Raw genomic sequence first — 113,453 nt, 5'->3', positions numbered from 1 at the left:
GACTTCGACGACAGGGTGCTGACCGTCGCCCGGCCGCTGTCCCTCGGCGGCGGCGTCCACCGGGTTGAGGCCAACAACGGCCGCTACCGCATCGGGTGGGGCCTGCCGTGGCGGGCAGTGGATCCACGCCGCTGCGACGCCATCGCCGGCCGCACCTGAAACGGAAATGCCCGTCGCGCGGGTCTGCGGGCCCGCGCCGCACCGCCGGCCACGACCACAGCCGCCGACCACCGTCTGGCGGCGGCCGATGCCACGTGTCGACAGAGAGCCCACCGCGCCATGCGGTGCCCGGCCTGTCCACGCATCTCATACATCTCGAAGGAGAAGAAACATGGTGCTCGACCCTCGTACCCGAGGCGCGGTGACCCGCGCCCTCATCAATGTCGAGGCGGCGCACGAACGTCGCGGGTGGGACCTCCCGTCGACGCTGCTAGGCGTGTTCGACGTGCCGCTGTCAGCGCAGCGTCAGAGCGTGCACGTCGACGCGGGTCTGATCGACCCGAACGTGTGGCACAACCCCTTCTTCGCCCACGGCGACCCGACCCTGCCTCCAGGTGTGATCCTGCACAGCCTGGCCGACCTCCTCGCCCACCCGTCCGCGCGACCGCAGCTGCGTGAGTGGCTGAACCTCGGTGGTCGGCGCTGCGTCGCATTCGCTCTGGTCTTCGAAGCGTGGGCCGCTGCGATGCCGCCGGGATACCGCCACGGCGACCTCGCCACAGCATCGCCGGCGGCGCGCATCGAAACCCGCCTCGTCGCCGCCGTCGACATCGACGGGCAACTGCATCAGATCAAGCGGGTACGCGGCGAGCAGCAGGCCACCGTCAGCGAGCCGTCGCAGCCGCCACCGGGCAGGCCCAGCAGCCGGATCGCGAACGGCCTCGAACGGCTGATGGATCTCGCCCGCACCCTCTGACGAACCGCACCACCTGCTGATCCGCTCACCGCTGAGCAGGCAGCAGTTTCCCCGGCCGGATCCGCGGCGGCTCCCGCTCGCCGGTCCTGGCGGCACGTGACCATCCTCCTCCGCAGCGCGCGGACACCGATAGCCCGCGCGCTCCAACGGGAGGAGCGCGCGGGCTCCTAACCCCCCAACGAAGGGGAGGAACCCGCATGCATCCCACGACCGCAGCCGCCGGCCCGCCCGCAGCCGGCGGCAACCGGCGGCCGGGCTACCTGTACCAGAAGGTCGCCGCGCACCTCGCCGCTCACCCGGATCAGATCTTCACCGTCGGTGAACTGACAAAGACCCTCGACGTGCCCTCGACCGGGGCGGTGTTCGATGCGCTGAAGAAGATGGCCGCCGCCGGCTACACCACCCACCTGACCCGGCCGCACCGCTTCCAGATCACCCAGGCCGGTATCGACGCCGCCGGGCAGATGCCGCCGCCCGCCCCGCACCCACCCCGCCAAGGACAACGCGGGGCAGGTCGGAGGCAACCGGTCACCCGCCCGAACGGGGACCTGTACTTCCCGCGCAAGCTGGCCGGCGCCACCGATGTGGACGTGCTGCAACGGCTGCGTGACAAGCGCATCCCGGTGCTGCTCTACGGCCCGCCGGGCACCGGCAAGACCGCCCTGGTCGAGGCCGCCTTCCCGGACTTGCTCACCGTCGCCGGCACCGGCGACACCGTCGTGGAGGACTTCCTCGGCAACTTCATCCCGCTGCCCGACGGCGGCTTCGAGTTTGTCTACGGACCCCTCGTCACCGCGATGCGGGAGGGCCGAGCCCTGCTCGTGGACGACGCCACGCTCATCCCGCCGAAGGTCCTTGCCGTGCTGTACCCGGCGATGGACGGCCGCCGCGTGATCACCATCCCCAGCTACCGCAACGAACGCGTCGAAGCCGCCGACGGGTTCTACGTCATCGCCGGCCACAACCCCGGCGTGCACGGCGCCATCCTCACCGAGGCATTGGCGTCGCGGTTCGACGTGCACATCGAGGTCACCACCGACTGGGACCTCGCCCGCCACCTCGGCGTCCCCCGCCCCGCCATCGAGGTCGCGATCACGCTCAACGCCGACCTCGCCGCCGGACGCGTCAGCTGGGCTCCGCAACTACGCGAGCTGCTCGGCTTCACCCGCGTCCGCAAGACCCTCGGCGCCGCCGCGGCGGTGGCGAACCTCGTCGGCCGGGCCCCGCAGGAGGACCGCGATCACGTCCTCGCCGCCCTCAAGCAGCAGTTCGGCCCCGACATCAGCGCCCTGACCCTCGGCAAACAGCGCTAACCCCCAAAGGAGATCACTCATGTCTCATCCCTCGACCCACCGGCGCGGCGGCTCGGGCACCCCGGCGGGCAGCGCCCCGGACTGGCGCCTGTGGAGCGACGCCTGGACCCGCCACATCCCCGTTCTGACCGACCGCACCGACCTGACCGTCACCGTCGCCCCCGGCGCCGGCGGCGGCGCTCCCGCCTGCTTCTATCCCGCCGCCCGCCGCGTCGAGGTTGACGCCACCCACATCGGTGCCCCCGACATCGCCGACCCGTACAAGGCCGGCCACAAACGACTCGTGCCAACCGCCTACGGGCTGCTCGTCCACGAAGCCGCCCACGCCGCCCACAGCCTGTGGACAACCCCTGCCGGCACACCCGCTGTCGTCGCCACCGTCGCCGACCTGCTCGAGGAATCCCGCGCAGAAAACCGGCAACGCGGCAGGCGGCGCGGTGACCGCCGGTGGCTGCGCCACACCGTCGCCACCCTGCTCGACCCCGGTGACACGCCGGTCGACGACGCCTGGCACGCCGCCCACCTCGCCGGCCTGCTCCTCGCGCGCGTCGATGCTCGCATCATCACCGCCAAGGACATCAAGGGCGTCCGTGCCGCCGTCACCGCCGTTCTCGGCCGCAGAAAGCTGCGGCAGCTGCGCGACGTGTGGCGCGACGCCCACACCGTTGACGACACCGACGCCACCACGATGATCGATCTGGCGTGGCGGTGGTGCCGCATCCTCGGCATCGATCCCCACCAGCGGCCGGAATCGCCGCGGCCCGACCCCGGCACGTTCGCCGGACAGCTCGCTCAGGCACTGTCCGACTACCTTGCGCACGCCGCCGGCATGACCCCGGCGCAGTACGCCGACCAGCAGATCCAGTCCCGGCACGCCGCGCCCGCGTGGTGGACGCGCCGCGAGGCGACCGACGCCGAGCGCAGCGCCGCCCGCCACCTCGCCGCCAGACTCCGCCGGGCCCGCACCCACACACCCGAACCTGGCACCCGGCCCAGCGCGATACCGCCTGGGCGGCTGCGCACCCGCCACACCATCACCGCCCGAGCGCAGGTCGCCGCCGGCAGCATGCCCACCGCCACCCCCTGGCAGCGCCGCGCCCAACTTCCACCGCCGAAGCCCACCCTGCACCTGGCCGTGCTCGTCGACACCTCCGGCTCGATGCACTCCTACGCGGCGCCGATGTCCTCGGCAGGGTGGATCCTCGCTCACGCCGCCCACACCAACCAGGCCGCCACCACCATGATCGGTTTTGGTAGCAGCGCCACCTTGCTCGTGCCGCCCCGCCAGCGACCCACGTCCGTTCTGGAGATGACCGCCGTCGGGGGCACCACCGCGTTCCTCGACGCGGTCAAACTCGCCGACCAGCTGCTACGCCTGCGTCAACCCGGCACGTTGCGGATGCTCGCCGTCGTCTCCGACGGCGACCTGCGTGACATCGACGCGGCGCAGCGGCTGATCACGACCCTGGACCAGTCCGGCTGCGCGGTGCTGTGGCTGCGCCCCGCCGACCTGACCGGGCACACCTTCACCCACACCAGCACCCTGCTGGTCGCCGATCCGGTCAAGGCGGTCGACGCCATCGCCGACGCCGCCGTCACCGCGCTGGAACATGCCTGAGCATCAGCGCAACGACAAGCGCCCCGCCCGATCAGGAGCAGCGCGGTGACGCGTACCGCGCCCACGCTCTGCCGTGCGCCGCTGGCGGTGCGGTGACCCTCGCCGCCGCAGCTGAACTCGCCTCGCGACCTCGCACGACCCAGGCCGACGCCCGACCACCTCGCGCAATCCGCGCCCCCGGGCACGGCCGAAAAGGCCGTGCCCGGGTTCCCACCGGCTTCGGCGGCCAGCCACAGCATCCACCGAGCAGCCAGGAGCAACCCCGATGCACCTCATGGACCCACGTGTGGCCCGCTACGCCGACCACAGCATGACCGAGCTCGACGACGCCGGCCTGCCCCACTACAGCAGCAAGGCGGACCTCGACCTCGCCAACGCCGTCACCGACGAGGTCAGCCGGCGGCTACGAACGCCCGGCCGCCCGTTCTGCACCTACGGCCGCTGCACGTTCAGCGCTCACGACCACACCGTCAGCCCGGGTCCTGACGGGCAGCACCTGGAGCGCGAGGTCCCGCGGCGCTGCGCCCACTGCGGCCGGCCCGCGCACGACGACACCCGCCTGCAGGACTACCGGCACGACGACCCCGCCGTGCCCGAATGCTTCCTCATCCGCAGAGACACCCACCGGCACTGCGAGAGCTCAGCCGGTCAGGAATTGGCGTACGGAAGCGCGACCCCCGCCGACGACCCCTGTGCGACTTGATCTTTGTGCAGAGTCGAGCGTCGATCGGCGCGGTCACCATCGCCCGGCCCGAACGGCGAGGAGGACGCTCCGAGGCCACGAGCCGAGACGGTCGAGGGGCGGTGACCACCCGCCCGATCCCGGTCGTCGAAAGGACCCGCCCTCATGCTGCCCACACCACCCCCGAGACCGTGACCGACCCGATGCGCTGGCGCATGGCCGTCCGGGTCATCGCCGACCAGCAGTCCCGTTCGCGCCATCCCGGCCACTGGCGTCACCTCTTCGATGCTGACGGCCGGCGGTATCGCATCTGGCTCCACAAACACATCAAGGGGCCGGACGGTGCCCCGCTGTTTCTTGGCGACGCCGTCTCCATCCTCGTCCGCTCAAGAAGGAAGGAAACAAGGTGCCACCCCTCGAAGAGTTCCTCCAAAACCAGCAACGTCTCATCAACGAATTCGGCTGGGCAGTGACCGCCGTACTACCCGATCTCGGGGAGAGCGGGTTCGCCTACACCGTAGGCCTGACCGAGCACGATGTCCCTGAGTTGGTCATCGCCGGCCTCGACCCGCTCATCGCCCAGAAACTGCTGAACGATATGGCCGGACGCGTCGACTCCCGGAACGAGCGGTTCATCCACGGCCAACGCGTCGCCGACCTGCTCGCCGGCTACGACGCCATCATCGTCGAGGGACCCGCCACCGACGCGCTGCTTCCCCGTGCGGCCTACGCCCGGTACGGCAAGGATCGCTTGCGCCTGCAGCAGATCGTGTGGCCGGACCCGCACTCCCGGTTCCCGTGGGACGACCGCTACCAATACCCCGCTCACGTACAACCGCTGCTGGGACGCCCATAACCGATGAGCGGCATCACGGAAGCCATCAACGACCTGGCCTTGCAAGTTGGCGCGACCGTCAACTGGACCGCATTGCACAACAATCTGCAATCCCCAGCCGTGGCCGCGCTCATCAGCGCCGCCGCGACCGTCGAGTTCAACACCGGCTTGATACAGAGGCATCAGCAAGACCTCAATCACGTACTCGACGCGGCGAGAACCAACAGCGGCACCCCCGAGGACCAGCTGCTCATCGCCAGCGCACTGGCGAACATGTCGCTGTCACACCTCGACGAACGACAAGCATCCGTCGATCGAGTACGGGCGCTCGTCATTCCGCTCGCCGAACTCGGAGTGCTGGAACTGCCCATGTGACGGCTGCGGCCCAGATCCGGCCGTGCGAAGCCCGGCACAGCCGGGAACTCCCGCAGCCGGTCGCAGGCGGTACGCCGCCTGGCACACCGGCCCCTCAACAGGGGCTTGCGGCACCTCGTGCCACCCGAGCCGAATCGCGGCGTGCCTCACCCAGCCCACACGGTGCACGTCGGGATCGTCCCGGCGGCACCGCCCCGCCCCGCCCAGAAAGGATCACCACCCCCCCCATGACCGAAGCAATGCAACGCATTCAGCCGGTGATGGTGCCGGCCGTGGCGCATACCGGCGCCGACGCCCGCCTCGTCGCCATCCGCGCGGTGCCCGCCACCGACCAGCGGTCGACCACCATCACCGGCCTGCCCGCCGAGTCCGCCCGGACCACCCGTGACCGCGTCCACGCCGCCATCGGCAACTCCTCCGGCTGCCTCTGGCCGCGGCATCCGGTCACCCTCAGCGTCGAACCCGAACCCCTATCCGCCGCCGACAGCGGCCTCGACCTGGCGTTCGCCGTCGCGCTGCTCGCCGCCAGCGGCCAGATTCCCGCCCACCGGCTCCCCGCCACGCTGCATCTCGGTGAACTCGGACTGAACGGCGCCCTCCGCACCACGCCAGGGCTGACCGCCCGGCTCGCCGCCGCGGCGCACGCCGACCTGCCCGACGCGGTCGTCGCGCCCGGCAACCTCACCGAGGCTGCGCTGGCGACCTCCAGCCAGGTGTCCACCGCCCGTACCCTCACCGAGCTGGTCGCCGGACTGCGCGGCGAAGCGGCGCTGCGAACCCCGCAGGCGTGGCCGACCACACCGCCACTGCCGGACATCGACCTCGCCGACCTGCCCGCCGACCACATGGCGCGGCGGATCCTCGAGATCACCGCCGCCGGCGGCCACCACCTGCTCATGACCGGCCCGCCCGACTGTAGGGCGGCGATGCTCGCCGAACGACTGCCCGGCCTGCTGCCCGACCTCGACCCCGCCACCGCCGCCGAGGTCGCCGCCGCCCACCGCGCCGCAGGCACCCTGCCACCTGAGGCGGTCGTGCGGCACCGCCCGCCCTGGCAAGCCCCGCACCACAGCATCAGCCTCACGGCCCTCAGCGGCTCCCTACGCCGGCCCGGCGCCGTCGGGTTGGCCCACGGCGGAGTGCTCTTCTGCGCCGACGCTGACCATCTTCCGTCGCCGGCCCGCTACCTGCTGCGGTCGGTGCTGGAGGATCGGCGCGTCACTGTGGTCGGCTCCGGCGGGACGGCCAGCTACCCGGCCCGCACGCAGCTGCTGCTCGCGATCGCACAAGGCGTGGCGCCGATCGCAGGATGTGGTTTTCCGTCGCCGGCACACCGCCGTGCCTTGGATCGGATGTCGGCTCTGCTCGATCGGATCGACATCCGCGCCGCCCTGCCCTCGATGCCCGAACCCGGCGGCCCGCCGGGTGGGACGTTCACGACGACCGCGGTCGTCGCCGCCCGCGTGGCAGCCGCCCGCGTCGCCGCCGCAGCCCGATGGGGTGGCAGGCCCTGGGCCACCAACGCGGAGGCCACCCTCCAGGGACTGCGAGACGCCCTCGCCAGTGTGCCCGCCAGCCGATTCGCTCGGCTGCAGAGGTTGCTCCAGCTGGGGGCGGTGTCGCAGCGACGCGCCGTGCGTGTGCTCCGGCTGGCCTTCACGATCGCCGATCTCGCTGGTCACCGCCAGCCGACTGCCGACGACGTGGCCGAGGCGATCCAGCTGTGTACCGGACAGCAGGCGTGACGGCCACCTCGACACCGCCCGTCAGGCGCGGGCCGGTGGGTCCTGGCTGGTCGAACTAACCGACCCGTACCCGCACGACCTGGACGCCGCCGGCTGCCCCGTCACCGCCCTGCGACGACCGGCCGCGGACGAGCTTCCCGGAACCGGGCCGCGCGCCGAAGTGCGCGGCATCCCCCGCCACCTACGGACGTCGATGTCAACGACACCAGACGGCACCACTGTAGAGCGCCGGCCGCGACCGGCCGTACGGAGTCGCGGCCCACCTGACCAGCGCGTATGCCTCCCATACGACCTACAAGTCGGATGATCTCGTCACCACGATCGGAGAAAGATGCTCACCCCACGTCAACAAGCCATCTTGTACTGCCTGCATGGCATGGACCAGCACGCCCACCGCGCCTACCCGTGGCCCGGTCCGACCCTGCTGGCGGTGCTGCGGGAAGCCCCGGTTCCCGGGCATCCCGACCCGACCGCCCGTCACGTCAGCGTGGCCACCGCGCCGACGACGGCATCGGACGAGGCGAACACCGACGCCGTCGCGGTGCTGCGTCACGCCGCCGCCGAACTGCACAGCCCGGTCGTGCAGGCCAACCTCGTCACGGCCACCGGCCCAATCCGCATTCTGGCTTGGGTGTTCATGCACGCCGCGGTCAGCGACGCCGTGGATCCGCATCAGATGGTCCGCTACATCGAGGCGGTGGACGCCGCCGGCACTGCCTACGTCCTGACTCGTTTCCGTGACCAACCCGAAGGACTCATCGCCGTCGACGAGGCCCCGGAGACCGGCGCCAGTGAGGTGCTCGACCTGCTGCTTCCGCTGGCACGGATGCTGCATCCCGGTGCCTGAGCGGCCTGGCAGCCGCTACACCCCGCCGCGAACCCGCATCAGCACCTGAGCGGTCCTCCGCGGTGAGCCTGTCCCGCACAGCTGCCCCCGTCACGCCTCTTGAGACGCGCCGACCAGGTCGTCCCGTGGGCGCTGACCTGATCTGAACCGCACCACCCACGGCCGATGCCCGGCCACCTCGCGCACGACGCGCACCCGCCCGGGCACGGCCGTACGGCCGTGCCCGGGCTTCCCCTCTCGATCGGAAGGAGACCCGGATGACACAGCCGCACACCCCTCTCGCCAGCCCGCCGAGGGACCTGTCCGCCCGCGCCGCCGGGACGCCACCGCGACTGCGCGTTGCGGTAGTCGGCGGCTCCGTGACTGGCGCCACCACCGCCCTGCTCCTGCTGCACGCCGGCTTCCCAGTGACGCTGTACGAGGCCGCCCCCGCCGCGGCGCCGCGCGGCGGCGGGTTGATCGGTCTGGAACATCCCGCCCTCGACGTCCTCGATCGCCTCGGCATCAGCCAGGACGAGATCGTCGCCCACCCCTCCGAAACGGTCCTGGAGGTCACCCTCCGCTACCGGCAGCCCATCCACATCGCCCGGCACCTGTATCCGGGGCGCAACACCACCTGGTCGCTGCTGCACTACGCCCTAATCCGCCGCCTACCCGCAGGTGTCCTGCAGACCGGACGGCGCGTCACCGGCCTCACCGAGCACGACGGGCGCCCTCACCTGGAGTTCGCCGACCACAGCCACGCGGTCGCGGACCTGGTCGTGTTCGCCGACGGCCGGACCTCCACCGGTCGGCGACTGCTCGACCCCGGACGGCGGCTGCGCTACGCCGGCTACGTCGCCCACCGCGGACACGCCGCCGGCGCACTCTCGCACGTGCGGGACTTCCTCCGCCTGGAACCCGGACCCGGATGCCAGTACAACGTCGCCCCGGTCCCCGGCGGTCTGGACTGGACGCTGTACCTCACCTGCAGCGCCGACGACTACACCCGCTGCTTCGGGGCCCCGCCGCAGCGGCGCACGTTCGCCCTGCCCCACCACGTCTCCGACACCGCCCGCGCGGTGGTCGACACCCGCGCCGCACTCGTTCTGCCCCTACCGCACGCCGAGACCGTGCACACCACCACCATGCGCATGGCCGCGCCGGTGATGGACATCGACCCACCCACCCACATGGCCTGGCCCGTCGGCCGTGGCTGGGCGGTCTTGATCGGCGACGCCCTCGCTCCCGTCCGCCCACACACCGGCAGAGGCGCCAACAACGGCATCGAGCAGGCCGCCGCCCTCACCACCGCCCTCACCCAGCACCAACGGTGGGGCGCCGACCTGCCCACCGCCCTTGACGGCTGGCAACGCCGCCAGATCCCCGGCGCTATCGCGGCCGTACGGCAAGGGCCGCACCTCGGCGCCCACCTCAGCAACCACCAACCCTGACCAACGCACCGACAGGAGCCCTTCGATGGCACTGCACCTGTACTTCCCCCTGCCCGAGACGCTGCGGCTGGCCGAACATGCCGTCGCCGCCAGCGAGCACGTCCCCAGCCTCACCGAGACTGAGTACGGCGCTTCCTGCCCCGGGGCGTTGGAGTGGGTCCACGACGACGGCGTGTACCTCATGTCCAACGGCCTGCCCCGGCTGACCGACCCGGACCGGCCCGGCGCGAACCTCACCGTCTACGCCCACGGCTGGAACCCGCGCCTCGACGGGCACCGCAGCGACCCCGACCTCGGCGGCGACGACTTCGTCGAGCACCTGCACCTCACCGAGCGACCCCGCGCGCTGATCGAGGAACTCCGCGGCGCCCACGCCTTCGGCTACCAGTGGCTGGACCTGGTGGTCGAAACCGGCACCTTCACCCACCGGTTCACCCGCACGCCCCGCCTCGCCTGACCGACCCAGCCGATGGCTCCGCCGCGCGCAGCGGCGGGGCCACCGACACACCGCTGCCCCGACCAATCCCCATCGACACAGCAACCTTCCATCTCACTGATCCGCGACCGCATCCGGTCGCGGATCTCCTCATTTCTGCGGAGGAACTTCCGTGTCCGACACCACCCACGCCACCGGCGCCCCCAGTACAACAACGGCCCCACCAAACGGGACCGCGGCGGACGCCGACAGCCTGGCCTACCCCATCTCACCGGAGTACGTGAAGTCATGGACGCCGGTGCGGGCGATCTCCGAACTGATCGCCAACGCCCTCGACGAGGACGCCAACGCGGCGGTCAGCTGGGCCCACGGCATCCTGACCATCGCCGACGCCGGCCCCGGCATCCCCGAAGAGGGACTCATCCTCGGCATGTCCCGCAAGACCGACGAGCAGATCGGCCAGTTCGGTGAGGGCAAGAAACTCGCCTGCCTCGTGCTGGCCCGCAGCCCCGAAATCGGCACCGTGCGGTGCGAGACCGTGTCCTACGGCTTCGTGCCCACCGTCGAGCGCCGCAAGCTGCTCGGCGGGCTCATCCCCTCACGCACGCAACAGGGCAGTGAAGTCCTCGTCTACCACTTCCACCCCAACACCCGCACCGGCGGCACCGTGTTCACCATCGAATGCCCCCGCGAACTGGCGCAGGAGGCCATCGGACGGTTCCGCGCCCTGGCCGAACCCGGCTACCAGCCACCCGCGTCCCCCGGGGTGTGCGTGCGCGACGGCGAACCGGGACGCGTGTGGATCGGCGGTGTGCTGGTCACCCGCATGCCCGGCTTCCTCGCCTCCTACGACCTGTCGCTGGACCACAAGGCGCTGCAGAACCGGGACCGCACCGTCGTGGAAGCCGCCGCGCTGCGCACCGCAGTCCGCGACATCCTCGCCAGCAGCGACGACCCCGCACTCATCGACCTGTACGCCCAGCACGTCCTCAACGGCGGCAAACTCCGCGAACAGGAACAGTTCTTCACCGACGTGCGACTGCCCCGTCCCCGCGCCGCGTGGCGGACCTGGGGACGCGCCAACCTACCCGAGCAGACCTACTACACGGTGCCTGGCGGCGAGGAGGCGGCACTGGACCTGAAGGACAACGGCTACACCGAGCTGGTCACCACCGGCCTGACCGGCCACCAGCAGGCCGCCGTGATGGGTCTGCTCGGCGTGGAGATGGCCAGGGCCCGCCAGCAGACCCACTACGCCCGTAACCGCAACCGCACCAGCTGGGTCACGCTGAAAGCGTTGACCGACGCCGAACGCGAGGTGCTGCGCGAGGGCTGCGAGCTGGTGCGCCGCGCGATCGGCCCGTTCGCCCTTGACCGGGTGAAGGTGTACGACCACAGCGACGAGTCACCGTGCGCCGAGGGCTTCTACCGGCCGCTGACCGGAGACGTGGCCATCCACCGCGACGCGCTCACCGACCGGCACCGCACCCGGCTGGTGCTGCTCCACGAGGCTGCGCACCGCGTCGCGCACCGCGGCGGTGGCCACTGGACACCCGTACAGGACTACTACGACCGCAGCCGCGGCTTCGAACACATGCTCTCCGACTTCGCCGCCCGCCTGCTCGGCCAGCTCGCCGACGGCAACGGCCTACCACCCCTCGACACCGTCAGCACTGCTGGTCAGGACGGCGCCTCGACGGCCACCACGCCAGGCAGGCGGGGCCGCCACTGGCGAGCCGACGACCCGAGCGTGCCCGCCGTCCGCCGCGAACTGGCCCACCTGCTCCTCGACCAACTCCCGCACGCCATCGCCGCAGGCGGCTTCCGCGACGAGAAAGACCTCATCGCCTCCACCGCCGTATATCCCGGCTACTGGCGGCTGCTGACCAACCCCCGCCCCGTCGGCTACCGCCCAATGCGCGGCGACCAGGCCGGCGACTACGACAACGTCGCCCTGCTCGCCGAAGCCACCGGGCTACACGCCCCCGTGGTGTGGCTGGGCTACCACCTGTGCGAAGGCCCCATCCGCGGACGCCGCCGCGAAACCTGGGGCCGGCCTGGACCTTGGACCGCCAAGACCCGCGCCGCCATCACACGAGCCTGCACCGACCTGATGAACATCGGCGGCGTCTACGCCGAGCAGATCCCCACGCTGCAGGCTCTCGCCGACGGAAACACCCCCGCCCCGCTCGACGACGACACGTGGCACCAGCCCGCCCGCACGCTCCTGGCCGCCGAACGCCGCCGCCTCAACCTCCCCACCATCTGACCCAACCCCGGTTATCCGATCGTGCTCAAACCGGCCCACCCATCGAGGAACCACACCCGGTCGGCAAGCCGCGCTCTCGCCAACGAGCTCAGCCAGTTCCCCAATACCCGCACCGCCAGCGGCCGAGGACGGCGCAACGACTTGATCAATGCGCGAAGTCGCGCGTGACTGCGTTCTAGCCGCCATCCCGTGTGGCGTACCCGACGGCGTCGGCACTGACGCGGGCCATGGGGAGGGCAGCTGACACCCCATACCGATGTGACCGGAGGACGGCACCCTGATGGCTGCTCAGCATCGCCGACCGATACCGCGCGCGGTGACCGATGTCCTGCTGTGGCTGCTCGCCAGCGACGTCGCCGCCGCCCACCAACCCCAGCCGCACCGTCCCGATCGGTGCGCAAACCTGCGCTGCGCAGGGCAGGCATACCCGTGCCCGCCCGCACGTCACGCCCACCGAGCCCAACAAGCCGCCGCCCGCCGCCCGCCACGGCCGCTAGGTCGCGCTCGAGTGGCCACGCCGACTGACCCGGCCACCGGCTGGTTCCGGCCGAGCCGCCCCCAACCACACGCTGCCTGACCCGTATCCCGGTCGTGGCTACCGCACGACCTCCTTCGACTACCCCTGGAAAGGCCTATGAGCACGTTCACCATGGCGAGCGCCACCAACCCCGCCGACCCGGACAGACGCCAGCATCTGCGACCTGCTGGCGGCTTACCAGAGCCGGTCGGATGGCAGCACGTCGCCGTCCCCACCGCCGTCGCCGCGCTGCGAAGCGGCGGTCGAGGGCAGATCCACGCTGCTTGCGGCACCGGAAAAACCATCACCGCTGCGCACGTCGCCACCTCGTTGTGCCAGCCTGGCGGGCTCGTGGTCGTGGCGTGCCCCTCAGTGACCCTGGTCGGCCAAACCCTGGCCGTTCTCGCACCCACCGCCGCGACCATCCTCGTCGTCTGCGGCGACGACGCCGTCACCGACACACTCGTGCACACCGCCGACCTGCCGGCCACGGTCACCACCGACCGGAACGTGATCATCGAGTGGCTGCGTGAGGAACAAGGCGACGGGATCCGGTTGGTGGTCACGACGCACCGTTCCGCCGACGTGCTCGGCACCGCCCTCGCCACCGCAAAGATGGCGGCAGAGGTGCTAGTGGTAGATGAGGCGCACCACAGCGCAGGACGCGACGACAAGCACATCGCCTGCCTGCACGACGACGCGACCTTCCCGGCACGGCGCAGGCTCTACCTGACCGCCACTCCTCGCGGCGAGGACGTCGACGACGAGCGAATGCTGTCGATGGCCGACCCTGTGGTGTTCGGCCCGGTCCTCCACCGGTACACGTTCGCGCAGGCCATCGCCGACGGATGGCTCGACGACTACCGCATCGCCGTCATCGGGGTCACCCGCGCCGAGATCCTCCCACTTGTGCGGCACCTCACCGGCGCACGCGGCGCCAGGGGTGACGAGGACGGACCGCTGCGCACCGCGATGCTCGTCGCCGCCTGTGCCCGCGCCGCCGCCGAGTTCGACCTGCGCCGAACCATCGTCTACGCCCCCCGCATCGTCGACTCCCGAGCCTTCGCCGAAACCTTCGGCGGCACCCTCGCGGCGCTGCCCGAGAAGGCACGTCCCGACAGGATGGTGACCTGCCACCACGTCGACGGCAGACACACCGCCGCCCAGCGCGCCGTGTTCCTCACCGATCTCGCTGACCCGCCCCAGAACGGATGGACAGTGCTGTCCAACGTCCGCTGCCTCGGCGAAGGCATCGACGTGCCCGCAGTCGACTCGGTCGTGTTCACCCACCCGAAGAGGTCCACGGTCGAGGTTGTCCAAGCCGTCGGACGGGCGCTGCGTCGCAACCCGGCCGGCAGCGGCGTCGCCACGATCCTGGTGCCGATCCTCGTCGGCGACGACACCAGCGTCGAGGCCCAAGCCGACACCGATGGCTACCACACCATTTGGCAGGTCGTGCGCGCGCTGCGCGCGCACGACGAAACCCTCGCCATCGCACTGGACCGACAGCGTCAGTCCCCCACTGCCGCACGAAGCCTGCCCGAGCAGATCGTGGTGCGCCTACCCGACGGCTACGACGTCGACCAGTACCTGCGGCATATCACCGTCCGACTCGTCACCGCCACCACCTCACCCTGGTGGGAGGGCTACGGCGTCGCTACCCGCTACCACGCCATCCACGATCACCTGCATGTGGCTGTCGACCACGTCACCGACGACGGCTACCCACTCGGCCGGTGGATCCACGCGCAACGCAAGACCCGGCGAGCCGGACACCTTCCGCCCGAGCGGGTGCAGGCCCTCGACACCCTAGGAATGCTATGGGACCCGAGAGCAACCCGCTGGGAGACCGGCGCCATCCACGCCGCCGCCTACCGCGCCCACCACGGACACCTAAGGGTGCCGTTAGAACATGTCACCGAGGACGGCTATCCCCTCGGTCGGTGGATCCGCGGCCAGCGCAAGCAATACAAAGCAGGCCGCCTCGACCGCGCCCGCGAAGCAGCCCTGGAACGCATCGGCATCGAGTGGGAGCCCTACAAGGCGATGTGGGAACGGGGCATCACCCACGCCATCATCTACCACGCCCAGCACGGCCACCTACGCGTGCCCTCCGACCACACCTGCCCCGACGGATATCGGCTCGGGCAGTTCGTCGTCGCACAACGCATGCTCCGGAAACGCGGCACCCTCGCCCCCGAGCGGATCACTCACCTCGACGCCCTCGGCATGATGTGGGACAAGCGCGAGCAGGCGTTCGCGGTCGGCCTCGCCCACGCCCGCGCCTATCACCAGGCCCACGGCACCCTGCGCTGCTCGAAGGCGACGCAGAGCCCGGACGGCTACGGCCTCGGCGCATGGCTGACGAAACAACGCGAGAAGCTCCGCACAGGCACGCTGTCGGCCGACCGCACCGCCACCCTCGACGCCATCAGCACCACCTGGCGGTAGCCCGGCCACAACACGCAAGTCCATCAGGAAGCGGTCCGAGCATTCCACGGGGTAGCCAGGCCCACTCGTCGGAGCCCAACACAACACCCGACGGCCATAGGCCGCATGGCCCGCCCGGATGCCGCCAAGTAACCCGAGACCAGCAAGGACGTCGCCTGACGGTGACGTCTCCTATGGTTCTGCAGAGGAGAAATTCATGGATTCAATGGCAGACTCCGACGAACGGGCGGTCGAAACCGACCGCAAATCCCTCAGTGTCGGCGACCCGGCCCTCGGCAAGTCACGGCTGCTGTCGAAGCAGTGCGACAGCTGCATCTTCGCCCCCGGCAACCGAATGAACCTAGGGCCGGGACGGCTACGCGACCTCGTCACCAAGGTACACGAGCAAGGGTCCTACATCATTTGTCATGACACGTTGCCGCACTATCTGTACCCGCAGGCGAAGCCGGCGATCTGCCGAGGTTTCGCCGACCGCTACCGCACCCAGGCGCTGGATCTCATCGAGCGGCTCTGGGGCTTCGTCGAAGTCGATCCACCCTCTCTGGCCGAGCGTCACGACAAGGCGGAAGGACCTGACCGGTGACCGGCATCGAGGATTTTCTGCACCACCAGAGCGAGATCATCGACCGGGTCGGCTGGGCGGTGACGGCCGTGCACCCCCACGCGGACGACACCGACCACCATGCCCCGTTCGCCTACACCGTCGGGCTCACCGCCCACAACCATCCCGAGCTGCTGGTCGCTGGACTCGATCCCGCCATCTCACAGCACCTGCTCAACGACCTCGCCGCCCGCGTCTACGACCGAGCCGAGCGCTTCACCCACGGTCAACGCATCGGTGACCTTATCGCTGGCTACGACGCGGTCGTCATCGACGGCACGCCCACCGCACAACTGCACCCCGGCGCAGCGATCGCCCGATACGGCCAGCAGGTTCGTGTGCAGCAAGTCGTGTGGCCCGACCCGGAGGGCCGCTTCCCCTGGGACGCCGGCTACGCCTACCCACCGTCGGCGCAGCCGACACTGAGACGCCCCTAACGTTTCCGCCACCAAAAGGGAGCCCGCGGACTCACGGACACTCGATCAGCCAGTTTGGTTGCCGAGCGGCCGTTCGTGGTGCAGCACGGTTGCCTTGCGGCCCGCAACCTGAGGTGGGCGCGCCCGCGGGGTGGCCTCGGGATTCCGGTGGGCTGGACAGGATGGCCCTGTCCAGCCCACCGCCGTACCGGGGGCTCGTCCTCGCGCTGGCGGTGTGTCCTCCTGAAGCCGTACGCCTGCCTCGGAGAGCACGAAGCTGGTCCTTTTGTCGTTGGGGGCCGCCGTCCGGATCATTGGTCGAACGGGGCGGACAAGGATCAGCGTCGCCGCTTGCCGGTGGGCTGGCCGTTGACGCGTGTGGTGCGGGTCCCTGTTCGTGGCTGCCAGTGGCGGCGCACAGTCCGTTCTGACCTGCCGATTCGTGCGGCGACATCGCCCGGCTGCAGCGCGGGATCGCGGTGTCGCCAGTACGCCACCGCTGCGGCCGTATCGGCCAACCGTGTGTCGCCACCGCTCGGTGGATCTTCCTTGTGCCGGTCACCGCCCTTGGCGCTTTCGGGCGGCGGTGCGCCCAGATCAGTGTCTGCGGCGTGCGTCGGCTGCGGCTTCGTCTCGGTGTGCGGCGGCCGACTGCCTGGTGTTGCGGCAGCGGCGTCTGCTGTGCCCGGAACCGATCCGGCTGTTTTACCGGCGGCAGGCGCGGTGACGGGGTCGGCTGGTGTCTGCGCGGCGTCGAGTCGCAGTGGCGCTGTGTCACCGTCGGTGTCGGCGCTCGGTGGCCTGGTCGCCGCGGCGGCTTGTGGCGTGCCGACCGAGGCGTGGGTGCGTGCCGTCGGCGTGACGGTGCGCTCGGCGTCCGCGAGCGGATGTGGGTCGGAGTGGCTTGGGGCGTTCTCTGCCTTGTCCGATTCGTTGGCGTGTTCTGGGACTGGTGGAGACACGGGCGCGGGTGCTGAGGTGTGGCGGTGTTTGGCGGAGGGGGTGGCTGCTGCGTGCGGTGACGTGGCGCGGATGCGGGCGCTTATTTCGATGAGGCTGACGCTGGCGACGATGACAAGTCCGTCGACGGAGATGGGGAGGAGGTAGGCGGCGCCGTAGCCGGTTTCGCCGTAGCGCGCGGCGACGCCGACGAGGTGCCAGTAGGACACCCAGGCGGCGATGGCGGCGATGACTGTCGCGGCGGTGATGCGGATCGCGCCGAGGTGTCGGCGGTGGTGGGGGACGCGGGAGATCAGCTCGACGGTGAGCAGTAGCGCCAGGGGTGGCCAGGCGGCGATGGCCTGGCTGATCGGGTTTGGTCGTGCGTGGAGGACGTTCGCGGCCACCGACGCGGCGACGCCCAGGGCGAGGGTGGCCCGTACCGCCCACCGCAGCCTGCGAAGCTGTTTGTCACCGATGCTGCTACAGGCGGCGGTTTCGGTCGGACCGCTGGCCGGGCGGGTCGCGCTGCTCATGTCGAAGGCTGGCCGTCGGAGGGGCGCGAGCCGCGTCGGGCGTGGACTTCGGCGATGAGCCGGTCGGCGAGGGTGAGCGTGGCGTCGGTTGGCTCGGCGTCGATCTCGCCGAGTCGTCGGGTCAGGGTGCGGCGCAGCATGCGGATCGCGTCGATGTTGCCGAGTGCGGCGTGGGCGCGCATCGCCTGCTGGTACAGGTGTTCGTTGTAGGGGTGGTGGGGCAGGGCGGTGTCGCAGACAGCGGCCTGTTGCTCGGTTTGGTCGGCGAGTTCCTCGACAAGGGCGTTGACGGCGTCGAGGGCTTCGCGTTGCACGGCGTGCCGGTGGGCTTCGAGCCATTCGTAGTCGCAGCCTTCGGCCAAGGGCCGGTAGCCCTCGACAGCGCGACGCAGGGCCTGCACGCGCTCGTCGCGGGCACCGGTGGAGCGCAGCGCGGCGCGCAGGCGCCACAAGTCGATGTCGAAGCGTTCAGGGTTGAGTTGGTAGCGGTGGTGGGGGCGGGTCAGGTAGGTACCGGGCCCGGCGTGCTGGCGTAGGACGGCGCGTAGGTCGGAGACGTAGGTGTGCAGCCGGTGGGTGGCTTTGCTTCTGGGGGCGTCGGGGAGCAGGTCTTCCAGGATCGCGTCGGCGGCGGCGTCGCCGTCGCACACGGCCAGGTACACCAGGAGTTCCATCGACTTGGCGCGCAGCGCGCGTGGGTGGCTGGCGCCGGGGATGGCCGGCGGGCCGAGCACCGTCACCTCGACGCGCTCACGGGGCGTCACATTTTCCGAGTCGACGTCGGTGGTGTCATCGTGGCTCGGTCCGGGCGAGAGCACGTTGTCGGAAACGGTGTGGGCGTCGCCGATGACGGGCTGGTCAGGGGTCTTGAACGCCGTGCTGTCCTCGGCGGCGGGCTGCTGAGCGGTCGGTGCGGTGGCCCCGTCGGCGGGAGGTTGCGGTACGGCGTCCTCGCCGGGGTCGGCGGGCGCTCGACCGGTGTTGCTGGCTGCATCCGTCGTGTCTGAGGGTGCGGGCGCGCTGGTGTCGGCTGTGGGTGTCGCGGGCTTGGGCTCAGGTGCTGTTTCGACGGGTGGGGGTAGGGGGACTTGGCCGGTGTGGGATTCCGCGAGGGTCGCGAGCAGGTCGACGGTCTCGGTGGGGTCCAGGACGGCGAGGCGGCCGACGTCGGCGGGATGGGGACCGTGCCGGGCGTCGCCGTCGGCGCGGGTGACGGTGCCGTCTGCGGCGACGACGGCGGTGTCGCCGTCGGGCCACGCGCCGAGCAGCACGCCGTGGATGTCCAGGCGTTGGCCTTGGGCGAGTAGCGCGGCGATGCGGGCGCGTTCGTGGCGGCCGGTGGCGTCGGCCAGCAGCATCAGTGGGGCGAGGGGTTCCTCGAAGGGGTCGGCGGCGCGCAGGTCGGCGATGGTGTCGACCTCGTGCTGGTACACCAGCCGGGTGCGGTGCAGGGTCTGTTCCTCGAGGATCTCCAGGGCGTCGTCGAGGTCGGCGGTGACGGTCAGCCGGGGAGTGCGGTGCAGGTTGATGGCGGCGGCACCGAGCAGGGTCGCCGCGGTGGTCGCCGGGATGACCACGTGGGTGCGGGCGTCGGGGTGATCGCCGCCGCCGGCGGCGAGTGCGGCGGTCAGGAAGCCACGGGCGGCGGCGTCCGCGCCGGGTCCGGCCAGGCCCAGGCCCGCCGGAGGCCACACCGCCGACAGTGGATGGGCGAGAGCCGGCGCCACCGGCTCCCTTTCGGAGGCATCGTCACCAGCTGCGGGGGCCGGCGCGGGGTGAGCATCGTCGTCGGCTTGGGGCCGGGGAGGGACGGCGCGGTCGCGCAGAGGTGGCTGACTGCCATGGTTGCCCTGTCCGGGCTGCGGATGGAGAAGCAGTGGGGCGTTGGTGGTGGCCGTGTCGCGCATTCCATGGCGGATCTGCCGGACCACGCGGGGCATGGGTGCGAGATCCGGGTCGGTCGCCTGCCGCTGGGCGGGCGGTGTGCGGGGGCGGTAGCGGCGCTGCCGGTAGGCCCACACCAGCGCTACTGCTGCGGCGATCGCCAACGCCAACCCACTGTCAACCCAGCTGCCTGTCGGCAGTGACACGCCGTGCCCGGTGCGGGATGGGCGACTGCTGTCGGTTGGGTTGGGGTTGACGGCGGTGGCCTCGCCGCTAGGGGCCGGAGCAGTGCTCGTGGGCGTCGGTGTGGTGGTGGACGCCCTCGGCGCGGGAGCCTGTGGTGCGGTGGTCGCTGGCGGATTGTCTGTCGGTGAAACGTCGAGCGTGGGCGTCGCAGTGTGCGGCGGTGTGGTGGCAGGTGTGGGGGCTGCGGGTCGCTGGTGTTGCCCGGCGGGTGGTGTGGCGTCGGCGGGCAGGTCGAGTGTCCAACCCGGGTAGATGATGTTCGGGTTGCGTAGGGTGCCGCCGACGTCGGCGAAGTGGGTGCCCCGGTTGAGAGCGAAGATCTCCGGCCAGCGGTTCGCGTCGCCGAGCCACTGCTCGGCGATCTTCGACAGGGTGTCGCCGCGCTTGACGGTGTGGGTGTACTCGCGGCCGTTCGCGACGAGAGTGATCTCGCCGGGGTCCAGTGTCCGGTCCGGTGCTGCGACGGCCGGTGCCAGCGGGGTGCTGGTGGTGACGGCGACAGGTTCGTGGTGCGCGGTCGTCGCCGTGGCCGCGGCGATGCCGGAGGCGCTGGGGTGGGCGTGGGCGGACCCGGTCAGGGGTGGGGCGGCAGCCTGCGCGGCAGTTGCGAGGACCCCGCCGGTGACCGCGGCGACGAGCAGTGCGGCGAGGCCACGGCCGGGGGTGAGGACACGGGGCTGAGGCAGCCGCCGGCCGGTCAGGGCGGCGGCGAGTTCGACGAGCACTGACCAGGCGAACGAGGCCCATGCTGCCCAGAGCAGCGCGGTGAGGCTCACGCCGATCATCTCGTCGGTCAGCGGACTGGTCAGCGCGGTGGTCAGGGTGTGCCAGGTGGGCGGCTGGTCGGGCAGCGGCGGGTCGAGGTAGCGCAGTAGCGCGTATGGCACGCCGGCGAGCAGCAGCACCAGCGCCGTGCCGCCGAGGGCGCGGCGGGCGGCGGCGGACAGCGTCGCGATCACAGTGGCAGCTCCCGGGCGTAAGCAGAGGCGGTTGCTCAGGTGGCGGTGGTGACGCCGGAGGTGGGCGTGGCAATGGCGGTGGCGGAGACCGGGATCTCGGTGATGCCGACGAGGTGCAGCAGCCGCGTCTGGTGTCGGGTGGTGATCGTGACGGTGACCTGCTCGGTGGTGGCCGACACGGTGCCGGGTTGGCCGGCCTGGGCGAGGAAGGCCCGAGCGGCGGTGGCTGCGGCGGCCGGGTCGAGCTGCGCCGCGCCGGTCGTGCGGTGCAGGGCCACGTCGATCTTCCGGGCTCCGGCGCGGGCGGCGGCTTGCGCCGTGTCGTACGCGGACACCTTGGTGGCCATGGCCATGCCCTGGTCGAACACGAGGCCGGCGAGGATGAGCACGATCAGGGTCCCCATCACGGTCCACGGCGTGATCTGTCCCCGGTCGTCGTGGCGCGCCCAGGCGGCGATAGGGCCGGTCACGGCTGGCTCCGGAACTCATCCAGGGGCTGGCGGGAGGTGCTGGTGATGGTGACCGCCCCGGGCAGGCCCAGCCCGTAGAGGTCCTCGAGCCGGACGCTGCACGTCACTGTGGCGCTGACCTGCCCGCCGGGGACGAACGCGCCGGGGTCGACGGTGATGGTGAAGGGCTGGCAGGTGATGGGCCGCCCGGCCAGGGTGGTGGAGGCACCGTCGGCGCCTGCGGCGTGGGCCTCGCCGGACGTGCGCGCGAGGGACGCCTGGCGTGCCGCGGCGGCGGCAGCGGAGTTGACGTCGATGGCGGCCGAGGCCAGGCGCAGGCACGCCACCACCGCGAGGGCGGCCAGGACCATCAGGGGTACGTAGCTCAGCGCCATCTCGACGCTGACCGACCCTCGGTCTCCGCGCAGCCGCGGCACCGAGCGGCGGCGCGGATGTCGGGTGCGGCTCTGGTGGCGGATCACCTCGGGTCTCCTTCCCCTGCAGGCGACGGGGAGGTCAGCGACAGGGTGAGTGCTCGAAACCGTTCGGTGGGGGCACTGACCTCGGTGGTTACCTGGAGCCGCAGGAACGGCACGACGGCGGGCACCCGGCCGGCCACGGCCACGGTGGCGGTGTCGGGGTTGCGGGTGACCGACACGCGCGGGTCGACGACGACCTGCCCGGCGACCTGGTCGAGGACGGCGGCGGCGTCGGCACGGCCGGCGGCGGCAGTGCCGCCGGACACCCTGGTGGTTTGCAGGGCGTGGTTCGCCGCGTACTGGACGCCGAGTTGGGCCAGGGCCCACAGGGCGAACTGCACGCCGACGAGGACGAGCAGGAACAGCAGAGGCGCGTAGAGGACCACCTCGGTGGTGACCGACCCACGATCGCTCGCGAACCGGCGCCGGCTGCCGAGGGTCGTCCGCGGGCGCGCGGCTAGAGCGTGATGCTGGAAACCTTGTCGAGGATCTTGGATTGCATGATGGCGTAGACGGCCAGGACCAGGGTGACCAGCAAAGCGATCCACATGACCTTCTCGCTGGTCTCGCTGCCTCGGTCGCCTGAGCGGTAGACCTGGCGTAGCCGGTGAGCGGCGCTGAGGCGGACGAGCGTCAGCTTGGCAGCCAGCCTCGTCGTGCGCATGGGAGTCTCCTTCGTTCGTGGGTGAGGGTGTCGATTGTCTTGCAGCTTGTTGGTGGTGAGGTGGACAGCGGCGAGGCGGCGGATGCGCCTGACCATGTGCGGCGATCGCGGGGACGAGGCCGCGTCGTGGACCGCGGAGCAGCGCCGGTACGTGGCGTTCGAGATCAACGGCGAGGCGCCCGTGGTCTGTCGGCGGTGCTGGGTGCGCGCAGTGCCTCATCGCGCTTACCTCCCTTCGGTTTCTGTCTGGTGGGCGCCTTTGGAATTGCTGAACCCGTCCGGATGTGGTCAGAAAGCGTTGACGGCGGTGACCGCCGGGTAGAGAAGGAACAGCAGGTAGGCGGCGGCCAGGAGCATGACCGGCATCGACATCCGCTCAGTGGCAGCGTTCGCTTTCGCTTCGAGGGCGGCTGCCTGGTGCGCGCGCAAGGTCGCGGCGCGCACGGAGAGGGAGTCGCGGATGCGGGCCCCCTCGGTGCCGGCGAGGCTCATCGTCGCGGCGAGTTCGGCGAGTTCGGGCACGCCGGTTTCCGCGCCGAGCTGGTCGAGGGCCTGCCAAGGCGGTACTCGCAGGAGTCGTGCGGTGTCCACGGCGTGGCGTAGCCGCTGCGCGGCCCAGCCGTGCGCGTCGGCGCAGGCGTCGTCGAGGGCTTGTTCGAGGCCGGCGCCGCCGGCGAGGGAGATGACGACGAGGTCGAGCACCGCCGACAGGGCGTAGCGCAGCTCGTCGCGGCGTCGTTGTGCCTCGGCGCGGATGGTGGACTCGGCCAGCCACCATCCGCCGACCGCGCCTGCCGCGCTCGCCCAGACGGGGGTGCCTGTGGCGACGGTGAACCCGCCGGTGGCGACGACAGCGATCGCGACCGGCGGCAGGATCATTCCGGCGAGGACGGCCAGCATCTGGTCGGCCAGGTGCAGCGCGGCGGGCCGTTGGAGCACCGCGAGGTCGGCGCGGATGCGTTGCCGGGGCAGGCCGAGCGCGCGCAGCGGCGCGGACAGCAGCCGGGTGTGGGTCGGCGTCGGTGTCGGTGCGGGTGCGGGGGATCGGCGTAATGTGTCGAGGGCCTGGGTGAGGCTGGGGTGGGCGGGCAGCAGGCCGGTGGCGGCCAGGAGCAGGCCGAGACCGGCGAGCAGCCCGCAGGTGAGCACGAGGCTCATGACGGCCGTCCCGGGTTGATGAGGGTGCGGGGCGGCGCAGGGATGCGTGAGGCGTGCGCCAGCCAGGCGAACCCGCCCGCGAAGACGCCGCCGATCAGCAGCAGCACCATCTGCCCGGTGATCGTGGCGTACGGGGCGAGGAATCCGCGGTTGAGCAGGATCAGCCCGGCGACCATGGCGACGGAGGTGCCGGTGATGACTCTGGCAGCGGTGCGGGTCGCGGCCCGTTTGGTGGCGATGCGCATCCGGAGCGCCGCGAGTTCGCGGGCGGTGGCGGCGAGGCTGGTCAGGGAGTGTGACAGCTGTCCTCCGTGGTAGCCGGCGGCCTGGGTCAGCGCGCGGACCACCAGGTCGGCGACGGGGTCGGCCAGGTCGGCGGCGAGGGCGTGTAGCGCCTCGGGCAGTCGCGCTCCGTCGCGCACGGCCTGCGCCACCGCGGTGACCTGTGCGCGGATCGGCGTCGGAGTGACCGGGGCGGTGGCGGTGATGGCCTGCTCCAGCCCAGCGGCGGAGGACAGCGTGTCGCGTAGCAGCTCGGCCCAGGACGCGACGGCTTCGATGCGCGCGAGCGCGTGGGCGTGCTCGCGGTCGGAACCGAGGATGCGGGGCAGCGCCCACACGGCGGCGGCGCCGAGCAGCGCGGCGACGGGCCAGCGGGTCAGTACCGCGGCGGCCAGCCCACTGCCGGCGGCGACGATCAGCCGCGTGCGGCTGGCGGGCGTCCACCTCACGTGCCGGCGGGAGGGGGTTGCGGGTGGGCGGCGGCGCAGGCCGTCGGCGACGAGGACGAGGCCGCTGGCGCAGCCGAGCCCGAGCAGGATCGGTGACAGGTTCATGCTCACCACCTGTCGCGGCTGAGCAGGTCGACGTCCAGGCCGGCGGCGGTGAGCTCGTCGAGGGTGTCGGCGCGCAGGGGAGCGGCCGGCACCGCCCGCCGATCGGGGCCGGGGCGGTAGATCTCGTTGGAGGGCACCTGCGTGCCGTCGGACTCCAGAATCTGGCGGATCGAGGACAGCACCCGGGTGCCGTCGGTGGCGACGTCGAGGTGCAACACGAAGTCGACGGCCTGACCGATGAGCACGTTCGCCGCATCGAAGGTGAGGTTCTCCGGTGCCTGCATGACGTACATGGCGAGGCGGGTCAGCGCCTGCTTCGACGAGCTGGCGTGCAGGGTGCACATGCTGCCGTCGTTGCCCTGGCTCATCGCCAGCAGCATCGGCACCGCCTCGGCGCCACGGGACTCGCCGACGATGACCCGGTCGGGACGCATGCGCAGCCCCCACTTGACCATGGTCGTCATGTCGATGCCGCCGACGCCCTCCAGGTTGGGCTCGCGCTGCTGCAGCGCGGTCGTGTTCGGGTGGGCATCAGTGTTTTCGTCGAGGCCGAGTTCGAAGGCATCCTCGACGGTCACGATCCGTTCGTGGGCGCCGATCGCCCCGGCGGCAGCCCGCAGCAAGGTGGTCTTGCCCGCGCCGGTGCCACCACAGATCACCAGGTTCTTGCGGGCCCGCACCATGGCGCTGATCAAGCCCCGCAGCCCGCGGGTGAGTTCACCACGGCGCACGAGGTCGTCGAGGGTAACCCGGTGCAGCGCGTTGCGGCGGATCGACACGCTGGGCCTCTTGGACACGGCCATCGTCGCGAAGAGTCGCTGCCCGTCGGGCAACCGCAGCGACAGACCAGGAGACCCGCGGTCGAAGCGCCGCTCCTCCTGACCGCTGCGCGCGGCAGCGACCCGCACCAGCTCGATCAGGTCCTCGTCCGAGGCCGCCACCGGGGCCACCCGGTCCACCCGGCCGCCCGTGAACCGCACGAAGACGTTGTCGCAGCCGTTGACGAAAATGTCCTCGACCTGCGGGTCGTTGAGCCACCGCTGCAGGCCGCCCAAGCCGGTGAACGCGTCGTGTAGCGCCCGCGCCAGGGCGGCCTCGGCGGTGGGGCTCAGGGGACTGCGGCCCGCGGCGATGGTCTCGCGGGCGTACACCACCAGTTCCTCGGCGATGTAGCGGGCGATCATCGCCTCCCGCGGCGGGTCGGACGCCGTGGGAGTGTGTCCGGCGAGTCGACCGCTGACCCGGGTGCGCAGCCGCGCCACCAGCTCCGGTGCGACCACGCCGTGATCGTCAGTGGATGCGGGCGCGGTCATCGCAGAACCTCCAGCCTCGGGCGGCCCAGCTGCGGCGGCACCGCAAGGATGCCGGCCAGCGACCGCAGCGCCTGCGCGAGCCGGGTACGCGGCCACGCCGGCCCTGTCATCCGCCCGCTCAACCCGGCCGCCCCCCACCGGTCGCGGGGCAGGTGGGCCCACACGGGCGCCCTGCACCGCGCGCTGATGTCCTGCGGCGCGAAGGGGGTCTTGCCGCAGACGGCCAGGCCAACGCCGCCGCTGCGCGTGCTCGCGCGCAGTCCGGTAAGCCGGTTCTCGACGTGGTCGAGGTGCTCGGTGTCGCCGGCTGTGACCACGACCAGCGCGTCCGCGGCGCCCAGCAGGCCGTGCGCCGGGCTGCCCGGGTAGAGGCGGCCCGCGTCGACGACCACGACCGGCGCCAACGCGGCGACCGTCTCCGGGCGACCGGCGAGCACCGATACCGCCTGCGCGGCGGTTTCGGCGGCGCCGGGTCCTACCACGGCGTGCACACCCACCGGCAGTACCTGCACGAACCGCGCCGACCCGCCCTCCGGCAGGCCGTGGCGGGCTGCCGCCGCGAACCCTGTCAGTCCCGGCTCCTGCGGTAGCCCGAACCGCGCGGCGACCACACCGCCACACGGGTCGGCCTCCACCAGCAGCCCTTTGCGGCTCGGCCACAAGGCGGCCAACCCCAATGCCACCGTCGACACTCCGGCTGCCCCTGACACCGACGCGACCACCACCAGCACCGTCCGCACCTCCCCGTCCCTCACTGGCCCGCGCCGATCTGCACCAGCGCCACATCACCTGTCGCCGACGCGACCGCTTCCCCGTCCTGCGCGGCCAGCAGCAGCGTCACGACCTGACCGCCCACCTGATCCGTGCCCGCAACCGACACGACCGTGCCGACCGCCCGTACGCGCGTGTCGTGATCCGGGGAGGTGTCCGGCTGTGCGGCGGTCACGAGAATCACGACCGTTGTTCCGGCGCTGATGCCGGCCGGGGCGCGTCCGGCGCCGACCTGGACGGCGATCAGCGCCTGCCCGGCCGGCGGCCACGCCGGTGGACCGACCTGCGTGGACACCACCAAACCGCCGATGGACAGGGGCACGGCCGCCGTACGCCCGACCACCTCGTCGCGGCGGTCCGCCTCGACCAGGGCCAGGCCCGACGGGTTCGCCACCCGCACCACCCGCAGGTCGACGTCGCTGATCACCGCGCCGGCGGGCACCGGCCGCGCCACCGCCAGGAACTGCTGATCCTGGTGCCGGCGTAGATCGACCTGCCAGAACGTCACGACCGTCGCCAGCACGAGCAACGCTCCGGCGGCCACGCGCTGGCCACTGCGCCGCCCGACCGGCCGCGGCGCTTCCATCGGCACGCTCGGATTCGCGGTGCTCCCCGCTGCTCGTGTCGTCACGCTCACCGCGTCCGCTCCACGACGGTCTGCGACTGTCCGACCCGCATCCGGATGGTGGCGGTCGTCGTCAGCGGATCGAGGACGCCGCCGGCGCCGGGTCCGGACCAGGTCACCGACCAGGTGACCGTTGCCCGTAGCCGGAACGCGTTGTTCGGTGCCGTGGCGGAGGAACGGGTGTAGGTGTGGCCGCAGGGCGACGCGGCCAGCGGGTCCGTGTCCGGCGTCCACGGCTGTCCCGGTCCCCGGCAGGTCAGATCCTTGGTGCCGTCGCCGAGGGACCAGCGCACCCGGGTGGGTGTGGCCTGCACGGTCACCGTCACCCCGGGCACCGACGCCGTCGCCGAATGGGCCTGCCACGTCACCGGGTCCACCCAGAGCCACACCGGCACCCGCACCAGCACGAACGGCTCGGTGTCGGGGTTCGTGCGGATCCGCGGGGCGGTCAGGCTCAGACGCGACCGCGCGATCTGCGCCAGGCCGCTCAGGTCTACCCCGGGAGCTTGGTCCAGCCACACTGGCGTGGCCTGCGTTCCGACGCCGTCGCTCAGGCATGTGCGGGCGTACCAGCCGCCCTCGGGCCCTTTTCCCGCAGGCGGCGGGCGATCACTGTTCACCAGCAGCCAGGAGCAGTCGCTCTCCTCGTCTCCGCCGCTGTCGCCCGAGCCTGCGTCGCCGTTACCCGACCCGGTACCACCGGGATCGCCGGGGATTGCTGCGGTGACCTCGCATTCCGGGGCCGCCGGGCTCTGCGCACAGTCGACATGGCCGATGGCGTCGTCGGCCCGGGCCGACGACGCCATCCCGGTGACGGCCACTACGCAGGCCAGGAGGCCGCCCAGGAGCGGACGCCTCAGCATGTCCCCACCGCCTGCACCCCGAAGCTGGACACCTTCCAGCCGTCGCCGTCGCGGATGACTGTCGCCCGGACCGCCCGACGACCACCCGGGATGTCGTCAGCCAGGGCACCGGATCGGGTGTAGGTGAGGAACTGCGTGCTGTCCAGGCAGTCCTGCACCGTCACCGCGCCGGGCGGGGTCGCCGGGGTCGTCGCGATGACCTGCGGTTCGGACTGGTACTCGCCCTTGATGACGTTTCCGTCCTCACGCAGCCTTGTCAGCCCGGACCGTAGCGTCGACAAGGCTCTGCCAGTGGCGTAGCGCGCCAGCTCGGGCTCCTGCGGGTCCGCGGTCAGGCCGGCTTTGGCGTACGCCCGCCACATTCCCTGGTAGGCCAGCAACGCCGCGTCCTCGGCGGGCGCGCTGGGCGCCGGGACCGAGGCGGGAGGCGTCGGTGGCCGACTGGCGGGAGAGTCATCGCCGGACGTGCCGGGGCCACAGGCTCCGAGGGACGGCGCCAGGCTCAGGCCGATGAGCAGCCCGACGAGCCGGCGGCACGGCCGGACAGGCTGGATTCCGCTGATGATGTGTCTCGTCATGCGTGATCGTGTCTCCCTGTGACGGCGAGACGACCGGTCTCGCGGTCCTGGACGTCGAGTACCTGACCCGCCGCGACGGCTTCCGGCGGGCGCCTGTCTGCCGCGACCGGCATGTCTCGTCGCGACTGGGTCCGAGCGGGCCCTGGTAGGGCACCGCACCCACCACTCGAACAAACTGCGGTTTACCTGATCTGAACCGCAGTTCGGCGGTGAACGGTTCCGAGCAAAGCACACAATCGCGTAGCCCGTCAACTACAGTTCGACTCTCCCGAACTGCGGTTCATGTCGGCGTGGTTCGTGGTCGATGTCGCGCCCCACAGGGTGTGCGCCAGCGCGCACCCGTGGAGGGGCATGCCCTGCGAGGGTGGGAAGGAGCGCGGTGGACAGGTTCTGGAGCGTTGCCCTGCTTGGGGCGCTGGCGGGAGTGGTGCTGCCGTGGGTGTGGGCCCGCACCGTGGAGGGGATGCGCGTCGTCGGATCGTGCCCTGCCATTCGGGGTCCGTGGCGGCCACTCACGGTGTGTGGCAGTGCTGTCGGGTTGGCCGCCGGGTCGATAGTCGTTGCCTGGCGCGTGCACGACCGAAACGGTGGGGTGTTGCTGGTCGCGGCGTGGCTGGCCGTGCTGTACGTCGGACTGTTGCTTGCCGCTGTCGATGTCGCGACGCGGCGGCTTCCCTCGCCCATCTTGGCGGCGGCGGCGATGGCGGTCGGGGTGTGCCTGGTGGGGCACGCTGGCGTGACTGGCCAGTGGTGCACCCTGGCGACGGCGCTGCTGGCTTCCGGCGTGCTGGGCGGCGGCCATCTGCTGCTCGCGCTGGTGGGTGGCGGCGCGGTGGGCATGGGTGATGTGCGGATGGCGGCGGTGCTCGGTGCCTCGCTGGGCGCGCTCGGCTGGACCGCCGTGATGTGGGGCGCTGTGCTGCCCTACGTGCTGGCCGTTCCCGAGGCGGTGGTCCGGCTTGCGTCGCCGCGCCGGCCCGACCTCGCTTTCGGTCCCTATCTGCTGGTCGGTGCGCTCCTCGCGGTGACGCTCGGGCCCTGATCCGCTGGCTTGGCCTGGCGTCGCGTCACCCCTGCCGTGGCCCGGCGCGGCCGAGGCCGGCCGGATCCGAGGAGTCGGGCGTGCGGGATTGTCGGCCGCTATGCGCCGGGCTGCGTGGTGTCGGAGCCGCTGTCCCGCGCGGCCTTCGCAGCCTCCTCAAGTTCCAGGAAGTTGTTGATGACGCGGGCGAGGTTGCGGCGGGATCTCGGAGTGAGTCGCTCGAAGGATCGCGCGAGCACCCGTGCCTCGCGACTGGCCAGATCGGGTTCGTCTTCGCCCAGGAGGTAGCCGACGGGTACCTGGAAGAAGCTGGCGAGGGCACGCAGGGTGCTGGCCTTGGGGTTGATCCGGGGGGCGCGCAGGAGGTTGCGGATGCCGGCGTCGGTGATCGGGTGACCGCGTGCGGTGAGTTCGCGGGCGACCTCGGCCTCGGTGTACGGCGGCCGGTCCTCATCCTGGGCGTCGAAGAGACGGCGCAGCCGTGACTGGATCAGCGTGGAGGTGGTGTCCTCAGCCTGGTCGGCGGGTGTCTCGCTCACCATCTCCTCCAAACTGCACTTCGCTATTCACATACTACAGTTGACACTCTGCGGGATTCCGTGCTTAGCTCTCGACGTCGCTTCAACAACTGCGGTTTCAGAGTTTCGAACTGTGGTTCGTTGCAGCGTAGCGGATCGGGGATCTGCGCGCGATGTGCATCCCTGATCGGTGGGCGACGGCGTCAGAGGGGGACTGTCGTTGCTCGGGCATCCGTCACCGGACCGCCATACCGCCGCGGCAGCCCGGCCTGGTTCCACTGCCGTGCAGCCGGCCGCCTCATGACAGGCGAGGGCGTTCACCAGGTGGCCGTGATGTCCAGCTCGCCGCCGCGACCCTCGCCCCCGTGAGGGCGAGGCGGCGGGCGGCGGGGGCCGGCGGGAAGGGGTGAAGCCCCGCCGCCGGCCCCCGTCTCCCTGAAGTGACCCGCTCGATGTCCTGATGCCTCGCCGTTGCGCCTTGACTGGGCTGGTGAACGGCGAGACGTCCGACAGCGTGAGGCCGAGGAGATGAGGCCGTGATCATGCAACACCGAACCGGCGGGACGCGCAGTGTCGTCTCGACCCGGCGCCGACGGTCACCAGCAGCCCGCGTCACGACGCGTCGCCGCAGCGTGAAGACCAGCGGATTCGAGCTGCCGCTGACAGCGGCCAGCCGTGGCCTGCGGTCTCTGCGAGGCGACATCGACGTCCTCGTCGACGCGGCGGCCCGCCAACCGAGCGCCTCGCGGCGCGCGGCGCTGGTGGCCCTCCATCACCAGTTGCGGCTGCTGGCTCAGCGCGTCAACGCCGCACTGAGCGTGACGTCCCCGCCGACGCGCGACCCACAACGGAGCTGAGGCAACCCCTGCCGGCGCTCCCACCTGCACAGCATCTCGGGAACCCGGCCGGACGCTCGCTCACGCAAGCCGAATCATCGCACGCGCATCCGGACCTCGGGCCAAGGTCCGGCGACCAACCGTGTCCTGATCGCGCCCTCACCGGCCCAGTTCTTCGCCCGACGACACCGAGGTCAGACCACGCCCACAACTCCAGCATGATCGGGGCAGACATGCGTCTCGGAACGTCCCCACCCGTGCGGCCCGACACCGGCGCCGCCGTCACCGACCGATCGCCACACGAGGCAGGTGTGGCGAAGCGACACCCAGATCACCCGTCGGCCCCGCCAGCCCGGGAAACCGCGGGGAGCGGCACGTCCCGCCGACCGGCCGGGATCTACCGACTACCGATCGGGGGGCACACCTCCCTCCCCCCAGAGCCCGACATCCTGGCGTGTTTGTGCCGCACCGCCAACACGGTGCGCGCGGACCTGGAGCGCACAGTATTGCGCGAGGCAGAGCTGACCTGGACCACCTACGACGTGCTGGTGATTGTGTGCGCCCGCGAGGCGGCCGAGCCACCGGCCATCGCCGCAGAGGCCGGCGTCGCCCGAGCGACGGTGACCAACGCGCTCGCCCTGCTCGCCGACCGCGGTCTCGTACGTCGCGAGCAGTATGAGCATGACCTGCGACGGGTGGTGGTACGGCCAACGCGGGCAGGGTCTTCGCTGGCGGGCATGCTGCGACGTCAGGTCGGCGCGCGGCGGGCCGAGCTTGTCCGCAACGCGGCGATGCCATCCGAAGGCAGCCTCGCCGCGGCGCTCGGGGCGCTGGCCGATCAGATCCGACCCGGAGCCGGCCCGGCCGGCAAGGGGCGGGCACGGTGAGCGCCGGGATCGGCACGGCCCGTGGGACCGCTCTGTGTGTCGGCGCTGTCCTAGGGCCCGGCGTGCTGGTCCTGCCGGCGATGGCGGTGCGAGCTGCCGGCCCGGCGTCGCTGCTGGCGTGGGCGGCGCTGTTGCTCGTGTCCGCGCAGATCGCGATCTCGTTCGCAGCCCTCGGCACCTGCTACCCCGACTCCGGCGGCGTGGCCGCGTTCACCCGGCGAGCGTTCGGTGACCGCACTGCGGACGTGGTCGGATGCTGGCTCTTGGCCGCCGTGCCGGTAGGGGTGGTCGCGGGTGCCACCGCCGGTGCCCGCTACACCACCGCCGCGCTGAACGCCCCCGCGCGCACAGCCCTGGTGATCACCGTGGTTCTGCTGGCCGTGGTGTACTCGGCGAACCTGGTGGGGCTGCACCTGTCCGCCCGAATGCAGCTGCTGCTGACCGGTGTGCTGATCGGGATGCTCATCGCGGTGATGGTGGCGGCGGGACCACGCGTGGATCTCGATCGGATGACCCCGTTCGCGCCCTACGGCATCGCGGGGATCGGCAGCGCCGTCGCGGTGCTGTTCGTGGCGATCTGCGGCTGGGAGGCCACCGCCAACCTGTCCGCGGAGTTCACCGACCCGCGGCAGATACGTCGGGCGGCCATGGCAAGCCTCACGGTCATCGTCGTGCTCTACACGGGCCTCGCGTGGTGCACCGTCGGCGTCCTCGGCGACGAAGCCGGCACCACGACGGTGCCGCTGATGCGTCTGCTCGCCCCGGCGGAACGGCCGTGGATAGCCGCAGTGGTCGCGATGGCCGCGGTCCTGTTCACCGTCGCGGCCAGCGTCACCTTCGTCGCCGCCGGAGCCCGCGCCGGACTCAGCCTGGCACACCACGGCATCCTGCCCGCACGCCTCGCGGTCACCCACCGCGGCGAGCCTCGCCGCAGCGTCGCGGCGCAGGCCGCCGCCGCGGCGCTGGTCACAGCAGCCGCCGCCAAGGCACCACACGTGATCACCGTTGAGGCACTGATGCGGACGTTCGCCGCGTTGCTCGCCTGCGTCACCCTCCTCGGTCTCACCGCAGCGGTGCGTCTGCTCCCCACCCGCCGCCAGCGGCTCAACGCCGGCGTGGCCGCACTCGCCGTCGCCACGGTCGCCGCCCTGTCCGGACTGTTCCTGCTCGCGCCGGCGGCCATCGTGCTCGCCGTCCTCATACATCGACACCACACCCGCCCACCTGTCCCACCTTCCCTTCCGGACGGGAACGACCACAGCAGCAGGCATCCGGATGCCACCGCGACGACGGCGGTCCTGCGATGAGCACACACACCTCTTCGTGGACGAGCCCAGGCGCTGGCGACACCGCCCTCGGCAGTCGCGGCGCGGGATGGCGGTGGGGCGCCCTGTACGGGCCAGCGGTGTATGGCGTCAGCGCCGCCGCCGTCGCCCTGCCCGCTACCGCCGACCACCTCGCCAACAGCGGGCCAGCGCTGGTCTGGATCCTCACCGCCTACGCCGTCGGAGTCGGGATCGGGGCGGTGACAGGCGGACGCCTGACAGACCTGTGGGGCACCCGCCCAGTCCTGCTCACCGCCGCGGCGCTGCTGGCCGCAGGCACCGTGACATGCGCCAGCGCGTCCACCCTGGCCGTCGTGGTCTGCGGACGGATCCTACTGGCGATCGGCTCCGGAGCGACGATGGCCGTCGCGCTCACCGCAACGGCCGGGCTCCCCGCCGCCCGCCGCCCCACCGCCCTTGCCGCGTTCGGCGCCTGCCTCGCCGGGTTCTCCGCCACCGCCCCACTCGCCGGGGCGATCGCGACGCACCGGTCCTGGCAGGTAGCGCTGACCCTGCCAGTACTGTCGATCCTCGCCGTTCCTGCATGCTTTCCGCTGACCACACGCCTACCCCATCACCGCAGGTCGGTGGACGGGGTCGGTGTCGGCCTCGTGACGGCCGCCGCCACAGGGCTACTGCTGCTCGCGCAGTCCGCCGCGCAGCCAAGCGCCGCGACCGCCGTGACCGCCGCCGCCACAGCGACCATCACCGCTACCCTGGCGCTGCGCGCCCACAGGCGCCCCCACGGGTTCCTGCCGTCCGGGACGCTGTCCGCCGCCTGGTTCTGGTATGCCGCCGCCACCGCAGGCGGCGTCTACGGCGGCCTCTTCGCCGTCCTCTACGCCGTACCCCACGTGTTGGCCGCGCAGGGATACAGCACGACGGACATCGGTGTGCTTCTGCTACCAGGCGCCGTCATCGGCGTGCTGGTGGCCCGCTCCGCTGTTCGAACGGCCCGCCGCGTGCCGCCTGGGCGCGTGCTCGCCGTCGTGAGCATGATGCTGGCCGCCGGGCTCGGCTGCGCCGCGACCAACCAACGGCCCTGGGTGCTCGCGGCGACCAGCACCGCGGCGTTCACCGCGGCGGCCGTTACGCAGACGCTGCTCACCGCCTACGTCACCAGTCGCGCTGCCCCGCACAACCGGGGCGGCGTCCTCGGCCTGCTCCTCCTCGCCACCTTCCTCGGCGGAGCCCTCGGCGCCGCCATCAGCGCCGCTCAGTGGCCTACCGCAGCTGCGGTGCTGCCGGTCCTTGGCGCCCTGGCGGCTTCCCGGCTGCGCTGACGCACCACCACTCGATCCGTGCGGTTGTCCCTGCACCTGGGGCATACTCTTAAGATCCGGTCGACGTGGCCCTGTCGGGCCATCTCAGCTCGTCACGGATGGCATCCATCAGGGCCCTCTTATAGGGCAGGATGTAGTTCCACCAGTCCTCATGGCGTTCTTCGTGGCGGGCTACTTCGTTTAGGGCCTGCGCGTGCTGCAGGAGCGGTAGGCGCAGGCATTCGGAGCACAGGATGTCCACTTGCGCGTGGGCGAGCCAGATTTGCTCCACCATCAGCGCTACGTCCTCGAAGTCCCGGCCGTGCTCTCTCGCGTAGAGCTGGCTCTGGAGGTGCTGGGCAGCTTCCAGATAGCCGGCGATTGCGGTCTTGACCTCAGCGCGCTGAGCGCCCCGCAGGGCTTGCTCGCGCTCTTCGCGCCGTTGGTTGTCCTGGATCTCGATCTCGCGCGACCTTGAACGCATTGCCAGGAACTGGATGATCACAGCTGAGGCGAGTGTTCCTGCAACGCCTACGACAGCGACCACCAGGGCCGTGACATTGCTGCTCATCAGCGTCTCCGGAAGGTCGAGGTGTGGTTGTTCGGATCAACATTTCGGATTCGAACGATCTAGGGCTCAGCGTGGGGTCCTGCGGTTGGCAGGCTTCGGTCTACCTACCCACATGCTGCACTGGTCACTTCCGTTCTCGCGGCTTGCCGGAGGCTGCGACACTGGACAGTGATGAACCCGTTGGCGAAGTTCGGCCGCAACGACCGCTGCTGGTGCGGCACGAGCAAGAAGTACAAAGACTGCCACGGTGGACTCCGCGCCGGCTCGGTGCCTGGCGAGCCGATCGGCCAGGAGGACGACGAGAGCTGGATCTGGCTGTCTCCGACCCAGCGCGTCGCCCGTAGCGGTATGCACGTGCCGGACGGTGTCCCGTTCACCATGCCGACCGGACGGCCCGAGGCACGGCCTGTCGAAGTGCCACCCGACATCCAGGCGCTACTTGCTGCGCCGACACCAGCGACGACACTGCCGCTCAGCGTCCTCGGCAAGCATCGCTTCGACCTTTACGACCACACCGAACGCGACCGCGACGCTCTTGCCGAGAGCGTCGCCGGGATCGCCGTTGCCGTGATGGACGCCCTCACCGCTCTCTCCCACCTGCCCGAACCCCGCCCGACTGTGCTGTGGAACGACGAAGTCGACCCGGGTCGCCTCGTCGGCCAGACTCTCCTGTTCGCCGACCACGTCTGCGTCCCCGACCGTGTCTTCGCCGCCCTCGTCTCCGGCCGCGACGACGACACCGTCCGCGAAGCCATCAGCGAACAGCGGCAACTCCGGCCCCTGATCGAGGCCGGACTGGTCGTACCCGTGCCCAAGGCGCTTGGCGTCGCCGCCCAGGCCACCGCCGTCAACAACCTCACCGAGCGTGACCTGCGGCGCCGTGATCTCACCAACTGGGTTCGCACCCAGTTGCTCGTCGAAGGACCGACCGCGCGCGAAGCCATGTTCATCACCGCGCTCGACGATCACGAACGCTGGCCCCACATGTGGATGTACTCCCGCCACATCCAGGTTCAGACCGGCCCCGACGGCGAAACGATCCTGACGTCCCGCCTCTTCGGCACGTACGACCCCACCCACGACTACGGGCCCTGGCGGGAGCAGAATCTCGACAAGGCCGTCGGCGCGTACCTTCGCCGCGCCAACGAACGCCTCGTCACCGGCGAGGTCTTCACCGCCGGCTACCTCACCACGTCACCGTTCCAAGCCCGGCTACTCGCCCGCAAAGGCACTCTGCCCGACCAGCCCGCCCACGCTGCGGTCTGGGCCGACATCCCAATCCTGCCCGCCGCCGACCCGGCCACCCTCGCCCGCGCCGCCGCCGAAGAGGAAGCTGTCGAAGACCTCCGCCACAAAGTCCGCAGCGCCATGCGGGGTGCCCGCGACCTCGGCACCCGCGCCGACGCCCTCACCGGCCTCGGACAAGACCTCGCCCACGCCGGCCGGCAACTCGAACGCACCATCCGCACCGAACGACGCTGGAACGCGATCGCCCCAGCCATCGGAGGCATCGCCACAATTGCCCTCGGTGCCGCTGGCGGCCCCGCAGCCATCACAGCCGGCGCTCTTGGTGCCGCAACGGCTCTCACCCCCTACTTCGCGACCCGCGCCAACCGCCGCCGCAACGCCGCCTACCTGTTCTACCTGGCCAGCCGCCGCTGAACCGGGCCCCGGCGACTCAACGATCACCTCATCCTGTCCCTCAAGGCGACAGGATGAGGTGGCTGGAATTACGACCACGGAATGATCCTCAAACCAGGCGGGTGCCGCGACATTGACCCACCGGTGTCAACGGCCAATCAGATCTGGCTCTGGCACGGACGGACTTGGTGATCCGTGTTTGACCCCGGTGTCCGAGCATGATCCATGTGGATGATCATGCTCGGGATGCGATGGTCATGGCGTAGACGGATTGGTGCCTCACCTTACAGCCCTGCGGATCGGGCTACCGCGGGCGATGGACGGTCGGTCTGGCTGGATGCCAACGTCTCGGCTGATGATGCGCAGTGTCCCGGCGGTCGCCGTGGCGGCCGTCAGTCTCTGCGGCTGGCGAACCAGGCGCGGGCCGGTGGGCTCTTGACAAGCACCAGCGAGACACCCGCGAGCCCACCCACGACCAGCGGCGTGATCATCGTCGGCTGGTAGCTGAGTTTGCCCTGCGCTAGCAGCGTGACGATGACGACGACGAAGAGTCCGAAGGTGAATCCGGCGGGCACGGCCAGTCCGGAGGCGTTGTCACCGGTCCAGGCCATCAGGATCCCCATGCCCGCGAGCAACACCACCAGCAGCGCGATAGCGAGGACGCCCGCTCCGATGCCCACCACCAGGACTTTGCCCAGCCCGTCGCCCTCAGCGTTGAGTAATGCGCGGAAGAAGGCGATCCCGCCGATCAGCCACGTGAGGACCGCCGGCACCATCAGGAAGACGGCGAGCGTGACCGCGACGGGCCGGCCCGGTGACGTCGGCCCGCTGGCTGGCGGGCCGGGAGGTGCCGCCGGGCCCGGCACCTGGTGCGCGTCCGGAATCTGGTGCGAGACCGGAGACGCAGTCAGGTCCGAGCCCTGGTACGGGTCAGGCGGTGCGGCGGGGCCTTCGGCTCGGTATGGGCCGGAGGGCGGGAACGTTCCGGATGGGGTGGTCGACACGGATGCCTCCTCGGTCGGAGATGATCAATCGGCAGGTTGGTGCGTCAGGCCTGTTCATCGGTTGCCTTGACGGTCTGACCAGGTCCGCCGGCCGGCGCCATCGGGCCCATTGGTGTGGGCTCGGACAGCCGCGACCGACGCGAGTGCGAGGAACGCTTCGTCAGCTCACAGCGGATGCTCGGCGTGGGCTGGCCGCAGGCCGAAGCTTTGCTGAGGTGCGGCATTCCACGCCTGGTTGTGGGTGTCTACGCCGGTTGTCGGCGTTGGTGGCTGCTGCCGGTGAGGCTGCAGTGCCGGAATACCTTGGTGTCGCGGTTCCGCAGGAGGTAGGGGGTGCCGGGGGTGGCACCGGTACCGTGTTGTTCGGTGCCCAGCATCCGTACCGCGAGGCGGTAGTGGGTCCGACGCCACTGCAGCAAGGCGGCAGCGAACTGTTGCAGCCCGTCGGCCAGGGCCGGCGTCTGCGCGACGGTGGAATGGTTGGCGTGGATCGCGTCCAGGGCGTCGTCGATGGTGATTTGGCCCTGTCGGATGCGGTCCTGCACATCGGGAACCGATTGGTAGGCGACCGAGTGCAGACGCCGCCGATCGGGTGTGCCGCACAGGGACTCGACGAGCTTGTACGGGCGGGACTGGATGGCGCTTGCCCCATCGGTGTGGACGCGGAAGGTGTGGAATGCCTCCGGTTGCATGGTAGCCAGCAGGGACCACAGTGGGGCGGTCTCTCGCAGGAGCGCAGCGGCAGCGCAGAGGCGGGCGCCGGCCGCGGGTAGTCGGTTGTCGCTCACCGCGCTGCAGGCGGCGGTGAGGTCGACGGCGAGCTGCCCGAGGGTGAGCTCGAAGGTCTGGAGGACTCGCACGAACAGCCACTCGTCGTGCGCGGTTGAGACCGGCAGCATGCTGGTTCGCAGCATCAGCCGGTCGGTGCTGGAACGGCCGACGTCGGCCTTCGCGATGAGGAGCCGGGCCGCCGATATGGGGTCGTCGCTAAGGTCAGTGTCGTTGCTGAGCCGGCGCAACGCGGGAACGCTGGCGCGCGCCGCGTGTCGTAGGCGCTTGCGCACGACAGGCGCGATGGGGCGCAGCTGGGGCAGCGTCGTGCGGTTGCCGTCCAGGGCGTCTAGTTCGAAGGCGATCAGGTCGGACAGGAGCAGGATGTGGTAGTGGTCGCGGCGGGTCATCAGCCGATCGGTCCGGTAGCTACTGGTGTCGGGGTCGGGGATGGGCAGCAGCGGCAGGGCCAGGTAGCTGCGGTAGTCGAACCGGTTGTCGGCCTTGTCGAGCGCGGTGAACAGGAATGCGGCGAGGTGGTCTTTTGGCCCCGACACCTTGCCAAGGCGGTCACGCGCCGCGCTCAGCAGCGTCAGCCACTGTTGGGGCATGGCGTGCTTTCCATGGTGTTGGAAGGCGTCCATGGTCGGTTCATAAGGGAACGAGCGGGCACTGAGTTGGCCGTTGAGCCACTGCTGGAGCGGTTCGGTTCTCATCGCGAGGATCTCGGTTGTGGGTGGCGGGTTTGGTGCCGGTATGCGGCTATCGCTTCGCATGCGGCGTCGATGTCCTCGTCGGTGGTGTAGGCGTGCATCGCCAGGCGCAGAACGCCGTTGCGTGGGGCCGTGACGACTCTCCGGTGTCCGAGCCAGGCGGACATCGCCTCAGCGTGCGGTTCGACGAGCGCGAGGTGGGCGCCCTGTGCGTCGAGGTTGCTCGCTACCCGCACCATCTCGCCCTGGTCAGTCAACCGACGTGTGGTCACGGCGATCAGCCGCTGCGTGTGGCTGCGGACCTGCCGTAGGTCGAACCCACCGACCAATGACAGGCCAGCGACTGCGGCGTAGACGGCCGCCGCGGCGGGGGTGCCTGTCTCGAATCTGCGTGCGTGCGGCGGCGAGTCAAGGACGGTGGCTTGAAGCGCGTGTGGGGCGGTGCGGCCGAACCACCCGGTGAGCGTCGGCGGCGTACCGCCAGGCTGCCGGACATACAGGAAGGCGATGCCGGGCAACCCGAGCAGATACTTGCCAGTGCCCGCTACCAGGTAGTCGCACCGCATCGCGTCGACGTCCAGGGGCATCACGCCGGCGGCCTGGTAGGCGTCGACGATCACGGCGGCACCGGCGGCGTGCGCGGCGTCGGTGATCCGTCGCACGTCGAGGCGTACGGAGTCGCGGTAGGTGACCGCGGGAACGGACACCAGGGCGGTGCGGTCGGTGATCTGTGAGAGGTAGTCGTCGGGGTGCACCGCCCCTGACGGACTGCCGCACCAGCGCACCCGCAATCCCTTGTGGGCCATCCAGACATGGGCTATGCCGGGAAACTCGGCGTAGGTGGTCAGGATCTCTCGGCGCCGCTGCCAATGCCGTGAGGTCGCTACCTGATAGGCGGCGACGCTGGCATTGGGCAGGATCGCGATCTGGTCGATGTCAGCGCCGACGAGCCGCGCGAACAGTTCGCGTGCGCGGTCGATCTGCTGCTCGCAGGCCTGCCAGAAACCGGGTCGGGCCAGGTCGTCAAGCATTCGGGCCAGCGCACGGTCGACCTCGCTGGTGCGCGGTGCGATGCTGCATGCCGCCAGGTGCGCGCCGATCGGGGCTGCGCTCAGCCGCTGCCGCAGCGAGGTGGGATGTGGCGGTGCCACCGCTGTCATGGCTGCACGCTCCGGTTGCACTCATGCGACGTGGATGCAGCGGTCAGCGCGGTGCGTGCCTCCCAGAGCGTGGGGAAGCGGCGATGGGCTATCAGCGTGGGCAGGCTGTCGATCGGGGTGCGTCGGGTGCCGAGCACGCCTTGGCCGATGACGCGGGTGGCGACGCTGTAGTGCTCGGTGCGCCACAGGGCGATGCGCTCATCGAATTCCACCAGCGCCTCGGCAAGGCGGTACAGCGGATCCGCCGGTGGGCGCTGGTAGACGTCGGCGGGGCTGAGCCGGTGCGAGGCCAGCAGCCGGCTGAACGCGATGTCCAGTTCCGTGGTGGCCGAGCGCAGCAGCCGCCAGCCAGGGGACTCAAAACCACTACCGCTGCCCAGCGCGGGGCGAATGAGAGCGAAGTGCGCCGGCGGCAGCGACCGGAGAATCTGCAGGTCGTCGGTGATCAGCCGCATGGCTTCCGAGGCGCGGCGAAGCTGCAACTCCGCCGCGCCAGGCTGTCCGACACCGAGGTGTGTAAGTGCCCGCGTCAGGAGGGAGCGGGTGAGCTTGAGCCACAGCTCGGTGCTCTGGTGTGTGATTTGGAACAGCAACTCGTCGGGATGTGCCCATTCGCACGGGCTCTTTTGCAGGGACAGTAACTCGTCGGTCCGCATGTAGCGGGCGTAGTCGGTATTACCCACTCCTGGCAGTACGGCAGGCATCGATGACAGAGGCATAGGGAGTCTCCACTAGCGGGATGGTGGGATGTGGCTCCGATTAGCTGCGCAGGCCGTCGAGCGCGGACCACGTGACGGCTTGCAGCGCGGTGGCCAGCCGGGCGGGTGGGTCGGCACCGCCTCGCAGAGCGGCAGCGCTCACGGTCAGGTATAAGGTCGCATCGCGGGCCACCACGCCGAGGCTGATTCGTCGTGTAGGAGCAGGCGGCTGTGCCGAGGTCAGGTATTTCAGTATGCGAGGCGGTCGATTCCTGCACCTGCCGCAGGCCCTTATGCGACAACGCTTCCCTGCCGAGCGCGCCCACGTCGGCGTGCATCGTCACCATCACACCCTCGGACATGTGCCCAGCAATGAACGTGCAGCCCGGTCTGGTGGATGTGCCAACCGGTGAGCACATGTCCACCGTGAGCGGTGGGTCGACCCGCTTGAACAGGCCTGCGATCGCACGCATGTCGAGTCGCGTGGACAACGCGCTGGCCGGCTGACTTGTGGTTGTGGCCGGTCGGGAAGAGTCGTAGACCGGCGGTGGGCGTGCCTTGGCGGATGACGTTGGGTCGGCAATTGCGGGGGACCCGTGGGGGGACCGGGCGCATGCCGTTGCCAGGAGCCCCTGAGGCTGAAGGCATGCCAACAGGACCGCTACCCAAGTTCGCGGGCCTATAGCTAGCAAGCGAGTTAGAAAGGGCGAAGCCGATCCGAAACGCATTGTGAAACCCTTGCGTGAGGTTGACTGTTTGCTCAGCGATTGGGGTTGTCCTGAATACCCCGAATCCGTGGTTACTGGCGACGGCGCCAATGAAGTCAATTCATCACGCCCGCCGGCACCGCGTCCATAGTTATTGCCAGCCCTGGCAGCATCTCCGTAGACGCGATACGGCACGGTTCACAGGTCCGCAAGGACGCGGCCCTGCCAGTGCACCTTGTCTTAGCATCACGGCCCTGGGGCTGGGTGCCGCGCGAGGCCCCGGAGTCAACGCGCCAGCGGTCAACGGAGCGGGCGAGAGCAGGGCGAGATGGCCGTCAGAAGTGGCAGACATAACAACAGCGGGCGCTGCTGACGCCCTGGTAGCGCTGCCCAGTCAGCAAGCGGGAGCGACATCCTGGCCACAGCGTAGGGTCGGTCGCGCCATTCGAGTTCGGCGTCGATGGCCTAGAATTCGCGGCACCCGGCTCGGGGGAATGCCGGTCGATACTACGTGTCGCGTTGGCTTCTGGAAGCCAGAGGTGACTCATCGGGCCAGGCCATCAAGGCGCTGGACCGATGAGCCCGGCGGCCGGCGTGTCGCCGGAGGAGTCCTTTCAGCAAGGCGTGGCCTTCAGTAGCGGATCGCTACTGCTCCTCGCATCGGCGACGGGATGGCCTTGTCGGCGTACGGGTCAGGGTCGCTGGGCGCGGGCCTCCATTGGTCGAGCGGCACCAACCCGGGCTCGATCATGGTGAAGTCGCCGAACAGGGCGGCGAGTTCTGCGTCGGTGCGTAGGGTGACCTCGGTGTCGGCCTGCCGCCGGAACACGTCCTTTCCGGCGGAAACCGTTGACGCGTTGTACCTCTCGGTCAAGGCGGCGCTGACGTGAGAGATGACCAGGGCGCTTCCGGCGACGAGCCGGTCGCGGATCGGTGCGACGACAGCGTCGATCCGGTCCTGGGGAACGGTCTGTAGCACGGAGCAGTACAGCAGCGCGGTCGGCAGGGTGAGGTCGATCACGGTGGCAAGGTCGCCATCGGCGAGCGCGTCGAGGATCAGTTCAGGGCGGGTGAAGTCGGCCTCGATCGCGCGGCAGGCGGGGTTACCGGCGAGAATCTGGTTGGAGGCGACGACCGCGACCGGGTCGATGTCGACGTAGAGCACCCGGATAGCAGGATCGATGGCCTGCGCTACTTCGTGCACGTTGCCCTGAGTGGGGATGCCGCTGCCGAGGTCGAGGAACTGCCGAATGCCGAACTCGGTCACGGCGCGGACCGCGCGCCGCATGAACAGCCGGTTGGAGCGGGCCATGTTTGCCGACTCAGGAACGGCCCGCAAGATCTGTTCCGCGGCCGTGCGGTCGGCTTCGAAGTTCTGGTGGCCGCCGAGGAGGTAGTCATAAATTCGTGCGACAGTGGCCTTACCGCCGTCGAAGCTTCCTATCGTCTGCTGGTCGGTCACTGCCGTCCCTCCGTCGTCGCGGATGCACTCGCCCTCGAGCCGTGAGTGCCCATGTATAGGCCGTTCCGGTCCATTCAGGACTTCACAGAGTATCCCGAAAGTGCCTCACGGCTACACTCGGATCTTCGAACCGGTACCTGCTGTAGCGTCAGGAGGTTTGATGATCTTTGCTCGGGCGCGCCTGTCACGACGGTTGAGGCAGGCCAACGTGCCGCAGCCGACGACGCCTTACAACGTTGATGCCTGGTGCGAAGAAATCGGCCAGGCGCGGGGCCGCCGCCTGCGGGTTCACGACCTGTCCCTGGGACCGGACCTACCAACGGGACTACTGGTTCGACGACCAGACGAGGACACTGTCATCGTCGATGCCGGGCTGCCTGCACTCACCCGGACCCAAACCGTCCTGCACGAGGTCGCGCACCTCATCCTCGATCACGACGGCGACGCGTTGCACGACGACGTCGACCAAGCCATCGAGGCCGAGGCCGAGATGGTGGCCGACCTGCTGTACCAACGGCTGACACGGGCGGCCGAATCGACAGCACGCGTCGCAGACCGTGGAGCTGCAACGCCTGAGAATCCGACGCGGGTTAGGTCAGCCTGGTTCGCCGACCGTCGCGCCGACTGGCACCTACTCAACCTGTGGATCACTCTGCAGGACGGGACTTCCGGGGCCGCGATCATCAGCACCAGCACTACTCGACCGGTGCCGGTGGAAATCCGCGGCCGGCGACAGCGTCACCGCACCGTCATCGAGATACACGAGGCTCTACGGATCCTTCGTCCCTGGTACAGCTCACAAGTCCACGACAGCGCGACCAGACGAGCCCGACGCCACCGACTCGATCCCGAACCGGTCGCGGCCATCGCAGAGGCCGCCACCATCGCCGTCGCGCTGCGCCACCGTCGCGCCTCACTGCCCCCAGGTTCCGGCGGCACGTGCCTGCCGACCATGCAACACAGCTCGTGCGACGTGCCGTCCGAGGCCCGCCGCCTCGCCCGCCTGTCTCATGCTCTGCACGACTCCCCGCTGGTCACGGCGGAGATAGCCCGCTGGGTGCCGGTGGTAAACGCCCCAAATGCCGCCGGAGCTGAATACGCGCACCAGCACGAGCGCATCGACATCCTTTAGGGTCCGTGACGCGAAGAGGAGCGGCGAGCTCGGTGTAGCCGAACGACTTGTGCCCCGCCGCCGACGGACTTGGGCTGCCACAGCTGTGCATGATGCCGCACCTGGCTGGGAAACATCTCGCCGCCCAGAAGCGGCCCACTGCCCATTGTGCAACCGAACCCGACAAGCGTGTGTCGCTCCTTCTCAGTTCGGATTCCAGGCGCGATGACCGCGAGATCGAGGTCGGTGGCGAGGTCCACCGCCGCGCGGATGACCGACCGTGCCGGCTGCCAACCCGCATCGAGGGCGTATGCGGGATGCAGCCGCAGGAAGCTCCAATCGGCGGCGTTCAGCGACTCCAGACCCACGCCACTGCCGAACTTATCGAGTAGCAGGCGCACTCCGAACTGCGCGATCCACTCCGCTGCCTCCCGCGCGCTCGGGTCTGGTGGGGCGCTGAGCGCCAACACGAGTGACCGGCCTGAGGATGCGGTGTGTTCCGCAAGCTCGAAACGTATGGCCTCCACGAACGACCGCGTGAGGGCAGCCGCCGGAATCGGCACCACCATCGGCGTGTCTGGCAGAACGTCACGCCAGAGCGTCGCTGCTGTTAGCGACCGCGTCACCACGGTTCTTGCCAGAGGCTCCAGACCGCCATATCCCTTGTCGATGAGCTGGTAGACGTAGTCGTCGGCCGTCAGCATCTCGTGCCGCGAGTACAGCCAGCGTGGTACAGACTGCATCATGGTGATCCTGCCGCTCGCCAAGTCGACGATCGGCTCGAACGCGATCGACATCCGCGAGCTGCTCAACTCCCGGTCTAGCGACCACTCGCGCACGGCACCCACCTGATACGACACCAGGCGATCATCACCACGCTGGCTGGCTCTCCACAGCACCCGCTCGGCGGCATCGATCACCGCGGCGTTAGGCGGCCCCGATGCCATGCCCGCAGTCGCACGTACCACTAAACGGCGCCCATCAAGGCAAATCTCGCGGCGCAGTGCCGCGACCGCCCAGCATGCCCGCTGGTAGGCGACATCTGCCGCGACACCTGCCATGACCAGAGCAAAGGTCACATCGCCGACCCGAGCGACAGAGCTTGTGTCTCCAGACGCCTTCCGCAGCCGACCAGCAATGGTCCTCAGCACGCTCAACGCGTGGTCTCTGCCGACCGCATCGGCGAGGAGGGCGTAGGTGTCGAGCCGAATCACCACGGCATGGCACGGATCGCCGAACCCCTCACCGAGGTGATGAAGCAACCCGACGCGGTTCAACAGGCCGGTCTCTGTGTCGTGGCGCGCGGCCGACTCGTGGTGACGTGCCTCTAGGGCGAGCAGGCCGTAGGCGTGTGCGAGGTCCAGGCTGGACGACAACGTCGCAGCGAAGGCCCGAGCGGTCGAGCCCTCGCGTGCGGACAGCGAGTCTCGGGGTCCGCGGAGGTAGAGCCTGAGGACGCCCTGGACTCCGTCCGCGTCGGTGCCGAACCCGAACGACACCGCGTGCCGCGAATGGTCCAACGCAGGAGCGTCAACGGTGGACCCGTCGTACACCACCCGGGCGACACCGCCCGTCTGGCTCGCCCGCACTAGCCGCTGGCTTCTCGAGATCTCGATATCTGCCGCGCTCACGCCGAGCAGGCCGACGACACCCCCGGCGGCGGTCTGCAGCACCACGTCCAGATCACGCGACGTCAGAGCATCGCTCAACGCGGCCAGACGTTCCCAAACCCGCCGTTCCTCGACGAGCTTCAGTCGATACTTGAGCAGGAGATACACCACGAGCATCGCGAACGGCAGCGCTACGAGGACTCGTTTTTCCAGCCCAGCTACGGTCGTCACCACACCCGCCACGCTGATCTCGGCGAGCGCGACGCACAGACGCGTCAGCCACAGCCCGCGTAGCACGACCAAGAATGGCCGCTTGGTCGACAGCGTCACCGCAGCTGTGGTGACCAGTTCCTCGAACAGCACCACCACGACCGCCGCAACCAGGAAAGCGAGCACGTGGCTGGGGAGAGACGGAGCGGCCAGCGGGGGCTGGCCGATCTCGGGACGCACGCCGGCGGTGAACATTACGCCCGCAGCCAGGGCTGCGGCGACGATGTCCATGCTCGTGTTGTGCGCGAACTTGTGCAACCAGGCAGATCGCGGACGCCTCACCAGCCGCGCAATACCGACGCCGGCAGCCGCACACACGATGACCCATGGCGCCGGCAAAACCGAGGCGCACACCAGACAGGCCGTCGGCGTCAGCGTGACCCGCATCGACAGGCGGGGCTGCAACGACACCGAGAGCGTCGCGCCCATGGCCATGAGCGCGACACCCATCCACAGGTACACCCACTGCTCAGGCGCGGGCGATCCCAGGTGCAGCACAGCCCACACAAGACAGGCCGCTGCCGTTACCACCCCCAATGCGGTGAGGAGAGCCAGCGGCGACCTGTCACGCCCGAACGGCATCGATTAGTCCCCTGTGGTCGTCTGCCTCACTCGAAGCGTCATCCACAGTAGCAGCGTGCTTACCCCAAGTTCAGTCCCACTCGACACCATTACGCATGGCAACTTCCTCCTATCGCTCTGTGGTCGACAACCTGAACGTATTCGCCTAGATGGCATTCATCAAGGCGAAGGAGTTCGGGTTGGCTGAGAACAGGGGCGCTTTTGGCAGATGCTCGTCGCGGAGAGTAGTTGTGAAGCCGCTTTAGGGTGCAGGCGTGGCGCCACGAGACCGTCCTTCGGGTGATCCGGAGCGGACATGGGTGGCCGTGGTGTTGCGGGCATGCCTGCATCAGATCACCCCCGCAGCTCCCGGCGTGGCCGCGGCCTTCGGGTCTACCGGCAACGCGCGGATTGTGCGAGGCGTACGGGCGGGGCAGCGAGGACCGCTGCGAGTGAGCCGCCGCTTCCAACCGCTCCGCCGAACGGCTCACGCCGGGCGCGGGCCGTTCGGTCCGTGGGTGCTCCGTGGGTGCTCGGATGCCAGCGACCCTAGATGGACTCCATCCCTAGATGCTGGATTTCTGCCCTCGAGGGCCTGACCGACAAGGCGATTACGGTGAGCAACGATTGTGCTGACCTGCTGATACTGAAGGGCCTATACCCGGATTAGCAGGCGAGATTCCGGACGGAAGCACTTTGCGGGCAGTAGTAAAGGACAGGAACTTCCACAGTGGATTAAAAGTCCACAGCTCTGCCATTGAGCTAGCGGCCCGCGCGCTCAGGTTACCGGACACCTGTGGGAGCGGGCTCGCGGCTCCGGCCCCGCTGTCGATGCCTGGTGGCAGCGGCTCCGGTCAGCCAAGTGTGGACGTCGGCTGGCAGGATCGGCTGGGCCGGCGCGCGGACCTCGTCGTCGGCCGGGCGGCCCCGCGTCCTGCCGGCTGCCCCGTGTCTGTGGAGGTGCCGCATGTCGGAGCCGATTCGTCTCGCCGTCCTGGCCGGGGCCACGCTGACGACCGGGCTGGTGGCGGGGCTGTTCTTCGCGTACGCCTGCTCGGTGATGCCGGGTCTGGCCGCGACGGACGGTCGGACCCTGGTCGGCACCATGCAGTCGATCAATCGGAAGATCATCAACGGCTGGTTCCTGTCGGCATTTCTCGGTGGGCCGCTGCTCGTGGTGGTGGCGGTGGTCGGGCATCTCGGCACCGGCGGTGCGGTGCTCGGCTGGCTCGTCGCCGCGCTGGTCGGCCATCTGATCACGCTCGGGGTCACCGGGCGGTGCAACGTGCCGCTCAACAACCGGTTGGAGGCTGCGGGGCCGGTTGACGGGATCGACGATCTGGCGGGGGTACGGGACTGGTTCGAGGAGCCGTGGGTGCGGTGGAACCTGGTCCGGACGGTCAGCTCGGCCGCTGCCTTCGCCTGCCTGATCGGCGCGCTGCTCGCCCGCTGAGCGGCCGGCGCCGGTGGCACCCGAGTGCGCGGCTGGGACCGAGCTGGCAGCGGCAAGCTTGGAAAGCGGCTGACCGGGTACGGACCGGGCATGCGGATCGTGGTCGTGGGAGCGAGCGGGAACGTCGGGTCGGCGCTGCTGCGTCGGTTGCGGCGCGAGCGCGACGTGGAGATCGTCGGGGTGGCGCGGCGGTTGCCGCCGGCCGGGGCGGGTGAGCCGTACGACGCGGTGCGGTGGCACTCCTGCGACATCGGGCTGGCGGGCGCGGCGGACGAGCTTGCCGGCGTCTTCGCCGGTGCCGACGCGGTGGTGCACCTGGCCTGGCAGATCCAGCCCAGCCACGACCAGCACGTGTTGCGGCGGACAAATGTCGGCGGCAGCCGGGCGGTGGTCGACGCGGTGCTGCGCGCCCGGGTGCCGGCCCTGGTGTACGCCTCGTCGGTCGGCACCTACGCGCCCGGCCCGAAGGACGCGCCGATAAGTGAGCGCTGGCCGACGACAGGCGTGCCCGGGTCGTCGTACAGCCAGGACAAGGCGGCGGTCGAGGAGATGCTCGACGGGATCGAGCGGAGCCACCCGAGCCTACGGGTGGTCCGGCTGCGTCCCGGGTTGATCTTTCAACGGGAGGCGGGCACCGAGATCAGCCGCTACTTCCTCGGCCCGCTGGCCCCGGTGCGGCTGCTCCGGTACGGCCGGCTGCCGCTGGTGCCGGCGAATCGTCGGCTGCGGATGCAGGTGGTGCACGCCGACGACGTGGCTGACGCGTACGCCTGGGCGATCATGAGTGACGCCCGCGGTGCTTTCAATGTCGCCGCGGACCCGGTGCTGACTCCCGAGCTGGTGGCCCGGCACTTCCACGGGTGGACGGTGCCGGTGGCCGCCCCGGTGCTGCGCGCCGCCGCCGCGCTCACCTGGCGGGCGCGGCTGCAACCTGTTGACGCGGGCTGGGTGGAGCTGGCGCTCAACGCGCCGCTGATGTCCAGTGAGCGGGCCGAGACCGAGCTTGGCTGGCACCCGAGTGTCGACTCGGTGAGCGCCCTGCGGGAGTTGTTCCGCGGCTTGGCCGACCGGTCGCAGACCGCAAGCCCGCCCCTGTCCATCTCGCCCACCTTCCCCGCAGGCGTGGGCAACCCCTACTGACCCCGGGTCAGCGGATGGTGGAGGCGGTGAACGTCGGCTTGCCGGAGCCCTGGTAGAAGATGCCGGGGTGGGTCTGGAAGCCATGGCTGGGGTTGCGGCGCAGGGTTGAGTTCTCGATGCGCAGGGTGCCGGTGCGGTCGTTGCTGACGAAGAAGATCGCCCCACCGCCCTCCCGGGCGTCGTTGTCCTCGACGACCGTGCCGGCGAGGCGTACGGAGAACGTGTTGCCGTCGCAGTAGATCGCTCCGCCGCTGCCGCCGCCAGGCGTGCCGGAGCGGGCCGGGTTGGCGCCCTCGCCCACCGCGTCGTTGTCCCGCAGCACGCTGTTGAGGACCACCCAGGACACACCGATGCTGCTCAGCGCACCGCCGTTGGCGCAGGAACCGCCGGTGAAGGTGCTGTTGACCACGTACACCGGCTGGTCGTCGTGCTGGTCGAGGACCCGGATCGCGGCACCGCCCAGGTCCGGGCCGGTCCGGTCGCAGCGGTTGTCGACGAAGCGCGAGTTGACCACCTTGAACCGGCCGCCCCGGACGAAGATCGCCCCTCCGCCGCCGCCGTCGGTGCGCTGGCCGGTGGCGTCACCGTCGGCGAAGGTGAGGTTCTGCACGGTCAGTCGCGGGTGATCCTGGTTGTCGCAGTGCGAGGTGGTCCAGCCCTGCAACGCGTCGCAGGTGTTCATGTAGAGGATGCGCCGCTTCCCCTGCCCGCTGAGGGTGATCTTGCCACCACCGTCGAGCACCACCTGCGGGCCGTTGGCGTTGCGTACCTTGGCGGTGGCGGTCATCCGGATGGTCACCGGGTCGGGGCCGCAGTCGAAGGTGATGATCCCGCCGGCCGCGACCGCCCGGATGACGGCGGCGGAGGTGCAACTGTCGGCGGTGCCGTCACCGACGGTACGGGTCGGCTTTGACGTGTCGACCGCCCGCCCGGCTGCCGGAACGGTCACCCGTCCGCTCGGGTTGCCGGTGTCGCGTGCCTGCCGGGGCGCGCCGGACGGGGAGGGGCTGGCAGTGGGGTCCGGGCTGCCCAACCCGGTCTGCGCCGCCGGGTTGGCCTGCGCGCCCGGCTCCTGCCCCGGCGCGCTGGGCGTCGAGGAGGCACCGCCCCCCGGGGCCTGCGCGCCGCGCGGGTCAGCGCTCGGCACGGACGGGCTGCACGCGGTGAGCATGGCGATGGCGACGCCGAACGCGACGGTGGCGGTGGAGGATCTGAGGCGCACCCCGTGATGCTAGGGCCTGTGTCAATGAAGCCTGTGTCGATGAAGCCCAGCCCCGCCGTGGGCCGGACGGATCAGGCGATCGGCACGTGGTGCAGGTGCCGCCGTCGGCGTAGCCGGACGGCGAAGACCCCCGCCACCGTCACGATCAGCAGCACGGTGACCACCATCCCGTGCAGGAAACCGCGGGTCAGGTAACCGTCGTCGGTGTGGTCCACAGCCCAGGTGGCGATCTCCCGGCTCGACCAGAACGGCGTCAGTTTCGCCCCGGCGTCGGCCGGGTCGAGCAGCATCTGCATCGCCACTACTGTGAGCAGCAGCAGTGTGCCCTCAAGTTCGCGGGGCAGCAGCGCGCCGATCAGCATGCCGAACGGTGCCGCCACCGCCACGCAGCAGAGCATCGCCACGGCGATCCCGCCGTACCGCAGGTTGTTCGCGTCGACGACGGTGAGCAGGAAGAACGGCACCGCGATGGCCAGCCCCAGCGCCCACAGGCCGAGCATCCGCCCGATGTAGAGGTGGTGCGGCCGGTAGCCGGCGAGCCGCAGCCGGGGTTCCAGCTCGCGGGCCGCGCTTGTGGCGAAGAGGGCTGCGGTGCTTACCGCCCAGCTGATGCCGAGCAGCAGCGCACGCACGGACTGCCCGACGTAGGAGTCGCGCCGGATCAGCCAGAAGGTCAACGGCATCAGCAGCAGGAGCAGGATCACGCCCCGGCGGCGCGCCAACTCCCGCAGCGTCATCTCGGCCACGGTGACCAGCCGGTTCACGATCGGCCTCCCTGGTGGGCGGGGGTCAGGTCGAGCACCAGGTCGACCCGGTCGAGCTGGTTGAGCAGGTGGGTCACCACCACGATGGCCCGTCCCTCGTCGCGCAGCCGGGTCAGCTGGTCCCAGAGGTTGACGTAGCTGCCCTGGTCGAAGCCCTGGTACGGCTCGTCGAGCAGCAGCACGTCCGGCTGCGTCAGGGTGGACATGGTGAGGTTCAGTTTCTGTCGCGTGCCACCGGAGAGGTGCCGGGCCAGCACGGCGCTCTCGGCGTCCCAGCCGAGGTCGCGGGCCGCCGCGCGGCCGGCCCGCCGGGCCGGCCCTCGAGGTACGCCCTGAGCGGCGCCCACCAGCACGAAGTGCTCGTCGGGCAGCAGGAAGTCGGCGGTGCCGCCCTGCTGCGGGCAGTAGCCCAGCCGACCCGAGACGGTCACCTCCCCGGCGTCCGGCGAGACCAGGCCGGCGCAGATCCGCAGGAAGGTGCTCTTGCCGCAGCCGTTCGCGCCGACCACCGCGGCGATCTGTCCGGCCCGTACGGTGAGCGACGCGTCGCGGAGCACCACCTGCCGGCCGTACCGCTTGGTGATGCCCCGGGCGTGCAGCCGGACGGGGCCGGGGCGCGGGCCGGGCGCGGTGCCGATGCTCTCCACGATGGCGGCGGCGTACGCCTGCGGCGAGCCGAAGACCAGCCACGGATCACCGCCGCCCTCGCGGAGGTGGGTGGCCGCCTCGGCGACCACATGCCGGGCGGCGTCGCGGCCCACCCGGCGCTGGTACAGCTCGGCCGCGAACGCCCGCAGCCAGTCGTCGGTGTTCACCCGTCGACCCCCTTCGTGACGATGCTGGTCACCGGGGCCACGAACGCCAACCAGGCGTTGCCGCCGTGCCGCAGGGCCGCTCGCCCGTCGTCGGTGAGTTGGTAGTACTTGCGGGCCGGACCGGAATCGCCCTCCCGCCACCGCGCGGTGACCAGGCCGGTGCGTTGCAGCCGCAGCAGCACCGGGTAGAGCGTGCCGCCCTGGATCGGTCCGACGCCTACGGCGTCGAGCGACTGGGCGAGCTGGTAGCCGTAGGACTCGCCGTCGCGCAGCAGGGCGAGCACGCAAAGGTCGAGCACCCCGCGCAGCCACTGCCCCCGACGATCGGAATCCACAGGCCGAACCCTAGTGCCGCTATCTAGATGGCACAACTACCTAGTGCGGTCGCGACGGTCCGACCGACCGTGCCGACCCACCTCAGCCAGCGACGACGTCGGAGATGACCACTGTGACGTTGTCCGGCGCGCCGGCCTGGTGGGCGAGCTTCACCAGCTGCTCGCCGCACTGGTGGCGGTCGGCGTGCATGCCCAGGGTGGTGGCGATCGCGTCGTCGGTCACGTAGTCGGAGAGCCCGTCGCTGCACAGCAGCAGCCGGTCACCGGCGGCCAGGGTCACCGCGCCCATCGTCGGCGGCGCGTCGGCGCCCTGCACCGCCCGGGTGACAAGCGACCGCTGCGGGTGGTGACGGGCCTGCTCGGGAAGGAGAGCGCCCTGGTCGACGAGCGCCTGCACGAACGTGTCATCCCGGGTCAGCTGGCGCAGTTGGCCGTCGCGGAGCAGGTAGCAGCGGGAGTCGCCGACCTGCGCCAGCACCAACGTCTCCCCGGCGAGCAGGGCCGCGGTCAGCGTCGTACCCATGCCGTCCCGTTCGGGGTCGGCGACGATCGCGGCGTGGATGCGCTGGTTGGCGGTGCTCACCACGGCGCGAAGCGCCTCGGCGGCGGCGTCCGGTGCGGTCGGCGGGACCAGCTCGTCGAGGATCCGGATGACGATCTCACTGGCCACCTCGCCTGCGGGCAGCCCACCCATGCCGTCGGCCACCGCGACGAGGCGCTCACCGGCAAGGGCGGAGTCCTCGTTGTTGGTCCGGACCAGACCGATGTCGTTGAGGATGGCCGAGCGGAGGATCAGCGTCATGGGACAAGCTTGCCAAGAAGACCCTTCCCGCGTCTCTACGCACTACTGCGTAGGGTTGAGGAATGTTGCCGGTGTCCATGGTCGGGCGTGCCGGTGAGCTGGCTGAGCTGGACCGGGCCTGGTCCAGCGTGGTCGCGGGACGGCGCCGCTCGCCGGCTGTCGCGGTCGTCACCGGGGGACCGGGGGTGGGCAAGAGCCTGCTTGTCGCCGCTGCGCTGGACGGCTTCACCCCGCGACCGGAGGTGGTGCTCAGCGGCACCGCCCGGGTGCACAGCCCCGCCCCGTACGACTGGTTGGCCGCCGCGCTGAGCGGACGCGAGACCACCCGGCTCGACCTGCCGGCCGACGCGCTGGCCTGGCTCGCCCAGCAGCCCACCGCGCCGCGTGAGCGCTACGCCCCCGGCACCCTGCTCCGGCTGGCCGTGCGTACCGTCCGGGTGCTTGTCGGCGCCGGCCCGGCGGTGCTCGTGGTGGAGGATCTGCACGCCCTCGACCCGGCCAGCCTCAACCTGGTGGGCGAACTGGCCACCGCCGACGGGCTGCCGGCGCTGCTGGTGGTGGCGACCAGGCCCGCCGCGCGCGCGGTCTCACCGGAACTCGCCGGCCGCACCCTGGCCCGCCTCTGCGGGGTACGCGGCGTGGTGCGCCAGCATCTCGGGCCGCTGCGCCCGGCCGAGGTCGCCGAGGTGCTGACCCAGGTGTATGCGAACCCCCGCCCCGAACTGGTGCACGAGGTCTGGCGGCGCACCGACGGCAACCCGTACGCCCTCACCGAGCTGCTCGCCGCGCACGCCGGGCAGGATCTCGACGCCCTCCTGGTCCCGGCCGGCTCGCCCGTGCCGCCCGGGTCCGATCCCGCGCTGTCCCCGTCCCGTCCGGCCGTGCCTGCCGTGCCTGCGTCCCGGTTCGCCGGGCCGGAGTCCGGTCCTGGCCGGTTGGCGCGTCGCCGTGCCGCGCCGGAGTCCGGGTCCGCTCCGAGGTCGGCGTCCCAGTCCGGTGCGGGGCCGACGTCCCCGCCTCCGGTCTGCCTGACCGGCCGGGAGGTGGAGGTGCTCGAATGCCTGGTCGCCGGCATGTCCAACAAGCAGGTGGCGCGGGCCCTCGGCATCTCGGTGCGGACGGTCACCGTGCACGTCTCCAACCTGCTGCGCAAGACCGGCACCGCGTCCCGTACCGAGGTGGCGCTCTGGGCGGTCCGCCAGCGACCCACCCCGCAGGCCGTCGATCATGAAGTTGTTGCTGGGGCAAGCGCTTACCCACCGCAATAACTTCATGATCGCCGAGGCGATCCGGGGTGGGGCCGGGGCGGGCCGGGGTGGGGTCAGGCTTCTGGGGGGAGGGTGGTGGCGGGGGTGTTGAGGGTGACTGTGGTGGGGGTGACTGTGGAGATCTGGTCGGCCAGGACGTAGACGGCACCGGTGGGGACCAGGTCGGTGGAGACCTTGAGGTAGCCGGTGCGCAGCAGCCGGGCTGCCAGGTCCGCTGGTACGTCCGGCTCCTCCACGGCTGCGGATTCGATAAGTTCGTCCAGGCTGCTGCCGGGGTCGGTGGTCGGTGCCCCCTGCACTGTCACAGCGTTCGGATCACCGCGTTGGACGAGGTCCACGGTGCCCACGTCGAGGCCGGCCGAGTCGACCACCCGCATGCCTGTGGTGACCTGCGAGAGGGTTGTCCGCTGATCGATGCCCTGCTGCTCCATCCCCGCGCGGTTCCCGCCCTCCCCCTTCCCTAAACGCCCCCACCCCACCGTCAGGCCCCGTTGATCAAGAAGTTCTGGTCGGGATCCGCGCCGATCCCGACCAGAACTTCTTGATCAACCTCAGTGGGGGCGGGGGGTCAGTTCGCGCCAGGTGTCGGTGCCCTGGAGCAGCGCGCGGATGGTGTCCTCGGCCTCTTCGACGGTGTCGTACTCGTAGAACCGGGAGATGCCCTCGGCGCCGCCGGCGCGTTGCTCGACGAACCATCTGTCGGCATCCGTCCGGAGGAAGACGTCCCGCCGGGCCAGTCGCCCCCATTTCCCGTTCCACAAGTGTTTCCGCTGCTCCATGCGGGGGACTCTATCGAACATTTGTTCGACACGAGCCGGCCCCTGCGGGATTCCCACAGGGGCCGATGTGCGGGTGCCGGATTCAGCGCGCGGCAGGCGGTTCGTCCCGTCGGCCGAGCACGTCGTCCAGGGCTCCGCGCTGCTGCGCCGGGGTGGTCCGGCCGGCGGCGACGAGCGCGTCCCGGATCTCGGTGAGCAGCTTGACCTCCTCGCTCGGCGCGGCCGGCGGCGGCTCCTCGCCCCGCCTGCGCCGCTCCGCCAGCCGGTTCATCGGGTAGACCACGAGGAAGTACAGCGCGGCGGCGGTGAGCAGGAAGGTGATCAACGCGTTGACGAAGGCGACCCAGTCGAACGGGATGCCCCGGATCTCCGGCGCGGTGCCGGCGATGCCCTTGTCGCTGCCGGTGACCAGCACCACGAAGACCCGGATCAGTGGGTCCAGGAAAGATTTGGTGAGCTGGGTGACCACGCCGGTGAAGGCGGCACCGATGACGACGCCGACCGCGAGGTCGACGACGTTGCCGCGCATGATGAAGTCTTTGAAGCCCTTGAGCATCCGTACTCCCGAGGTGTCCCGTTTCCGTCGGGGACAACCTATGCCCCGGGTGGGGGCTCCAGAAAAGCGCCGGCTTCCCGGGCGGCCAGTTCCGGATCGCCGGCCCTGATCGCGGCCACCAGCCGGGCGTGGTCGACGTGCCGTTCCGGGGTCAACGCCTCGCCCATGGCCTGGGTCAGGGTACTGCGCATCGCGGTGCCGACCGAGGCGTACAGCTCGGCGAGCATGGCGTTGTGCGCGGCCGCGACCACTGCGGTGTGCAGCGCGGCGTCGGCGGCCACGAACTCGGCGACCCGGCCGCCGCGCCAGGCCGCCTCGCGGGTCGCCAGCGCGGCGTCGAGGGCGGCCAGATCCTCGGAGGTACGCCGCCGCGCGGCGAGCCGCGCGGCCTCCACCTCGAAGGCGCGGCGTACCTCGATCACCTCGGTCATCCGGTCGTCGGTGAGTCGGCGGGCCACCACCGGGGCGAGTTCGTCGGTGGAGAGCACGTAGGTGCCGGAGCCCTGACGGCATTCCAGCACCCCGGCGTGGGCCAGCGCCCGGACCGCCTCGCGCAGCGTGTTGCGTCCCACGCCGAGCGCCTCGACCAGTTGCGGTTCGGTCGGGATCCGACCGCCCACCGGCCACTCGCCGTCCATGATCCGCTGCCGGAGCTGGGCGATCGTCTCCCGGACCCGGCGGCCACGTGGCGGCACCGGGGTGGAATCGGCTGCGGGTGGCACTCGTTACAACCTCTCGCCGGAATTCATCCCATGATTGTAGGTTCGAGGTCATGCCCCCGTCACCCCCTGCGGTCCCCGCCGTCCCGAAGAACCCGGTCACCGGCCAGGGCTGCCCGGCCGTCGAAGGTGTAGCGGGTGAGGGGTTCCCGGGCGCGGTCAGTTCGGCCGGGGGCGCGGCTCCGACCGCCTCCCGCACCAACGCCGGGTGGCTGGTGCTGGCCGGGATGCTGCTGGTGGCGCTCAACCTGCGCGCCGCCGTCACCAGCCTCGGCGCGCTGCTCGACGAGGTACGCGTCGGCCTTGCCCTCTCCGGGACGATGGCCGGCTTCGTCACCACCCTGCCCACAATCGCGTTCGCCGGGCTCGGGGCGGCCACTCCGTGGCTGGTCCGTCGGTTCTCCCCGGCCAGGCTGCTGGTGCTGGCGATGCTGGCCCTCACCGTCGGGCAGGTGCTGCGGGTGGTCACCGGTTCCGCAGCGGTGTTCCTGGTCACCAGCGCGCTCGCGCTGGCCGGGATCGCGGTGGCGAACATCCTCCTGCCGATGCTTGTCAAGCAGCACTTCCCGCACCGCACCGGGCTGGTCACCGGGGCGTACACGATGGCGCTGACGGTGGGCACGACGGTGGCCGCCGCCGCCGCGGTGCCGGTGGCGCACGCCTTCGGCAGTTGGCGGGCCGGACTTGGTGTCTGGGCGGCAATGGCGGCGGTGGCCGTGCTTCCGTGGCTGCCGGCGGCCCTGCGCGGTCGCACCGCCGCACGGCGCAACGGCACCGCCGCCCGGTCGCGGGTGCGGCCGGGACGTACCCGGCTCGGTTGGGCGATGGCCGTCTACTTCGGGGCGCAGTCGCTGAGCGGGTACGCGATCATGGGCTGGTTGGCCCAGCTGTTCCGGGACTCGGGTTTCCGCCCGCAGGACGCCGGGCTGCTGCTCGCCGGGGTGACCGCGCTCGGGGTGCCCATCGCGCTGCTGATGCCGACGCTTGCCGGCCGGATGGGCAGCCTACGGCCGCTGATCTTCGCGCTGACCACTGCCTCCAGCCTGGCGTACCTGGGGCTGGCGTTCGCGCCGCGCGGCGGGGCGGTGCTGTGGGTGGTGCTGCTGGCGTTCGGGCAGGGCGCGTTCCCGCTCATCCTGGCCACCATCGGGCTGCGGGCCCGCACCGCCGACGGCACTGTCGCGCTCTCGGCCTTCGCGCAGAGCACCGGTTACGTCATCGCGGCGCTGGGGCCGCTGCTGGTCGGGATCCTCTACGACGCGACCGGGGGATGGTTGGCGCCTATCGGTTTCCTGCTCGCCGCCTTGGCCGTGCAGACCGGTGCGGGCATGCTTATCGCTCGCCCCCGCTACATCGAGGACGAGCGTTGAGGCGTCGGGGTCAGGAGGAGGCCGGCGTCGGATCGCCGGCGACCGCCTGCTCGACTGTGGGATAGGTGTGCAGCACCTCGACCAGGCCACTCACCTCCAGGATCCGCAGCACGCCACGCTGCGGAGCGGCGAGGCGGACCACTCCGCCGGCCTCGTCGCAGCTGTTCTTCGCGCGGACGAACACCGACAGACCGGTAGAGTCGCAGAACGAGACGTCCGACAGGTCGAACACGAGGCGACTGCGCCCCTTGTCGAGCAGGTCGGTGATCTGGTCCTGCAACTGCGGTGCGGTGGCCATGTCCAGCTCGCCAGCGACCGACACGACGACCACGTCACCGTGCTGTTCCGTGTGCACCGTCAAGGACATTCGCCAGACCTCCTGTTTATCGGTGGAACGGTATCCCACCCGGGCCGCCGTACGCAGAACGGGAGCAGGATCAGGTGTCCATCGTCATTCGGTTGCTCTGCGACAAGTAGTTCGTCGGACCCCGGTGATAGAGTCCGGCCGGTCCAGGTCTAGGGGGTATTGCCATGGCGCTCAGCGCTGACGAGAGCGGCCGGTTGGGTGAGCTGCTGGCCAGCCGGTCGGAGCAGGTCACCCAGCGGTGGACTGAGATCATCGCCGGGCAGTTGCGGGGCCGGCTCAGCCAGGCCGAGCTGGTCCGGCAGGTGCAGGAGTTGCACCGCGCCCTGGTCGACGCCCTCAGCAAGGGCGCTGTCGACCTGAACGCCGAGGATGCCACCGAGCTGCGGGCCGTGCTCGCCGACTTCTCCCGTGGGCAGGCCCGGCAGGGCTTCTCCGCCACCGAGACCGCCACCGGCGTGTTCGCCCTCAAGGAAGCGCTGCTCACCGCGCTGGACAACGACCAGAGCGTCGCGACGCTGCGTGACTACGTCGCCTTCTCCGCGCTCGTCGACCAGATGGGCCTGTTCACCTTCGAGACCTTCGTCCGCACCCGGGAGAGCCTGATCGCCGACCAGGCCGAGCAACTGCTTGAGCTTTCCACCCCGGTGGTCAAGCTCTGGGAGAGCGTGGTGGCGGTGCCGCTTGTCGGCACGCTCGACTCGGCCCGTGCCCAGGTCGTGATGGAACGGCTGTTGCAGACCCTGGTCGACACCGGCTCGCCGTACGCGATCATCGACATCACCGGCGTGCCGGCGGTGGACACGCAGGTGGCCCAGCACATCCTGAAGACAGTGGTGGCCGCCCGACTGATGGGCGCCGACTGCATCATCTCCGGCATCCGGCCGCAGATCGCGCAGACGATCGTGGCGCTCGGCATCGAGTTCGGTGACATCGCCACCAAGGCGAGTCTCGCCGACGCGCTGCGACACGTGCTGCGGCTCACCGGGGTCGAGACCTCCCGCCGCCAGCCGCGTCGGGAGGCGTGATGGAGCGGGTGCCGATCCTCAAGATCGGCGACATCCTGCTGGTCTCCATCCAGGTCGACATGTCCGACCAGACGGCTGTCGCGCTCCAGGAGGACCTGGCCGAGCGGATCGTCGCGACCGGCTGTCACGGCGTGATCATCGACATCACCGCGCTGGACATCGTCGACTCGTTCGTCGGGCGGATGCTCTCCACAATCGCCTCGATCTCCCGGGTGCTCGACGCCGAGACGGTGGTCGTGGGGATGCGCCCGGCCGTCGCCATCACCCTTGTCGAGCTGGGTCTGTCGCTCAACGGCATCCGGACCGCGCTGAACGTCGAGCGGGGGATGGAACTCATCGCGATTGACCGGGCCGACGATCGCGACGAGCCGGACGACGATCCGGTCCCAGAGCCGACGGCGTCACCATGACGAGCGGGGTCGACCTGGGCCGCCCTCAGGCACAGACGGTGGGCAGCGACGAGGATGTCGTACGCGTCCGCCAGTTGGTGCGTACCGTGGCCGTGGCGGTCCGGCTCTCCCTGGTCGACCAGACCAAGGTGGTCACCGCGGCCAGCGAACTCGCCCGCAACACCCTCGTCTACGGCGGCGGCGGGACGGTCGAGGTGGCCGCCGTCGACAACGGTCGACGACCCGGCATCAGGATCGTCTTCGCCGACACCGGGCCCGGCATCGCCGACCTGGATCTCGCGCTGACCGACGGGTACACCACGGGTGGCGGCCTCGGCCTCGGCCTCAGCGGCGCCCGCCGGCTGGTTGACGAGTTCGACATTCAGACCGCGCCAGGCCAGGGCACCCGGATCACGATCACCAAGTGGTCCCGGTGACCGCCGAACCGGTCACTGACCGGGGCGCCTGGTTCCGGGTGGAGAACGGCAGCACCGGCAGCGCCGTGCGGCGGGCCGCCGAGCGGATTGGCAACCAGTTGGGCCTGCCCGCCGGGCGGATCGCCGACCTGGCCATCGTCGCCGCCGAGCTGACAAGCAACCTCATCAAGCACGCCGACGACGGGCTGCTGCTGCTCCGGCCGGTACGCCGCGAGGTGGACGCCGGGGTGGAGATGATCGCGATCGACACCGGTCCGGGCATGGTCGACCTTGCCGACTCCGCCCGCGACGGGCACTCCACCGCCGGCACCCTCGGCATCGGTCTGGGCGCGATCGTCCGGCAGGCGAGCTGGTTCGACGCGTACTCGCGGCCGGGTCGGGGGACGGTCATCGCCGTGCGGGTCTTCGCCGAACCGGACACCGGAGCGTCCTGGGTCGGCGGCCTGACCCGGCCGTTGACCGGGGAGACGGTAAGCGGGGACGGTTACGCCTCCCGTACTGTGGGCGACCGCCGCCAGGTGATGGTCACCGACGGTCTGGGGCACGGGCCGCTGGCCGCCGCCGCCACCGACGCCGCACTCACCGCCTTCCGGGACGCCCCGGCGGCGTCGCCGGCGGAGGTGGTGGGTCACCTGCACCGGGCGATGTCCCACACCCGTGGTGCGGCCCTCGCCGTGGCCGAGCCGGATCCGGCCGCCGGCGTGCTGCGCTACGCCGGGCTGGGCAACATCACAGGCGTCGTGGCCACCGGTGACGGTGGGCGTCGTGGCCTGGTCTCCCTGCCCGGCATCGCCGGGCACCAGCGGCCGGTGATCAGGCAGTACGACTATCCGTTCGAGGCCGGCAGCCTGTTGGTCATGCACACCGACGGCGTGGTCGACAGGTGGCAGCTCACCGACTACCCGGGTCTGGCCGGGCGGGAACCGCTGGTGGTGGCCGCCACCCTGCTGCGCGACGCCGGCATCCGGCGCGACGACGCCGGGGTGCTGGTGGCGAGGTCCTGGTCATGACCACCACGCCGCTGCTCCAGATGGCGCTTCGGGTGGAGCAGGACATCTTCGTGCTCCGCCAGCGGGGCCGGGAGGCCGCCGCAGCCGTCGGACTGGAGCATCAGGACCAGGTCCGGATCGCCACCGCGCTCAGCGAGGTGGCCCGTGACCTACTGCGGGCGGCCGGCGGGGCCGACGTGGTGTTCGCCGTGGCCGACTCACCTGACGGACGTTCCCACCTGCGGGTCGACCTCACGCCGGTGGCGCCCCTGCCAGGTGGGCGGTACGAGCCGGAGTCCGGTGCGGTGGCACGCCTGGTGGACACATTGACCGTGCTGACAGTTGAGCAGGTTACGGTCGTCAGGATGTCCCGACGGGTTCCGGCCACCGCCCGGGCGCTCACCACCGAGCGTCTGGCGGAGCTGCGTGCCCAGCTCGGCGAGAGCGCCCCGGGTACCGCCGAGGAGGAACTCGCCACGCAGAACCTTCAATTGATCAACGCTTTGGACGAGGTACGCAACCAGCGCGACGAGCTGGCCCGGCTCAACGAGGAGCTGGAGCAGACCAACCGCGGTGTGATGGCGCTCTACCAGCAGCTCACCGACGAGTTGGAGGCGACCAACCAGGGCGTGGTGGCCCTCTACGCGGAGTTGGACGAGAAGTCGGCGCAGCTACGCGCGGCGAGCGAGTCCAAGAGCCGCTTCCTGGCCAACGTCAGCCACGAGCTGCGGGCACCGGTGACCGCGATCATCGGATTGGCCCGCCTGCTCGGCGATTCCGCGTCCGACCCGCTCACCACGGAGCAGGAACGTCAGGTCGGGCTGATCCGCTCCTCGGCGTCGGATCTGCTCGCGCTGGTGAACGAGCTGCTCGACCTGGCCAAGGCGGAGTCGGGCCGGATCGAGCCGGAGTGGGCCGAGGTGGACCTGCGGGCTGTCTTCGGCCAACTGCGCGGCACGCTGCGGGCGCTGCCCGCCGCCGAGGAGGTGGAACTGGTGGTGGAGGAACCGGCCAGCCCAGCCACGGTACGTACCGACGAGGTGCTGCTCGCCCAGGTGCTGCGTAACCTGCTGCACAACGGGCTCAAATTTACCTCCCGGGGCGAGGTCCGGCTGCGGGCCGAGCGGCACGACGACGGGTGGCGGCTCACCGTCACCGACACCGGTCCCGGCATCCCATCTGAGCTGCACGATCGGGTCTTCGAGGAGTTCTACCAGGCGCCCGGCCCCGCCCGGGTCGGCGGCACCGGCCTCGGTCTGCCGTACGCCCGACGGCTGGTGAACCTGCTCGGCGGCACTCTCGACCTGGCAAGCGAGCCGGGTCGGGGCAGCACCTTCACGGTCTGGCTGCCCACGGACGGGACCTGACATGGACGGCGCAGCGACAGTGCTGGTGGTCGACGACAGTCGGACCAAGCGCTACCTCCTGGTGAACTGGCTGACCCGTGCCGGCTTCATCGTGCTGGAGGCGGAGACGGGTGGCGAGGCGCTGAGTCGGGTCGGGGTGGACCCGATCGACCTGGTCGTGCTCGACGTCCGGCTGCCGGACCTCAGTGGCTTCGAGGTGTGCGAACGGATCAAGGCGGCGCACCCGGCGCTGCCGGTGATCCATGTGTCCGCGCACGCGATCGACACGACTGACCGCACCCAGGGGCTGACCCGTGGGGCGGACGCGTACCTGGCCGAGCCGATCGAGCCGGACGAACTGGTCGCCACCGCGCAGTCGGTGCTGCGGTACTACCAGGCCCGGCGGCGGGCCGAGCTGCTCGCCGAGCGGCTCACCGGGCTGGCGGACACCACGGTCGCGGTGCACGCCGCACCGAACTTCGCCAGGCTGCTGGAGGTGGCGGCGGCCGGTGCGGCGGAGATCTTCAAGAGCCCCGCCGCGGTGGTCGCCGAGACCTTCGACGGCGACTGCCTGGCCGGGGTCTGCGCCGGCCCCGATGCCGAGGCCCGCGTGGTGCCGTGGATCGTTGACGACACCGGAGTGCCGACAGGTGCCACAGTCTCGGTGCAGGAGCCGGCCCACTGGTCGCTCGTCGACTGGCCGGCCGGTGACAAGGTCACCGTCGCCGCCGCCCGGCTGCGCGAGGACCGCGCGCCGCTCTACGTCGTGGTGCCGACCGCGACACAGACCGCCCGCACCCCGGTGCTTGTCCAACTGGCCCAGGCGGTCGCCTCGGCGGTGGAGGCGCAGCGCTCCTTCGACGAGGAGCACCGGATCGCGGTGACCCTGCAACGCAGCCTGCTACCGCGCAGCGTCCCGCAGATCTCCGGTCTGGACCTGGCCGTCCGGTACGAGCCGGCCAGCGCGCAGACCGAGGTGGGCGGCGACTTCTACGAGCTGGTGATGCTCGACGGTCACCTGCTGCTGGCCATCGGGGACGTGGCCGGTCACTCCCTGCACGCCGCCACCATCATGGCCGAGCTGCGGCATGCGGTGCGGGCGTACGCGGTGGAGGGGCACCAGCCGGGCGAGATCCTGCACCGGGTCAACGAGCTGATGCGGACGCTGCTGCCCAGCGAACTGGCGACGATCTGCGTACTGCTGCTGGAGCCGACCACCGGACACGTCCGGCTGGCCAGCGCCGGTCACCTGCCTCCGTTGATCGTTCAGGACGGCAAGGCGGAGTACGTGCATCACGTCGCGCCGCTGCTCGGGGTGCGGGCGCCCCGCCCCGCGGACCTGGAGTTCGTGCTGCCGGCCGGGTCGACGATCGTCTTCTACACCGACGGTCTGATCGAGCGGCGGGACGCCACGATCGACGATGGGCTGGTCGCCCTCGCGTCGTGTGCCGCCCAGGTCGACGACGACCTCGACAGGTTCTGCGAGCGGCTGGTCGTCGAACTGGCCCCCGACGAGATCCAGGACGACGTCGCAGTGGTCGCGCTACGCCGTCGCTGAGGTCCGACGCCCCCGGTGGCGAGCGGCCCCTAACGCGGACTCTGGGCGTACGCGGCGGGGGAGACGCCTGTCGTCGCGGTGAAGTCGCGTACCAGGTGGGCCTGATCGCTGTAGCCGAGTTCGGCGGCGAGCCCGGCCCAGTCGAGCGGCCCGTCCGCCGCCCGCTCGATCGCCTCGTGCAGCCGGTAGCGGCGGATCACCCACTTGGGACCGACTCCGACGTGGGTGAGGAAGAGCCGCTGCAACCGGCGGACTGACACACCGTGTTCGCCTGCGAAATCGTCGACCCGGCGTACGTTCCGGTCGGTCCGGATCGCCTCGGCCAGGCGCATCACCTCGTCGTTCACCGGGTCTGCTCGCGGTGCCCAGCCGGTGAGCACGGCGTTCAGCGCCTGGCACCGTTCGGCGTCCGTGCCGGCGCAGACCGCCTGATCGGGTACGGCGTCGGGGAGCGGCTGCCGTCGACCGGTCAGCTCGGCGACCGACCGCCGCCAGAACGGATGGAAGCCGCCGGGGCGGAACTGCACGCCGCTGACCCGCCCGGAACCGGTGAGGGTGATCGAGAAGAGTCCCTGACCGACGCCGGCCAGCTCCGCGCGTTCCGGTTCGTCACCGTCGCGCTGGAACACCAGGTTGACCGCCGGATGCGGGACGATCCGCTGCTCGAACGGCTCGCTGAGGTCCCAGTCGATCAGCCAGTAGTGCTCCACCCAGTGGCGTAGTGCGACTGCGGGCAGGTGCCGTCGGAACCGTACCCGCCGCTGCAACCCGGCCGGGTCGAGGATGCCGCGGCTGTCGCCGCGTGGCTGTCGCATTTGTTCAAGACCGCCCTCATACGCTGGCCCTATGGCCACTCAGACTAGCGACCTGCTGGCGGCTGCCGCGCCGCGAACCGTGGCGGTGGTCCGGCAGATCACCGATGACCAGCTCGACCTGCCGACCCCCTGCCAGGACTTTCAGGTCCGTGACCTGTTGAACCACCTGTACGAGGTGGTGGTCAACTTCCAGGCGCTCGCCGGGCGTTCGCCGGTGACCTGGGCCGACAAGCCTGACCACCTCACCGACGGCTGGCGGGACCGGTTCGAGACCGAGACCGGCCGGTTGGTCGAGGCGTGGTCGGACCCGGCCAGCGAGGAGGGAGCCTCGCCGGGAATGGGCATGCCGCAGCCGGTGGTGGGGGCGATGGCGCTGCTCGACCTGACCGTGCACGGCTGGGATCTCGCGGTCGCCACCGGCCAGCCGTACGAGCCGGCGTCCGAGGTGCTGCCCGCGCTGCACGAGTTGGCCGCTCAGCTCGCTCCGACCGCCCGGCAGATGGGGGTGTTCGGCGAGGCGGTGCCGGTCGACGGCACCCCGTCGGAGTTGGCCCGGCTGCTCGGCATGACCGGCCGCGACCCGGCCTGGACATCGCGTTAGGTGTTCCGGCGACTTGACGGGTGCTATTCACTGAGTGAATAGTGGCCTGGTGTCCACACCGCACCTGCTGCTGGGGCTGCTCGCCACCGGCACCATGCACGGGTACGAGTTGAAGCGGGCCCACGACAGCCGGCTGCCGCAGGCCCGTCCCCTGGCGTTCGGGCAGGTCTACGCCACACTGGGCCGGCTGCAGCGGGACGGGCTTGTGGCATCCACCGGGCCGGAACGCCTCGCCGGCCCGGACCGCACCGCGTACACGCTCACCGAGCAGGGGCGGGCCACGCTGGACCAGTGGTTGAGCAGCGTCGAGCCACCGATGCCGTACGTGAACAGTCCGCTGTTCACGAAGGTGGTGGTGGCGCTGCTGGTGGCCGATGTGGACCGGGCGCGTGCGTATCTGGTCGCGCAGCGCCGCGCGCACACCGAGCGACTGCGTGAGCTGACCGCGCTGAAGACGGCCCCGTCGGCCACCGTCGACGACGTCGTGGCGGCCGACTACGCCATCGCCCATCTCGACGCCGACCTGCGGTGGTTGCACACCACCCTGGACCGGGTCGCCGACTGGCACCGGGAGGTGCACTCGTGACGCAACTTCAGGCTCGCGGTCTGGTGAAGTCGTACGGACCGACACCGGCACTGCGCGGCATCACAGTGGACATCGGCGAGGGAGAGATCGTCGCGGTGACCGCGCCGAGCGGCTGCGGCAAGTCCACGCTGCTGCACTGCCTCGCCGGCATCCTGCGCCCGGACGCCGGCGAGGTGAGCTGGCGTGGCCACCGGCTGGACACCTGGTCCGAGGCGGCCCGCTCCCGCCTGCGGCGTACCGAGTTCGGGGTGTTGTTCCAGTTCGGTCAGCTCGTCGCCGAGCTGACCGCGGCGGAGAACGTCGCCCTTCCGTTGTTGCTCGCCGGCACGGGGCGGCGAGCGGCACGGACGGCGGCGCTCACCTGGTTGGACCGGTTGGGCGTGGCGGACTGCGCCGACGTACGCCCCGGCGAGATGTCCGGTGGTCAGCAGCAGCGCTGCGCGACCGCCCGGGCACTTGTCACCGAACCACGGGTGCTCTTCGCCGACGAGCCGACCGGCGCGCTGGACACCCTCGCCGGGGAGCAGGTGCTCACCCAACTGGTCCGGCTGGCCCGGGAGCAGCACACAAGCGTCGTCCTGGTCACCCACGAGCCCCGGATCGCCGCGTACGCCGATCGTGAGGTCGTCCTGCGCGACGGCGTGATCGACCACACCGGTCTGGGCCTCGACGCGCCGCTCGCCGGCGGCTCCCGGTGAGCCTCGCGACCCTGACCAGGCTGGCCCTCGCCGGCAGCCGCACCGACGCCGCCCGGGTGGCGCTGACCGCGCTGAGTGCCCTGCTGGCCACGCTCGCCGGGCTCGCGGCCGTCACGGTGCTGGCCATCCGGAAACCGCCTGGTGACGCGTGGCAGCAGTCCGAGCAGTACGTGAACGCGTTGCTGCGCGAGCCGGGGCTGCGCGGCGGGACGGCGTTCGCGCTGGTGCTGCTCACCATCCCGGTGCTGGCCCTGGCCGGCCAGAGCGCCCGGCTGGGTGCGCCGTCGCGGGACCGACGGCTCGCCGCGCTGCGGCTGGCCGGCGCGACCCCCGGCCAGGTGACCCGGGTCGCCATGCTGGAGACCGGGCTCGCCAGTCTGGGCGGCACGCTTGCCGGCCTGGCCACGTACCTCATCGGGCGGTCGATGCTGCACCGTCCGGACGCCAACGGCCAGTTGGCCCTGCCCACCGACGTGCTGCCGCCGGTGCCCGCGATGGCGGCGGTGGTGCTCGGGCTCCCGGTGCTCGCCGCGGCGGCCACCGCCGTCCTGCTCCGCACGGTCGCCACCACACCGTTGGGTGTGGTCCGCCGGGCCGGACGCACCGGGTCGCCCCGGCCGTGGCCGGCGCTGCTGATCGGGCTCGGCGTGCTGGCGGCGGCGCTTGTCGAACCGATCCAGTGGGCCCTGGAGGGTGCCGCCTTCGAATGGCTGGCCGTCGTCGTCATGCTCGGCATCTTCGGCGCGGTGATGGGGGTGATCTTCGGGACCGGCTGGATCGCGCACCTGGCCGGGCGGCTGCTGCACCGTCTCGCCAGGCGTCCGGCCGCCCTGCTGGCGGCCCGCCGGCTGACCGAAGACCCCTGGGCCAGCAGCCGCACCTTCGCCGCCCTGCTGGCCGCCCTCATCATCGCTGGCGGCGCGGCGGCCTTCCGAGCCTCGTTCCAGCTCAGGGCGGAGCTGGAACAGGAGCAGAACCGGCTGGCCGGCTTCGGTGGTGACGCCTTCCACGACTCCTTCTACCTGAACACGATGAACCTGGTCGACCTGGCCGTGGTCGCTGCGGTGGCCATCGCCGCCGCCGGCTTGCTCGTCACCCTCGTGGAGGGGATCGTCTCCCGCCGCCGGGCGTACGCCGTCCTGGTAGCGACAGGTGTGCCCCGGGCCACCATCGGCACCTCGATCGCCTGGCAGGTGCTGGCCCCCGTGGTGCCCGCCGTGCTTGTCGCGCTCGGCGTCGGGTACGCCATCGGTCGACTGCTCACCGGCGACCTCAGCCCGGGCGCCCGCCGGCCGGACGTACCGCTGGCGCAGTTGGCGTTGCAGGGTGCCGGCGCGATCGTCGCGGTGCTGGTCGTGGTCGGGTTGGGGGTGCTCTTCCTGCGGTCCACCACAGCGGTGGAGGAGCTACGCGCCACCTGAGCGGTCAGCCGACGTCGGCCCGCAGGTAGGTGAGCGTCGCCAGCACCCGGCGGTTGGTGCCGTCGTCAGGTGGCAGGCCGAGCTTGGCCAGGATGTTGCCGATGTGCTTGCCGACCGCCGCTTCGGTGACGTGCAGGCGACAGGCGATCGCCGCGTTCGACCGTCCCTCGGCGACAAGCACGAGCACCTCCCGTTCCCGGGCGGAGAGGGCGGCGAGCGGGTCCCGGGGCCGGTGCAGCAGCCGGCGGACCACGTCGGGGTCGACCACCGTGCCGCCGCCGACGACGGTACGCAGGTTGTCGACGAACTCGGTGACCTCGGCGACCCGGTCCTTGAGCAGGTAGCCGACCCGCCGACCGTCGGCGCTGGCGAGCAGCGCCGAGGCGTACTCGGGCTGCACGTGCTGGCTGAGCACCACCACGGCCAGGCCGGGTTGCTCGGCGCGCAGCTCCACAGCCGCCCGTAGCCCGTCGTCACGATGCCGGGGCGGCATCCGGATGTCGGTCACCACCAGGTCCGGCCGGTGGGTCCGGACGGCGTCCACAAGTGCGGGGGCGGTACCGACGGCGTCGAGCACGTCGAAGCCGAAGCGGGCGAGCAGGGCCACCAGTCCCTCCCGCAGCAGCACCTCGTCCTCGGCGAGCACGACCCGGGTCACGCCCTGCACGGTAGCTCCACCCGGATCACCGTGGGGCCGCCCGGCGGGCTGGCCAGCAGCAGGCGACCCTCGGCGGCGGCCACCCGGTCGGCGAGCCCGGTCAGCCCGCTGCCCCGAGCGGGATCCGCGCCACCCCGCCCGTCGTCCCGGATCTCGACCACCAGCCCGGTGCCGGTGTCGGTGAGCCGGACCTCGGCGCGGGTCGCTTCGGCATGCCGGGCGACGTTGCCGAGCGCCTCCGACACCACGAAGTACGCGGTGGTCTCGACCGTCTCGGGCATCGCGCGGCGCAGGTCGGCGTGCACCTCGACGGGGATCGGCGCCTCGTCGGCGAGTTCCCGGACCGCACCGGCCAACCCCAGATCGGTGAGGCTCTGCGGACGGATGCCCTGGACGATCTGCCGGAGCAGCACCATCAGACCCTTCGCCTGCTCGTGCGCCACGGCGAGCGGCCGAGCGGCCGGCGAATCCTCCGGAACGTCCAGCCGGGCCAGGCCGATCTGGAGGCTGAGGCTGGTCAGCCGGGGGTGCGCGCCGTCGTGCAGGTCACGTTCGATGCGTCGGCGCTCCGCCTCGTACGCGTCGACCAACCGGGCGCGTGACCGGGTCACCTCGTGCAGCGCGAGCCCGTCCGGAGCGCCCCGGAGCAGCCACCGCGCGACGGTGCCCTGCGCCATGGCGAGGGCCCCGGCCGCGTACCACAGGACCGGCACGAGCAGCACCCCGACGATCGCGTGCGGGACCGCCTCGACAGCCGTGTCCGGGGTGGCCCAGAGCAGGACCACCTGGTCGCCGTTGGCGACCAGGAACGGGCTGACGACCAGCACGGCGGCCAACAGCACCACAATGGTGAACAGCCAGTACACGGCGGGGACCAGGCCGCCGAGGAAGAACAGGTAGGCGGCCTCCCGCCAGGCGGTGCCGGTGGTGTAGCGGGCGGCGAGACCACGCCACGGCACGGCGGGTAGGTGCCGGTTGTCGACCAGACCGAGCCGGTAACGTTCGAACGCCGCCACCGGCACGCTGAGCAGCGGTGCCAGCGCCACGATCAGCAGCGCGCCGACGGTCAGGAAGACGGTGAGCGCCAGCGGCACGGGCCGGCCCTGCCGTGCCGCGTTCGTGGCGGCGACGAGTGGTGCCAGCAGGACGAGCAGCCCGAGGGAGAGCACGCCGGCCAGCGGCACGCTCGTGAACAGGTACGCCAGGGCACGCCACGGCCAGCCGGTGAGTGAGTAACGGGGCCGCCGCAGGGCCTGGGCGAGGTGGGCAGGTGCGGCTGATGTCATGCCGCCGACGCTAGTGATCCGACCGGGGCGGCCCCAGCCCGCTGGACACCCTTTCCCGGGTATGGCCAGCACTACCCCGGTACTCGGCGCAGCGGTAGTGCGCCCCGCTGCGGCATCGACTGAAGTGGACGCATGTCTGCTCACCGTCCGGCTTCCTACGCCCTGCTGCTCGCTGCGCCGCTGTTCGCCGCCGGGATCGCGGTGACCGCACGGGGATGGCGGCAGCCGCCGTACGACTGGCGTACCCACAACATCAGTGACCTCGGGAACGTCGCCTGCGGCGTCTGGGACAGCAGCCGACCGCGTCCGGTGTGCTCGCCCTGGCATCCGCTGATGAACGGCACGATGATCGCCACAGGTCTTCTGATCATCGCCGGACTGCTGCTCAGTTGGTCGGTGCTCGGCCGTGGTGCGGCCGTACGGGCGGTGCAGCTCGCGGCGCTTGCAGGCGCCGGCGGGTACGTGTTGGCCGGCGTCCATCCGGCGGACGTCGACGAGAATCGGCACTTTCTGGCCGCGTTGCTGGTCTTCGGTGCGGGCAACGGCGCGCTGCTGCTCGCGGCGCTGCCACAGCGCTCCGCGGTGCTCGGCCCGGCCCGTCGGGTCAGCCTTCTGCTCGGCCTGACCGGGGCCGCCGGAACGCTGCTCTTCCTCGGGCAGGTGGATCTGGGCCTCGGTGTCGGTGGCATGGAGCGGGTGGCCGTACTGCCGTTTCTGCTCTGGACGGTCGTGATCGGCAGCGCGATCAGTCCCCGTCCGGAGGCCGAGCGGGAAGCCCGGCCTGATGTCCCGGCGACGCGGTCGCGGCACTGAGACACCAGGCCGGTCGACGGTCAGGCGCGGCCGAGGCGGTCCAGGGTCCAGGCGTTTATGAACGCCTCCTCCCGCCAGGCGTCGTAGCGCCCGCTCGGTCCGCCGTGACCCGCCTCCATCTCGGTCTTGAGCAGGTAGTCACCCTGAGGGGCGACCGCCCGCAGCCGCGCGATCCACTTCGCCGGCTCGTGGTAGAGCACCCGCGTGTCGTTGAGGCTTGTCATCGCCAGGATAGCGGGGTAGTCCAGGGCGGCGACGTTCTCGTACGGGGTGTACGACTTCATGTACGCGTACACCTCGGGGTCCGCCAGCGGGTTGCCCCACTCCTCCCATTCGGTGACGGTGAGCGGCAGCGACGGGTCCAGGATCGTGTTGAGCGCGTCCACGAACGGCACCTGCGCGACGATGCCGGCGAAGGCGTCCGGGGCCAGGTTGGCCACCGCGCCCATCAGCAACCCGCCGGCCGATCCACCCCGGGCGACCAGCCGGTCCGGTGCCGTCCAGCCCGCCTTCGCCAGGTGTCGGGCACAGGCCACGAAGTCGGTGAAGGTGTTCTTCTTGGCGAGCATCTTGCCGTGGTCGTACCAACGGCGACCCAGCTCGCCACCGCCCCGGATGTGGGCCACCGCGAAGATAACCCCACGGTCCAACAGGGACAGTCGGCCGACCGAGAACCACGGGTCCATGCTCGCCTCGTACGAGCCGTAGCCGTAGATGACGCAGGGCGCCGAACCGTCCCGGGGGGTGCCCCGCCGGTAGACCAGGGAGATCGGCACCTTGGTGCCGTCGTCGGCAAGCGCCCAGTCGCGCTGCTGCTCGTAGTCCTCCGGCCGGTACACCTGACCGTCCGGCCCGGGCAGCACCGGCCGCTGACGCAGCAGGGTCATCTCGCGGGTGACCAGGTCGTAGTCGTACACCGAGTCGGGTGTGACGAGCGAGGTGTAGCGCAGCCGCAGCCGGCCGGTGCGGTACTCGGGGTTGGCGTCCAGGCCGACCGTGTGCAGCGGTTCCGGGAACTCGATGTCGTGGGCGTCCCCGCCGCCGACGGGCAGGACCCGCAGCCCGGTCAGGCCGTTGCTGCGTACCGAGACGACCAGGTGGTCGGCGAAGGCGTCGACCGACTCCAACCGGGTGCCCGGGGAGTGCTCGATGAGCGGCACCCAGTCGCCCGGGGCGTCGGCCGAGGTGTACGCGAGGGCGAAGTCCTCGGCGCCGTCGTTGTGCAGGATCAGGAACCGGTGACCGTGGTGCTCCACCGAGTACTCGACACCCTGCCGGCGGGGCGCGATCACCGCGGGCTCACCCGTCGGGTTGCCGGCCGGGATCACCCGAACCTCGCTTGTGAGCTTGCTGGCGATGTCGATGAGGACGAACCGCTCCGAGCGGGTCAGCTCGACCCCCACCCAGAACCGTTCGTCGTCCTCGGCGTGCACCACCACGTCCTCGGTGGCGGCGGTGCCGATGACGTGTCGCCAGACCCGGTGGGGCCGCCACGCCTCGTCCACTGTCACGTAGAACAGCATCGAGGCGTCGGCGGACCACGCGGTGCCGTAGAAGGTCCCGGGAATCTCGTCGGGCAGCAGTTCGCCGGTGCTGAGGTCCTTGACCCGCAGGGTGAACCGCTCGTCGCCGGAGAAGTCGGTGGAGTAGGCCAGGTAGCGCCCGTCGGGGCTGATGTCGAAGGCGCCGAGGGCGAAGAAGTCGTGCCCCTCGGCCAGCAGGTTGCCGTCGAGGAGCACCTGCTCCCCGTCCAGCGGGGCACCGTCGGCGCTGATCGGCGGGGTGGTCTCGTCGGGGCGGACCGCCCGACGGCAGTGCACCCCGTACTGCTGTCCCTCGACGGTGCGGGTGTAGTACCAGTGCTCGCCCTTGCGGGTCGGCACCGAGAGGTCGGTCTCCTGGGTACGTCGCCGGATCTCCTCGAACAACTCCGTACGCAGCCCGGACAGGTGCGCCGTCCGGGCCTCGGTCCAGGCGTTCTCGGCGTTCAGATAGTTGATCGTTTCCGGATCGTCCTTGGTGGCGAGCCAGGCGTACTCGTCGACGACCGTGTCGCCGTGGTGGACGCGTTCGGTCGGCACCCGCCTGGCCGCGGGAACGGGGGTCTCGGTGGTCACGGCGCCACGTTACCGGCCGTGGCGGTAGGTGGTGTGGCGCAATTCTGCACCTGATCGTTCGAACACATGTACGATCGCCGGCATGACGCCACCCCCCTCCACCGGTGCGTCCGGTGTCCGCGACATCACCTCCCGGCTCGCCGAGATCTGCGGGCCGCGCTTCGCCCGCCTCGCCGGCCCCGCCGACGAGGTGGCCGGTAGCGCGGCCCGCTGGGTGGCGGTGCCGGGCGGCCCGCACGCCGCCGCGCAGGTGTTGCGGTTGGCCGCCCGGCACGACCTGACAGTGGTACCCCGAGGGGCGGGCACCAAGATCGACTGGGGTGCGCCGCCCGAGCGGGTCGACATCATGCTCGACACCGGCCGACTGGCCGGCATCGGCCACCAGCCACCGGACCGGGGCACGGCCGAGGTCGGTGCCGGTACGCCGCTGCGCGCGGTCCAGGCCACCCTGGAGCGCACCGGGCAGCGGCTCGCGTTGGACGCCCCCTCACCCGGTGCCACCCTCGGCGGGGTGCTGGCGGCCGACGAGGCCGGTCCGCTGCGCCACCGGCACGGCAGCGTCTGTGACCAGCTCGTCGGTCTGCGCTACCTGGCCGCCGACGGTGAGTTGGCCGAGGCGGGCGGCGGGGCGGTCGGGTTGGCCGAGGCGCGGCTGCTGTGCGGCTCGGAGGGGGCACTCGGCGTGCTGGTGAGCGCGACGTTGCGGGTGCAGGCGGTGCCAGCCGCCCGGGTGTGGGTGACCCGGCAGGTGTGGACCCCGCTGGAGGTGCACGATCTGATCCGGGCGGTGCTCGCCGCCCGGCTCGACCCGGCCGCGGTCGAGCTCGACCTGCCGGCCAGCTCCGGATGCCGGCCACGGCGGGACCGTCGCGCCGAGTCGATGGCGCTGCACCCGTCGATGGCCGGGCGTGCGACCACCGGGCCGGCAGGCACCGGTTCGCTTGCGGTACTGCTGGAAGGTGGCCCCGCCGACGTGGCGGAGCGTACCGACCGGATCGTCGACCTCTTCGGCTCCCGCTCGACTGTCGCGCGCACGGCGCCCCCGTGGTGGCGCAGCTACCCCTTCGCCCCCGGCGACACGGCGCTGCGCCTGGAGGTGCCGATGACCGACCTGCACGCCGCCGTGTACGCCCTGCGCGACGCGGCCGGCGGCCCGGTGCCGGTGCGCGGCTCGGCCGGACTCGGCGTGGTGCACGCCGCCCTGCCCGGGGCGATGGCACCGGCCCGGGTCGCGTCGATTCTGGCCGCGGTGCGTGGCGTCCTGCTCGCCCGACAGGGCCGGTGTGTGGTGCTCGCCGCCCCACCGGCCGTCCGCCGCGCCGTCGATCTGTGGGGCGAACGCGCCGACCTGGCCCACCTACGCGCCGTCAAACACCACCTCGACCCGGCCCACCGCCTGGCCCCCGGCCGCCTCCCCGGCGGCCTCTGACCCACCCCTCCCCACCCCCACGCCGCTCCCTCAACCCCACCCCGCGCCGCCCGCACCGCCCGCACCCCTGCCCCGCGCCGCCCGCACCCTAGCCCCGCGCCGATCTTGCACTTTGGTCGCCGAAATGCCCCTCTTGCCCCGGTATGCGGCGACCAAAAGTGCAAGATCGCGGCGCGAGGCGCGGTGTGCAAGATCGCGGCGCGGGGGTTAGGCGGCGTCGTTGCGGAGGACGAGGATGGCGATGTCGTCGCGGGGTTCCTCGACCGAGAAGTTGATCGCGGTGGCGCGCAGGCGTGCCGCCACCACGTCCGCCGAGTAGCCGGCCAGCGGGGTGGCGGCGTCGCGCAGCCGTCCGGTGCCGAACAGCTCCCGGCCCCGGCGACGCTCGGTCACCCCGTCGGTGTAGAAGACCAGGCAGTCGCCCGGGTCGAGGGCGAGCTGCGCGGTGGGCGAGGCGATCGTGTCGAGCAACCCGAGCGCGGTTCCGCCGGTGCCGACGAAGGCAGCCGGGCCGCCGCTGGACCGCACCAGCACCGGGCGGTCATGCCCGGCCAGGTGCAGCCCGACGTCGAGTCGGTCGCCCTCACCCGGCCCGACCGCGGCCAGCGCCAGCGTGCAGTAGCGGCCGGCACCCCGCTCGACGAGCGTCTCGTTGAGCCGGGCCAGCACCTCGGGCAGCGGTTTGCCGTCGCCGGCCAGCACCCGGATCACGTCCCGCACCAGCCCGGTGACCGCCGCCGCCTGCACTCCCTTGCCGGAGACGTCACCGATCACCACCAGCCAGCGCCCGTCCGGCAGCGGCACCACGTCGTAGAAGTCGCCGCCGACGTCGACGTCCCCACCTGTCGGCACGTACTCGGCGGCGAAGCCGATGCCCTCCACCACCGGCAGGACCGGCGGCAGCAACGACTGTTGCAGGGTCTGCGCCACCCGGCGGCGTTCGGCGTGGATGCGGGCGTTCTCGATGGCGAGGGCGGAACGCCGGGCCACGTCCTCCAGTACCGCGATCTCGTCCGGGTCCTGCCGGTGCCGTTGGTGCCGCCCGACGGCAAGCGTGCCGAGGCGCTGCCCACGGGCGATGAGCGGCACGGCGAAGCCTTCCATCGGCGCGCCGAGCGGGGTCCGGGTGCCGTTGCGGCTGGCCTCGCGCAGCCGGGCCGGGATGGAGTCGGGGCCGGTCTCGCGGAGCGTGGCGTGCAGTTGCGGGATCATCGACTCGTCGGCGTGGCTGGCCGCCGCGAGCCGGAGCCGCCCCCACTCGTCGGTGGTGTGCACCGCGCACCACTGACCGAGCCGGGGCACCACCAGTTGCGGGATGAGTGCCATCGTCAGTTCCACGTCCAGCGACTGGGCGAGCAGCTCACTGGCCTCGGCGAGGAACGTCAGCCACGCCTGCCGGCGTACGTCCGCGCGGCGCAGCCTGTCGTTCTCCAGGTGCAGGGAGAGCCGCTCGGCGGTAAGCAACGCCAGCGGCTGGGCGTACGCGGTGGGCGCGGCGTCCAGCTCCAACTCCCCGGCGTACGGGCGGTGCACGGCCAACGGCACCCGGAGCAGGTCGTTGCCGGCCCGGGGCTGGCGGCCGTACCGGGCGAGGACCTGTGCGCCCTGCCCGTCGCCGCGGTCCAGTCGGACCACCCCACCGGCGGCGCCGACCATCTCCGCCACCTGGGTCAGCAGGCCGGCGGCGAAGTCCGGCAGCGGATCCTCGGCGTACGGGTCGGGGGTGGTCTGCATCAGCGCGTTCATCGCGCCGGCGCTCGGCACGGCGGTTTGCCCGGATTCGGCCGGAGGGCCGGCGCTCGCCGGTGGCGCGGGCGTCGCCGGCCCCGCTCCCTTGCGGTCGGCGCGGTCCAACCGGAACCACACACCCTTGCCGGTACGCAGGTACGTGGTGCCCCACCGGCTGGCGAAGTGGTCGACGAGCAGCAGCCCGCGCCCCCGTTCGGCGACCTCGGTGATCTCGGTGGCGAGGTTGCGTACGCCGACGGTCAGCTCGTCGACCGGGCCGGCGGCGAAGTCGGAGACCGTCACGGTGAGCCCCGCCTGGTCGGCGGTGACCTCGATGTCCAGTTCGGTGCGGGCGTGTTCGACGGCGTTGGTGGACAGCTCTGTGGTCAACAGAAGTGCCTCGTTGAGCAGTTCGTCCAGGTCCGCCTCCGCGAGCACCGACCGGACGACCGCGCGCGCGGCGGCCGGCGTACGGCGGTCGGCGGGAAGCCGGACGCGCCGCACGTGCTCGTCTGGGCCCGTCTTCGCCGCGGGCCCCGCCTCCGCTGACACCCTCGTATCCTCCACCGACACCCCTGAAGTGCCAAGCCGATCACCACCGGGTCTTTGCCGTCGGGCGGTGCCGTGCCGTGGCGTTTTCGAGGTCACGGGGACAATGATGGGGTGGCCGGTGGGAGCCGGTGTACCCCGAGGTGAGCGAGGAATGATGACCACGGCGAAACAGTCGGTGACCGCGGAGACCTCCGCCGCCGACCACGAGGCGGTCCTCACCGAGCTGGCGGAGGCGCTACGGCGGGTCCGTGGCGGTGATCTCAAGGTGCGGTTGCCGCGGCGCTCGGGCGCGGCCGGTGAGGTGGCGGACGCCTTCAACGACGTGGTGTCGCTCCAGGAGCGGCAGCACCTGGATCTGCGCCGGATCAGTCGGGTGGTCGGCCGCGACGGCCGGCTGACCGAGCGCCTGGACGAGGAGGGCCTGGACGGCTCCTGGGCGGAGGGCCAGCGCGCGGTCAACTCGCTCATCGACGACCTGGGCCGACCCACCACCGAGATCGCCCGGGTCATCGTGGCGGTCGCCGACGGCGACCTCACCCAGCACATGGCGCTGGAGATCGACGGTCGCCCGCTGCGCGGTGAGTACCTGCGCATCGGCCGCACGGTGAACACCATGGTCGACCAGCTCTCGTCCTTCTCCAACGAGGTGACCCGGGTGGCCCGGGAGGTGGGCACCGAGGGCAAGCTGGGTGGCCAGGCCGATGTCCGTGGTGTCGCCGGCACCTGGAAGGACCTCACCGACTCGGTGAACACCATGGCGTCGAACCTGACCGGCCAGGTCCGGTCGATTTCCCAGGTGGCGACAGCGGTGGCCAAGGGCGACCTGTCGCAGAAGATCACCGTCAGCGCCCGCGGCGAGGTCGCCGAGCTGGCCGACACGATGAACTCGCTCACCGACACGCTGCGACTCTTCGCCGAGCAGGTGACCCGGGTGGCCCGCGAGGTGGGTACCGAGGGCAAGCTGGGCGGCCAGGCTGAGGTGCCGGGCGTGGCGGGCACCTGGAAGGACCTGACCGACAGCGTCAACTCGATGGCGTCGAACCTGACCGCCCAGGTCCGCAACATCGCCCAGGTCTCCACAGCTGTCGCCCGGGGTGACCTGTCGCAGAAGATCACCGTGGCCGCGCAGGGCGAGATCCTGGAACTCAAGGACACCGTCAACACGATGGTGGACCAGTTGTCGTCGTTCGCCGACGAGGTGACCCGGGTGGCCCGTGAGGTGGGTACCGAGGGCAAGCTGGGTGGTCAGGCGCAGGTACGCGGTGTCTCCGGCACCTGGCGCGACCTCACCGAGAACGTCAACCAGCTCGCCGGCAACCTGACCAGCCAGGTCCGCAACATCTCCCAGGTCTCCACGGCCGTCGCCAAGGGTGACCTGAGCCAGAAAATCACGGTGGACGCCCGGGGCGAGATCCTGGAGCTGAAGAACACGGTCAACACGATGGTGGATCAGTTGTCGTCGTTCGCCGACGAGGTGACCCGGGTGGCCCGGGAGGTGGGTACCGAGGGCAAGCTGGGTGGTCAGGCGCAGGTCAAGGGGGTCTCCGGCACCTGGCGGGATCTGACCGACAACGTGAACTCGATGGCGTCGAACCTGACCAGTCAGGTCCGCAACATCGCCTCGGTCACCACCGCGGTGGCCCGGGGTGACCTGTCGCAGAAGATCACGGTGGACGCCCGGGGTGAGATCCTGGAGTTGAAGTCGACTGTTAACACGATGGTGGATCAGCTGTCGTCGTTCGCCGACGAGGTGACCCGGGTGGCCCGTGAGGTGGGTACCGAGGGCAATCTGGGTGGCCAGGCGCAGGTCAAGGGCGTCAGCGGTACGTGGCGGGATCTGACCGACAACGTGAACTCGATGGCGTCGAACCTGACCGCCCAGGTGCGGAACATCGCCCAGGTCTCCACGGCGGTGGCCAAGGGTGACCTGAGCCAGAAGATCACGGTGGACGCCCGGGGCGAGATCCTGGAGTTGAAGTCGACTGTTAACACGATGGTGGATCAGCTGTCGTCGTTCGCCGACGAGGTCACGCGGGTGGCCCGTGAGGTGGGTACCGAGGGCAAGCTGGGTGGTCAGGCGCAGGTGCGCGGCGTCGCCGGCACCTGGCGGGACCTGACCGACAACGTGAACTCGATGGCGTCGAACCTGACCAGCCAGGTCCGGAACATCGCCTCGGTCACCACCGCCGTGGCCAACGGTGACCTGTCGCAGAAGATCACCGTCGACGCGCAGGGCGAGATTCTGGAGCTGAAGAACACGGTCAACACGATGGTGGACCAGTTGTCGTCGTTCGCCGACGAGGTGACCCGGGTGGCCCGCGAGGTGGGCACCGAGGGCAAGTTGGGCGGTCAGGCGCAGGTCAAGGGGGTCTCCGGCACCTGGCGGGATCTCACCGAGAACGTCAATCAGCTCGCCTCGACGCTCACCACCCAGCTCCGGGCGATCGCCCGGGTCTCCACCTCGGTGACCCGGGGCGACCTCACCCAGCGGATCGCGGTGAAGGCGCAGGGCGAGGTCGCCGAGCTGAAGGACAACATCAACCAGATGATCGTCACCCTGCGGGAGACGACGCACAAGAACGCCGAGCAGGGGTGGCTCGACTCCAACCTGGCCCGCATCGGCGGCCTGCTGCAGGGCCAGCGCGACCTCGGCGAGGTCTGCCGGATGATCATGCAGGAGGTGACGCCGCTCGTCGACGCGCAGCTGGGTGCCTTCTTCCTGGCGGACAACTCCGAGGGAGTGATGCGGCTGCGCCTGACCGCCTCGTACGGCTACGTCTCCCGGGGTCACGACGTGACCTTCGGGCCGGGGGAAGGGCTGGTCGGCCAGGCCGCGCTGTCCCGGCGCACCATCCGGGTCGGTGCCGTACCGGACGGCCGGATCACGTTGCGCTCCGGGTTGGCTGACACGCCACCGGCCGACCTGGTCGTGCTGCCCGTGCTCTTCGAGGGCGAGCTGCTCGGTGTGATCGAGTTCGCCACCGTGACGCCCTTCTCCGAGCTGCACCTGTCGTTCCTGGAGCGGCTGGTCTCCACGATCGGCATCGCGGTCAACACCATCCAGGCGAACCGGCGTACGGAGGAACTGCTCGCCCAGTCGCAGCGGTTGGCGCACGAGTTGCAGGAGCAGTCGGCGGAGTTGCAGCGGACAAACGCCGAACTGGAGGACAAGGCCAAGCTGCTGTCGGAGCAGAAGGCGAACATCGAGACCCAGAACCGGGAGATCGAACTGGCCCGGCTCGGCCTGGAGGACAAGGCCCAGCAGCTCACCCGGGCTTCGGCGTACAAGTCGGAGTTCCTGGCGAACATGAGCCACGAGCTGCGTACGCCGCTGAACTCGCTGCTGCTGCTGGCCCGGCTGCTGATGGAGAACTCGGAGCAGAACCTCACCCCGAAGCAGATCGAGTTCGCCCGTACGATCCACGGCTCGGGGTCGGACCTACTGCGCCTGATCGACGACATCCTGGACCTGTCCAAGATCGAGGCCGGGCGGATGGACGTCGAGCCGACCGAGGTCCGGTTCACCGAGATCTGCAACTACGTGGAGCAGGCGTTCTCCCCGCAGGCGGAGGAGAAGGGCCTGGACTTCCAGGTACGCATCGGCAAGGACCTGCCGCCGGCCGTGGTGACCGACGCGCAGCGGCTCCAGCAGATCCTGCGCAACCTGCTGTCCAACGCGGTCAAGTTCACCGACAACGGCGCGGTGACGCTGCGCATCTCCCGGGCGCCGGAGCACGCGGTGTTCGACGTACCGGCGCTCACCAACGCCCGGCAGGTGATCGCCTTCACGGTGATCGACACCGGCATCGGCATCTCCGACGACAAGCTGTCGCTGATCTTCGAGGCGTTCCAGCAGGCGGACGGGACAACCAGCCGCCGTTACGGCGGTACCGGGCTGGGTCTGTCGATCAGCCGCGACCTGGCCCGGCTGATCGGCGGGACGATCACCGTCTCCTCGGCACCCGGCCAGGGTTCGACGTTCACGCTCTACCTGCCCGACGTGCTGGCACCGGACGCCGTGGTGGCGCCCGCGCCACCGTCGCCGCAGCGGGCCGGCCTGCCGTCGTCGCTGCTGATGCCGCCGATGGAGTTGCTGCCCGAGACGCCCGAGGCACCGAAGACCCGTCAGCTGGACGGTGCCACAGTGCTGATCGTCGACGACGACGTGCGTAACGTCTTCGCGCTGACAAGTGCGCTCGAACTGCACGGCATGACAGTGCTGTACGCCGACAACGGCGCTGACGGGGTCCGCCTGTTGGCCGAACACCCGGAGGTCGATATCGTCCTGATGGATGCCATGATGCCCGATCAGGACGGATACGAGACAACCCGGCAGATCAGGCGCAACCACCGGTTCGCGGACCTGCCGATCGTGTTCCTGACCGCGAAGGCGATGCCGGGCGACCGGGAGTCGGCGATCGCGGCCGGTGCCAGCGACTACATCACCAAGCCTGTCGACCTGGACCAGCTGATCGAGCTGATGGGTACCTGGATCGGTGGCAGCCGTACCGAGGAGGGCTCGTGACGCAGGTGGCGAAGGCGCTGCTGGTCGATGATCGCCGAGAGAACCTGATGGCCCTGGAGGCGATCCTCCAGGGGCTACCGGTGCAGTCGGTGGCCGTGGAGAGCGGCGAGGCGGCCCTGAAGCAGTTGCTTGTGGACGACTTCGCGGTGATCCTGCTGGACGCCCAGATGCCGGACATGGACGGTTTCGAGACGGCCAGCCACATCAAGCGGCGGGAGCGTACCCGGCACGTGCCGATCATCTTCCTGACCGCTGCCGACCGGGACGCGCAACTGGCCCTGCGCGGCTACGCGGCGGGCGCGGTGGACTACCTCACCAAGCCGTTCGACCCGTGGGTGCTGCGGGCCAAGGTCTCGGTCTTCGTCGAGCTGTGGACCAAGACCCGCCAGTTGGCGGCCCAGTCGGAGACGGTGCGTGAGCGCGACGCCCAGTGGCGGCTGCTCACCGACGCGGTGGACGAGGCCACCACCCTGCTGCGCAACGTCGACGACCCGGAGGCCCACGCCCGCGCCGTAGCCCTCCTCGAACAGGCCCGCTGGGGCACCACCCCCGACTGACCCCCACCCCACCCGCCTCACCCCACCCCTGACCTCCCGCGTTGATCATGAGGTTAGCGGCAGTTTTGAAGATCAAGATCGCCGCTAACCTCATGACCAACGCGCATCGGCGGTGGGGGTGGGGGTGGGGTGGGTGGGGTGGGGTGGGTCAGGTGGTGGTGGCGTCGTTGCGGATCATCAGGGCGCTGCGTAGGCCGGTGATGTCGAGGACGCGTAGCAGGAACTCGCCGACGTTTGTGAGGATGAGCAGGCTCTGTGCGTGGCTGGCCTTGCGGCTGAGGACGACCAGGGTGCCCAGCCCCTGCGAGTCGCAGAACGTCACGCCACCGAGATCGAGGACGATCCGGGGCGGCGGCTCGGTGAGAACCTCATTGACGACTGTCGACAGCTGGGCGGCCGTTTGCATGTCGATCTCACCGGCAAGGCGCAGCACTGCTTCGTCGCCTGTGCGGTGTACGGTGATGGACAGTTCGGCACGATCCACCGGGTCAGCCTATCGCGATCTCCGTCGCCCGGCCTGTCGAGGCGTGCCGTCCCCGTGCAGCGTGCCGGGGGTGAGCCCGGTTACCTCCGACACGGGGTGCCTGCCGATCCGCCGTCGGGCGCTGACACAATGGCCGCATCGTGACCGAGGTGTTTACCGCCGGATCCGACCGATACCCGGTCGACGCGCCGGCCTCAGCGGCCCTGTTCGACCGCGCCTGCGCCATCGTGCCGGGCGGGGTGAACTCCCCTGTGCGCGCCTTCCGGGCGGTCGGCGGCACGCCACGCTTCATGGTCCGAGGTGAGGGGCCCTGGCTCCACGACGCGGACGGTCGTCGCTATGTCGACCTGGTCTGCTCCTGGGGCCCGCTGATCCTCGGCCACGCCCACCCCGAGGTGGTCGCGGCCGTGCAGGCCGCCGCCGCGCACGGCACCAGCTTCGGTACGCCCACTCCGGGCGAGGTCGAACTGGCCGACGAGATCGTCGCGCGTACCCCTGTCGAGCAGATCCGGCTGGTCAACTCGGGTACCGAGGCGACCATGTCGGCGATCCGCCTGGCCCGTGGCTACACCGGTCGTTCGAAGATCATCAAGTTCGCCGGGTGCTATCACGGCCACGTGGACGCGCTGCTGGCCGCCGCCGGTTCCGGGGTGGCCACGCTCGGCCTGCCCGATTCGCCGGGGGTCACCGGCGCGGCGGCGAGCGAGACCATCGTGCTGCCGTACAACGACGTGACAGCCGTCGAGGCGGCCTTCGCCGCCGAGGGCCAGCACATCGCCGCGGTGATCACCGAAGCCGCGCCGGGAAACATGGGCGTGGTCGCCCCCCGGGACGGGTTCAACGCACAACTGGCCCGGATCGCGCACGCGCACGGCGCACTGCTCATCGTCGACGAGGTGATGACCGGGTTCCGGGTGTCCCGCGCCGGCTGGCACGACCTCGATCCGGTCGAGGCGGACCTGTGGACGTACGGCAAGGTCATGGGTGGTGGGCTGCCCGCCGCGGCGTTCGGCGGGCGCGCGGAGATCATGTCGCGACTGGCTCCCGCCGGCCCCGTCTACCAGGCCGGCACCCTCTCCGGGAACCCGCTCGCCTGCGCGGCCGGGCTGACCACGCTGCGGCTCGCCGATGACGCGCTGTACCGCCGGCTGGACGAGACCGCCGCCACGGTGGGCAGGCTCGCCACCGACGCGCTGGCCGCCGCCGGGGTCCCGCACCGGCTGTCGTATGCGGGCAACATGTTCTCGATCTTCTTCACCGATGCTGACGTGGTCGACTACGACAGCGCCCGCACCCAGCAGGTGCCGGCGTTCAAGGCGTTCTTCCACGCGATGCTCGCCGCCGGGGTCTACCTGCCGCCGAGCGCGTTCGAGTCCTGGTTCGTCTCGGCGGCGATCGACGACGCCGCCCTGGAGCAGGTCGCCGGTGCGCTGCCGGCGGCGGCCAACGCGGCGGCAGCGGCAGGGTCACGGGGGTAGCAATGGGCAAGACGGTGGTCCACGTGCTTCGGCACGGCGAGGTGTACAACCCGGACGGCATCCTCTACGGCCGACTGCCCGGGTTCCGCCTCAGCGAACTGGGTGTCCAGATGGCCAAGGCCGCCGCGCAGGGGCTCGCCGAACGTGAGGTCGTGCATGTGGCGGCCAGTCCGCTGGAACGCGCCCAGCAGACCGCCGAGCCGATCGCCGCCCAGTTCCGGCTGCCGGTCGGGGTGGACGAGCGGCTGATCGAGAGCGCCAACTGGTTCGAGGGCAAGAAGGTCTCGCCCGGCGACGGTTCCTTCCGCGACCCGCGTAACTGGTGGGTGCTGCGCGATCCGGTCACCCCGTCCTGGGGTGAGGCGTACCGGGCCATCGCCGAGCGGATGTTCGCCGCGCTGCACGCCGCCCGGATCGCCGCCGAGGGCCGGGAGGCCGTCCTGGTCTCGCACCAGCTGCCGATCTGGACGCTGCGCCGGTACGTGGAGCGTAAGAGGCTGTGGCACGACCCGCGTCGGCGGCAGTGCGCGCTTGCCTCGCTCACCACCTTCCACTTCGACGGTGCCAAGATCGTCGGCATCGGCTACTCCGAACCTGCCGCACACCTGGTGGCCATGTCGCCGACCGCGCGGACGGCCAAGGGAGCCTGAGATGGGTGCCGGGAGGCTGGCCGCTGGCCTGCTCGCCACCGCGACCGCCGCGGTGGTCCTGACCGGCTGCACGGCCGACGGTAGGGAGTCCGCCTGCGACAGCGCTGGTGGCATCGTCGAGTGCGCCCCGGAGCAGCGCTCCGCCGCCCCGAAGATCGCCGGTGAGCTGCTGGCCGGTGGGTCCTACGACGTGGCCGGCCAGCGGGGCCAGGTCGTGGTCGTCAACTTCTGGGGCTCCTGGTGCGCGCCGTGCCGGGCCGAGGCCGACGACCTGGAGAACACCTACCAGGCGACGAAGGACGCCGGGGTGACCTTCCTCGGCATCAACGTGCAGGACAGCCGGGACAAGGCGATCGCCTTCGAGGAGGGCCGGGTCAGCTACCCGAGCATCTTCGACCCGGGCAGTCGGCTCGCCCTCGACATGGACATCCCGCCGAACACCATCCCGGCCACTGTGGTGTTGGACCGGGAGGGCCGGATCGCCACGGTGATCCGGGCGGCGGTCCGGCAGGAGGGGCTGCAACCGATAGTCGAGCGGATCGCCGCCGAGGCACCCGCGCCGGCCGGTGAGCGCTGATGGGCGGGACCTTCGGCCAGCTCGCCGAGTCCGGTCCGTTGCTGCTGGCGTTGGGCGCGGCGGCCCTGGCCGGTCTGGTCAGCTTCCTGTCGCCGTGCGTGCTGCCGCTGATGCCCGGCTACCTGTCGTACGTCACCGGGCTGGCGGGCGCGGACCTCGAAGGCCGCCGGGACACGCCGGCAGCGGACGGGACAGCTGCCGGTGGCGGCGGTGTCGCTACGGCGGTACGGCCGGACACCCGGGTCACCCCGGCGGTGAAGGGGCGGGTGCTGGCCGGGACGCTGCTGTTCATCGCCGGCTTCACAGTCGTGTTCACCGCCACCGCGGTCCTGTTCAGCGGGTTCGGGCGGGTCTTCTTCGACCACGAGCGGACGCTGGAGATCATCGTCGGCGGGCTCATCGTCCTGCTCGGCCTGGGCTACCTCGGTGCGCTGCCCGGGTTCCAGCGTGAGTTCCGGATCAACAGGCTGCCCGCCGCCGGCCTGCTCGGCGCACCGGTGCTCGGTGCCGTGTTCGCGCTGAGCTGGGTGCCGTGCACCGGTCCCACGCTGGCCGCGGTGCTCGGCATGGCCACCACAAGTGGCCAGACGGACCGGGCTGTGGTGCTGGCGGTGGCGTACTGCCTCGGGCTGGGTCTCCCGTTCGTCGTCTTCGGGTTGGGCTTCAACCGGCTGCTCGGGGTGTTCCGCACGGTGCGTCGGCACAGCCGTTGGGTCACCCGGATCGGCGGGGCGCTGCTGATCCTGATCGGGCTGGCGCTTGTCACAGGCGGTTGGACCAACGTGGTGATCTGGTTGCAGACCACCGTCGGGGTGGGCAGTTTCGAGGTGGGCATCTGATGACCGCCGTGGACGATCGGCCGGCCAGCCCGGCCGAGGCACCCCGGCACCGCCCCAATCCGCTGCACGCCCTGCTGCGCAACTCGTGGCGGCAGCTCACCAGCATGCGTACCGCGCTGGTGCTGCTCTTCCTGCTCGCGGTCGCCGCGATCCCGGGTTCGGTGCTGCCGCAGCGCGGCGTCAACCCGGAGGACGTCCGCGACTTCTACACCGCGAACCCGGACCTGGCTCCGGTGCTCGACCGGATCGGCGCGTTCGAGGCGTTCAGCTCGGTCTGGTTCTCCGCGATCTACCTGCTGCTGTTCACCTCGTTGATCGGGTGCATCACGCCCCGGCTGCGGGACCACGTCCGGGCGCTGCGGGCGCGCCCGCCGGCCGTACCGAAGCGCTTGGAGCGGTTGCCGCAGCACGCGGTGGTGGCCGCGCCCGAGGGCGGCGTGGCGGCCGTCGCCGAGACGCTGCGGCGACGGCGGTGGCGGGTGGCGGTACGCGGCGACGAGGTCTCCGCTGAGAAGGGCTACCTCAAGGAGACCGGCAACCTGATCTTCCACACCTCGATGGTGCTGGTGCTTGTCGGCGTCGCGCTCGGCTCCTGGTACGGCTGGCACGGCAACCGGCTGCTCGTCGCCGGTGCGGACCAGGTCTTCTGCAACACCCGTCAGCAGTACGCCGAGGCGAAGCTCGGCCCGCGCGTCGGCGACGACCTGCCCCGGTTCTGCATGCAGTTGGACGAGTTCGACGCGCAGTTCCTGCCGAACGGCCAGGCGTCCTCGTTCAACGCGAAGGTGACAGTCGACGAGGACGGCGGCGCTCCGCGCCAGGCCGAGTTCTCGGTCAACGCACCGTTGCGCCTCGACGGCGCGAACGTCTACCTGCTGGGGCACGGCTACGCCCCGGTGATCCGGTACACCGACAGGTTCGGCGGCACCCAGACCAGCACCGTGCCGTTCCTCACCACAGGCGACATCGGGCTGACCGGTGAGGGGCTGGCCGCCTTCCCGGACGCCAACGTCGACCCGGACACCGGCGAGCGGAACCCGGATCTCCAGGTGGCCTTCTCCGGCCTGTACCTGCCGACCGCACCGCAGGAGCCGCCGTTCGTCCGCTCGGCGCATCCGACCGAGCAGAACCCACTGCTCGACCTGGTGGCGTACCGGGGGAACCTGGGGCTCGACGCCGGCATCCCCGGGTCGGTCTACCAGCTCGACCAGCGTCAGGTACGCAACGGCCGGCTCACCGAGATCGGTGCGAAGCAACTGCGGATCGGGGAATCCTGGACCCTCGACGACGGCACCACAGTCGAGTTCGTGGGCACGGAACGGTACATCGTGCTGTCGGTGCGTCACGACCCGGGCACGATGCTGCTGCTGGTCAGCTCGATCGGGCTGGTGCTGGGGCTGATGGGGTCGCTCTTCGTCAGGCGTCGGCGGGTGTTCGTCCGGCTGCTGCCGGCCGGTCCAGGTCTGCCGGCCGGTCCGGGTGACCCCGACAGTGGATCTCCGACAGGCGGTAGTAGTTTGGTCGAGGTGGCTGGTCTGCCGCGTACCGAGCATCCCGGGTTCGCCGCCGAGTTCGCCCAACTGGTCGCCGCGATCGGCGCCGGTGGACGAGTCGGCGACGCCGGCACCGACCCGGGCGCGCCGGCCCGGCCGCGGGAAGGAGCCGAGTGATGTCCGCACTCTCCGACCAGCTTGTGTCGATCGCCACGCTGGCGTACCTGCTGGCGATGATCAGTCACGCCGTGGAGTACGCCCTGGGCAACTCGCGCGCCAGGGCGGTCGCGGCACCGTCCCGTGAGCTGGTGGGCGCGGCGCTGGGCAGCGCCTCGGCCGGTGGCACGGCCGTCGGCCCGCTGGCGGACGTTCCCGACACGGCAGCCGACATTGCCACCGCCGGCACGTCGACGGACGGCGCCGGGGCCGGCGGTGCCGAGCTGGGCTCGGGGGCACCGGGTCGGGCCGAACGCACCGCGTGGCGGGCGGAGCTGGGCGGCCGGATCGCCGTCGGGCTGACCGCTGTGGCCGCCGCGCTGCATCTGGCCGCCCTGGTCACCCGTGGCCTCGCCGCCGACCGGATGCCGTGGGGCAACATGTACGAGTTCGTGCTCACGGTCTCGTTCATCGGGGTCGCCGCCTGGCTGGCGGTGCTTGTCAAGTGGCCGTACCTGCGTCGCCTCGGGCTCTTCCTGACCCTGGTGATGGTGCTGCTGGTGGCCACCGCCGAGCTGGTGCTCTACACCCCGATCGTGCCGCTGGTGCCGGCGCTCAACTCGTACTGGTTCGTCGTGCACGTGTCGACAATCGTCTTTGCGTCGGGTCTGTTCCTGCTGGGTGCGGTCCCTGCGGCGGCCTACCTGATGCGGGCCGGGTACGAGGAGGGCAGGCGCAGCTTCCCGTACACCCTGGCGAAGCGGCTGCCGGCGGCGGCCGGGCTGGAACGGCTCACCTTCGTGCTGCACGCCTTCTCGTTCCCGATCTTCACCTTCGCGGTGATCGCCGGGGCGATCTGGGCCGAGGCGGCCTGGGGGCGCCCGTGGGGCTGGGACCCGAAGGAGACCTGGGCGTTCATCTCCTGGGTGATCTACGCCGGCTACCTGCACGCCCGCGCCACGCCAAGCGTGAAACGCAACGTGGTGGCCTGGCTGGCCATCCTCGGTTTCCTGACCGTGCTGATGAACCTCTTCGGCGTGAACATCTTCTTCGAGGGCCTGCACTCCTACGGCGGCATCTGACCCGCAAGACGTATAACTACGCTTATAATAACTGTGGTTATACATCTTGCGGGATGGTGGACGTGAACTTGATCAAGCCTCCGGAGATCTTCGATCGGGACATCGAGTGGGCTGAGTTGGCCCGGTTCGCCACCGATGGACGACTCGGCGCCACCCTGGGCGTGGTCAGTGGTCGCCGTCGGCAAGGCAAGACCCTGCTGCTGTACGAGTTGGCGCGTGCCACGGGAGGCTTCTACTTCGGGGCTACCGAGGCGACGTCGACCGACTCGCTTCGGCGGCTCGGAGAGGCGCTTGGCCGGTCCACGGACAGCCCGGCTCCGGTGCACTTGGCGGACTGGTCGAGTGCTGTCGACGCGCTGTTGGCCTTGGGCCGGTCCCGGCCGGTCCCGGTGGTTATCGACGAGTTTCCCTACCTGGCTCGGGCGAGCCGCGACCTGCCGTCGGTGATTCAGCATGCGTTCACGCCGGGCCGACCCGAGCGGACCGGCTCGCATACCCGCCTTCTACTGTGCGGCTCTGCGCTGTCCTTCATGGGCGGGTTGCTGGCCGGCTCCGCGCCGCTGCGAGGGCGGGCAGGGCTCGAACTGCCTGTCGCTCCCCTCGACTATCGGGCGGCTGCGGCCTTCTGGGAGATCAGTGATCCGCTGCTCGCGGCCAAGGTGTTCGCAATCGTGGGCGGCACACCTGCCTATCGCCGGGAGTACGTCCAGGATGACGCGCCGGAAGGGCCTGACGACTTCGATGACTGGGTGGTGCGCGCCGTGCTGAATCCCGCCCGGCCGCTCTTCCGCGAGGCGCGGTATCTCCTTGCTGAGGATCCGGATCTGCGGGACTCGGCGCTCTATCACTCCGTTCTCGCGGCAGTGGCCGAAGGGAACTGCACGCGAGGCGGCATCGCCGGCTTCATCGGGCGCAAGAGCACTGACCTGCACCACCCGCTCACCGTGCTGGAGGATGCCGGCCTCCTGGTTCGGGAGCCGGACCCGCTGCGCAGCGGCCGGAGCCGCTACCGCATCAACGAGCCCTTGATCACCTTCTATCAGGCGGTCATGCGGCCGGCCTGGACAGCCTTGGAACAGCGGCGAGGCCCGGAGGTCTGGCGACGTTCCCAGCGGCGGTACGCCAGCGCGGTGCTCGGCCCGTCGTTCGAGGAGATCGTCCGGCAGTGGTCAGTGCGTTTCGCCGCTCCCGAGACATTTGGCGGCATCGTCGCCGAGGCGAGTCCCGCCGTTCTCGCCGATCCGGTCGGCCGGACAAGTCTGGAACTGGACCTCGTCGCGCTCGGCGAGCCGCCGCTCGGCGACGGGCCACGCCCGCTGCTCGCCGTCGGCGAGGTCAAGTGGGGGCGGGTGTTGGGCACGGCTGACCTGAACCGGCTCGCCCGGGCGCGCGACCTGCTCACCGCCCGCCCCGGTCTGGACGCCCAGGACACCCGGTTGCTGCTGGCCAGCGGTACGGGGTTCACCGATGACCTGTGGACGGCCAGCCGCCATCGGTCCGACGTGATCCTCGCCGACCCCACGCGTCTCTACACCGCCGACTGATGCGCGACCTGGAATGATCGCATTTCCGCCGGTACCGCAGCCCCCGTGCGTCGAGATCTTGGACATTTTCCGTTACGCGCTAACGGGAACTGTCCAAGAATTACTCGATGTACAAGCGTTGACGGTCAGCGGAGGGCTTCGCGGGAGAGGAAGTCGGCCCGGCGGATCACCTCCGGCAGGCGGTAGCGCCGGCTCAGGTCGAGCGTGATCGTGGTCGTCTGGTCGAGGCTGGTGCGGTGGCCTACCGAGACGAAGACCGGCTTGACGTCGGTCTGCGTACGCAGCACCCGACCCAGCACCTCGTCACCGTCGCGGAGTGCCGACCAGTCGCCCCGACGGGTGCCCGGCTCGTCGTACGCACCGACAAAGGGCGCCTTGGCCACCCCGAAGGTGGGCAGCCCAGTCAGTACACCCAGGTGGCAGGCGAGCCCGAACCGCCGGGGATGGGCGACTCCGTAACCGTCGCAGACCACCACCTCGGGACGACTGCCGAGCCGGCCCAGCGCCGCCAACAGGATCGGCACCTCGCGGAAGGCCAGCAGCCCCGGCACATACGGGAAGCTCACCTTGCCGGGTACCACTGCCGACTCCACTTCGACGCCGGTGGTCAGGTCGATGACCACGGCGGCGGCGACGATCCGCGGCGAATCCTTGTGGTACGACACGTCCACGCCGGCGACGAGCCTCGGTGCGACGTTGAGACAGTCATCCAGGTCGAGGCGTTGCCGTAGCTCCTGCTGGATCCGCTCAGCCGCAGCCACGGATTCCGGGGAGGTGGCCGCCCCGGCCAGTTCCTCGACCACCGCCGGCTCGTCGTCGGAGTGCGGCCGGTCGGCAGGGACGATCGTCATGAGGTGCGAGCGTACGACCAATCGCGGGGCCGCGGCGGCGGCGGTCAGTCGGTGGGGTGCGGGCGGTGAGTGCGCGGGGCGGCCCAGCCGAGGAACCGGTCGTGCAGTGCGGCGGGCTTCGGCGCGTCGTGGGGGTTGAGGCGGTACAGGTCCTCGACCGCGTCGTACAGCAGCCCGGCGAGGTAGATCGACAGGGCCACGTGACTGTCCCGGTACTCGGCGAGCAGGGCGAGCCGGGCGTTGGCGCAGGGCCACGGTGCGGCGCAGGCCCGGCACAGCCAGAGTGGCCGGAGCGCGACGTGGTTCTGCGACGTCATCTGCGTACTCCTGTCTGCCAGCCGGTTGGCGGCGGGGCCGTCCGTCGCCGACGTGCCGGACGGCCCCGCCTCGGTTGCGCCCGTCCTTTTCTGCCGGATCCGGGCGGTTCCGATGGGGACAGTCTGGTGCGCCGCCGACTACGCTCGGAAGGCATTCGATCGCCCTGTGTGCCTGGTCTGTCCCCCGGTGAGGGCGGTGAGAAACGCCTGTCGTGCTGGTGAGGAGTGGTGTGGGTGGACGAGCGGTCGCGAGTGCTCATCGAGGAACTGCGACACATGCGGGCGGCGCGCAAGGTGACGCAGGAGGATCTGGCCAGGGCGATCAACTATTCGGCCTCGACCGTGGCGATGGTGGAGACCGAGGCGCGTAAGCCGCCGCCGGACTTCTGGGAGCGGGCGGACGCGGCGCTCGACACCGGCGGCGCGTTCGTCCGGATGCTTGCCCGGTTCGGCGCGCCGCAGTGGATGCGGGAGTGGGAGGCCAACGAGCGGCAGGCCACGGTGCTGCGGTCGTTCGAGAACACGGTGGTGCCGGGTCTGCTCCAGACCTCGGCGTACGCCCGCGCGCTGTTCCGCAGCGTCGGACTCTACGACGAGGCGGAGGTGGAACGGCGGGTGGAGGCACGGTTGGCCCGGCAGGCGGTGCTCACCGGCGAGCGACCGCCGCAGCTCGTCACGGTGCTCGACGAGCACGTGCTGCGCCGGCCGGTGGGCGGGCCGGTGGTGATGCGCGAGCAACTGCGGCGGCTGGTGAAGCTGGCCACCGAGCATCCCCGGGTACGGCTGCACGTGGTGCCCGCCTCGGTGGGCGCGTATCCGGGTGTCGCCGGTGCCTTCGTGCTGGCTACCCTTCCCGGTGGGGAGGATGTGGCCTATCTGGACGATCAGCTCAAGGGGCAGGTGATCGACCACACCGAGGACGTGTTGGCGATCCGGGCCTCCTGGGAGGCGATCCAGGGTGAGGCGTTGCCGCCCCGCCAGTCGATCGAGTTGGTGACGGAGGTGGCGGAGTCATGGCGGAGCTGACCGGTGCCCGGTGGCGCACAAGCAGCCGGAGCAGCACCAACGGCGGCAACTGCGTCGAGGTGGCCGACAACCTGCCCGGCCTGGTCGCGGTGCGGGACAGCAAGGACCGCGACGGCGCGGTGCTGACCTTCGGCCCGGCGGCCTGGCGGGCCTTTCTGGAGGTGCTCCCGGTCAGCCGGTGAACCAGCCGGGGATGTCGAGGCGGAACCAGTTGGCGGGGGTGACGGCCCGCAGGTCGTCCTCGATGGCCGCGACCCGTTCCGCGCCGAGCGTCTCCGTCCAGCGTTGCCGCAGCTCGTCGAAGATGACAGCCGACCGGCGTAGCCCGTCGAGCCCGTGCGGGGTCAGCCGGACCAGCTTGCGGCGGGCGTCGCGGCTGTCGTCGGCGCGTTCCAGGTAGCCGAGGGCGACCAGCCGGTCGACTGTCTTGCCGGCGGCCTGCTTGGAGACGCCCAGCCGGTTGCCCAGCTCGGAGGCGGTGGTGCCGTCGGCACCGACGGCCTGGAGCACGAAGCCGTGCAGCGGGCGCAGCTCCGCGTGACCCTGCCGGGCCAGCTCGGCGTGCAGGTCGTCGATGAGCGTCCGGAAACCGGCAAGCAACAGCAGCGGCAGTACGAAGCCGGGCCGCTGCGGTTCAGGTGTTGGCAATTTCGACAACCTGGTTTACGGTTTGGTCAACCACGTTGACTAACCTACGACAAGGGGCGCCGCCATGTCCACGCACGTCTTCCCCGCCCACACCATCGACACCGCGCCGCAGGCCGCCCGGGCCACCATGGACGGCGTACGCCGCAAGCTCGGCCACCTGCCCGGCGCGGTCGGCCTGATGGCCGAGTCCCCCGAACTGCTCAACGGCTTCCTGACCGCGAACGCCAACTTCGAGAACTGCGGACTGGACCCGATCCAGCGGGAGGTCGTGGTGCTCACTGTCGCCGGCCGGAACGAATGCCACCTCTGCGTCGCCATGCACACCGCCACCCTCGTCCGGTACGGCGCTGCCGCCGAGCTGATCGACGCGCTGCGCGCCGGCACCGACCTGCCCGACGCGCGGCTTGAGGCGTTGCGGCGCTTCACCCTGGCCGTGCTCGACAACCGGGGCGCGGTGCCCGATGAGGAGCTGGCCGCCTTCCTGGCCGCCGGCCACCAGCCCCGGCACGCCCTGGACGTGGTGCTCGGCGTCGGCACGTACACCATCTCCACGTTTGCCAACCGGCTCACCCGGGCGCCGATCGACCCGCCCCTGGCCGGGTACGCCTGGCAGCCGGCCGCCTGACCGGGGCGGGACCTGTCGTCACACCGGTTCGTCGCGGTCGCGCACTTCGTTGCGGACCATGGCGGGGACGTTCAGCCGGTCGTCCGCGTACAGCAGGCGTAGCTCGTCGGCGTGCTCGTCGGGCTCGCGGGTGAGTCGGGCCAGCTCGTCGAAGAACGCTGCCCGCTCATCGTCGATCTTCTCGAAGGGGGCGGGCATCGCGCCCCAGGCGTCCCACGGCAGCAGCTCCACCCCGTGCAGCGCGGCGGCGTCACGCATCAGGTTGCTGGCGATCCACCACCAGCCACCCTCGTTGACCACGCTCAGCCCGAAGGTGTCCGGGTCGGCCTCTCCGGCGCGGCAGCGGGCCCACGCCTCACCGGCGACCAGGAACCGGTCCCGGGGCACGTCTGTGGTGTCGAAGTCGATGCCGAACAGCTCACGCTGGCGCTCGTCGAGCTGGGCGTCGACCATGATCCAGCGGAGTTGCTCGGGGCTCCAGTACTCCGCGACCCAGTGGTCCTCGTACCGGCCGTCGATGAAGTAGTCGCCGAACCCACACCGGGCCCGGGCCGGCACGCCCCGGGCTCGCAGCGCCGTGACCAGCAGCAGCGAGTAGTGCCGGCAGTTGCCGGCCACCCGCTGGTCGGGAGGGCGGGGGACGGTCAGTGGCTGGCCGCCCGGAGTGTCGGCGATGCGGGCGAGAATCGCGTCGGCGGGTCGCAGGTGCACTGTCTGCCGCTCGTCGTCGGTCAACGTGACCTCGTACGCCTCGGCGATGTGCTCGTGGATCAGCAGCCCCTGGATCGTCCGGGCGATCCCCGCCGGGTCCGACGGCAGCGCGTCGAGCAGCGGGGCCGACGAGCCGGCGGAGGTCAGCCGGCCCGGCCGGGCGTACCGGGAGAGGTTCGTCCGGTCTAGGTTCATCTGTCACTCCTCGGAAAGAATGCGGCGCGGAGATCCCGGCTGTGGCACCGACGTGGTGTCGGGGCCCGTCCTGGCGGTAGCGAGCATCGCAGGATTTGCCGGAGCGCGGTGTCCCCTGCGATCCGTTTGCGCTCTCAGCTCGACAGGCTCGAACCCGGTCAGGTCCCGGTGTGGCCACGCGACGAGCCGGGTGCCCCGCGGGTGGGGCGCGCCACAGGGCGTACGGCCACCCGGCGTGGGCAGGACCGCAGGGCGTAGGACAGACTTGCGGGCATGGCGGCTCGTGGCTTCCCGTACACCGATTTGAAGGATTTTCTCGCGGCGCTGGAGCGCGAGGGCGAACTGCGGCGCGTAGGCGTCCCGGTCGACCCGACGCTGGAGATCAGCGAAATCGTCACCCGGACGGTGCGGGCCGACGGGCCGGCGCTGCTGTTCGAGCAGCCCACCCGGGGTGAGATGCCGCTGGCGATCAACCTGTTCGGCACCGAGAAGCGCACCGCGATGGCGCTCGGTGTCGAGTCGCTGGACGAGATCGGCAACCGGATCGGCGAGATGCTCAAGCCGGAGCTGCCTGTCGGCTTCTCCGGCATGATGGGCGGCCTCGGCAAGGTCATGCAGCTCAAGTCGATGCCGCCGAAGAAGGTCAAGACCGCGCCCTGCCAGCAGGTGGTCTACCGGGGTGACGACGTCGACCTCAACCGGCTGCCCGGGCTCCAGGTCTGGCCGGGTGACGGTGGGATCTTCCACAACTTCGGGTTGACCCACACCAAGCACCCGGAGACCGGCAAGCGGAACCTTGGCCTCTACCGGCTCCAGCAGCACAGCCACAACACCCTCGGGATGCACTGGCAGATCCACAAGAACTCGACGGCACACCACGCCGTCGCCGAGCGGCTCGGCCAGCGGCTGCCGGTCGCCATCGCCATCGGCTGCGACCCGGTGGTCAGCTACGCGTCGAGCGCGCCGCTCCCCGCCGACATCGACGAGTACCTGTTCGCCGGCTTCCTGCGCGGCGAACGGGTGGAGATGGTCGACTGCCTCACCGTGCCGTTGCAGGTGCCGGCGCACGCCCAGGTGGTGCTGGAGGGTTACCTGGAGCCGGGTGAGCGGCTGCCGGAGGGGCCGTTCGGCGACCACACCGGCTTCTACACGCCCGTCGAGCCGTTCCCGGTGCTGCACGTCGAGGCGATGACCATGCAGCGAAACCCGGTCTACCACTCGATCGTCACCTCGAAGCCGCCGCAGGAGGACCACGGCCTCGGCAAGGCCACCGAGCGGATCTTCGCGCCGCTGCTGCGCTTCCTGATTCCGGACATCGTCGACTACGACCTGCCGGCCGCTGGCGTCTTCCACAACTGCGCGATCGTGTCGATCCGCAAGCGCTACCCGAAGCACGCCCAGAAGGTGATGAACGCGATCTGGGGCGCGCACATGATGTCGCTTACCAAGCTGATCGTGATCGTGGACGAGGACTGCGACGTGCACGACTACCGCGAGGTCGCCTTCCGCGCGTTCGGCAACGTCGACTACGCCCGTGACCTGCTGCTCACCGAGGGCCCGGTGGACCATCTGGACCACTCGTCGTACCAGCAGTTCTGGGGCGGCAAGGCCGGCATCGACGCCACCCGCAAGCTCCCCGAGGAGGGCTACCACCGCGGCTGGCCCGAGGAGATGACCATGGCCCCCGAGGTGGTCTCCCTCGTCGACAAGCGCTGGAAGGAATACGGCATCTGATGCCCACCACCACCGCCGTGCAGCCGGCCGAGCGCCCCGGGCGCGTGAAGTCCTTCCTCAAGCTCGTGGCGATTGAGCACTCGGTGTTCGCGTTGCCGTTCGCGTACCTGTCGGCGTTGGTTGCGATGTGGGTGGACGGGGGGCGGGTTCGGTGGGTTGACCTGCTGCTGATCACTGTGGCGATGGTGGGGGCGCGGACGTTCGCGATGGCGGCGAACCGGATCCTGGACCGCCGGATCGACGCGCGGAATCCGCGTACCGCCAACCGGGAGTTGGTGACCGGGGCGGTGAGCCTGCGGACGGCCTGGACCGGCGCGGGCGTCGCCCTGGCGGTCTTCCTGGCCGCCGCCGCCCTGCTCAACCCGCTCTGCCTGGTGCTCGCGCCGCTGGCCGTGGTGCCGCTTGTGGTCTACCCGTACGGCAAGCGGTTCACCAACTGGCCGCACGCCATCCTGGCCGTCGCGCAGATGGTCGGCCCGGTCGGCGCCTGGCTCGCGGTCACCGGCACCTTCGCCGGCTCCGGGCCGGCCTGGCTGCTCGGCGCGGCCGTCGGATTGTGGATCGGCGGCTTCGACCTGATCTACGCCTGCCAGGACGCCGAGGTGGACCGGGAGATCGGCGTGCACAGCGTGCCGGCCCGGTACGGGGTGCGCTTCGCGCTGCACGCCTCCACCGTGGCGCACGTGGTCACCTTCGCGCTGTTCGGCTGGTTCGGCGTGCTCGTCGGCTTCGGCTGGCTCTGGTGGATCGGGCTGGCCCTCACCGCCGTCGCCTTCGGCTACCAGCACCTGGTGGTCACGCCTACCGACCTGAGCCGGGTCAACCGGGCGTTCTTCACCGCCAACGGCTTCGTCGGCATCGCATTGTTCGCCTTCGCCCTGCTCGACCTGGTCGTCCGGCTCGGCCTGCGTCCCTGATCACCTGCCCGACACGGCGTACCGGGCGCTCTCCATGGTCCAGTCGATGGTGCCGCGAACGGCCCGGGCCACCCCGTCGAGGTGGGCGGTGACCGCCGGATCCAGCGCCGGACCGAACGAGGGCACGGTGGCCCGCAGGCTGACGAACCGGCGCATCGACTCGTGCCAGCGCTCGGCGGCCAGGTCCACGGCGGTGGGCACCGGCACGTGATGCGCGGTGGCCAGCGCCAGCACCAGGTTGTGCCCGCCGGAGCTGGCCGCGTCCCGGTCCAGCGAGGCGATGTCGTTGTACCAGGAGAGCAGGTCGTTGCCGATGTCGCGGAGCTGGCCCAGCCGTGGGTGGTGGTAGACCGCATCGGGCAGCGGCCGACCGCTGACGAACTCCACGAGCGGATACGACACGTACGCCGCCGAGGTGGCCCGGCGCAGCTCGACGTACTCCTCGACGCCGGGCACGTGCCCGGTCGCCTTGTTGACCGCCTCCTGCCAGGTGCCGTCGAGGTGATGGGCTACCGCGTCGGCGAAGCGCAGCCGCCAACGGGCCGGCATCCGCCGGTGCGGTTCGCGCCAGGCGCTGACCAGCAGCCGGCGTAGCGGACCGGCCAGCCCCGGGTGCCGCAGCCGGACACCGCCGCGCAGCAGCGCGACAGCCGCGTCGCGCAGCGCCCGGATCTCGTCCAGGCCGGTCCGGTCGGGCCCGTCGCAGGCATCGTCGACCAGGAAGAACCAGGTGAACAGCGCGGTCAGGATGCGTAGGTCGGCCTCGCTGGCGTCGGGGTAGAGCCGCCCCGCGTACCTGGCGAAACCGGCACTCCCCAGCAGCTCGCGCGTCGGCGCGTCCAACGGCAGCTCCGCCACCAGCCATTTCTGAACATCGTCGGCGTACGGAGAGAGCTGCGACGGGATGGGGCAGGCGGCACGCAGGGACGTCAGGATGCTGTGGAGGTGACCGGCCGACGACAGAATGATCCCCACATCCTTCCGGCCGGCCCCCACTGTGCTTTCGTCCCGGGCAGCATGCCAGCTCCCGGTGACCCCCGCTGGCCCGCCGGGCATCGGTGGCGTAACGGCCCAGCCTGCGGCGATCATGGGCACCTCGGACACGCTTTCCGGGGTGCCCGACCGGTGCCGACGGTGACCAGGCACCCTGATGGGATGCGTGAACCATGGGTGGTCGGGGTGTCAGGTGCTTCCGGCACGCCGTACGCGGCGGCAGTCGTACGCGGGTTGCTCGACGCCGGACAGCCGGTGGACCTGATCGTCTCCCGCGCGGCCCGGCTCACCGTCCTCGACGAGACCGGACGGCCGTTCCGGGACGCTCACTGGGCCGAAGACCTGGCCACCTGGCTCGGCCGGGACGTCGCCACAGCCGACCTGCGCCACTGGCCCGCAGGTGATCTCGCCGCCGGACCGAGCAGCGGCTCCTATCCGGTACGCGGGATGGTGGTGGTGCCCGCCAGCACGGCGGCCTGCGCCGGCATCGCCATCGGCCTGTCCAAGGACCTGTTGCAGCGGGCCGCCGAGGTGAACCTGAAGGAACGCCGGCGGGTGGTCATGGTGCCCCGCGAGACCCCGGTGACCCGCAGCCACCTGGAACACCTGATCGCGCTGCATGACGCCGGAGCTGTGGTGCTGCCGGCCAGTCCCGGCTTCTACGGTGCGGGTGCCGCCGCCTCCGCCGCCCAACTTGTGGACTTCGTGGCGGGCAAGGTGCTCGACGCCCTCGACGTGCCGCACACCCTGTTCAAGCGGTGGGCCGGAAAGTTGAACGCGGACCGGACCTGACGGCCGGCCCGCGTCCCGACCCGCACTTCAGTACATGCCGGCATTAGCCGGTCCCGCAGGGCCGGTCGAAGCAGTCGGGCCCGCATTACGCGGTCTACCCATCTCGTCCGCCTCGTCCAGCATGCCCTCCCCTTCAAGCAGGGCCCGCACCTCGGATTCCCGAAACCGGCGATGCCCTCCTGGAGTCCGGATGCTCCCGATCCGGCCCGCCGCCGCCCATCGCGTCACGGTTTTCGGGTCCACCCGAAACAGTGCGGCGACTTCACCCGGTGTCAGCAGGCGATCTCCAGTGTCCACAGCCCCCTCCTCGCGTCGACGAAGCCCCCGGCTGAACACACTGCCCCCGGCCGGTGCGAGCCCAGAGCCGTCATGAGGGACGTATGGCAATTACAGCACCAGCGACCTGGCGTGTCCGCCAAACGCGAAAAACGCACTGAGTGGGAAGTTAGTAAATGGTACCGGTGTCGCGCCCTCCGAACCCCGGGTATGCGAACTGTCACCCGCTGCCAGGTCAAACGGATACCGGAGTCCGGGTGTCACGCCCTGCCGACTACTGTCACAGTCCGTGGACGCCATCGACCTCAACCTCGTGGACCTGCTCCGCGGCAACGCCCGCCTGTCGTACGCCGAGCTGGCCCGGCAGGTCGGCCTTTCCGCTCCGGCAGTGCACGAAAGGGTCGGCAAGCTGGAGTCCGGAGGCGTCATCCGGGCGTACCGCGCCGAGGTCGAGCCGGAGACCATCGGACTGGGTGTGACAGCTCTGATCGGCATCGTGGAGGACTCCGGGGCGGACACCGACGACGTGCTGGAGGCGTTCCGGGTCATGCCCGAGATCGAATCCTGCTACTTCATGGCCGGCGTCGAATCCTTCCTGCTCAAGGCCCGGGTGGGCACCATCGCCGAGCTGGAGCAGCTGATCGTACGGCTGAACCGGACACCAGGGGTCGCCTCCACCCGTACCGGCATCGCCCTGTCGACCAAGTGGGAGAACCGCCCACAGTCGGTAGCTCCGCCGACGGCCTGAGCCGCAGTGTCGCCTGTCGGCTTGCTAGGTTGCCGGCGTGACTCATCTCGACAGGTGCGACGAGGCCAGCCGGCGGTGGGTGACCGAGGCGATCGCGGCTGTCGAGGCGGACGCGAACCGGTCCGCCGACACCCACCTGCTGCCCTTCCCGCTGCCCCGGCAGTGGGGGATCGACCTCTACCTCAAGGACGAGTCGGTCCACCCGACCGGGTCGTTGAAGCACCGGCTGGCCCGCTCGCTGTTCCTGTACGGGCTCTGCAACGGCTGGATCGGGCCGGGTACCACGATCATCGAGGCGTCGTCGGGCTCCACGGCTGTCTCCGAGGCGTACTTCGCCCGGATGCTGGGGTTGCCCTTCATCGCGGTGATGCCGGCCTCCACCTCGCCAGAGAAGATCGCCCAAATCGAGTTCCAGGGCGGCCGGTGCCATCTCGTGCAGGACCCGGCGAAGGTGGTCATCGAGGCGCGCTGGCTCGCCGAGGACTCCGGCGGGCACTACATGGACCAGTTCACCTACGCGGAGCGGGCCACCGACTGGCGCGGCAACAACAACATCGCCGAGTCGATCTACGCGCAGCTCGCCCTGGAACGGCATCCGATACCGGCCTGGGTCGTGGTCGGTGCGGGGACCGGCGGCACCAGCGCCACCATCGGCAGGTACGCCCGCTACCGGCGGCTGCCCACGAAGCTCTGCGTGGTCGATCCGGAGAACTCCGCGTTCTACCCCGCCTGGCAGGCGGCCGACTGGTCGGTACGGACCGGCCGGGGCTCCCGGATCGAGGGAATCGGCCGCCCGACCGTCGAGGCGTCGTTCCTGCCCTCGGTGGTGGACCGGATGGTGCAGGTGCCCGACGCGGCCTCGCTGGCGGCCATGCGGGCCGCCTCGACGGTGCTGGGCCGGCGGGTGGGCGGCTCGACCGGCACCAACCTGTGGGGTGCCTTCGGGCTGATCGCCGAACTGCTCGCCGCCGGCCGGACCGGCTCGGTGGTCACCCTGATCTGCGACGCGGGCGACAGGTACGCCGACACCTACTACGCCGACGAGTGGGTGGCCGGGCAGGGCCTCGACCTGGCGCCGCACCTGGCCACCATCGAACGCTTCCTCACCGACGGCTCCTGGCCGACCTGAGCGCCCGGACGGACGGTCAGCGGGTGGCCGCGCGCTCGGCCAGCCCCGGGTAGCGCCTGACGTAGCCGTCGGCGTCCACCTCGACCTCGGCGCTGAACCCGCCGCTGGCGTACCGGAACCGGTTCGGACCCAGCCCGGTGTAGACCTGCTCGGTGGGCAGCACCGTCAGGCTGGGCAGCAACACCCAGGCCACGCTGATCCGGTGCGCGGTGTCGGGCGGTGCGGTGCGCAGGCCGAGCCGGCGCAGCGGCAGGGTGTTGAACAGCGGCGAGCCGCCCAGATCCACGTCCAGGGCGTCGGCCAGCCGGTCCTGGTCCTCCACCCCGGGCAGCCCGGCCGGGGCGTGCCCGGCGGCGGTCAGGACCGCGTCGAGGTCACCCTGCTCCGCGGCGGTCACCCGCCACCGCTGCGTCGCCCGTTCGAGTCGTACGCTGCGCCGCCACCCGGCTCCCTCGACCTCCACCTCCAGGCGGACACTCGACCAGTCGGTGTCGGTGGTCACCTGGTAGCGACACGTGTAGGGAACCGGGTCGACGGCCAACTGCGTGCCCTGTGCGGTCAGGCCGTGGCCATCGTCGACCACTGCGTGCTCGGCACCGGCGGTGTCCGTACGGGTCCACAGCAACGACTTCGGCGTGGTCGGCATGAGCCGGACGTTACGCCACCCGGCTGAGCCGGGCAGCGTATGCGCCGAAGACCAGCAGGGCGAGCGGCGTGCGCCGGTCAGTAACTGCGGGCCCGGGGACGGCCGCCCGTGCCACGCCGGTCGTCGCGTGGCCTGTCGTTGGTGCCCCAACCCTCCGACCGGCCGCCCCGCTCGCCGCCGAAGCGGCGCTCGCCGCGCGGGTGCTCGTGGTAACGGCGGTCGCCCGGTGCCTGCTCCGTGAAGCGGCGTTCGCCCCGCTGACCGTGGTCGGCGTAGCGACGTTCGCCGGTGGGCCGGTCACCGAAGCGGCGCGGGCCGCCCGGCCGGCTGCTGCGGCGGGGCTCCTCCGGCTCTTCACGCACCGGTACGCCGCTCGGCTCCCGCGCGCCGGTCAGCTCAGCCAGCACCGGATCACCGACACGCACCCGGGACTGGGCCGGCTCCACGCCGGCCTTCTCCAGCATCGCCAGGGTGGTGCGGCGCTGCTTCGGCAGCACCAGAGTGGCCACCGCGCCCGCCTCACCGGCCCGGGCGGTACGACCTGCGCGGTGCAGGTAGTCCTTCGGGTCCTTCGGCGGGTCGACGTGCAGCACCAGCGAGACCCCGTCGACGTGGATGCCCCGCGCCGCGACGTCCGTGGCGACCAGGACGTTCGTCCGTCCCTCCTTGAACTCCGCGAGCGTGCGGGTACGCATCCGCTGGGTCTTGCCCCCGTGCAGCCCTCCGGCCCGTACGCCGACGGCGGCGAGCTGCGTGACCAGCCGGTCCACACCCAACTGGGTACGGGCGAACACGATGGTCCGGCCCGCCCGGGCGGCGATCGACGCGGTCACCGGGAACTTCTCCTGCGGCGGGATGAGGAGCAGGTGGTGATCCATCGTGGACACGGCGGCTGTCGCCGGCGCGGTCGAGTGGGTGACCGGGTCGGTCATGAAGCGCCGCACCAGCGCGTCGACGTCGCCGTCCAGAGTGGCCGAGAAGAGCAGTCGCTGCGCGTTCGCGGGCGTCTTCGCCAGCAGCTCGGTGACCTCGGGCAGGAAGCCCATGTCGGCCATCTGGTCGGCCTCGTCGAGGACTGTGATCTCGACGTCGTCGAGCTGGCAGACACCCCTGTCGATCAGGTCGGCGAGCCGGCCCGGGGTGGCCACCACCACCTCGACACCGCGCCGCAGGGCATCGATCTGCCTGTCGTACGGAACGCCGCCGACAGCGGTCTTGAGGAACACGCCGACGGCCTTGCCCAGCGGCAGGAGCGCGTCGTTGACCTGCATGGCCAGTTCCCGGGTGGGCACCAGGACCAGCGCCCGTGGGTGCCGGGGCCGGGCCCGGCCGGCGGCGGCGACCCGGGTCAGCAGCGGCAACCCGAACGCGAGGGTCTTACCGGAGCCGGTCTGCCCACGGCCGAGCACGTCGCGCCCGGCGAGCGCGTCCGGCACGGTGGCCTGTTGGATCTCGAACGGGGTGGTGATGCCCTGCCGGTCGAGCGCCCGGACAAGTGGCCGGGGAAGCCCGAGCGAGTCGAAGGTGACAGGGGCGTCGGGGGTGGTCGTGCCGGCCGGCTGCGGCGCGGCGGAGAGGTCGGCGGAGAACGGGGGCATGCCGAGGTCAGCGGAGGTGGTCAACAAATGCCTTTCGAGCGGGGCGCATCTTCGCGATGTCCCGCTGCGGCCGTGGCCGCCGGATCTTCCGCAAGAACGCCCATGGGCGCGTGGTCACGCGCCAGGTCAGTGATCACCGACCAGTGTACGGCGAACGCGGCGTGCCCACCCGCGCCGGAGTCGGGTAGTGGGCGGACTCACCAACGATCCGTCACCCTCGGTCACCCGGACAGGCCACCGCCCACGCCCGCCAACGCATTGTTCGCGAAGAGCACCACCAGGACGCTGATCCCCACAAGCACGCCCAGCGCGACCGCCATCAGGATCACCACGCGGAGCGTGCTGCTGGACCGTTCGGCAGCCGTGTCCGCCCAGCCCTGGGCCAGGATGTGCCCGGTCAACGAGCCTGAGGTCTCCTGTTCCCCGGTAGGGAAGGCCACAGTCGCCGAACTCTCCACCCCGGCGTAGTACGCACTCAGGTCGGAACCTCCCGGACGGTGCCCCGGCGACGCCTCGGCCGGACGCTGTGCCCGTTCCGCCGGGCCGGGTACCCGGGCACCCGGTACCGGATCGGGTGTGGCCGTCCCGACCCGCGTATCGGCGTCGGGCGTGTTGCTCGAGGTACGGGTGGTGGCCGGCCCACCGCCCGACGTGCTGACCGCCGCGAACGACCCGGCTGAGCCCGGACGCAGTCCCGGCCGGGACGAGGGCCGGGGTACCGCCCCCGGTGAGCTGACAACCGGCTCGTCCCGGCGGCCTGCGGGGTTTGTCGGCGGTGGCCAGACCGGCAGCGCCGGTGCCGGCACGACCGGAGCGGCTTCGGTGCTCCCGGCGGCGTGGGTCGGGGGCTGGCCGCCGGAGCCGGCCCCGGCGGGTACGACCCGGGCGTCAGCGGCGTCGGACAACGCGGCGTGGATGGTGCCGACGCCGCCGGGAAGGTCGGGCGGGACGGTCCGGGAGGTAGTGGCGGCGGACGGCGCGGCGTGGGTGGTGCCGGTGGTCGCCGGTGGCGGCGGAAACGGCGGTGCCGGCATCGGACCTGGTGGCGGCGGTGGTGCCGGCACGGGGGGTCCGGGAGGCGGCGTCGGTGGGCCAGGCGGCACGGGCCGGGGGCCGGGTGGCGGAGCCGGAGCCGGTCCCGGCGGGTACGGCCCGGGCGGGCTCGGCGCGGGCGGGCTCGGTGCGGGAGGTGCGGGCGACGGTGGTACGGGCACCGGTGCCGGCGAGGGCTCCGGGGCGGGTGGTGTCGGGGGTTCGGCCGGCTCGGGTGGACGCGCGGGCTCCGGTGGCTTGACCGGCTCCGGCTCCACCGGCGCGGACCGGTAGACACCTGCCGGCTTTCCGCCGCTGCCGGCGGACTGCGCCTCGTCCACGCTCACCCGGCTGAGTCCGGGTACCCGGACGCTGGCCCGTACCGGTTTCGGCGTTCCCGGCTCCCGGCTCGGCTGCGCCGGTTCCCGCTGACCGGGCACACCGGCCGTACCGGTCACCACGGCGGCTCCGGTGGACGCGACACCTTCGCTCGCGCCCGCCGTCGGCGGCGAGTCGGGCTCCGCCCCGGTGGTGGCCGTGGTGCGGTACGTGGTGCCCCCTGCGGAACTGGGTAGTCCGGCGCCGGCCGGCGGCTGGCCGGAAGCGACACCACCGGGTGTCGTCACTCGGGCGACACCTGCCCGCCCTCGGGCCGGTACCGCCGCTGACCGGTCGGCGTCGGCCGCCGGAGCGTCGGCCTGCGACGACGGGGCGGTGGCGGACGCCGGCGCGGGCGACGAGGGCGGCGCGGGTGACGACGAGGCGGAGAGCGACGAGGTATCGGCAGATCCGGGGGCTGCCTCACCGGCTGCCGGGGCTGAGGCGTTGCCGGTGGGGGGTTCCGGCTCGGCGGTGGCGGTGGGTGCAGGGGCCGGGCCCACCGGCCCCGCCGGAACGTCGTGCTCCGTCATCGTCGCCTCCGCGCCACGCTCGCAACCGGACCCGTACCGCCGGACCGGGAGTGCCTGAGAGACACCGTGCCACATTCCACCCGCGCGGCACACCTGGAGCGCCCACAGCGTCCCAGGTGTCACCGACCCCCGGCAGGCCGAAGATCGACTTACGCTGATGCCCGGTGTGGTCGTGACGCCGTGGTCGTCAGCGTCCGCTCGGGGCGGACGGGGTGGCTGAGGCGTCGTCCTCTGTTGCCGCGCTGCTGGCCGACGAGGTCGGCTCGGGGGTGCCGGCGGCAGTCGTCGGAGTGAAGCTGCTGGCCCCGAGTGTCGGCGGGGTGGTTGACGAGGGGGTCGCCGGCGGAGTGGTGGTGCCCGGCGGGGTCGCCGACGGCGACGTGCTGCCCGACGTGGTGGGTGTGGGAGTCGGTGTCGTACTGCCCGACGGCGTGGGGGTCGGCTTCGGCGTCGTGGTCGTGGTCGGGGTCGGCTTCGGCGTCTTGGTGGGCGTCGGCTTCGGGGTCGGCTTCGGCGTCGGCTTGGGGGTGGGCGGCTGCGTCGGGGTGGGCGAGGTCGTCGGTGCCGGAACCGCGCCCACCACCCGGGTCGCCGCGTAGAGCCGGGACCAGCGGACCGTGGAAATCTTCACCACGTCGCCTGTGGTCGGCGCGTGGATCATCTTGCCGCCGCCGATGTACATCCCCACGTGGTGGATGCTCTGCCAGCTGCTGCCGGAGGCGAAGAAGACCAGGTCGCCGGGGAGAAGCGCGGTGCGGGGCACCGTCCGCGAGCTGGTCGCGCGGTACTGGTCCCGGGAGACCCGGGGCAGCTGCCGGTAACCCGCCGACCGGTACGCCGCCCACATCAGGCCAGAGCAGTCGAACGAGTTCGGCCCCTCGGCCGCCCAGACGTACGGGTCGCCGAGCTGCTTGCGGGCGTACGCGACGGCGGCCAGGGCCGTGGGGTGGGCGACCAGCCCACCGGCCGACTGGTCCACGTAGTCGGCGCCGAGCTGCTGTTCGGCGGCCTCCTGCTGGCGGGCCAACTCGACAAGTTGCGCGGAGTTCTCGTCGCGCAGCTTGATCAGTTTGGCCTCGGCGTCGCGCAGCGCCTGCCGGGTGGCGGTGTACTGCTGCTCGACGCCCTGAAGGCGGGACTGGGCGGCGGTGTGGGCCTGCGTCGCCGCCTGCTCGTCGGCCCGGGCGCGGGTCAGCTCACCGGTGGCCGGAGCGGTGGCGTGCTCGACCTTCTCTCCCCGGTTCGCCCGGCTGAGCAGATCCAGGTCACGGAGGTCGGTGGCGAAGCCGCCGGGTGGCAGCGCGGCGGCGGCCTTGATCGCCTCGGCGGCGGCCTGGTCGGCGCGCTGCTGCGCCTGCTGGACCGCCCCCCGGGCGAACTCCAGATCGCGCTCGGCGGTGACGAACTGGGTCTGCACCTCGTTGCGCTGCTGTTCGAGTTCGAGCAGTCGGGTGCCCAGCTCGGCGACGCGGGCCTCGGCGGCGTTGATCTGGGTTTCCAGCGCGCTGGCGCCCGGGGTGCCGAGCGTCGGCGGCACCAGGCCGGGGTTGGTGCCGGCGGGCGCGCCGGGCAGCTGAATCGGGCCGGTGACGACCGGACGGGATCCGGTGTCGGGCACCGTGACGGGGATGCCCGGCTCGGCGTAGGCCGGTGCGGCGAGGACCGTGCTGGCGACCGCGGCGAGCAGAGCGGACCAGAGCGCCGGCCGTAGCACCGGTGAGACCACCGGACCTCGTCGTCGCTGCCGTCCGTCCGCGCTGTCGATCATTCCGCTCCCCGTCCGGCGTTGCTCTGCCACACCCGGTCGGCGCGGCGGTTCGGGACGCTACCAGTGTGTGTCGTGCCCCACCCTGTCTTACCTCACGCGGTGCACTGATGTCGATGTCTGGCCGCATAACGGGAGGCTGAGAGTCTGCTGCCGACGACCACTGTGTGAGTTGCCAGCGCGGCCGACGTAGGCTCGGGTGGCGGCCGTGCTCCGGTCGCGACCGCAGGTGGAAGGGGACGGGGCTTTCGATGGACGCCGGACTCAAGCGCGAGCTCGAAGCGAAGGTGTACGCGGGGGAGCGGCTGACTCGTGAGGACGGGATCGCCCTCTACTCCAGCGACGACCTCACCTGGTTGGGACGGCTGGCCCACCACAAGCGCACCGAGATGAACGGTGACCGGGTGATGTTCAACGTCAACCGGCACCTGAACCTGACAAACGTCTGCAGCGCGAGCTGCGCGTACTGCTCCTTCCAGCGCAAGCCGGGTGAGAAGGACGCGTACACGATGCGCATCGACGAGGCGGTCCGCAAGGCCAAGGAGATGGAGGACGAGCAGCTCACCGAACTGCACATCGTCAACGGCCTGCACCCGACGCTGCCCTGGCGCTACTACCCCAAGGTGCTGCGCGAGCTGAAGGCCGCGCTGCCGAAGGTCAAGCTCAAGGCGTTCACCGCGACCGAGGTCCAGTGGTTCGAGAAGATCAGCGGCCTCGGCGCCGACGAGATCCTCGACGAGCTGATGGACGCCGGCCTGGAGTCGCTCACCGGTGGCGGTGCGGAGATCTTCGACTGGGAGGTCCGCAAGCACATCGTCGACCACGCCTGCCACTGGGAGGACTGGTCGCGGATCCACCGGCTGGCGCACAGCAAGGGCATGAAGACCCCGTCGACGATGCTCTACGGCCACATCGAGGAGCCCCGGCACCGGGTCGACCACGTACTGCGGCTGCGCGAGTTGCAGGACGAGACAGGTGGCTTCCTGGTCTTCATTCCGCTGCGCTACCAGCACGACTTCGTCGACTCGGCGGACGGCAAGATCCGTAACCGGATCCAGGCCCGCACCACGATGGCCTCACCGGCCGAGTCGCTGAAGACCTTCGCCGTCTCCCGCCTGCTGTTCGACAACGTCCCGCACGTCAAGTGCTTCTGGGTGATGCACGGCCTGTCGGTGGCCCAGCTCTCGCTCAACTTCGGCGTCGACGACCTGGACGGCTCGGTCGTGGAATACAAGATCACCCACGATGCCGACTCGTACGGGACGCCGAACACCATGCACCGCGACGACCTGCTGCACCTCATCTGGGACGCCGGGTTCCGCCCGGTCGAGCGCAACACCCGCTACGAGGTGGTCCGCGAGTACGACGCCGCACCCACGCTGGCTGAGCGCCGGTCCGAGCCGCAGCAGGTCTGGGCCTGACCCGACGCGTACCCTGGCACGACGATGACCGAGCAGCAGAGCGCGTTTCCCCGCCGGGACGCCGACGGGCGGATCCGTACCCTGGGCGACCTGATCGGGGTCGGCCTGGCAGGGGTGGTCATCGGGCTGCTGGTGCTCGTGCTCTTCGACGTGGCCTTCGCGTGGTTCGGTGCCGGTGAGTTCGGTCAGGCCAACGGGTGGCTCGCCGTGATCCTGCCCGCCTGGTTGTTCTGGGAGGACTTCCGGGCCTGGGGCTTCGGTGCGCCCCGGGTGGTGGCCGGGCTGATGGCCGTCGCGCTGGCGGTGGTCTCCGGGCTGCTGGTGGCCGGCGTGGCCACGGCGCTGCCGCCGCTGCTGTCCGGTGTGCTCGCCGCGACCACGTTCACACTGGTGTACGCGATTGTCTGGTTCCCCGGCGTGCGTTGGCTGGCCGACCGGACCGGCTGAGGAAGACGGAGTGGTTACGTGAGCGAGCGGAGCGAACGAACGTGAGTGCGGCGGTCAAGTACACGCTCGGCCGGATCGGTCTGTTCGTGGTCGTGGTGGCGGCCCTCTGGCCTGTCGACATGGACATCTTCCTCAAGCTGATCCTGGCGCTGCTCTTCTCCGCCGCGGTCTCGTTCTTCCTGCTCAAGGGATGGCGCGACGAGATGGCCGAGGAGATGGCCGCCGCCGCAGAACGCCGCCGGGTGGAGAAGGAACGCCTGCGGTCCGCGCTGGCCGGCGACGACCAGGCCGACGACGCGGCGGGTGACCGGCCCGCCGACGAGAAGGGCTGAGCGCTCCGGCCGGCTGGCGCCAGGCTTCGTGGCGGGCCGGTCTGCGGAAACATGTTGCCGGCATGAGGATCCGGCTGGGATGGGCCAAACAGCGATCAATGTTGATATGACCATGTGACAGGTGGTGGGCTGTCCGCTACCTAGCGGGGGATCCCCGCGCCTCCAGGAGGTTGTCCATGGCCTTCCGTTCTCTCCCTGTCCGCCGTGCCCTGGCGCTCATCGTCGCCGCCGGGCTCGGCCTGCTCACCATCGCCGCACCGCCGGTCTCCGCCGAACCGGCACCCAACCGGGACGAACAACCGGCCGCCGTGCCCTACCGGGTGCTCGGCCCGAAGACCCTCGCCGACCGCAACGCGGTCGCCCGTACGGGCGCCGCGATCGACTACTCCGAGCACGGAGTGCTGCACGTCTCGGCCACCCGGGCCGAGGCCGCCGCCATCACCCGGCTCGGCTTCCGGCTGGAGGCGATCGCCGCGCTGCCGACCGACCGGGGGCAGGCGGAGGGCGACATCGGCATCCTCGGCTTCCCGTCGGCCGACTCCAACTACCACGACTATCCGGAGATGATCGCCGCGGTCAACAAGGTGGTGGCCGATCACCCGACGCTGGCGCGGAAGGTGAGCATCGGCAGCTCGTACGAGGGCCGGGACCTGGTCGCGGTGAAGATCTCCGACAACGTCGCCACCGACGAGAACGAGCCGGAGATCCTGTTCAACGCCCAGCAGCACGCCCGTGAGCACCTGACCGTCGAGATGGCGCTCTACCTGCTCAACCTGTTCACCGACAACTACGGCTCCGACTCGCGGATCACCAGCCTGGTCAACAACCGGGAGATCTGGGTCGTGCCCTCGGTCAACCCGGACGGCAGCGAGTACGACATCGCCACCGGCTCCTACCGGTCGTGGCGCAAGAACCGTCAACCCAACAGCGGATCGTCGTACGTCGGCACCGACCTGAACCGGAACTGGAGCTACAACTTCGGGTGCTGTGGCGGCTCGTCCGGCTCCACCTCCTCGGACACCTACCGGGGTCCGTCGGCGTTCTCCGCACCCGAGACGCAGGCGCTGCGCAACTTCGTCAACAGCCGGGTCGTCGGCGGCGTGCAGCAGATCAAGGCCAACATCGACTTCCACACCTACTCCGAGCTGGTGCTCTGGCCCTACGGCTACACGTACAACAACACCGCGCCGGGGATGAGCGCCGACCAGTACAACACCTTCGCCACAATCGGCCAGCAGATGGCGGCGACGAACGGCTTCACCCCGCAGCAGTCCAGTGACCTGTACATCACCGACGGCAGCAGCATCGACTGGATGTGGGCGACGCACGGCATCTGGGCGTACACCTTCGAGCTGTATCCGGGCTCGGCCTCCGGCGGCGGCTTCTATCCGCCCGACGAGGTCATCCCGCAGCAGACCACGCGTAACCGCGAGGCGGTGCTGATCCTCTCCGAGTACGCCGACTGCCCGTACCGGGCCATCAACAAGCAGGCGCAGTACTGCGGCAGCGGAGGCGGGACCACTGTCTGGTCGGACACCTTCGAGACCGCGACCGGCTGGACGATCAACCCCAACGGCACCGACACCGCGACCCTGGGTCAGTGGGAGCGGGGCGCCGCACAGGCCACCAACTCCAGTGGAGCCAAGCAGCTCACCCCGTATGCGGGCAGCAACGACCTGGTGACCGGGCGGCTCGCCGGCAGCGGGGCGGGTGACCACGACGTCGACGGCGGCGTGACGAGCGCCCGCTCGCCGGCGGTCACCCTGCCGTCCAGTGGCACGTTGACGCTGTCGTTGGCGTGGTACCTGGCGCACGGCTCGAACTCGTCCTCGGCGGACTACCTTCGGGTCAGCGTGGTGCACAACGGCGGTACCACGGCGCTGCTCACCCAGACCGGTGCGGCCAGCAACCGCAACGGTGCCTGGACGGTGTCGAACCTCAACCTCACCCCGTACGCCGGTCAGTCGGTGCGGATCCTGGTGGAGGCCGCTGACACCTCGACCGCAAGCCTCGTCGAAGCAGCTGTGGACAACGTCACCATCACCTCGTCCTGACGTCGGTACGGGGCCCCGCCGCATCTCCGGGCGGGGCCCCGGGCCAGGGACCAAACGGGCAGACCGGCTCTCTTCCGGCGACTCGCGGCCGGGTTTGCGGCAGCGTGCCGGCCTGCTCGGCGGGACTGCGACGCACGGTGCGCTACGGTCTTACCGACCCGTTCCAGCGAAGCCGGTGAGACACCGGCGCTGTCCCGCAACTGTGATGCCCCGTAACCGGGGACGAGCCAGGTCGCCTGGGGCGCGGTCGCGACACGCGCTCTCGAGGAAGGGCGCCTCGCGGACGGGTGCCTGAGCTCCCTGTCGGCGAAGCAGCACACTCCTCGACCGACAGGAGGACCGATGTTCAGACGTACCCCCGTGGTCTTCGCCGCCAGCCTGGCGGCGGCTGCGCTCGCGCTCGGTGCCTGCGCCGAGAAGACCCCCGACACCGACACCCCCGCGGCCGGCGGCAGCCCGAGCGCCGCCACCTTCCCGGTCACCGTCGGCGAGCTGACGTTGGAGCGGCGACCCGAGAAGATCGTCTCGCTGTCCGCGACAGCCACCGAGATGCTCTTCGCCATCGGGGCCGGCCCGCAGGTCACCGCGGTCGACGACCAGTCGAACTTCCCCGCCGACGCGCCGAAGACGGATCTTTCCGGCTACCAGCCGAACGCCGAGGCGGTAGCCGCGAAGGACCCCGACCTGGTGGTGCTCAGCGACGACCGCAACAAGATCGTCGAGCAGCTCACCACGCTCAAGATCCCGGTCTACCTGACCCCGGCGGCGCAGACCCTCGACGACTCGTACCGGCAGATCACCGAGCTGGGCACGCTCACCGGCAACGCCACCGCGGCGGCCGACGTGGTGCGGCGGATGACTGACGACATCGCGAAGATCGTGGCCGAGGTGCCGCAGCGTGCCGAGGCGCTCACCTACTTCCACGAGCTGGGTCCGGAGCTGTACACCGCGACCAGCAAGACCTTCATCGGTTCGATCTACAGCCTCGCCGGGCTGGAGAACATCGCCGACGCGTCCGACGCCGACGGCAAGAACGGCGGCTACCCGCAGTTGTCCCAGGAAGTGATCGTCAAGGCCAACCCGGACTTCGTCTTCCTCTCCGACGTCAAGTGCTGCCAGCAGAGCGCCGCGACGGTCAAGGCGCGCAGCGGCTGGTCGGCGCTCACCGCCGTACGGAACGACCAGGTCGTGGAACTCGACGACGACGTCGCGTCCCGTTGGGGGCCGCGCGTGGTGGACCTGCTGCGCACCATCGTGGACGCCACCGCCAAGGTGTCCCAGTGACGATTGCCGCCGGGCGCTGACCGGTTCCCCGCCATGCGCCTCGCGTTGAAGCGGAGCCGGCCCGTCGCGCCGGCCGGGGCGGGCACGCTGCCCCGGCCGGCACGGCTGCGGAAGCGCTGGCTCGCGGCCGGCGTGTTCGCGGTGCTTGTCGCGCTTGTGGCCGGGGTTTCGCTCGGCCCGGTGAGCCTGCCGCCCGGCAGCGTCGCGATCGAACTGCTCAACCTGCTGCCCGGGGTACACCTGGACAGCGGGCTGACCGAGCGGGAGATCGCCATCGTCACCGAGCTGCGGCTGCCCCGGGTGGTGCTCGGCCTGCTGGTCGGCGGGCTGCTCGCCCTGGCCGGCGGTGCCTACCAGGGGGTGTTCCGCAACCCGCTGGCCGACCCGTACCTGCTCGGCGTCGCGGCCGGGGCCGGGCTGGCGGTCACCGTGGTGCTGACCCTGGGGGTGAGCACCGGCGGCGCGTTGAGCGGGCTGCCGGTCACTATTCCACTTGCCGCCTTCGTCGGCTCCCTCGGTGCGGTGGCGATGACCTACCTGCTCGGCTCCGCCGGTGGGCGCAGCCGCTCCCCGGCCACCCTGATCCTGGCCGGTGTGGCCGTCTCCGCGTTCCTCAGCGCCGGGCAGACGTACCTGCTGCAACGGCACGCGGAGAGCATCCAGGAGGTGTACTCC

General features: G+C 70.9%; 110 protein-coding genes, 1 tRNA gene and 1 riboswitch (2 of these 112 cut by a window edge). Of the genes, 63 read left to right on the top strand and 48 right to left on the bottom strand.

All coding sequences use genetic code 11. The features are described 5' to 3' along the window. The 15 genes from Van01_RS08175 to Van01_RS08085 form a co-directional block, all read left to right on the top strand. Window positions 1-159, top strand: the 3' end of a protein-coding gene (locus Van01_RS08175) for a hypothetical protein (RefSeq protein ID WP_204003023.1). 234 nt of this gene lie to the left of the window's left edge; the window shows 159 of its 393 coding nt (coding positions 235-393); its start codon lies off the left edge, out of view; it ends in the stop codon at window positions 157-159. Between the two features lie 172 nt (window positions 160-331). Next, window positions 332-916 (top strand): hypothetical protein, encoded by a 585-nt coding sequence (locus Van01_RS08170; protein ID WP_204003021.1) that lies wholly within the window; start codon window positions 332-334, stop codon window positions 914-916. Between the two features lie 197 nt (window positions 917-1,113). Further along, window positions 1,114-2,229, top strand: a complete 1,116-nt coding sequence (locus Van01_RS08165) for an AAA family ATPase (protein ID WP_204003019.1) — start codon at window positions 1,114-1,116, stop codon at window positions 2,227-2,229. 19 nt (window positions 2,230-2,248) lie between these two features. After that, window positions 2,249-3,847, top strand: coding sequence for a VWA domain-containing protein (locus Van01_RS08160; protein ID WP_204003012.1), 1,599 nt, complete (start codon window positions 2,249-2,251; stop codon window positions 3,845-3,847). 274 nt (window positions 3,848-4,121) lie between these two features. Beyond that, the gene (locus Van01_RS08155; protein WP_204002999.1) at window positions 4,122-4,550 is read left to right on the top strand and encodes a hypothetical protein; all 429 of its coding nucleotides are present in this window, start codon (window positions 4,122-4,124) and stop codon (window positions 4,548-4,550) included. 385 nt (window positions 4,551-4,935) lie between these two features. After that, window positions 4,936-5,385: a DUF4262 domain-containing protein gene (locus tag Van01_RS08150; RefSeq protein WP_204002996.1), complete on the top strand. Its 450-nt coding sequence runs from the start codon at window positions 4,936-4,938 to the stop codon at window positions 5,383-5,385. Between the two features lie 3 nt (window positions 5,386-5,388). Continuing rightward, complete coding sequence (locus Van01_RS08145; protein ID WP_204002993.1) at window positions 5,389-5,739, top strand: hypothetical protein; 351 nt, start codon at window positions 5,389-5,391, stop codon at window positions 5,737-5,739. A 227-nt stretch (window positions 5,740-5,966) separates the two neighbouring features. Further along, window positions 5,967-7,484, top strand: coding sequence for an ATP-binding protein (locus Van01_RS33460; protein WP_204002991.1), 1,518 nt, complete (start codon window positions 5,967-5,969; stop codon window positions 7,482-7,484). Between the two features lie 376 nt (window positions 7,485-7,860). Continuing rightward, a complete protein-coding gene (locus Van01_RS08135; RefSeq protein WP_239098938.1) occupies window positions 7,861-8,331 on the top strand; it encodes a hypothetical protein in 471 nt (156 codons plus the stop codon). Window positions 8,332-8,588: 257 nt separating this feature from the next. Then, window positions 8,589-9,764, top strand: coding sequence for an FAD-dependent monooxygenase (locus Van01_RS08130; protein ID WP_204002985.1), 1,176 nt, complete (start codon window positions 8,589-8,591; stop codon window positions 9,762-9,764). A gap of 25 nt (window positions 9,765-9,789) precedes the next feature. Further along, a complete protein-coding gene (locus Van01_RS08125) occupies window positions 9,790-10,221 on the top strand; it encodes a DUF3085 domain-containing protein (protein WP_204002982.1) in 432 nt (143 codons plus the stop codon). 151 nt (window positions 10,222-10,372) lie between these two features. Then, window positions 10,373-12,469, top strand: coding sequence for an ATP-binding protein (locus tag Van01_RS08120; protein WP_204002980.1), 2,097 nt, complete (start codon window positions 10,373-10,375; stop codon window positions 12,467-12,469). A 634-nt stretch (window positions 12,470-13,103) separates the two neighbouring features. Further along, complete coding sequence (locus Van01_RS32900; protein WP_239098937.1) at window positions 13,104-15,437, top strand: DEAD/DEAH box helicase; 2,334 nt, start codon at window positions 13,104-13,106, stop codon at window positions 15,435-15,437. Window positions 15,438-15,642: 205 nt separating this feature from the next. Then, window positions 15,643-16,020, top strand: a complete 378-nt coding sequence (locus Van01_RS08090) for a hypothetical protein (RefSeq protein ID WP_239098936.1) — start codon at window positions 15,643-15,645, stop codon at window positions 16,018-16,020. After that, entirely contained in the window at window positions 16,017-16,475 is a 459-nt protein-coding gene (locus Van01_RS08085; RefSeq protein ID WP_204002976.1) for a DUF4262 domain-containing protein, read from the top strand. The genes Van01_RS08090 and Van01_RS08085 overlap by 4 nt, the downstream gene beginning before the upstream one ends. 317 nt (window positions 16,476-16,792) lie before the next feature. On the opposite strand, the gene Van01_RS08080 is transcribed toward Van01_RS08085, so the two are convergent. From Van01_RS08080 to Van01_RS32895, 13 genes are all read right to left on the bottom strand, one after another. Then, complete coding sequence (locus tag Van01_RS08080; protein WP_239098935.1) at window positions 16,793-17,929, bottom strand: DUF2637 domain-containing protein; 1,137 nt, start codon at window positions 17,927-17,929, stop codon at window positions 16,793-16,795. Continuing rightward, a complete protein-coding gene (locus Van01_RS08075) occupies window positions 17,926-21,018 on the bottom strand; it encodes a BTAD domain-containing putative transcriptional regulator (RefSeq protein WP_204002974.1) in 3,093 nt (1,030 codons plus the stop codon). Before Van01_RS08075 ends, Van01_RS08080 begins: the two co-directional genes overlap by 4 nt. 35 nt (window positions 21,019-21,053) lie before the next feature. Next, complete coding sequence (locus tag Van01_RS08070; protein ID WP_204002964.1) at window positions 21,054-21,488, bottom strand: pilus assembly protein TadG-related protein; 435 nt, start codon at window positions 21,486-21,488, stop codon at window positions 21,054-21,056. Beyond that, a complete protein-coding gene (locus Van01_RS08065) occupies window positions 21,485-21,862 on the bottom strand; it encodes a TadE family protein (RefSeq protein WP_239098944.1) in 378 nt (125 codons plus the stop codon). Before Van01_RS08065 ends, Van01_RS08070 begins: the two co-directional genes overlap by 4 nt. 83 nt (window positions 21,863-21,945) lie before the next feature. Beyond that, window positions 21,946-22,443 (bottom strand): TadE/TadG family type IV pilus assembly protein, encoded by a 498-nt coding sequence (locus Van01_RS08060; protein WP_204003211.1) that lies wholly within the window; start codon window positions 22,441-22,443, stop codon window positions 21,946-21,948. Next, the gene (locus Van01_RS08055; protein WP_204002945.1) at window positions 22,404-22,610 is read right to left on the bottom strand and encodes a hypothetical protein; all 207 of its coding nucleotides are present in this window, start codon (window positions 22,608-22,610) and stop codon (window positions 22,404-22,406) included. The genes Van01_RS08060 and Van01_RS08055 overlap by 40 nt, the downstream gene beginning before the upstream one ends. Window positions 22,611-22,898: 288 nt before the next feature. Next, complete coding sequence (locus Van01_RS08050) at window positions 22,899-23,768, bottom strand: type II secretion system F family protein (RefSeq protein ID WP_204002943.1); 870 nt, start codon at window positions 23,766-23,768, stop codon at window positions 22,899-22,901. Next, entirely contained in the window at window positions 23,765-24,604 is an 840-nt protein-coding gene (locus Van01_RS08045; protein WP_204002933.1) for a type II secretion system F family protein, read from the bottom strand. Before Van01_RS08045 ends, Van01_RS08050 begins: the two co-directional genes overlap by 4 nt. Before the next feature lie 2 nt (window positions 24,605-24,606). Continuing rightward, a complete protein-coding gene (locus tag Van01_RS08040; RefSeq protein ID WP_204002922.1) occupies window positions 24,607-25,917 on the bottom strand; it encodes a TadA family conjugal transfer-associated ATPase in 1,311 nt (436 codons plus the stop codon). Continuing rightward, complete coding sequence (locus Van01_RS08035) at window positions 25,914-26,648, bottom strand: CpaE/TadZ family protein (RefSeq protein ID WP_204003202.1); 735 nt, start codon at window positions 26,646-26,648, stop codon at window positions 25,914-25,916. The genes Van01_RS08040 and Van01_RS08035 overlap by 4 nt, the downstream gene beginning before the upstream one ends. Before the next feature lie 20 nt (window positions 26,649-26,668). Continuing rightward, entirely contained in the window at window positions 26,669-27,274 is a 606-nt protein-coding gene (locus Van01_RS08030) for an SAF domain-containing protein (protein WP_204003200.1), read from the bottom strand. A 47-nt stretch (window positions 27,275-27,321) separates the two neighbouring features. Next, a complete protein-coding gene (locus Van01_RS08025) occupies window positions 27,322-28,176 on the bottom strand; it encodes a hypothetical protein (RefSeq protein ID WP_204002920.1) in 855 nt (284 codons plus the stop codon). Beyond that, window positions 28,170-28,754, bottom strand: coding sequence for a hypothetical protein (locus tag Van01_RS32895; protein WP_239098932.1), 585 nt, complete (start codon window positions 28,752-28,754; stop codon window positions 28,170-28,172). The genes Van01_RS08025 and Van01_RS32895 overlap by 7 nt, the downstream gene beginning before the upstream one ends. 592 nt (window positions 28,755-29,346) lie before the next feature. Between Van01_RS32895 and Van01_RS08015 the strand changes: the two genes are divergently transcribed. Then, window positions 29,347-29,796: an A24 family peptidase gene (locus Van01_RS08015; RefSeq protein ID WP_239098931.1), complete on the top strand. Its 450-nt coding sequence runs from the start codon at window positions 29,347-29,349 to the stop codon at window positions 29,794-29,796. A 98-nt stretch (window positions 29,797-29,894) separates the two neighbouring features. On the opposite strand, the gene Van01_RS08010 is transcribed toward Van01_RS08015, so the two are convergent. Beyond that, window positions 29,895-30,335, bottom strand: a complete 441-nt coding sequence (locus Van01_RS08010; RefSeq protein ID WP_239098930.1) for a hypothetical protein — start codon at window positions 30,333-30,335, stop codon at window positions 29,895-29,897. A 521-nt stretch (window positions 30,336-30,856) separates the two neighbouring features. Between Van01_RS08010 and Van01_RS08005 the strand changes: the two genes are divergently transcribed. The 4 genes from Van01_RS08005 (at window position 30,857) to Van01_RS07990 (ending at window position 34,645) form a co-directional block, all read left to right on the top strand. After that, complete coding sequence (locus tag Van01_RS08005; RefSeq protein WP_239098929.1) at window positions 30,857-31,171, top strand: hypothetical protein; 315 nt, start codon at window positions 30,857-30,859, stop codon at window positions 31,169-31,171. A gap of 437 nt (window positions 31,172-31,608) precedes the next feature. Further along, a complete protein-coding gene (locus tag Van01_RS08000) occupies window positions 31,609-32,037 on the top strand; it encodes a MarR family transcriptional regulator (protein WP_239098928.1) in 429 nt (142 codons plus the stop codon). Next, on the top strand, window positions 32,034-33,344 hold the full coding sequence (locus Van01_RS07995) for an APC family permease (protein ID WP_204002912.1): 1,311 nt from the start codon (window positions 32,034-32,036) through the stop codon (window positions 33,342-33,344). The genes Van01_RS08000 and Van01_RS07995 overlap by 4 nt, the downstream gene beginning before the upstream one ends. 98 nt (window positions 33,345-33,442) lie before the next feature. Beyond that, window positions 33,443-34,645, top strand: a complete 1,203-nt coding sequence (locus tag Van01_RS07990; protein WP_239098926.1) for an MFS transporter — start codon at window positions 33,443-33,445, stop codon at window positions 34,643-34,645. Window positions 34,646-34,694: 49 nt separating this feature from the next. Here Van01_RS07990 and Van01_RS07985 read toward each other — a convergent pair whose 3' ends face one another. Then, a complete protein-coding gene (locus Van01_RS07985) occupies window positions 34,695-35,195 on the bottom strand; it encodes a hypothetical protein (RefSeq protein ID WP_204002907.1) in 501 nt (166 codons plus the stop codon). A gap of 171 nt (window positions 35,196-35,366) precedes the next feature. Here Van01_RS07985 and Van01_RS07980 point away from each other — a divergent pair, with 171 nt between their 5' ends. Continuing rightward, entirely contained in the window at window positions 35,367-36,857 is a 1,491-nt protein-coding gene (locus tag Van01_RS07980) for an SEC-C domain-containing protein (RefSeq protein WP_204002904.1), read from the top strand. A 371-nt stretch (window positions 36,858-37,228) separates the two neighbouring features. On the opposite strand, the gene Van01_RS07975 is transcribed toward Van01_RS07980, so the two are convergent. The 5 genes from Van01_RS07975 to Van01_RS07955 all read right to left on the bottom strand — a co-directional run bounded on the left by Van01_RS07975 (window position 37,229) and on the right by Van01_RS07955 (window position 43,351). Next, window positions 37,229-37,840 (bottom strand): hypothetical protein, encoded by a 612-nt coding sequence (locus Van01_RS07975; RefSeq protein ID WP_204002901.1) that lies wholly within the window; start codon window positions 37,838-37,840, stop codon window positions 37,229-37,231. A 245-nt stretch (window positions 37,841-38,085) separates the two neighbouring features. Beyond that, a complete protein-coding gene (locus tag Van01_RS07970) occupies window positions 38,086-39,327 on the bottom strand; it encodes a tryptophan 2,3-dioxygenase family protein (RefSeq protein WP_204002898.1) in 1,242 nt (413 codons plus the stop codon). Further along, on the bottom strand, window positions 39,324-40,484 hold the full coding sequence (locus Van01_RS07965) for an aminotransferase class V-fold PLP-dependent enzyme (protein WP_239098925.1): 1,161 nt from the start codon (window positions 40,482-40,484) through the stop codon (window positions 39,324-39,326). Before Van01_RS07965 ends, Van01_RS07970 begins: the two co-directional genes overlap by 4 nt. Continuing rightward, on the bottom strand, window positions 40,481-41,203 hold the full coding sequence (locus Van01_RS07960) for a tryptophan 2,3-dioxygenase family protein (protein ID WP_204002895.1): 723 nt from the start codon (window positions 41,201-41,203) through the stop codon (window positions 40,481-40,483). Before Van01_RS07960 ends, Van01_RS07965 begins: the two co-directional genes overlap by 4 nt. Window positions 41,204-42,520: 1,317 nt before the next feature. Continuing rightward, window positions 42,521-43,351: an SAM-dependent methyltransferase gene (locus Van01_RS07955; protein WP_204002892.1), complete on the bottom strand. Its 831-nt coding sequence runs from the start codon at window positions 43,349-43,351 to the stop codon at window positions 42,521-42,523. Window positions 43,352-43,511: 160 nt separating this feature from the next. Between Van01_RS07955 and Van01_RS07950 the strand changes: the two genes are divergently transcribed. Continuing rightward, window positions 43,512-44,483: a DUF6545 domain-containing protein gene (locus tag Van01_RS07950; protein WP_204002890.1), complete on the top strand. Its 972-nt coding sequence runs from the start codon at window positions 43,512-43,514 to the stop codon at window positions 44,481-44,483. On the opposite strand, the gene Van01_RS07945 is transcribed toward Van01_RS07950, so the two are convergent. Both Van01_RS07945 and Van01_RS07940 read right to left on the bottom strand, forming a co-directional pair. Continuing rightward, complete coding sequence (locus tag Van01_RS07945; RefSeq protein ID WP_204002877.1) at window positions 44,480-46,924, bottom strand: EAL domain-containing protein; 2,445 nt, start codon at window positions 46,922-46,924, stop codon at window positions 44,480-44,482. The two genes, Van01_RS07950 and Van01_RS07945, sit on opposite strands and share 4 nt — an antisense overlap. Window positions 46,925-47,600: 676 nt before the next feature. Then, window positions 47,601-47,677 (bottom strand) — tRNA-Lys (locus Van01_RS07940). Between the two features lie 193 nt (window positions 47,678-47,870). Here Van01_RS07940 and Van01_RS07935 point away from each other — a divergent pair. Then, the gene (locus tag Van01_RS07935; RefSeq protein ID WP_204002864.1) at window positions 47,871-48,356 is read left to right on the top strand and encodes an anthrone oxygenase family protein; all 486 of its coding nucleotides are present in this window, start codon (window positions 47,871-47,873) and stop codon (window positions 48,354-48,356) included. Between the two features lie 90 nt (window positions 48,357-48,446). Beyond that, window positions 48,447-49,496, top strand: coding sequence for an NAD-dependent epimerase/dehydratase family protein (locus tag Van01_RS07930; protein WP_204002861.1), 1,050 nt, complete (start codon window positions 48,447-48,449; stop codon window positions 49,494-49,496). A 7-nt stretch (window positions 49,497-49,503) separates the two neighbouring features. Here the strand turns inward: Van01_RS07930 and Van01_RS07925 are convergent, their stop codons facing one another. From Van01_RS07925 to Van01_RS07905, 5 genes are all read right to left on the bottom strand, one after another. Next, window positions 49,504-50,667, bottom strand: coding sequence for a hypothetical protein (locus Van01_RS07925; protein WP_204003186.1), 1,164 nt, complete (start codon window positions 50,665-50,667; stop codon window positions 49,504-49,506). A gap of 122 nt (window positions 50,668-50,789) precedes the next feature. After that, on the bottom strand, window positions 50,790-51,482 hold the full coding sequence (locus tag Van01_RS07920) for an ABC transporter permease (protein ID WP_204002849.1): 693 nt from the start codon (window positions 51,480-51,482) through the stop codon (window positions 50,790-50,792). Then, the gene (locus Van01_RS07915; RefSeq protein ID WP_204002846.1) at window positions 51,479-52,297 is read right to left on the bottom strand and encodes an ATP-binding cassette domain-containing protein; all 819 of its coding nucleotides are present in this window, start codon (window positions 52,295-52,297) and stop codon (window positions 51,479-51,481) included. Before Van01_RS07915 ends, Van01_RS07920 begins: the two co-directional genes overlap by 4 nt. Beyond that, on the bottom strand, window positions 52,294-52,632 hold the full coding sequence (locus tag Van01_RS07910) for a PadR family transcriptional regulator (protein ID WP_204002843.1): 339 nt from the start codon (window positions 52,630-52,632) through the stop codon (window positions 52,294-52,296). The genes Van01_RS07915 and Van01_RS07910 overlap by 4 nt, the downstream gene beginning before the upstream one ends. Window positions 52,633-52,714: 82 nt before the next feature. Further along, a complete protein-coding gene (locus Van01_RS07905; RefSeq protein WP_204002840.1) occupies window positions 52,715-53,434 on the bottom strand; it encodes a PP2C family protein-serine/threonine phosphatase in 720 nt (239 codons plus the stop codon). Window positions 53,435-53,496: 62 nt separating this feature from the next. Between Van01_RS07905 and Van01_RS07900 the strand changes: the two genes are divergently transcribed. Continuing rightward, the gene (locus Van01_RS07900) at window positions 53,497-54,702 is read left to right on the top strand and encodes a helix-turn-helix domain-containing protein (RefSeq protein ID WP_204002837.1); all 1,206 of its coding nucleotides are present in this window, start codon (window positions 53,497-53,499) and stop codon (window positions 54,700-54,702) included. A gap of 53 nt (window positions 54,703-54,755) precedes the next feature. On the opposite strand, the gene Van01_RS07895 is transcribed toward Van01_RS07900, so the two are convergent. From Van01_RS07895 to Van01_RS07880, 4 genes are all read right to left on the bottom strand, one after another. Then, on the bottom strand, window positions 54,756-55,118 hold the full coding sequence (locus Van01_RS07895; RefSeq protein ID WP_204003183.1) for a hypothetical protein: 363 nt from the start codon (window positions 55,116-55,118) through the stop codon (window positions 54,756-54,758). Window positions 55,119-55,253: 135 nt separating this feature from the next. After that, window positions 55,254-55,481 carry a hypothetical protein gene (locus Van01_RS07890; protein ID WP_204002834.1) on the bottom strand — a complete coding sequence of 76 codons (228 nt, stop codon included), beginning with the start codon at window positions 55,479-55,481 and terminating at the stop codon, window positions 55,254-55,256. 82 nt (window positions 55,482-55,563) lie between these two features. Continuing rightward, on the bottom strand, window positions 55,564-56,037 hold the full coding sequence (gene mscL, locus Van01_RS07885) for a large conductance mechanosensitive channel protein MscL (protein WP_204002831.1): 474 nt from the start codon (window positions 56,035-56,037) through the stop codon (window positions 55,564-55,566). Window positions 56,038-56,075: 38 nt separating this feature from the next. Next, window positions 56,076-56,759 carry a FadR/GntR family transcriptional regulator gene (locus Van01_RS07880; RefSeq protein WP_204002828.1) on the bottom strand — a complete coding sequence of 228 codons (684 nt, stop codon included), beginning with the start codon at window positions 56,757-56,759 and terminating at the stop codon, window positions 56,076-56,078. A gap of 50 nt (window positions 56,760-56,809) precedes the next feature. On the opposite strand from Van01_RS07880, the gene Van01_RS07875 reads away from it, so the two are divergent. Then, window positions 56,810-58,126: an MFS transporter gene (locus Van01_RS07875; protein ID WP_239098922.1), complete on the top strand. Its 1,317-nt coding sequence runs from the start codon at window positions 56,810-56,812 to the stop codon at window positions 58,124-58,126. 10 nt (window positions 58,127-58,136) lie between these two features. Here Van01_RS07875 and Van01_RS07870 read toward each other — a convergent pair whose 3' ends face one another. After that, window positions 58,137-58,493, bottom strand: coding sequence for an STAS domain-containing protein (locus Van01_RS07870; RefSeq protein ID WP_099847996.1), 357 nt, complete (start codon window positions 58,491-58,493; stop codon window positions 58,137-58,139). A gap of 164 nt (window positions 58,494-58,657) precedes the next feature. On the opposite strand from Van01_RS07870, the gene Van01_RS07865 reads away from it, so the two are divergent. Genes Van01_RS07865 through Van01_RS07840 form a run of 6 tightly spaced genes read left to right on the top strand, consistent with a single transcriptional unit; the run spans window position 58,658 to window position 64,237 of the window. Continuing rightward, entirely contained in the window at window positions 58,658-59,518 is an 861-nt protein-coding gene (locus Van01_RS07865) for an STAS domain-containing protein (protein WP_204002825.1), read from the top strand. Continuing rightward, on the top strand, window positions 59,518-59,928 hold the full coding sequence (locus tag Van01_RS07860) for an STAS domain-containing protein (RefSeq protein ID WP_204002823.1): 411 nt from the start codon (window positions 59,518-59,520) through the stop codon (window positions 59,926-59,928). Before Van01_RS07865 ends, Van01_RS07860 begins: the two co-directional genes overlap by 1 nt. Then, on the top strand, window positions 59,925-60,344 hold the full coding sequence (locus Van01_RS07855; RefSeq protein WP_204002821.1) for an ATP-binding protein: 420 nt from the start codon (window positions 59,925-59,927) through the stop codon (window positions 60,342-60,344). The genes Van01_RS07860 and Van01_RS07855 overlap by 4 nt, the downstream gene beginning before the upstream one ends. After that, window positions 60,332-61,354, top strand: coding sequence for a SpoIIE family protein phosphatase (locus Van01_RS07850; protein WP_373306222.1), 1,023 nt, complete (start codon window positions 60,332-60,334; stop codon window positions 61,352-61,354). Before Van01_RS07855 ends, Van01_RS07850 begins: the two co-directional genes overlap by 13 nt. Continuing rightward, window positions 61,351-62,700 (top strand): sensor histidine kinase, encoded by a 1,350-nt coding sequence (locus Van01_RS07845; RefSeq protein WP_239098921.1) that lies wholly within the window; start codon window positions 61,351-61,353, stop codon window positions 62,698-62,700. The genes Van01_RS07850 and Van01_RS07845 overlap by 4 nt, the downstream gene beginning before the upstream one ends. A 1-nt stretch (window position 62,701) precedes the next feature. Continuing rightward, a complete protein-coding gene (locus Van01_RS07840) occupies window positions 62,702-64,237 on the top strand; it encodes a SpoIIE family protein phosphatase (protein ID WP_204002808.1) in 1,536 nt (511 codons plus the stop codon). Between the two features lie 29 nt (window positions 64,238-64,266). On the opposite strand, the gene Van01_RS07835 is transcribed toward Van01_RS07840, so the two are convergent. After that, window positions 64,267-65,052, bottom strand: coding sequence for a helix-turn-helix transcriptional regulator (locus Van01_RS07835; protein ID WP_204002801.1), 786 nt, complete (start codon window positions 65,050-65,052; stop codon window positions 64,267-64,269). 31 nt (window positions 65,053-65,083) lie between these two features. Between Van01_RS07835 and Van01_RS07830 the strand changes: the two genes are divergently transcribed. The 4 genes from Van01_RS07830 to Van01_RS07815 are packed head-to-tail and all read left to right on the top strand — an operon-like array spanning window position 65,084 to window position 68,358. Continuing rightward, window positions 65,084-65,653: a TIGR03086 family metal-binding protein gene (locus Van01_RS07830; protein WP_204002798.1), complete on the top strand. Its 570-nt coding sequence runs from the start codon at window positions 65,084-65,086 to the stop codon at window positions 65,651-65,653. A gap of 49 nt (window positions 65,654-65,702) precedes the next feature. Further along, window positions 65,703-66,239, top strand: coding sequence for a PadR family transcriptional regulator (locus Van01_RS07825; RefSeq protein WP_204002796.1), 537 nt, complete (start codon window positions 65,703-65,705; stop codon window positions 66,237-66,239). Further along, entirely contained in the window at window positions 66,236-66,937 is a 702-nt protein-coding gene (locus Van01_RS07820; protein ID WP_204002795.1) for an ABC transporter ATP-binding protein, read from the top strand. The genes Van01_RS07825 and Van01_RS07820 overlap by 4 nt, the downstream gene beginning before the upstream one ends. Next, entirely contained in the window at window positions 66,934-68,358 is a 1,425-nt protein-coding gene (locus tag Van01_RS07815) for an FtsX-like permease family protein (protein WP_204002793.1), read from the top strand. Before Van01_RS07820 ends, Van01_RS07815 begins: the two co-directional genes overlap by 4 nt. Before the next feature lie 4 nt (window positions 68,359-68,362). On the opposite strand, the gene Van01_RS07810 is transcribed toward Van01_RS07815, so the two are convergent. Beyond that, window positions 68,363-69,025 carry a response regulator transcription factor gene (locus tag Van01_RS07810; RefSeq protein ID WP_204002791.1) on the bottom strand — a complete coding sequence of 221 codons (663 nt, stop codon included), beginning with the start codon at window positions 69,023-69,025 and terminating at the stop codon, window positions 68,363-68,365. Further along, window positions 69,013-70,302, bottom strand: coding sequence for a sensor histidine kinase (locus Van01_RS07805; RefSeq protein ID WP_204002789.1), 1,290 nt, complete (start codon window positions 70,300-70,302; stop codon window positions 69,013-69,015). Before Van01_RS07805 ends, Van01_RS07810 begins: the two co-directional genes overlap by 13 nt. Before the next feature lie 132 nt (window positions 70,303-70,434). Here Van01_RS07805 and Van01_RS07800 point away from each other — a divergent pair, with 132 nt between their 5' ends. Beyond that, window positions 70,435-71,115 carry a DUF998 domain-containing protein gene (locus Van01_RS07800; protein WP_204002787.1) on the top strand — a complete coding sequence of 227 codons (681 nt, stop codon included), beginning with the start codon at window positions 70,435-70,437 and terminating at the stop codon, window positions 71,113-71,115. Between the two features lie 20 nt (window positions 71,116-71,135). Here Van01_RS07800 and Van01_RS07795 read toward each other — a convergent pair whose 3' ends face one another. After that, window positions 71,136-73,232 (bottom strand): S9 family peptidase, encoded by a 2,097-nt coding sequence (locus tag Van01_RS07795; protein ID WP_204002784.1) that lies wholly within the window; start codon window positions 73,230-73,232, stop codon window positions 71,136-71,138. Between the two features lie 82 nt (window positions 73,233-73,314). On the opposite strand from Van01_RS07795, the gene Van01_RS07790 reads away from it, so the two are divergent. Further along, entirely contained in the window at window positions 73,315-74,661 is a 1,347-nt protein-coding gene (locus Van01_RS07790; RefSeq protein ID WP_204002781.1) for an FAD-binding oxidoreductase, read from the top strand. Between the two features lie 207 nt (window positions 74,662-74,868). Here Van01_RS07790 and Van01_RS07785 read toward each other — a convergent pair whose 3' ends face one another. After that, a complete protein-coding gene (locus tag Van01_RS07785; protein WP_204002779.1) occupies window positions 74,869-76,941 on the bottom strand; it encodes a SpoIIE family protein phosphatase in 2,073 nt (690 codons plus the stop codon). A gap of 154 nt (window positions 76,942-77,095) precedes the next feature. On the opposite strand from Van01_RS07785, the gene Van01_RS07780 reads away from it, so the two are divergent. Both Van01_RS07780 and Van01_RS07775 read left to right on the top strand, forming a co-directional pair. Continuing rightward, window positions 77,096-81,466, top strand: coding sequence for a hybrid sensor histidine kinase/response regulator (locus tag Van01_RS07780; RefSeq protein ID WP_204002777.1), 4,371 nt, complete (start codon window positions 77,096-77,098; stop codon window positions 81,464-81,466). Continuing rightward, complete coding sequence (locus tag Van01_RS07775; protein WP_099847961.1) at window positions 81,463-82,023, top strand: response regulator; 561 nt, start codon at window positions 81,463-81,465, stop codon at window positions 82,021-82,023. The genes Van01_RS07780 and Van01_RS07775 overlap by 4 nt, the downstream gene beginning before the upstream one ends. A 148-nt stretch (window positions 82,024-82,171) precedes the next feature. Here Van01_RS07775 and Van01_RS07770 read toward each other — a convergent pair whose 3' ends face one another. Continuing rightward, window positions 82,172-82,507, bottom strand: a complete 336-nt coding sequence (locus Van01_RS07770; protein WP_204002775.1) for an STAS domain-containing protein — start codon at window positions 82,505-82,507, stop codon at window positions 82,172-82,174. A 140-nt stretch (window positions 82,508-82,647) separates the two neighbouring features. Here Van01_RS07770 and hemL point away from each other — a divergent pair, with 140 nt between their 5' ends. From hemL to Van01_RS07735, 7 genes are read left to right on the top strand one after another with little or no spacing between them, the layout of a single operon-like run. After that, window positions 82,648-83,985 (top strand): glutamate-1-semialdehyde 2,1-aminomutase, encoded by a 1,338-nt coding sequence (gene hemL / locus Van01_RS07765; protein ID WP_204002773.1) that lies wholly within the window; start codon window positions 82,648-82,650, stop codon window positions 83,983-83,985. Window positions 83,986-83,987: 2 nt separating this feature from the next. Continuing rightward, window positions 83,988-84,635, top strand: coding sequence for a histidine phosphatase family protein (locus tag Van01_RS07760; protein ID WP_204002771.1), 648 nt, complete (start codon window positions 83,988-83,990; stop codon window positions 84,633-84,635). A gap of 1 nt (window position 84,636) precedes the next feature. Then, window positions 84,637-85,212, top strand: coding sequence for a TlpA family protein disulfide reductase (locus tag Van01_RS07755; RefSeq protein WP_204002758.1), 576 nt, complete (start codon window positions 84,637-84,639; stop codon window positions 85,210-85,212). Then, window positions 85,212-86,051 (top strand): cytochrome c biogenesis CcdA family protein, encoded by an 840-nt coding sequence (locus tag Van01_RS07750; RefSeq protein WP_204002755.1) that lies wholly within the window; start codon window positions 85,212-85,214, stop codon window positions 86,049-86,051. Before Van01_RS07755 ends, Van01_RS07750 begins: the two co-directional genes overlap by 1 nt. Next, window positions 86,051-87,721, top strand: coding sequence for a cytochrome c biogenesis protein ResB (locus tag Van01_RS07745; protein ID WP_204002752.1), 1,671 nt, complete (start codon window positions 86,051-86,053; stop codon window positions 87,719-87,721). The genes Van01_RS07750 and Van01_RS07745 overlap by 1 nt, the downstream gene beginning before the upstream one ends. Beyond that, window positions 87,721-88,782 carry a c-type cytochrome biogenesis protein CcsB gene (gene ccsB / locus Van01_RS07740; protein ID WP_204002749.1) on the top strand — a complete coding sequence of 354 codons (1,062 nt, stop codon included), beginning with the start codon at window positions 87,721-87,723 and terminating at the stop codon, window positions 88,780-88,782. The genes Van01_RS07745 and ccsB overlap by 1 nt, the downstream gene beginning before the upstream one ends. 53 nt (window positions 88,783-88,835) lie before the next feature. Further along, the gene (locus Van01_RS07735; RefSeq protein WP_204002745.1) at window positions 88,836-90,326 is read left to right on the top strand and encodes an ATP-binding protein; all 1,491 of its coding nucleotides are present in this window, start codon (window positions 88,836-88,838) and stop codon (window positions 90,324-90,326) included. A 125-nt stretch (window positions 90,327-90,451) separates the two neighbouring features. Here Van01_RS07735 and Van01_RS07730 read toward each other — a convergent pair whose 3' ends face one another. Continuing rightward, window positions 90,452-91,177 carry an endonuclease V gene (locus Van01_RS07730; protein ID WP_204002742.1) on the bottom strand — a complete coding sequence of 242 codons (726 nt, stop codon included), beginning with the start codon at window positions 91,175-91,177 and terminating at the stop codon, window positions 90,452-90,454. A gap of 44 nt (window positions 91,178-91,221) precedes the next feature. Next, complete coding sequence (locus Van01_RS07725) at window positions 91,222-91,494, bottom strand: hypothetical protein (protein ID WP_204002740.1); 273 nt, start codon at window positions 91,492-91,494, stop codon at window positions 91,222-91,224. Between the two features lie 234 nt (window positions 91,495-91,728). On the opposite strand from Van01_RS07725, the gene Van01_RS07720 reads away from it, so the two are divergent. After that, the gene (locus Van01_RS07720; RefSeq protein WP_239098920.1) at window positions 91,729-92,520 is read left to right on the top strand and encodes a helix-turn-helix domain-containing protein; all 792 of its coding nucleotides are present in this window, start codon (window positions 91,729-91,731) and stop codon (window positions 92,518-92,520) included. After that, a complete protein-coding gene (locus Van01_RS07715) occupies window positions 92,508-92,702 on the top strand; it encodes a DUF397 domain-containing protein (RefSeq protein WP_204002738.1) in 195 nt (64 codons plus the stop codon). Before Van01_RS07720 ends, Van01_RS07715 begins: the two co-directional genes overlap by 13 nt. On the opposite strand, the gene Van01_RS07710 is transcribed toward Van01_RS07715, so the two are convergent. Further along, entirely contained in the window at window positions 92,692-93,168 is a 477-nt protein-coding gene (locus tag Van01_RS07710) for a MarR family winged helix-turn-helix transcriptional regulator (protein WP_204002736.1), read from the bottom strand. The two genes, Van01_RS07715 and Van01_RS07710, sit on opposite strands and share 11 nt — an antisense overlap. Window positions 93,169-93,232: 64 nt before the next feature. Between Van01_RS07710 and Van01_RS07705 the strand changes: the two genes are divergently transcribed. After that, window positions 93,233-93,793 (top strand): carboxymuconolactone decarboxylase family protein, encoded by a 561-nt coding sequence (locus tag Van01_RS07705; protein WP_204002734.1) that lies wholly within the window; start codon window positions 93,233-93,235, stop codon window positions 93,791-93,793. Window positions 93,794-93,811: 18 nt separating this feature from the next. Here Van01_RS07705 and Van01_RS07700 read toward each other — a convergent pair whose 3' ends face one another. Beyond that, window positions 93,812-94,699: a transglutaminase-like domain-containing protein gene (locus Van01_RS07700; protein WP_204002732.1), complete on the bottom strand. Its 888-nt coding sequence runs from the start codon at window positions 94,697-94,699 to the stop codon at window positions 93,812-93,814. A 273-nt stretch (window positions 94,700-94,972) separates the two neighbouring features. Between Van01_RS07700 and Van01_RS07695 the strand changes: the two genes are divergently transcribed. Both Van01_RS07695 and mqnP read left to right on the top strand, forming a co-directional pair. Continuing rightward, the gene (locus Van01_RS07695; RefSeq protein WP_204002730.1) at window positions 94,973-96,433 is read left to right on the top strand and encodes a menaquinone biosynthesis decarboxylase; all 1,461 of its coding nucleotides are present in this window, start codon (window positions 94,973-94,975) and stop codon (window positions 96,431-96,433) included. Beyond that, window positions 96,433-97,350: a menaquinone biosynthesis prenyltransferase MqnP gene (gene mqnP / locus Van01_RS07690; RefSeq protein ID WP_204002727.1), complete on the top strand. Its 918-nt coding sequence runs from the start codon at window positions 96,433-96,435 to the stop codon at window positions 97,348-97,350. The genes Van01_RS07695 and mqnP overlap by 1 nt, the downstream gene beginning before the upstream one ends. Here mqnP and Van01_RS07685 read toward each other — a convergent pair whose 3' ends face one another. Further along, on the bottom strand, window positions 97,351-98,325 hold the full coding sequence (locus tag Van01_RS07685) for a terpene synthase family protein (protein ID WP_239098919.1): 975 nt from the start codon (window positions 98,323-98,325) through the stop codon (window positions 97,351-97,353). A gap of 180 nt (window positions 98,326-98,505) precedes the next feature. On the opposite strand from Van01_RS07685, the gene Van01_RS07680 reads away from it, so the two are divergent. After that, window positions 98,506-99,135: a UbiX family flavin prenyltransferase gene (locus Van01_RS07680; RefSeq protein WP_204002724.1), complete on the top strand. Its 630-nt coding sequence runs from the start codon at window positions 98,506-98,508 to the stop codon at window positions 99,133-99,135. 27 nt (window positions 99,136-99,162) lie between these two features. Here the strand turns inward: Van01_RS07680 and Van01_RS07675 are convergent, their stop codons facing one another. Further along, the gene (locus Van01_RS07675; RefSeq protein ID WP_099847941.1) at window positions 99,163-99,432 is read right to left on the bottom strand and encodes a BldC family transcriptional regulator; all 270 of its coding nucleotides are present in this window, start codon (window positions 99,430-99,432) and stop codon (window positions 99,163-99,165) included. Window positions 99,433-99,700: 268 nt separating this feature from the next. On the opposite strand from Van01_RS07675, the gene Van01_RS07670 reads away from it, so the two are divergent. Both Van01_RS07670 and cds1 read left to right on the top strand, forming a co-directional pair. Beyond that, window positions 99,701-100,159 (top strand): Lrp/AsnC family transcriptional regulator, encoded by a 459-nt coding sequence (locus Van01_RS07670; protein ID WP_093403973.1) that lies wholly within the window; start codon window positions 99,701-99,703, stop codon window positions 100,157-100,159. Between the two features lie 37 nt (window positions 100,160-100,196). After that, a complete protein-coding gene (cds1, locus tag Van01_RS07665) occupies window positions 100,197-101,288 on the top strand; it encodes an L-cysteine desulfhydrase Cds1 (RefSeq protein WP_204002709.1) in 1,092 nt (363 codons plus the stop codon). A gap of 16 nt (window positions 101,289-101,304) precedes the next feature. Here cds1 and Van01_RS07660 read toward each other — a convergent pair whose 3' ends face one another. The 3 genes from Van01_RS07660 to Van01_RS32890 form a co-directional block, all read right to left on the bottom strand. Next, on the bottom strand, window positions 101,305-101,934 hold the full coding sequence (locus tag Van01_RS07660; protein WP_204002707.1) for a putative glycolipid-binding domain-containing protein: 630 nt from the start codon (window positions 101,932-101,934) through the stop codon (window positions 101,305-101,307). A 77-nt stretch (window positions 101,935-102,011) separates the two neighbouring features. Continuing rightward, window positions 102,012-103,556: a DEAD/DEAH box helicase gene (locus tag Van01_RS07655; protein ID WP_373306221.1), complete on the bottom strand. Its 1,545-nt coding sequence runs from the start codon at window positions 103,554-103,556 to the stop codon at window positions 102,012-102,014. Window positions 103,557-103,753: 197 nt separating this feature from the next. Then, window positions 103,754-104,566, bottom strand: a complete 813-nt coding sequence (locus Van01_RS32890) for a hypothetical protein (protein ID WP_239098947.1) — start codon at window positions 104,564-104,566, stop codon at window positions 103,754-103,756. Between Van01_RS32890 and Van01_RS07645 the strand changes: the two genes are divergently transcribed. Next, window positions 104,557-104,826, top strand: coding sequence for a hypothetical protein (locus Van01_RS07645; RefSeq protein ID WP_204002698.1), 270 nt, complete (start codon window positions 104,557-104,559; stop codon window positions 104,824-104,826). The genes Van01_RS32890 and Van01_RS07645 overlap by 10 nt on opposite strands. A gap of 209 nt (window positions 104,827-105,035) precedes the next feature. Then, the gene (locus Van01_RS07640; protein ID WP_204002695.1) at window positions 105,036-105,533 is read left to right on the top strand and encodes a hypothetical protein; all 498 of its coding nucleotides are present in this window, start codon (window positions 105,036-105,038) and stop codon (window positions 105,531-105,533) included. A 129-nt stretch (window positions 105,534-105,662) separates the two neighbouring features. Here Van01_RS07640 and Van01_RS07635 read toward each other — a convergent pair whose 3' ends face one another. Continuing rightward, complete coding sequence (locus Van01_RS07635) at window positions 105,663-107,243, bottom strand: C40 family peptidase (RefSeq protein WP_204002692.1); 1,581 nt, start codon at window positions 107,241-107,243, stop codon at window positions 105,663-105,665. Between the two features lie 248 nt (window positions 107,244-107,491). Here Van01_RS07635 and mqnE point away from each other — a divergent pair, with 248 nt between their 5' ends. From mqnE to Van01_RS07605, 6 genes are all read left to right on the top strand, one after another. Beyond that, window positions 107,492-108,661, top strand: coding sequence for an aminofutalosine synthase MqnE (gene mqnE / locus Van01_RS07630; RefSeq protein ID WP_204002690.1), 1,170 nt, complete (start codon window positions 107,492-107,494; stop codon window positions 108,659-108,661). A 24-nt stretch (window positions 108,662-108,685) separates the two neighbouring features. After that, entirely contained in the window at window positions 108,686-109,108 is a 423-nt protein-coding gene (locus Van01_RS07625) for a hypothetical protein (RefSeq protein WP_204002688.1), read from the top strand. 41 nt (window positions 109,109-109,149) lie between these two features. Next, a complete protein-coding gene (locus tag Van01_RS07620) occupies window positions 109,150-109,440 on the top strand; it encodes a DUF4229 domain-containing protein (protein WP_204002685.1) in 291 nt (96 codons plus the stop codon). Between the two features lie 176 nt (window positions 109,441-109,616). Beyond that, window positions 109,617-111,494 (top strand): M14 family metallopeptidase, encoded by a 1,878-nt coding sequence (locus Van01_RS07615; RefSeq protein WP_204002682.1) that lies wholly within the window; start codon window positions 109,617-109,619, stop codon window positions 111,492-111,494. Between the two features lie 171 nt (window positions 111,495-111,665). Continuing rightward, window positions 111,666-111,726: riboswitch (cobalamin riboswitch) on the top strand. Between the two features lie 110 nt (window positions 111,727-111,836). Further along, window positions 111,837-112,778 (top strand): ABC transporter substrate-binding protein, encoded by a 942-nt coding sequence (locus Van01_RS07610; RefSeq protein WP_204002680.1) that lies wholly within the window; start codon window positions 111,837-111,839, stop codon window positions 112,776-112,778. Between the two features lie 33 nt (window positions 112,779-112,811). Beyond that, window positions 112,812-113,453, top strand: the 5' portion of a protein-coding gene (locus tag Van01_RS07605; RefSeq protein ID WP_204002678.1) for a FecCD family ABC transporter permease. 462 nt of this gene lie beyond the right edge of the window; 642 of the gene's 1,104 nt are visible here — the first part of the coding sequence; the start codon lies at window positions 112,812-112,814; its stop codon lies beyond the right edge, outside the window.

The sequence above is a fragment of the Micromonospora andamanensis genome (assembly GCF_016863495.1).
Classification (GTDB): Bacteria; Actinomycetota; Actinomycetes; order Mycobacteriales; family Micromonosporaceae; genus Micromonospora; species Micromonospora andamanensis.
The sequence above is the reverse complement of the archived record's forward strand: the minus strand, read 5'-3'. Positions and strand labels throughout refer to the sequence as shown.

Bases quoted from the DNA above. Each gene is read 5' to 3' on its own strand.
- Van01_RS07905 (WP_204002840.1), bottom strand. From the start codon at position 53,434: ATGACGCTGATCCTCCGCTCGGCCATCCTCAACGACATCGGTCTGGTC.
- Van01_RS08005 (WP_239098929.1), top strand. From the start codon at position 30,857: ATGCAACACCGAACCGGCGGGACGCGCAGTGTCGTCTCGACCCGGCGC.
- Van01_RS07680 (WP_204002724.1), top strand. From the start codon at position 98,506: ATGCGTGAACCATGGGTGGTCGGGGTGTCAGGTGCTTCCGGCACGCCG.
- ccsB (WP_204002749.1), top strand. From the start codon at position 87,721: ATGTCCGCACTCTCCGACCAGCTTGTGTCGATCGCCACGCTGGCGTAC.
- Van01_RS07935 (WP_204002864.1), top strand. From the start codon at position 47,871: ATGTCGGAGCCGATTCGTCTCGCCGTCCTGGCCGGGGCCACGCTGACG.
- Van01_RS07830 (WP_204002798.1), top strand. From the start codon at position 65,084: ATGGCCACTCAGACTAGCGACCTGCTGGCGGCTGCCGCGCCGCGAACC.
- Van01_RS07705 (WP_204002734.1), top strand. From the start codon at position 93,233: ATGTCCACGCACGTCTTCCCCGCCCACACCATCGACACCGCGCCGCAG.
- Van01_RS07745 (WP_204002752.1), top strand. From the start codon at position 86,051: ATGACCGCCGTGGACGATCGGCCGGCCAGCCCGGCCGAGGCACCCCGG.
- Van01_RS07715 (WP_204002738.1), top strand. From the start codon at position 92,508: ATGGCGGAGCTGACCGGTGCCCGGTGGCGCACAAGCAGCCGGAGCAGC.
- Van01_RS07865 (WP_204002825.1), top strand. From the start codon at position 58,658: ATGGCGCTCAGCGCTGACGAGAGCGGCCGGTTGGGTGAGCTGCTGGCC.
- Van01_RS08160 (WP_204003012.1), top strand. From the start codon at position 2,249: ATGTCTCATCCCTCGACCCACCGGCGCGGCGGCTCGGGCACCCCGGCG.
- Van01_RS07725 (WP_204002740.1), bottom strand. From the start codon at position 91,494: ATGACGTCGCAGAACCACGTCGCGCTCCGGCCACTCTGGCTGTGCCGG.
- Van01_RS08025 (WP_204002920.1), bottom strand. From the start codon at position 28,176: ATGCTGAGGCGTCCGCTCCTGGGCGGCCTCCTGGCCTGCGTAGTGGCC.
- Van01_RS07855 (WP_204002821.1), top strand. From the start codon at position 59,925: ATGACGAGCGGGGTCGACCTGGGCCGCCCTCAGGCACAGACGGTGGGC.
- Van01_RS07845 (WP_239098921.1), top strand. From the start codon at position 61,351: ATGACCACCACGCCGCTGCTCCAGATGGCGCTTCGGGTGGAGCAGGAC.
- Van01_RS08045 (WP_204002933.1), bottom strand. From the start codon at position 24,604: ATGAACCTGTCACCGATCCTGCTCGGGCTCGGCTGCGCCAGCGGCCTC.
- Van01_RS32890 (WP_239098947.1), bottom strand. From the start codon at position 104,566: ATGCCGGCACCGCCGTTTCCGCCGCCACCGGCGACCACCGGCACCACC.
- Van01_RS07805 (WP_204002789.1), bottom strand. From the start codon at position 70,302: ATGACATCAGCCGCACCTGCCCACCTCGCCCAGGCCCTGCGGCGGCCC.
- Van01_RS07735 (WP_204002745.1), top strand. From the start codon at position 88,836: ATGGTGGACGTGAACTTGATCAAGCCTCCGGAGATCTTCGATCGGGAC.
- Van01_RS07695 (WP_204002730.1), top strand. From the start codon at position 94,973: ATGGCGGCTCGTGGCTTCCCGTACACCGATTTGAAGGATTTTCTCGCG.
- Van01_RS08040 (WP_204002922.1), bottom strand. From the start codon at position 25,917: ATGACCGCGCCCGCATCCACTGACGATCACGGCGTGGTCGCACCGGAG.
- Van01_RS07625 (WP_204002688.1), top strand. From the start codon at position 108,686: ATGACCGAGCAGCAGAGCGCGTTTCCCCGCCGGGACGCCGACGGGCGG.
- Van01_RS07965 (WP_239098925.1), bottom strand. From the start codon at position 40,484: ATGACAGCGGTGGCACCGCCACATCCCACCTCGCTGCGGCAGCGGCTG.
- Van01_RS07870 (WP_099847996.1), bottom strand. From the start codon at position 58,493: ATGTCCTTGACGGTGCACACGGAACAGCACGGTGACGTGGTCGTCGTG.
- mscL (WP_204002831.1), bottom strand. From the start codon at position 56,037: ATGCTCAAGGGCTTCAAAGACTTCATCATGCGCGGCAACGTCGTCGAC.
- Van01_RS08165 (WP_204003019.1), top strand. From the start codon at position 1,114: ATGCATCCCACGACCGCAGCCGCCGGCCCGCCCGCAGCCGGCGGCAAC.
- Van01_RS07875 (WP_239098922.1), top strand. From the start codon at position 56,810: ATGCCCCCGTCACCCCCTGCGGTCCCCGCCGTCCCGAAGAACCCGGTC.
- Van01_RS07660 (WP_204002707.1), bottom strand. From the start codon at position 101,934: ATGCCGACCACGCCGAAGTCGTTGCTGTGGACCCGTACGGACACCGCC.
- Van01_RS07730 (WP_204002742.1), bottom strand. From the start codon at position 91,177: ATGACGATCGTCCCTGCCGACCGGCCGCACTCCGACGACGAGCCGGCG.
- Van01_RS07790 (WP_204002781.1), top strand. From the start codon at position 73,315: ATGACGCCACCCCCCTCCACCGGTGCGTCCGGTGTCCGCGACATCACC.
- Van01_RS07960 (WP_204002895.1), bottom strand. From the start codon at position 41,203: ATGCCTCTGTCATCGATGCCTGCCGTACTGCCAGGAGTGGGTAATACC.
- Van01_RS07780 (WP_204002777.1), top strand. From the start codon at position 77,096: ATGACCACGGCGAAACAGTCGGTGACCGCGGAGACCTCCGCCGCCGAC.
- Van01_RS07700 (WP_204002732.1), bottom strand. From the start codon at position 94,699: ATGAACCTAGACCGGACGAACCTCTCCCGGTACGCCCGGCCGGGCCGG.
- Van01_RS08065 (WP_239098944.1), bottom strand. From the start codon at position 21,862: ATGGCGCTGAGCTACGTACCCCTGATGGTCCTGGCCGCCCTCGCGGTG.
- Van01_RS08080 (WP_239098935.1), bottom strand. From the start codon at position 17,929: ATGAGCAGCGCGACCCGCCCGGCCAGCGGTCCGACCGAAACCGCCGCC.
- Van01_RS32895 (WP_239098932.1), bottom strand. From the start codon at position 28,754: ATGACGAGACACATCATCAGCGGAATCCAGCCTGTCCGGCCGTGCCGC.
- Van01_RS08145 (WP_204002993.1), top strand. From the start codon at position 5,389: ATGAGCGGCATCACGGAAGCCATCAACGACCTGGCCTTGCAAGTTGGC.
- Van01_RS07610 (WP_204002680.1), top strand. From the start codon at position 111,837: ATGTTCAGACGTACCCCCGTGGTCTTCGCCGCCAGCCTGGCGGCGGCT.
- Van01_RS08055 (WP_204002945.1), bottom strand. From the start codon at position 22,610: ATGCGCACGACGAGGCTGGCTGCCAAGCTGACGCTCGTCCGCCTCAGC.
- Van01_RS07900 (WP_204002837.1), top strand. From the start codon at position 53,497: ATGTTGCCGGTGTCCATGGTCGGGCGTGCCGGTGAGCTGGCTGAGCTG.
- mqnP (WP_204002727.1), top strand. From the start codon at position 96,433: ATGCCCACCACCACCGCCGTGCAGCCGGCCGAGCGCCCCGGGCGCGTG.
- Van01_RS07890 (WP_204002834.1), bottom strand. From the start codon at position 55,481: ATGGAGCAGCGGAAACACTTGTGGAACGGGAAATGGGGGCGACTGGCC.
- Van01_RS07835 (WP_204002801.1), bottom strand. From the start codon at position 65,052: ATGCGACAGCCACGCGGCGACAGCCGCGGCATCCTCGACCCGGCCGGG.
- Van01_RS07800 (WP_204002787.1), top strand. From the start codon at position 70,435: ATGTCTGCTCACCGTCCGGCTTCCTACGCCCTGCTGCTCGCTGCGCCG.
- Van01_RS07925 (WP_204003186.1), bottom strand. From the start codon at position 50,667: ATGCTCACCGCGTGCAGCCCGTCCGTGCCGAGCGCTGACCCGCGCGGC.
- Van01_RS08135 (WP_239098938.1), top strand. From the start codon at position 7,861: ATGGACCAGCACGCCCACCGCGCCTACCCGTGGCCCGGTCCGACCCTG.
- Van01_RS08050 (WP_204002943.1), bottom strand. From the start codon at position 23,768: ATGAGCCTCGTGCTCACCTGCGGGCTGCTCGCCGGTCTCGGCCTGCTC.
- Van01_RS07860 (WP_204002823.1), top strand. From the start codon at position 59,518: ATGGAGCGGGTGCCGATCCTCAAGATCGGCGACATCCTGCTGGTCTCC.
- Van01_RS07970 (WP_204002898.1), bottom strand. From the start codon at position 39,327: ATGAGAACCGAACCGCTCCAGCAGTGGCTCAACGGCCAACTCAGTGCC.
- Van01_RS08125 (WP_204002982.1), top strand. From the start codon at position 9,790: ATGGCACTGCACCTGTACTTCCCCCTGCCCGAGACGCTGCGGCTGGCC.
- Van01_RS07755 (WP_204002758.1), top strand. From the start codon at position 84,637: ATGGGTGCCGGGAGGCTGGCCGCTGGCCTGCTCGCCACCGCGACCGCC.
- Van01_RS08130 (WP_204002985.1), top strand. From the start codon at position 8,589: ATGACACAGCCGCACACCCCTCTCGCCAGCCCGCCGAGGGACCTGTCC.
- Van01_RS33460 (WP_204002991.1), top strand. From the start codon at position 5,967: ATGACCGAAGCAATGCAACGCATTCAGCCGGTGATGGTGCCGGCCGTG.
- Van01_RS32900 (WP_239098937.1), top strand. From the start codon at position 13,104: ATGAGCACGTTCACCATGGCGAGCGCCACCAACCCCGCCGACCCGGAC.
- Van01_RS07945 (WP_204002877.1), bottom strand. From the start codon at position 46,924: ATGCCGTTCGGGCGTGACAGGTCGCCGCTGGCTCTCCTCACCGCATTG.
- Van01_RS07980 (WP_204002904.1), top strand. From the start codon at position 35,367: ATGAACCCGTTGGCGAAGTTCGGCCGCAACGACCGCTGCTGGTGCGGC.
- Van01_RS07985 (WP_204002907.1), bottom strand. From the start codon at position 35,195: ATGAGCAGCAATGTCACGGCCCTGGTGGTCGCTGTCGTAGGCGTTGCA.
- Van01_RS07750 (WP_204002755.1), top strand. From the start codon at position 85,212: ATGGGCGGGACCTTCGGCCAGCTCGCCGAGTCCGGTCCGTTGCTGCTG.
- Van01_RS07615 (WP_204002682.1), top strand. From the start codon at position 109,617: ATGGCCTTCCGTTCTCTCCCTGTCCGCCGTGCCCTGGCGCTCATCGTC.
- Van01_RS08170 (WP_204003021.1), top strand. From the start codon at position 332: ATGGTGCTCGACCCTCGTACCCGAGGCGCGGTGACCCGCGCCCTCATC.
- Van01_RS08030 (WP_204003200.1), bottom strand. From the start codon at position 27,274: ATGGAAGCGCCGCGGCCGGTCGGGCGGCGCAGTGGCCAGCGCGTGGCC.
- Van01_RS07635 (WP_204002692.1), bottom strand. From the start codon at position 107,243: ATGATCGACAGCGCGGACGGACGGCAGCGACGACGAGGTCCGGTGGTC.
- Van01_RS07760 (WP_204002771.1), top strand. From the start codon at position 83,988: ATGGGCAAGACGGTGGTCCACGTGCTTCGGCACGGCGAGGTGTACAAC.
- Van01_RS08155 (WP_204002999.1), top strand. From the start codon at position 4,122: ATGGACCCACGTGTGGCCCGCTACGCCGACCACAGCATGACCGAGCTC.
- mqnE (WP_204002690.1), top strand. From the start codon at position 107,492: ATGGACGCCGGACTCAAGCGCGAGCTCGAAGCGAAGGTGTACGCGGGG.
- Van01_RS07840 (WP_204002808.1), top strand. From the start codon at position 62,702: ATGGACGGCGCAGCGACAGTGCTGGTGGTCGACGACAGTCGGACCAAG.
- Van01_RS08090 (WP_239098936.1), top strand. From the start codon at position 15,643: ATGGCAGACTCCGACGAACGGGCGGTCGAAACCGACCGCAAATCCCTC.
- Van01_RS07930 (WP_204002861.1), top strand. From the start codon at position 48,447: ATGCGGATCGTGGTCGTGGGAGCGAGCGGGAACGTCGGGTCGGCGCTG.
- Van01_RS07950 (WP_204002890.1), top strand. From the start codon at position 43,512: ATGATCTTTGCTCGGGCGCGCCTGTCACGACGGTTGAGGCAGGCCAAC.